Annotated in this window: 111 protein-coding genes, 1 tRNA gene and 2 pseudogenes (2 of these 114 cut by a window edge); 76 read left to right on the top strand and 38 right to left on the bottom strand. The window is 68.2% G+C overall.

What is annotated here, in order from left to right; genetic code table 11:
• Positions 1-714: the 5' portion of an adenosylmethionine--8-amino-7-oxononanoate transaminase gene (locus PSR88_RS05355; protein WP_009473705.1), read on the bottom strand. 582 nt of this gene lie to the left of the window's left edge; 714 of the gene's 1,296 nt are visible here — the first part of the coding sequence; its start codon is at positions 712-714; its stop codon lies beyond the left edge, outside the window.
• 68 nt (positions 715-782) lie between these two features.
• On the opposite strand from PSR88_RS05355, the gene PSR88_RS05350 reads away from it, so the two are divergent.
• Positions 783-1,934, top strand: a complete 1,152-nt coding sequence (locus PSR88_RS05350; protein WP_016880063.1) for an 8-amino-7-oxononanoate synthase — start codon at positions 783-785, stop codon at positions 1,932-1,934.
• On the top strand, positions 1,931-2,626 hold the full coding sequence (gene bioD / locus PSR88_RS05345; RefSeq protein WP_016880064.1) for a dethiobiotin synthase: 696 nt from the start codon (positions 1,931-1,933) through the stop codon (positions 2,624-2,626). The genes PSR88_RS05350 and bioD overlap by 4 nt, the downstream gene beginning before the upstream one ends.
• Positions 2,627-2,636: 10 nt before the next feature.
• Here bioD and PSR88_RS05340 read toward each other — a convergent pair whose 3' ends face one another.
• Together PSR88_RS05340 and PSR88_RS05335 are read right to left on the bottom strand one after the other, a co-directional pair.
• Positions 2,637-3,011, bottom strand: a complete 375-nt coding sequence (locus tag PSR88_RS05340; RefSeq protein ID WP_016880065.1) for a VOC family protein — start codon at positions 3,009-3,011, stop codon at positions 2,637-2,639.
• A 25-nt stretch (positions 3,012-3,036) separates the two neighbouring features.
• The gene (locus PSR88_RS05335) at positions 3,037-3,423 is read right to left on the bottom strand and encodes a VOC family protein (RefSeq protein WP_016880066.1); all 387 of its coding nucleotides are present in this window, start codon (positions 3,421-3,423) and stop codon (positions 3,037-3,039) included.
• A 173-nt stretch (positions 3,424-3,596) separates the two neighbouring features.
• Between PSR88_RS05335 and PSR88_RS05330 the strand changes: the two genes are divergently transcribed.
• Genes PSR88_RS05330 through PSR88_RS05315 form a run of 4 tightly spaced genes read left to right on the top strand, consistent with a single transcriptional unit; the run spans position 3,597 to position 7,409 of the window.
• On the top strand, positions 3,597-3,881 hold the full coding sequence (locus PSR88_RS05330) for a hypothetical protein (protein ID WP_009473700.1): 285 nt from the start codon (positions 3,597-3,599) through the stop codon (positions 3,879-3,881).
• Positions 3,878-4,702, top strand: coding sequence for a hypothetical protein (locus PSR88_RS05325; protein ID WP_009473699.1), 825 nt, complete (start codon positions 3,878-3,880; stop codon positions 4,700-4,702). Before PSR88_RS05330 ends, PSR88_RS05325 begins: the two co-directional genes overlap by 4 nt.
• 21 nt (positions 4,703-4,723) lie before the next feature.
• Positions 4,724-6,658, top strand: a complete 1,935-nt coding sequence (locus PSR88_RS05320) for a fumarate reductase/succinate dehydrogenase flavoprotein subunit (protein WP_009473698.1) — start codon at positions 4,724-4,726, stop codon at positions 6,656-6,658.
• A 1-nt stretch (position 6,659) separates the two neighbouring features.
• Positions 6,660-7,409 (top strand): succinate dehydrogenase/fumarate reductase iron-sulfur subunit, encoded by a 750-nt coding sequence (locus PSR88_RS05315; protein ID WP_016880067.1) that lies wholly within the window; start codon positions 6,660-6,662, stop codon positions 7,407-7,409.
• A 61-nt stretch (positions 7,410-7,470) separates the two neighbouring features.
• Here the strand turns inward: PSR88_RS05315 and PSR88_RS05310 are convergent, their stop codons facing one another.
• The 4 genes from PSR88_RS05310 to PSR88_RS05295 all read right to left on the bottom strand — a co-directional run bounded on the left by PSR88_RS05310 (position 7,471) and on the right by PSR88_RS05295 (position 10,773).
• The gene (locus tag PSR88_RS05310) at positions 7,471-8,142 is read right to left on the bottom strand and encodes a sterol desaturase family protein (RefSeq protein ID WP_016880068.1); all 672 of its coding nucleotides are present in this window, start codon (positions 8,140-8,142) and stop codon (positions 7,471-7,473) included.
• Positions 8,139-8,876: a FadR/GntR family transcriptional regulator gene (locus tag PSR88_RS05305; protein ID WP_192815029.1), complete on the bottom strand. Its 738-nt coding sequence runs from the start codon at positions 8,874-8,876 to the stop codon at positions 8,139-8,141. The genes PSR88_RS05310 and PSR88_RS05305 overlap by 4 nt, the downstream gene beginning before the upstream one ends.
• Positions 8,877-8,935: 59 nt before the next feature.
• The gene (locus PSR88_RS05300; RefSeq protein ID WP_016880070.1) at positions 8,936-10,066 is read right to left on the bottom strand and encodes a lipase family protein; all 1,131 of its coding nucleotides are present in this window, start codon (positions 10,064-10,066) and stop codon (positions 8,936-8,938) included.
• A 77-nt stretch (positions 10,067-10,143) separates the two neighbouring features.
• Positions 10,144-10,773 (bottom strand): TetR/AcrR family transcriptional regulator C-terminal domain-containing protein, encoded by a 630-nt coding sequence (locus tag PSR88_RS05295; protein WP_005260290.1) that lies wholly within the window; start codon positions 10,771-10,773, stop codon positions 10,144-10,146.
• A gap of 154 nt (positions 10,774-10,927) precedes the next feature.
• Between PSR88_RS05295 and bioB the strand changes: the two genes are divergently transcribed.
• Genes bioB through PSR88_RS05280 form a run of 3 tightly spaced genes read left to right on the top strand, consistent with a single transcriptional unit; the run spans position 10,928 to position 12,793 of the window.
• Positions 10,928-11,941 carry a biotin synthase BioB gene (gene bioB / locus PSR88_RS05290; RefSeq protein ID WP_005260291.1) on the top strand — a complete coding sequence of 338 codons (1,014 nt, stop codon included), beginning with the start codon at positions 10,928-10,930 and terminating at the stop codon, positions 11,939-11,941.
• Entirely contained in the window at positions 11,938-12,225 is a 288-nt protein-coding gene (locus tag PSR88_RS05285) for a hypothetical protein (protein WP_016880071.1), read from the top strand. The genes bioB and PSR88_RS05285 overlap by 4 nt, the downstream gene beginning before the upstream one ends.
• Before the next feature lie 10 nt (positions 12,226-12,235).
• Positions 12,236-12,793, top strand: a complete 558-nt coding sequence (locus PSR88_RS05280) for a DUF2567 domain-containing protein (RefSeq protein ID WP_029537372.1) — start codon at positions 12,236-12,238, stop codon at positions 12,791-12,793.
• Here the strand turns inward: PSR88_RS05280 and PSR88_RS05275 are convergent.
• On the bottom strand, positions 12,783-13,595 hold the full coding sequence (locus PSR88_RS05275) for an SDR family NAD(P)-dependent oxidoreductase (RefSeq protein ID WP_016880073.1): 813 nt from the start codon (positions 13,593-13,595) through the stop codon (positions 12,783-12,785). The two genes, PSR88_RS05280 and PSR88_RS05275, sit on opposite strands and share 11 nt — an antisense overlap.
• Before the next feature lie 83 nt (positions 13,596-13,678).
• On the opposite strand from PSR88_RS05275, the gene PSR88_RS05270 reads away from it, so the two are divergent.
• On the top strand, positions 13,679-14,278 hold the full coding sequence (locus tag PSR88_RS05270; RefSeq protein ID WP_011594193.1) for a TetR/AcrR family transcriptional regulator: 600 nt from the start codon (positions 13,679-13,681) through the stop codon (positions 14,276-14,278).
• 19 nt (positions 14,279-14,297) lie between these two features.
• Here PSR88_RS05270 and PSR88_RS05265 read toward each other — a convergent pair whose 3' ends face one another.
• The gene (locus PSR88_RS05265; protein ID WP_011594192.1) at positions 14,298-15,023 is read right to left on the bottom strand and encodes an NUDIX hydrolase; all 726 of its coding nucleotides are present in this window, start codon (positions 15,021-15,023) and stop codon (positions 14,298-14,300) included.
• Between the two features lie 78 nt (positions 15,024-15,101).
• Between PSR88_RS05265 and nadA the strand changes: the two genes are divergently transcribed.
• The 3 genes from nadA to nadC are packed head-to-tail and all read left to right on the top strand — an operon-like array spanning position 15,102 to position 18,573.
• Positions 15,102-16,139 (top strand): quinolinate synthase NadA, encoded by a 1,038-nt coding sequence (nadA, locus tag PSR88_RS05260; RefSeq protein WP_005247541.1) that lies wholly within the window; start codon positions 15,102-15,104, stop codon positions 16,137-16,139.
• The gene (locus PSR88_RS05255) at positions 16,136-17,704 is read left to right on the top strand and encodes an L-aspartate oxidase (RefSeq protein WP_016880074.1); all 1,569 of its coding nucleotides are present in this window, start codon (positions 16,136-16,138) and stop codon (positions 17,702-17,704) included. Before nadA ends, PSR88_RS05255 begins: the two co-directional genes overlap by 4 nt.
• Positions 17,704-18,573 carry a carboxylating nicotinate-nucleotide diphosphorylase gene (gene nadC / locus PSR88_RS05250; protein ID WP_009473686.1) on the top strand — a complete coding sequence of 290 codons (870 nt, stop codon included), beginning with the start codon at positions 17,704-17,706 and terminating at the stop codon, positions 18,571-18,573. The genes PSR88_RS05255 and nadC overlap by 1 nt, the downstream gene beginning before the upstream one ends.
• A gap of 51 nt (positions 18,574-18,624) precedes the next feature.
• Here nadC and PSR88_RS05245 read toward each other — a convergent pair whose 3' ends face one another.
• On the bottom strand, positions 18,625-19,254 hold the full coding sequence (locus PSR88_RS05245; RefSeq protein WP_016880075.1) for a LysE family transporter: 630 nt from the start codon (positions 19,252-19,254) through the stop codon (positions 18,625-18,627).
• Between the two features lie 36 nt (positions 19,255-19,290).
• Positions 19,291-20,568: a glycoside hydrolase family 1 protein gene (locus tag PSR88_RS05240; protein ID WP_016880076.1), complete on the bottom strand. Its 1,278-nt coding sequence runs from the start codon at positions 20,566-20,568 to the stop codon at positions 19,291-19,293.
• Positions 20,569-20,655: 87 nt separating this feature from the next.
• On the opposite strand from PSR88_RS05240, the gene PSR88_RS05235 reads away from it, so the two are divergent.
• From PSR88_RS05235 to PSR88_RS05170, 14 genes are all read left to right on the top strand, one after another.
• Positions 20,656-22,599 carry an acyl-CoA dehydrogenase family protein gene (locus PSR88_RS05235; protein ID WP_016880077.1) on the top strand — a complete coding sequence of 648 codons (1,944 nt, stop codon included), beginning with the start codon at positions 20,656-20,658 and terminating at the stop codon, positions 22,597-22,599.
• A gap of 111 nt (positions 22,600-22,710) precedes the next feature.
• The gene (locus PSR88_RS05230) at positions 22,711-23,772 is read left to right on the top strand and encodes a putative zinc-binding metallopeptidase (protein ID WP_016880078.1); all 1,062 of its coding nucleotides are present in this window, start codon (positions 22,711-22,713) and stop codon (positions 23,770-23,772) included.
• 106 nt (positions 23,773-23,878) lie between these two features.
• The gene (gene hisD, locus PSR88_RS05225) at positions 23,879-25,201 is read left to right on the top strand and encodes a histidinol dehydrogenase (protein ID WP_009473681.1); all 1,323 of its coding nucleotides are present in this window, start codon (positions 23,879-23,881) and stop codon (positions 25,199-25,201) included.
• Positions 25,198-26,340, top strand: a complete 1,143-nt coding sequence (locus PSR88_RS05220) for a histidinol-phosphate transaminase (RefSeq protein ID WP_009473680.1) — start codon at positions 25,198-25,200, stop codon at positions 26,338-26,340. The genes hisD and PSR88_RS05220 overlap by 4 nt, the downstream gene beginning before the upstream one ends.
• Positions 26,337-26,951 carry an imidazoleglycerol-phosphate dehydratase HisB gene (hisB, locus tag PSR88_RS05215; RefSeq protein WP_011594184.1) on the top strand — a complete coding sequence of 205 codons (615 nt, stop codon included), beginning with the start codon at positions 26,337-26,339 and terminating at the stop codon, positions 26,949-26,951. Before PSR88_RS05220 ends, hisB begins: the two co-directional genes overlap by 4 nt.
• Before the next feature lie 13 nt (positions 26,952-26,964).
• Positions 26,965-27,117: a hypothetical protein gene (locus tag PSR88_RS05210; RefSeq protein ID WP_007297398.1), complete on the top strand. Its 153-nt coding sequence runs from the start codon at positions 26,965-26,967 to the stop codon at positions 27,115-27,117.
• Positions 27,117-28,298: an MFS transporter gene (locus tag PSR88_RS05205; RefSeq protein WP_016880079.1), complete on the top strand. Its 1,182-nt coding sequence runs from the start codon at positions 27,117-27,119 to the stop codon at positions 28,296-28,298. Before PSR88_RS05210 ends, PSR88_RS05205 begins: the two co-directional genes overlap by 1 nt.
• A gap of 9 nt (positions 28,299-28,307) precedes the next feature.
• Positions 28,308-28,943: an imidazole glycerol phosphate synthase subunit HisH gene (hisH, locus tag PSR88_RS05200; RefSeq protein WP_009473677.1), complete on the top strand. Its 636-nt coding sequence runs from the start codon at positions 28,308-28,310 to the stop codon at positions 28,941-28,943.
• Positions 28,940-29,197 carry a membrane protein gene (locus PSR88_RS05195; RefSeq protein ID WP_016880080.1) on the top strand — a complete coding sequence of 86 codons (258 nt, stop codon included), beginning with the start codon at positions 28,940-28,942 and terminating at the stop codon, positions 29,195-29,197. Before hisH ends, PSR88_RS05195 begins: the two co-directional genes overlap by 4 nt.
• Before the next feature lie 19 nt (positions 29,198-29,216).
• Positions 29,217-29,951: a bifunctional 1-(5-phosphoribosyl)-5-((5-phosphoribosylamino)methylideneamino)imidazole-4-carboxamide isomerase/phosphoribosylanthranilate isomerase PriA gene (priA, locus tag PSR88_RS05190; protein ID WP_005247511.1), complete on the top strand. Its 735-nt coding sequence runs from the start codon at positions 29,217-29,219 to the stop codon at positions 29,949-29,951.
• A 9-nt stretch (positions 29,952-29,960) separates the two neighbouring features.
• Positions 29,961-30,794 (top strand): inositol monophosphatase family protein, encoded by an 834-nt coding sequence (locus tag PSR88_RS05185; RefSeq protein ID WP_009473673.1) that lies wholly within the window; start codon positions 29,961-29,963, stop codon positions 30,792-30,794.
• Positions 30,791-31,564 carry an imidazole glycerol phosphate synthase subunit HisF gene (gene hisF / locus PSR88_RS05180; RefSeq protein ID WP_005247506.1) on the top strand — a complete coding sequence of 258 codons (774 nt, stop codon included), beginning with the start codon at positions 30,791-30,793 and terminating at the stop codon, positions 31,562-31,564. Before PSR88_RS05185 ends, hisF begins: the two co-directional genes overlap by 4 nt.
• On the top strand, positions 31,561-31,905 hold the full coding sequence (gene hisI, locus PSR88_RS05175) for a phosphoribosyl-AMP cyclohydrolase (protein ID WP_009473672.1): 345 nt from the start codon (positions 31,561-31,563) through the stop codon (positions 31,903-31,905). The genes hisF and hisI overlap by 4 nt, the downstream gene beginning before the upstream one ends.
• Positions 31,906-31,983: 78 nt before the next feature.
• Complete coding sequence (locus PSR88_RS05170) at positions 31,984-32,163, top strand: tautomerase family protein (protein ID WP_005260336.1); 180 nt, start codon at positions 31,984-31,986, stop codon at positions 32,161-32,163.
• A 7-nt stretch (positions 32,164-32,170) separates the two neighbouring features.
• On the opposite strand, the gene PSR88_RS05165 is transcribed toward PSR88_RS05170, so the two are convergent.
• A complete protein-coding gene (locus PSR88_RS05165) occupies positions 32,171-32,680 on the bottom strand; it encodes a MarR family winged helix-turn-helix transcriptional regulator (RefSeq protein ID WP_009473671.1) in 510 nt (169 codons plus the stop codon).
• Positions 32,681-32,859: 179 nt separating this feature from the next.
• On the opposite strand from PSR88_RS05165, the gene PSR88_RS05160 reads away from it, so the two are divergent.
• Positions 32,860-33,639, top strand: a complete 780-nt coding sequence (locus tag PSR88_RS05160; protein WP_009473670.1) for a dioxygenase — start codon at positions 32,860-32,862, stop codon at positions 33,637-33,639.
• Here the strand turns inward: PSR88_RS05160 and PSR88_RS05155 are convergent.
• Positions 33,627-34,091, bottom strand: a complete 465-nt coding sequence (locus PSR88_RS05155) for a peroxiredoxin (protein WP_016880082.1) — start codon at positions 34,089-34,091, stop codon at positions 33,627-33,629. The two genes, PSR88_RS05160 and PSR88_RS05155, sit on opposite strands and share 13 nt — an antisense overlap.
• 59 nt (positions 34,092-34,150) lie before the next feature.
• On the opposite strand from PSR88_RS05155, the gene PSR88_RS05150 reads away from it, so the two are divergent.
• The 13 genes from PSR88_RS05150 to PSR88_RS05090 all read left to right on the top strand — a co-directional run bounded on the left by PSR88_RS05150 (position 34,151) and on the right by PSR88_RS05090 (position 52,456).
• The gene (locus PSR88_RS05150; RefSeq protein ID WP_037195478.1) at positions 34,151-35,737 is read left to right on the top strand and encodes an anthranilate synthase component I; all 1,587 of its coding nucleotides are present in this window, start codon (positions 34,151-34,153) and stop codon (positions 35,735-35,737) included.
• Positions 35,734-36,438 carry a TIGR02234 family membrane protein gene (locus PSR88_RS05145; RefSeq protein WP_016880083.1) on the top strand — a complete coding sequence of 235 codons (705 nt, stop codon included), beginning with the start codon at positions 35,734-35,736 and terminating at the stop codon, positions 36,436-36,438. The genes PSR88_RS05150 and PSR88_RS05145 overlap by 4 nt, the downstream gene beginning before the upstream one ends.
• Before the next feature lie 86 nt (positions 36,439-36,524).
• Positions 36,525-37,334, top strand: a complete 810-nt coding sequence (gene trpC, locus PSR88_RS05140) for an indole-3-glycerol phosphate synthase TrpC (RefSeq protein ID WP_005247490.1) — start codon at positions 36,525-36,527, stop codon at positions 37,332-37,334.
• A gap of 62 nt (positions 37,335-37,396) precedes the next feature.
• Positions 37,397-38,716 (top strand): tryptophan synthase subunit beta, encoded by a 1,320-nt coding sequence (gene trpB / locus PSR88_RS05135; protein WP_005247488.1) that lies wholly within the window; start codon positions 37,397-37,399, stop codon positions 38,714-38,716.
• Positions 38,713-39,516, top strand: coding sequence for a tryptophan synthase subunit alpha (gene trpA, locus PSR88_RS05130; protein ID WP_009473666.1), 804 nt, complete (start codon positions 38,713-38,715; stop codon positions 39,514-39,516). Before trpB ends, trpA begins: the two co-directional genes overlap by 4 nt.
• Positions 39,513-40,592 (top strand): prolipoprotein diacylglyceryl transferase, encoded by a 1,080-nt coding sequence (gene lgt / locus PSR88_RS05125; RefSeq protein ID WP_016880084.1) that lies wholly within the window; start codon positions 39,513-39,515, stop codon positions 40,590-40,592. The genes trpA and lgt overlap by 4 nt, the downstream gene beginning before the upstream one ends.
• A complete protein-coding gene (locus PSR88_RS05120; protein WP_011594176.1) occupies positions 40,585-41,427 on the top strand; it encodes a TM2 domain-containing protein in 843 nt (280 codons plus the stop codon). The genes lgt and PSR88_RS05120 overlap by 8 nt, the downstream gene beginning before the upstream one ends.
• A gap of 275 nt (positions 41,428-41,702) precedes the next feature.
• The gene (gene gltB / locus PSR88_RS05115; protein ID WP_016880085.1) at positions 41,703-46,286 is read left to right on the top strand and encodes a glutamate synthase large subunit; all 4,584 of its coding nucleotides are present in this window, start codon (positions 41,703-41,705) and stop codon (positions 46,284-46,286) included.
• Positions 46,279-47,781: a glutamate synthase subunit beta gene (locus PSR88_RS05110; protein WP_009473662.1), complete on the top strand. Its 1,503-nt coding sequence runs from the start codon at positions 46,279-46,281 to the stop codon at positions 47,779-47,781. The genes gltB and PSR88_RS05110 overlap by 8 nt, the downstream gene beginning before the upstream one ends.
• A 37-nt stretch (positions 47,782-47,818) precedes the next feature.
• Positions 47,819-49,237: a pyruvate kinase gene (pyk, locus tag PSR88_RS05105; RefSeq protein ID WP_009473661.1), complete on the top strand. Its 1,419-nt coding sequence runs from the start codon at positions 47,819-47,821 to the stop codon at positions 49,235-49,237.
• Complete coding sequence (locus tag PSR88_RS05100; protein WP_009473660.1) at positions 49,238-50,116, top strand: acyl-CoA thioesterase; 879 nt, start codon at positions 49,238-49,240, stop codon at positions 50,114-50,116. It abuts the gene before it with no gap.
• 105 nt (positions 50,117-50,221) lie between these two features.
• Entirely contained in the window at positions 50,222-50,470 is a 249-nt protein-coding gene (locus PSR88_RS05095; protein WP_009473659.1) for a hypothetical protein, read from the top strand.
• Between the two features lie 198 nt (positions 50,471-50,668).
• A complete protein-coding gene (locus tag PSR88_RS05090; protein ID WP_011594174.1) occupies positions 50,669-52,456 on the top strand; it encodes an ABC transporter ATP-binding protein/permease in 1,788 nt (595 codons plus the stop codon).
• A 13-nt stretch (positions 52,457-52,469) separates the two neighbouring features.
• Here the strand turns inward: PSR88_RS05090 and PSR88_RS05085 are convergent.
• From PSR88_RS05085 to PSR88_RS05075, 3 genes and pseudogenes are all read right to left on the bottom strand, one after another.
• Positions 52,470-53,334, bottom strand: a pseudogene (locus tag PSR88_RS05085) (DUF4185 domain-containing protein).
• Positions 53,335-53,402: 68 nt separating this feature from the next.
• Entirely contained in the window at positions 53,403-53,906 is a 504-nt protein-coding gene (locus PSR88_RS05080) for an SRPBCC family protein (protein ID WP_011594172.1), read from the bottom strand.
• A gap of 121 nt (positions 53,907-54,027) precedes the next feature.
• Positions 54,028-54,740 (bottom strand): annotated as a pseudogene (locus PSR88_RS05075) (sigma factor); the annotation flags it as partial.
• 97 nt (positions 54,741-54,837) lie between these two features.
• On the opposite strand from PSR88_RS05075, the gene PSR88_RS05070 reads away from it, so the two are divergent.
• A complete protein-coding gene (locus PSR88_RS05070; RefSeq protein WP_016880086.1) occupies positions 54,838-55,293 on the top strand; it encodes a carboxymuconolactone decarboxylase family protein in 456 nt (151 codons plus the stop codon).
• Between the two features lie 83 nt (positions 55,294-55,376).
• On the opposite strand, the gene PSR88_RS05065 is transcribed toward PSR88_RS05070, so the two are convergent.
• Positions 55,377-55,450, bottom strand: a tRNA-Leu gene (locus PSR88_RS05065).
• Positions 55,451-55,550: 100 nt separating this feature from the next.
• Here PSR88_RS05065 and PSR88_RS05060 point away from each other — a divergent pair.
• Positions 55,551-56,180: an ANTAR domain-containing response regulator gene (locus PSR88_RS05060; RefSeq protein ID WP_005260374.1), complete on the top strand. Its 630-nt coding sequence runs from the start codon at positions 55,551-55,553 to the stop codon at positions 56,178-56,180.
• Positions 56,181-56,222: 42 nt separating this feature from the next.
• On the opposite strand, the gene PSR88_RS05055 is transcribed toward PSR88_RS05060, so the two are convergent.
• Positions 56,223-57,062, bottom strand: coding sequence for an oxidoreductase (locus PSR88_RS05055; protein ID WP_016880087.1), 840 nt, complete (start codon positions 57,060-57,062; stop codon positions 56,223-56,225).
• A gap of 111 nt (positions 57,063-57,173) precedes the next feature.
• Here PSR88_RS05055 and PSR88_RS05050 point away from each other — a divergent pair, with 111 nt between their 5' ends.
• Together PSR88_RS05050 and PSR88_RS05045 are read left to right on the top strand one after the other, a co-directional pair.
• Entirely contained in the window at positions 57,174-57,734 is a 561-nt protein-coding gene (locus PSR88_RS05050) for a TetR family transcriptional regulator (RefSeq protein ID WP_009473651.1), read from the top strand.
• Between the two features lie 166 nt (positions 57,735-57,900).
• Positions 57,901-59,223: an ABC transporter substrate-binding protein gene (locus PSR88_RS05045; protein WP_007295814.1), complete on the top strand. Its 1,323-nt coding sequence runs from the start codon at positions 57,901-57,903 to the stop codon at positions 59,221-59,223.
• Positions 59,224-59,292: 69 nt separating this feature from the next.
• Here the strand turns inward: PSR88_RS05045 and PSR88_RS05040 are convergent, their stop codons facing one another.
• The 4 genes from PSR88_RS05040 to PSR88_RS05025 are packed head-to-tail and all read right to left on the bottom strand — an operon-like array spanning position 59,293 to position 63,460.
• The gene (locus tag PSR88_RS05040; RefSeq protein WP_005247455.1) at positions 59,293-60,087 is read right to left on the bottom strand and encodes an ABC transporter ATP-binding protein; all 795 of its coding nucleotides are present in this window, start codon (positions 60,085-60,087) and stop codon (positions 59,293-59,295) included.
• Positions 60,084-61,103, bottom strand: coding sequence for an ABC transporter ATP-binding protein (locus PSR88_RS05035; protein ID WP_009473650.1), 1,020 nt, complete (start codon positions 61,101-61,103; stop codon positions 60,084-60,086). The genes PSR88_RS05040 and PSR88_RS05035 overlap by 4 nt, the downstream gene beginning before the upstream one ends.
• Complete coding sequence (locus PSR88_RS05030; RefSeq protein ID WP_009473649.1) at positions 61,096-62,085, bottom strand: branched-chain amino acid ABC transporter permease; 990 nt, start codon at positions 62,083-62,085, stop codon at positions 61,096-61,098. The genes PSR88_RS05035 and PSR88_RS05030 overlap by 8 nt, the downstream gene beginning before the upstream one ends.
• Before the next feature lie 4 nt (positions 62,086-62,089).
• Positions 62,090-63,460: a branched-chain amino acid ABC transporter permease gene (locus tag PSR88_RS05025; protein WP_016880088.1), complete on the bottom strand. Its 1,371-nt coding sequence runs from the start codon at positions 63,458-63,460 to the stop codon at positions 62,090-62,092.
• 227 nt (positions 63,461-63,687) lie between these two features.
• On the opposite strand from PSR88_RS05025, the gene polA reads away from it, so the two are divergent.
• Complete coding sequence (gene polA, locus PSR88_RS05020; RefSeq protein ID WP_011594168.1) at positions 63,688-66,432, top strand: DNA polymerase I; 2,745 nt, start codon at positions 63,688-63,690, stop codon at positions 66,430-66,432.
• A gap of 19 nt (positions 66,433-66,451) precedes the next feature.
• Here the strand turns inward: polA and trxA are convergent, their stop codons facing one another.
• Positions 66,452-66,820 (bottom strand): thioredoxin, encoded by a 369-nt coding sequence (gene trxA / locus PSR88_RS05015; protein ID WP_005260388.1) that lies wholly within the window; start codon positions 66,818-66,820, stop codon positions 66,452-66,454.
• A gap of 73 nt (positions 66,821-66,893) precedes the next feature.
• The gene (locus PSR88_RS05010; RefSeq protein ID WP_009473645.1) at positions 66,894-67,895 is read right to left on the bottom strand and encodes a helix-turn-helix domain-containing protein; all 1,002 of its coding nucleotides are present in this window, start codon (positions 67,893-67,895) and stop codon (positions 66,894-66,896) included.
• 191 nt (positions 67,896-68,086) lie between these two features.
• Between PSR88_RS05010 and PSR88_RS05005 the strand changes: the two genes are divergently transcribed.
• On the top strand, positions 68,087-68,989 hold the full coding sequence (locus PSR88_RS05005; RefSeq protein WP_009473644.1) for a DMT family transporter: 903 nt from the start codon (positions 68,087-68,089) through the stop codon (positions 68,987-68,989).
• On the opposite strand, the gene PSR88_RS05000 is transcribed toward PSR88_RS05005, so the two are convergent.
• Positions 68,990-69,511, bottom strand: a complete 522-nt coding sequence (locus tag PSR88_RS05000; protein WP_005571116.1) for a 2'-5' RNA ligase family protein — start codon at positions 69,509-69,511, stop codon at positions 68,990-68,992.
• A 19-nt stretch (positions 69,512-69,530) separates the two neighbouring features.
• On the opposite strand from PSR88_RS05000, the gene PSR88_RS04995 reads away from it, so the two are divergent.
• The 4 genes from PSR88_RS04995 (at position 69,531) to PSR88_RS04980 (ending at position 73,468) form a co-directional block, all read left to right on the top strand.
• Positions 69,531-70,628 (top strand): isocitrate/isopropylmalate dehydrogenase family protein, encoded by a 1,098-nt coding sequence (locus PSR88_RS04995; protein WP_016880089.1) that lies wholly within the window; start codon positions 69,531-69,533, stop codon positions 70,626-70,628.
• A gap of 148 nt (positions 70,629-70,776) precedes the next feature.
• A complete protein-coding gene (locus tag PSR88_RS04990) occupies positions 70,777-71,706 on the top strand; it encodes an ABC transporter substrate-binding protein (protein ID WP_050787246.1) in 930 nt (309 codons plus the stop codon).
• A 20-nt stretch (positions 71,707-71,726) separates the two neighbouring features.
• Positions 71,727-72,710 (top strand): amino acid ABC transporter permease, encoded by a 984-nt coding sequence (locus PSR88_RS04985; RefSeq protein WP_005571114.1) that lies wholly within the window; start codon positions 71,727-71,729, stop codon positions 72,708-72,710.
• Positions 72,707-73,468: an amino acid ABC transporter ATP-binding protein gene (locus PSR88_RS04980; RefSeq protein ID WP_009473642.1), complete on the top strand. Its 762-nt coding sequence runs from the start codon at positions 72,707-72,709 to the stop codon at positions 73,466-73,468. The genes PSR88_RS04985 and PSR88_RS04980 overlap by 4 nt, the downstream gene beginning before the upstream one ends.
• A 38-nt stretch (positions 73,469-73,506) precedes the next feature.
• On the opposite strand, the gene PSR88_RS04975 is transcribed toward PSR88_RS04980, so the two are convergent.
• Positions 73,507-74,400 (bottom strand): class I SAM-dependent methyltransferase, encoded by an 894-nt coding sequence (locus PSR88_RS04975; RefSeq protein WP_009473641.1) that lies wholly within the window; start codon positions 74,398-74,400, stop codon positions 73,507-73,509.
• A 249-nt stretch (positions 74,401-74,649) separates the two neighbouring features.
• Here PSR88_RS04975 and rpsA point away from each other — a divergent pair, with 249 nt between their 5' ends.
• On the top strand, positions 74,650-76,134 hold the full coding sequence (rpsA, locus tag PSR88_RS04970) for a 30S ribosomal protein S1 (protein ID WP_011594160.1): 1,485 nt from the start codon (positions 74,650-74,652) through the stop codon (positions 76,132-76,134).
• A 147-nt stretch (positions 76,135-76,281) separates the two neighbouring features.
• Here the strand turns inward: rpsA and PSR88_RS04965 are convergent, their stop codons facing one another.
• On the bottom strand, positions 76,282-76,500 hold the full coding sequence (locus tag PSR88_RS04965; RefSeq protein WP_016880090.1) for a hypothetical protein: 219 nt from the start codon (positions 76,498-76,500) through the stop codon (positions 76,282-76,284).
• Between the two features lie 170 nt (positions 76,501-76,670).
• Between PSR88_RS04965 and coaE the strand changes: the two genes are divergently transcribed.
• Entirely contained in the window at positions 76,671-77,885 is a 1,215-nt protein-coding gene (gene coaE, locus PSR88_RS04960; protein WP_016880091.1) for a dephospho-CoA kinase, read from the top strand.
• A gap of 1 nt (position 77,886) precedes the next feature.
• Here the strand turns inward: coaE and PSR88_RS04955 are convergent, their stop codons facing one another.
• Positions 77,887-78,405: a DUF402 domain-containing protein gene (locus tag PSR88_RS04955; RefSeq protein WP_009473637.1), complete on the bottom strand. Its 519-nt coding sequence runs from the start codon at positions 78,403-78,405 to the stop codon at positions 77,887-77,889.
• A 77-nt stretch (positions 78,406-78,482) separates the two neighbouring features.
• On the opposite strand from PSR88_RS04955, the gene uvrB reads away from it, so the two are divergent.
• The 3 genes from uvrB to PSR88_RS04940 all read left to right on the top strand — a co-directional run bounded on the left by uvrB (position 78,483) and on the right by PSR88_RS04940 (position 82,189).
• Positions 78,483-80,645 (top strand): excinuclease ABC subunit UvrB, encoded by a 2,163-nt coding sequence (uvrB, locus tag PSR88_RS04950; protein ID WP_029537398.1) that lies wholly within the window; start codon positions 78,483-78,485, stop codon positions 80,643-80,645.
• A 30-nt stretch (positions 80,646-80,675) separates the two neighbouring features.
• Complete coding sequence (locus tag PSR88_RS04945; protein ID WP_016880092.1) at positions 80,676-81,548, top strand: SCO6745 family protein; 873 nt, start codon at positions 80,676-80,678, stop codon at positions 81,546-81,548.
• Positions 81,549-81,736: 188 nt separating this feature from the next.
• On the top strand, positions 81,737-82,189 hold the full coding sequence (locus PSR88_RS04940; protein WP_005247414.1) for a universal stress protein: 453 nt from the start codon (positions 81,737-81,739) through the stop codon (positions 82,187-82,189).
• Between the two features lie 13 nt (positions 82,190-82,202).
• Here the strand turns inward: PSR88_RS04940 and PSR88_RS04935 are convergent, their stop codons facing one another.
• The 4 genes from PSR88_RS04935 to PSR88_RS04920 form a co-directional block, all read right to left on the bottom strand.
• Positions 82,203-82,589 (bottom strand): DUF732 domain-containing protein, encoded by a 387-nt coding sequence (locus tag PSR88_RS04935; protein WP_009473634.1) that lies wholly within the window; start codon positions 82,587-82,589, stop codon positions 82,203-82,205.
• Complete coding sequence (locus tag PSR88_RS04930; protein WP_011594156.1) at positions 82,586-84,868, bottom strand: HelD family protein; 2,283 nt, start codon at positions 84,866-84,868, stop codon at positions 82,586-82,588. Before PSR88_RS04930 ends, PSR88_RS04935 begins: the two co-directional genes overlap by 4 nt.
• A gap of 159 nt (positions 84,869-85,027) precedes the next feature.
• The gene (locus PSR88_RS04925) at positions 85,028-85,957 is read right to left on the bottom strand and encodes a DoxX family protein (protein WP_016880093.1); all 930 of its coding nucleotides are present in this window, start codon (positions 85,955-85,957) and stop codon (positions 85,028-85,030) included.
• A 167-nt stretch (positions 85,958-86,124) separates the two neighbouring features.
• Positions 86,125-86,814, bottom strand: coding sequence for an MBL fold metallo-hydrolase (locus PSR88_RS04920; protein WP_029537401.1), 690 nt, complete (start codon positions 86,812-86,814; stop codon positions 86,125-86,127).
• Between the two features lie 151 nt (positions 86,815-86,965).
• Between PSR88_RS04920 and uvrA the strand changes: the two genes are divergently transcribed.
• On the top strand, positions 86,966-89,962 hold the full coding sequence (gene uvrA, locus PSR88_RS04915; protein ID WP_029537405.1) for an excinuclease ABC subunit UvrA: 2,997 nt from the start codon (positions 86,966-86,968) through the stop codon (positions 89,960-89,962).
• 6 nt (positions 89,963-89,968) lie between these two features.
• Here the strand turns inward: uvrA and PSR88_RS04910 are convergent, their stop codons facing one another.
• Positions 89,969-90,715, bottom strand: coding sequence for an alpha/beta fold hydrolase (locus PSR88_RS04910; protein WP_029537407.1), 747 nt, complete (start codon positions 90,713-90,715; stop codon positions 89,969-89,971).
• 119 nt (positions 90,716-90,834) lie between these two features.
• Here PSR88_RS04910 and PSR88_RS04905 point away from each other — a divergent pair, with 119 nt between their 5' ends.
• Positions 90,835-91,536: a helix-turn-helix transcriptional regulator gene (locus PSR88_RS04905; protein ID WP_029537409.1), complete on the top strand. Its 702-nt coding sequence runs from the start codon at positions 90,835-90,837 to the stop codon at positions 91,534-91,536.
• Between the two features lie 7 nt (positions 91,537-91,543).
• Here the strand turns inward: PSR88_RS04905 and PSR88_RS04900 are convergent, their stop codons facing one another.
• Together PSR88_RS04900 and PSR88_RS04895 are read right to left on the bottom strand one after the other, a co-directional pair.
• Complete coding sequence (locus tag PSR88_RS04900; protein WP_011594151.1) at positions 91,544-91,957, bottom strand: DUF1801 domain-containing protein; 414 nt, start codon at positions 91,955-91,957, stop codon at positions 91,544-91,546.
• 1 nt (position 91,958) lies between these two features.
• Positions 91,959-92,342: a DUF1844 domain-containing protein gene (locus tag PSR88_RS04895; RefSeq protein WP_011594150.1), complete on the bottom strand. Its 384-nt coding sequence runs from the start codon at positions 92,340-92,342 to the stop codon at positions 91,959-91,961.
• Positions 92,343-92,720: 378 nt separating this feature from the next.
• Between PSR88_RS04895 and infC the strand changes: the two genes are divergently transcribed.
• The 17 genes from infC (at position 92,721) to PSR88_RS04810 (ending at position 111,175) form a co-directional block, all read left to right on the top strand.
• The gene (gene infC, locus PSR88_RS04890; RefSeq protein WP_080606194.1) at positions 92,721-93,377 is read left to right on the top strand and encodes a translation initiation factor IF-3; all 657 of its coding nucleotides are present in this window, start codon (positions 92,721-92,723) and stop codon (positions 93,375-93,377) included.
• Positions 93,378-93,434: 57 nt separating this feature from the next.
• Positions 93,435-93,629: a 50S ribosomal protein L35 gene (gene rpmI, locus PSR88_RS04885; RefSeq protein ID WP_005247390.1), complete on the top strand. Its 195-nt coding sequence runs from the start codon at positions 93,435-93,437 to the stop codon at positions 93,627-93,629.
• Positions 93,630-93,692: 63 nt separating this feature from the next.
• Positions 93,693-94,082, top strand: a complete 390-nt coding sequence (gene rplT / locus PSR88_RS04880) for a 50S ribosomal protein L20 (RefSeq protein WP_005247385.1) — start codon at positions 93,693-93,695, stop codon at positions 94,080-94,082.
• 56 nt (positions 94,083-94,138) lie between these two features.
• Positions 94,139-94,948: a TrmH family RNA methyltransferase gene (locus PSR88_RS04875; protein WP_016880096.1), complete on the top strand. Its 810-nt coding sequence runs from the start codon at positions 94,139-94,141 to the stop codon at positions 94,946-94,948.
• 94 nt (positions 94,949-95,042) lie between these two features.
• On the top strand, positions 95,043-96,128 hold the full coding sequence (gene pheS, locus PSR88_RS04870; RefSeq protein WP_029537412.1) for a phenylalanine--tRNA ligase subunit alpha: 1,086 nt from the start codon (positions 95,043-95,045) through the stop codon (positions 96,126-96,128).
• 67 nt (positions 96,129-96,195) lie between these two features.
• Entirely contained in the window at positions 96,196-98,682 is a 2,487-nt protein-coding gene (gene pheT / locus PSR88_RS04865) for a phenylalanine--tRNA ligase subunit beta (protein WP_016880098.1), read from the top strand.
• 45 nt (positions 98,683-98,727) lie between these two features.
• Positions 98,728-99,126: a hypothetical protein gene (locus PSR88_RS04860; protein ID WP_016880099.1), complete on the top strand. Its 399-nt coding sequence runs from the start codon at positions 98,728-98,730 to the stop codon at positions 99,124-99,126.
• A 68-nt stretch (positions 99,127-99,194) separates the two neighbouring features.
• Positions 99,195-100,250 carry an N-acetyl-gamma-glutamyl-phosphate reductase gene (gene argC, locus PSR88_RS04855; RefSeq protein WP_016880100.1) on the top strand — a complete coding sequence of 352 codons (1,056 nt, stop codon included), beginning with the start codon at positions 99,195-99,197 and terminating at the stop codon, positions 100,248-100,250.
• Complete coding sequence (gene argJ / locus PSR88_RS04850) at positions 100,247-101,491, top strand: bifunctional glutamate N-acetyltransferase/amino-acid acetyltransferase ArgJ (protein ID WP_016880101.1); 1,245 nt, start codon at positions 100,247-100,249, stop codon at positions 101,489-101,491. Before argC ends, argJ begins: the two co-directional genes overlap by 4 nt.
• On the top strand, positions 101,488-102,414 hold the full coding sequence (gene argB, locus PSR88_RS04845; protein ID WP_009473618.1) for an acetylglutamate kinase: 927 nt from the start codon (positions 101,488-101,490) through the stop codon (positions 102,412-102,414). The genes argJ and argB overlap by 4 nt, the downstream gene beginning before the upstream one ends.
• Complete coding sequence (locus PSR88_RS04840) at positions 102,411-103,610, top strand: acetylornithine transaminase (RefSeq protein ID WP_009473617.1); 1,200 nt, start codon at positions 102,411-102,413, stop codon at positions 103,608-103,610. Before argB ends, PSR88_RS04840 begins: the two co-directional genes overlap by 4 nt.
• Entirely contained in the window at positions 103,607-104,554 is a 948-nt protein-coding gene (argF, locus tag PSR88_RS04835) for an ornithine carbamoyltransferase (protein ID WP_009473616.1), read from the top strand. Before PSR88_RS04840 ends, argF begins: the two co-directional genes overlap by 4 nt.
• Positions 104,551-105,159, top strand: a complete 609-nt coding sequence (locus PSR88_RS04830; protein WP_011594142.1) for an arginine repressor — start codon at positions 104,551-104,553, stop codon at positions 105,157-105,159. Before argF ends, PSR88_RS04830 begins: the two co-directional genes overlap by 4 nt.
• A gap of 47 nt (positions 105,160-105,206) precedes the next feature.
• Positions 105,207-106,406 (top strand): argininosuccinate synthase, encoded by a 1,200-nt coding sequence (locus PSR88_RS04825; RefSeq protein ID WP_009473614.1) that lies wholly within the window; start codon positions 105,207-105,209, stop codon positions 106,404-106,406.
• Between the two features lie 2 nt (positions 106,407-106,408).
• Positions 106,409-107,827 carry an argininosuccinate lyase gene (argH, locus tag PSR88_RS04820; RefSeq protein ID WP_011594141.1) on the top strand — a complete coding sequence of 473 codons (1,419 nt, stop codon included), beginning with the start codon at positions 106,409-106,411 and terminating at the stop codon, positions 107,825-107,827.
• Between the two features lie 106 nt (positions 107,828-107,933).
• Positions 107,934-110,924 carry an acyl-CoA synthetase gene (locus PSR88_RS04815; protein WP_016880102.1) on the top strand — a complete coding sequence of 997 codons (2,991 nt, stop codon included), beginning with the start codon at positions 107,934-107,936 and terminating at the stop codon, positions 110,922-110,924.
• A 38-nt stretch (positions 110,925-110,962) separates the two neighbouring features.
• Positions 110,963-111,175 carry a Trm112 family protein gene (locus PSR88_RS04810; RefSeq protein ID WP_005247353.1) on the top strand — a complete coding sequence of 71 codons (213 nt, stop codon included), beginning with the start codon at positions 110,963-110,965 and terminating at the stop codon, positions 111,173-111,175.
• Here the strand turns inward: PSR88_RS04810 and PSR88_RS04805 are convergent, their stop codons facing one another.
• Genes PSR88_RS04805 through PSR88_RS04795 form a run of 3 tightly spaced genes read right to left on the bottom strand, consistent with a single transcriptional unit; the run spans position 111,176 to position 113,282 of the window.
• Complete coding sequence (locus PSR88_RS04805) at positions 111,176-111,799, bottom strand: TetR/AcrR family transcriptional regulator (protein ID WP_016880103.1); 624 nt, start codon at positions 111,797-111,799, stop codon at positions 111,176-111,178.
• On the bottom strand, positions 111,796-112,551 hold the full coding sequence (locus PSR88_RS04800; RefSeq protein ID WP_011594138.1) for an ABC transporter permease: 756 nt from the start codon (positions 112,549-112,551) through the stop codon (positions 111,796-111,798). Before PSR88_RS04800 ends, PSR88_RS04805 begins: the two co-directional genes overlap by 4 nt.
• Entirely contained in the window at positions 112,551-113,282 is a 732-nt protein-coding gene (locus PSR88_RS04795) for an ABC transporter ATP-binding protein (protein WP_009473609.1), read from the bottom strand. The genes PSR88_RS04800 and PSR88_RS04795 overlap by 1 nt, the downstream gene beginning before the upstream one ends.
• Before the next feature lie 39 nt (positions 113,283-113,321).
• On the opposite strand from PSR88_RS04795, the gene PSR88_RS04790 reads away from it, so the two are divergent.
• Positions 113,322-113,499: the 5' end (the start) of a DNA-3-methyladenine glycosylase gene (locus PSR88_RS04790; RefSeq protein ID WP_011594137.1), read on the top strand. Its footprint extends 494 nt past the window's final position; only the first 178 of its 672 coding nucleotides appear in the window; the start codon lies at positions 113,322-113,324; the stop codon falls past the right edge of the window.

Genomic DNA, 113,499 nt, shown 5'->3' with positions numbered 1-113,499 from the left:
GCAGATCCGCCGCAGCTCCGACAGGTACCGGGGGTCGTGGAAGCGCATGCCACCGGCTCCCTGCACCACCGGTTCGACGATGACGGCCGCCAGTTCGTCGGTGTGCGAGGCCACCAGGTGCTCGAACTCCGCGACGTACCGCGGGTCGAATTCGCGGGGCGGGGGTCCGGCGAAGACCTGCCGTGCCAGGACGTCCGTCCACAGGGAGTGCATGCCGCCGTCCGGGTCGCAGACGCTCATCGGGGCGAACGTGTCGCCGTGATACCCGCCGCGCCAGGTGAGCAGCCGGTGCCGCTCCGGCCTGCCGCGACTGCGCCAGTACTGCAGGCACATCTTGACGGCGACCTCGACGGACACCGAACCGGAATCGGCGAGGAACACCTTGTCGAGTCCGTCCGGGGTGATCTCGACGAGCAGCTGGGCGAGCCGCGCGGCCGGTTCGTGGGTGAGCCCGCCGAACATCACGTGACTCATCCGCCCGAGCTGCGCCGTCGCCGCCGCGTCCAGGACGGGATGCCGGTAGCCGTGGACCGCGGCCCACCACGAACTCATGCCGTCGACGAGTTCGCGTCCGTCGGCGAGAGTGAGGCGCGTCCCGCTCGCCTCGGCCACCACGAGCGGGGTGGTCGAGGCGGGGAAGGCGCCGTACGGATGCCAGAGCAGCGAGGCATCGAGGGACGTGATGTCGTCGACGGACAGGCTCGGGGAGGTCACGGTCTCGACCCTAGCCACTCGAAGAAAACCGGGCCCACCCGGGTTGAACACCGTTCAAGTCGCGTATCGTGCCGTGGGTGAGTACCGACCGCACCTTCACCACCTGGCTCGACGACGTCGAGGACCAGCGGCGCGCCGCGGGACTGCGCCGCGAGTTGCGTCCACGCACGCCCGGCAACGCGCTGATCGATCTGGCGTCCAACGACTACCTCGGACTCGTACGGCACCCGGAGGTGCTGCACGGCGCGATGACCGCGCTGCGCCGCTGGGGCGCGGGGGCCACCGGCTCGCGTCTGGTCACGGGATCGACCACCGAACACGAACTCCTCGAAACCGAACTCGCCGAGTTCGTCGGCGCCGAGGCCGGGCTGGTGTTCTCGTCCGGGTACACGGCGAATCTCGGTGCCGTCACCGCACTGTCCGGCGCCGGATCGCTGATCGTCTCCGACGCGGGCAGCCACGCGTCGCTGGTCGACGCGTGCCGGCTGTCCCGGGCCCGCGTGGCCGTCGCACCGCACTCCGATCTCGACTTCGTCCGCAGCGCACTGGCCACCCGGCCGGAGGAGCGGGCGCTGGTCGTCACCGACTCGGTGTTCAGCGCGGACGGGGATCTCGCACCCCTCGTCGACCTCCACCGGGTGTGCCGCGACCACGGCGCGTTCCTCGTCGTGGACGAGGCGCACGGTGTCGGAGTCCGCGGCGCAGGGGGCCGCGGACTCGTGCACGAGGTGGGTCTCGCGGGCGAACCCGACATCGTCGTCACGGCCACGCTGTCGAAGTCGCTGGCCAGCCAGGGTGGTGCGGTGCTGGCGTCGGAGAAGGTGCGCGCGCATCTCGTCGACGCCGCGCGCACGTTCATCTTCGATACCGGCCTCGCCCCCGCGGCCGTCGGTGCGGCACGGGCGGCGCTCGCCGTTCTGCGGCGTGAACCCCACCGTGCGGAGTCCGTCCTGGACCGTGCGCGGGATCTCGCCCGGTTCACCGGCGCCGGGACACCCGAGTCCGCCGTCGTCTCCGTCATTCTCGGCGACCCGCAACGCGCCGTCGACGCGGCCGCCGCCTGCCGGGAACAGGGCTTGCACGTCGGCTGCTTCCGGCCCCCGTCGGTGCCCGAAGGCACGTCGCGTCTGCGGCTCACCGCCCGAGCGACGCTCGATGAGGGCGAACTGTCGCGGATCGAAGCCGTGCTGGCGGACGTCCTGGCGGGAGCGTCGGCGTGAGCATCCTGGTGGTCACCGGCACGTCGACGGACGTCGGCAAGACGGTGGTCACGGCGGCGCTGGCGGCGGCTGCACGTGAGGCGGGCCTGTCCGTGGCGGTGTGCAAGCCCGCGCAGACCGGCGTCGCCCCGGGCGAGCCGGGTGATCTGGCCGAGGTGACCAGACTGTCCGGTGTCACGGCGGTGGTGGAGCTGGCCCGCTATCCCGAACCACTCGCCCCCGACACCGCGGCCCGGCGCAGTGGCCTGCCGATGCTGCGGTGCGCCGACGTCGTCGAGACGGTCCGTGCGCTCGATGACGGGCACGATCTGGTGCTCGTCGAGGGTGCAGGCGGCCTGCTGGTGCGGCTGGGCGCCGAGGGCTTCACGCTCGTCGATCTCGCGCGCGCCCTCGACGCACCGGCTGTGGTGGTCGCCGCGGCAGGCCTCGGCACGCTCAACCACACCGAGCTCACGATCCGGGCACTGTCGGCGGCCGGTCTCGCCTGCGCCGGAACGGTGATCGGGTCGTGGCCGGACGAGCCCGGGCTCGCCGAGCGGTGCAATCTCGACGACCTGCCCGCCGTGACGGGAGTCGACATCGTCGGCTCGGTGCCCGCGGGCAGCGGACGCCTCGCCTCCGCGTCGTTCGGCGCGGCCGCATCCACGTGGTTCGACAGCACCTGGCTGAAGTCGACGCTCACGCGGCTCTGAGCTGGGGCCGTCAGGATTCGGCGAGCACCGACAGCACGTTGCCCGCGGGGTCGGTGAACCACGCGATGTCGGGACCGTTGCCGCGCATGATTGCCTTGTCGTCCTGATCGAAACCGTCGTACCGCAGGAACCGGACCCCACGTTCGGTGAGTGCGTCGACGGCCTTCTCGACGTCGTCCACGGCGAAATTCAGGATCGTGAACGTCGCCGGCGTGTGGTCGGGCTTGGGATAGATCAGCACCACCGGCCCCTTCGGGAGATGCAGGCCCAGCAGTCCCATCTCCTCTTCGGTGACCTCGAGGCCCAGGGTGTCGGTGTAGAAGGACTTGGCCGCGGCGATGTCGTCGACGGCGAAACCGCTGAATGCTCGCGCATTGCTCAACATGTCTGTTCTCTTTCCGTGCTGTCGGTCACGACATCTCGGCCCGCGCCTGCGCGCTGAGCTGGATGATCTGGACGTAGTTGCCGTCGGGGTCCACCGCGGTGCCGAACCAGCTGCCGTCACGATCCTCGAGCGGGGACAGCCACGTCGCGCCGAGTTCGTCGATCCGGTCTGCTGCGGCGCGGGCGTCGGCGACCTCGACGTTGAGGAGTACGCGGCCGGGTTCGGGGTTCGTGTCGCCGACGTCGTCGCGCCGGTCGAGCATGATGTAGAAGCCGTCGAAGTCGAGGACGTCGTAGCCCGGTTCGCCGGGGGTGCGTTCGACCTTCGGCGAGAACGCGGCGGTGTACCAGTCCCGTAGTCGGTCGGGGTGAATGCTGGCGAGCAGGATGCTTCCGATCGTGGCGTCGGCCATGATGTCCTCCCGGTGGGTGTGCGTTGTCGGTGGTCCTGCAGATATGGACTCGGCCGCCCCGCGAAATTCATCGCAACGGAGTTTCCGAGGTGCCGAAAGCGGCACCGTCCCCTCCGAATATCGGTAGTGTGATTCATGTCACGGCTACATCCGGCTGGGTTGGGAGGGGTCACATGTCGACCTCCGAAATGCTCGAACTGAATCGCACCATCGACCGCCTTCGGCGCGCTGTCGGTTCGTTGCGATCGATGTACGGCGACGCCGCATCCGTGCGGCGGCTGAGCAACGATCTGGAGCGGCTCGAGATAGACGCGCGGGAACTCGACTCCTCGCCGCCGAACGTCGTCCACCGCGAACCGGTGGAGCGAATCAAGGTGTCGGACACCCCGTACGACGCGTCGATGTGGCTCGGTATCGATGACGAGGGGCTGGGCGGGCTCCACTACGAGCGCGGATGAGCGCGCCGCCGAAGGATTCCGAAAGTGCCGGTGTGGGGGCGCCGACCCGTGCCCGGATAGCGGAACGCACGCTCCGCACCGACCGGTGGTGGGTGGCCCCGCTGCTGACGGTGCTCGGCCTGTCCGTCTTCGTGGTGTACGCATCGGTCCGCTCGTGGGTCCGCACCGCGTACTTCGTCGAGGACTATCACTACCTGACGCCGTTCTACTCGCCGTGCCTGAGCGATTCGTGTGTGCCCGGTTCGAGCGACTTCGGGACACCCATCGGCGAGTTGCCGATGATCATCCCGCTCGGGTTCCTGGTGCTGCCGTTCCTGCTCGGCTTCCGGCTCACCTGCTACTACTACCGCAAGGCCTACTACCGGTCGGTGTGGTTCTCGCCGCCCGCGTGCGCGGTTGCGGAGCCCCACAGCACCTACACGGGTGAGACGCGCCTGCCGCTGATCGTCCAGAACGCACACCGCTACTTCTTCTACGTGGCAGTCGTCGTCTCGCTGATCAACACGTACGACGCGATCCGCGCGTTCCACGGCGCCGACGGCGGATTCGGAATCGGGCTCGGCACACTCGTCATGGTCTGCAACGTGATCCTGCTCTGGGCGTACACCGTCTCCTGCCATTCCTGCAGGCACGTCATGGGCGGCAGGCTCACCCACTTCTCCAAGCACCCGATCCGGTACCGGCTCTGGACCTGGGTCAGCACACTGAACACCCGGCACATGCAGCTCGCCTGGACCACCCTCGCCACACTGATCATCACCGACTTCTACGTGATGCTCGTGGCCAGCGGCACCATCTCCGACCTGCGCCTCATCAACTGACTTCATCGAAGAGGGAGTGGAATGACGGAAGTCGAACGGCACCAGTACGACGTCGTGGTCATCGGTGCCGGCGGCGCCGGACTGCGAGCGGTCATCGAGGCCCGGGAACAGGGCCTGTCCGTCGCCGTCGTCTGCAAGTCGCTGTTCGGCAAGGCGCACACGGTCATGGCGGAGGGTGGCTGCGCCGCCGCGATGGGAAACGCCAACGAGAAGGACACGTGGCAGACCCATTTCCAGGACACGATGCGCGGCGGCAAGTTCCTCAACAACTGGCGAATGGCCGAACTGCACGCCCGCGAGGCTCCCGACCGGGTGTGGGAACTCGAGACGTACGGGGCCCTGTTCGACCGGACCCCCGACGGCCGGATCAGCCAGCGTAACTTCGGCGGTCACACGTATCCGCGGCTCGCGCACGTCGGTGACCGCACCGGACTCGAACTGATCCGCACCATGCAGCAGAAGATCGTGTCGCTGCAGCAGGAAGATTTCGCCGCCACCGGCGACTACGAGGCCCGGATCAAGATCTTCGCCGAATGCACCATCTCCGAGCTGACCAAGGACGGCGACCGGATCTCGGGTGCCTTCGGATACTGGCGCGAGAGTGGACGTTTCGTCCTGTTCGAGGCACCGGCCGTCGTGATGGCCACCGGCGGGATCGGCAAGTCGTTCAAGGTGACGTCGAATTCGTGGGAGTACACCGGCGACGGTCACGCCCTCGCCCTGCGCGCGGGCGCCAACCTCATCAACATGGAGTTCGTGCAGTTCCACCCCACCGGCATGGTGTGGCCGCCCAGCGTCAAGGGCATCCTCGTGACGGAAGGCGTCCGCGGCGACGGCGGGGTCCTGAAGAACTCCGAGGGCGAGCGGTTCATGTTCTCGTACATCCCGCCGGTCTTCAAAGGCCAGTACGCGGAGACCGAGGAAGAGGCCGACGGCTGGTACAAGGATTCCGACAACAACCGGCGCACACCGGATCTCCTGCCCCGCGACGAGGTGGCCCGGGCCATCAACTCCGAGGTCAAGGCCGGACGGCAGACCCCGCACGGCGGCGTGTACCTCGACATCGCCTCACGGATGCCCGCCGACGAGATCGTCCGGCGGCTGCCCTCGATGTACCACCAGTTCAAGGAACTCGCCGACGTCGACATCACCAAGGAGCAGATGGAGGTCGGGCCCACCTGCCATTACGTGATGGGGGGCATCGAAGTCGACCCCGACAGCGGATCGTCCAGCGTCGCGGGTCTGTTCGCCGCGGGGGAGTGTTCGGGCGGGATGCACGGTTCCAACCGGCTCGGCGGCAACTCGCTGTCCGACCTTCTCGTGTTCGGGCGCCGCGCCGGACTGGGGGCGGCGGAGTATGTGAAGTCGCTGCAGGACCGGCCGGTCGTGTCCGCGGACGCCGTCGATGCGGCGGCGCGGATGTTGTTGTCGCCGTTCGATCCCGCGGTCGGGGAGGGCGGCACCACCGAGAACCCGTACACGCTGCACACCGAACTGCAGCAGACCATGAACGACCTCGTCGGCATCATCCGGAAGGAAGACGAGATCGTGCGTGCCCTGGAGAAGCTCACGGAGATCAAGGGCCGCATCGGGGGCGTGGAGGTGGAGGGGCACCGCCAGTTCAACCCGGGATGGCACCTCGCCGTCGACCTGCGGAACATGGTGCTGGTCAGCGAATGCGTGGCCCAGGCGGCGCTGCTGCGCACGGAAAGTCGCGGCGGGCACACCCGCGACGACCACCCGAGCATGGAGGCGGAGTGGCGCAACACCCTGCTGGTGTGCAGCGTGGTCGGCGACATGTCCGCGCATCCCGATTCGGTGGTGCCGGACGTCACCGTCACCCGCGAACCCCAGCTCCCGATGCGCGCAGAGCTGTTGGAGCTCTTCGACATCGACGAACTGGCGAAGTACTACACCGACGCCGAACTCGCGGAACACCCGGGAAGGAAGGCCTGAGATGGGTTACGACGCGCAGTTCCGGGTCTGGCGCGGCGACGCCGACGGCGGCGCGCTCCAGGACTACTCCATCCCCGTCAACGAAGGTGAGGTGGTGCTCGACATCATCCACCGGTTGCAGGCGACGCAGACCCCGGACCTGGCGGTGCGATGGAACTGCAAGGCGGGCAAGTGCGGTTCGTGTTCCGCCGAGATCAACGGCCAGCCACGGCTGCTGTGCATGACGCGGATGTCGACGTTCACGGAAGACGAGGTGGTGACGGTCACGCCGTTGCGTGCGTTCCCGGTCATCCGGGATCTCGTCACCGACGTGTCGTTCAACTACGCGAAGGCGCGGGAGATCCCGTCGTTCACCCCGCCGCCGGGGCTCGGACCGGGTGAGTACCGGATGCAGCAGATCGACGTCGAGCGGTCGCAGGAATTCCGCAAGTGCATCGAGTGCTTCCTCTGCCAGAACACCTGTCACGTGATCCGTGACCACGACGACAACAAGCCGGCGTTCTCCGGCCCCCGCTTCTTCATCCGCGTCGCCGAACTGGAGATGCATCCACTCGACACGGCCGACCGTCGTGACGCGGCGCAGGAAGAGTTCGGTCTCGGGCTCTGCAACATCACCAAGTGCTGCACCGAGGTGTGCCCCGAGGGGATAAAGATCACCGACAACGCCATCATCCCGATGAAGGAGCGGGTGGTCGACCGCCGGTACGACCCCATCGTCTGGTTGGGCAACAAGCTTTTTCGCCGCGGTTAGCGCCTCCGGCACCCGTGAGTACTTGTTAACCGCGGGCGGTTGAGAAGTACTCACGGGTGCGTCAGCGCACGGTGTGGAGGTTGCGGGCGGTGGGCGACTTCTCGACCGATTCGGGGTCCGGGTCGGTGCCCAGGATCCGGTCGGCGGTTCCCGACGTGGTGACGGTGAACCAGTAGTGCTCGTTCTTGTAGTGGTGATGGCGGTGGTTGCGCCAGATCGCACGGTACAGGCGGGAGTTCGGCTTGTAGTCGCTGTGGATGAGGTAGTGCGTCCATTCGTAGAGGACGCCCAGAATGCTCAGCACCACCAGGAACGTCAGTCCGAGTCCGGTGCGCGGGAACGCGAGCAGCGAGATGGCCACGAGAACCGGAATCAGCCACGTCAGCGTCTGCCACGGGATGAAGACCAGCGGTACGTCCCGGGGGTCGACGTGATGCTCGCGATGCTTCCGGGCGAGCAGCGAATCGACGGTCAGGCCCAGGACCTTTCGGGGTTTCCAGTGCAGGATGCCGACGTGGATGACCCATTCGGCGAACGGGAACACGGCCAGCATCACCAGCGGAAGCACGGCATCGGTCAGCTGCCAGTCGCCGACGATCAGGCGGGCGGCCACCGCGGCGACCAGCATGCTGCCGATCATCCACGGGGACGGGTGTCGACGGAACTGGTCTGCGGCGTCGCGGAGGGTGATCGACCTGCGTTGGCGGCGATCTGCGGGAGGTTTCGTGGTCATGTGTCCTTCTCCGAATCGTTCTGGTGCAGTGCGTCGATCACGGACGTGACGGCGGCCGTGCCGAGGTCGAGGAGTGTGGTGGCGGTCTGTGCCGCGGCGACTTCGTCGTGGGCGGAGATCGCCTCGGCCAGCTGGTGGTACAGGTCGGTGCGGCCGACTTCCGCGACCATGACGGCGGCCATCGCCGTCATAGTCGGTTCGTAAGCGTTACGGAGGCTGTTGAAGATGAGCCGGAATGCGATGGAATCGGCCGTGTCGACGACGCGCTCCCAGAAGGCCAGGGCGCCGACCTGCTGCGCGACGGGGTCGCTGTCGGAGGCGAGATGATCCACGGCGTCGCGGAGAGCGGCACCCGACTCGTCGGTGGCCCGGCCCGCGGCGAGCCGGGCGACCTGCACACCGATCATCCGACGCGCCTCGAGAACGCTGCGGACCACCGCCCAGTCGGGTACGCCGTCGCGGACCAGCAGCTGGGACAGCAGTTCGGGCCCGCCGTGCTGCCGGAAGTCGCGGACCGAGGTGGCGTCGCCCTGCCGGACCTCGACGAGTCCGGCCTGGGCCAGCTTCTGGATCGCTTCTCGGACCGCGGGCCGGGACACCCCGAACGCTTCGGCGAGTCGTCGTTCGCTCGGCAGGGCATCGCCGGCGGCGAGGTCGCCGCCCAGCACACGCGCGGTGATCTGGTCGAAGACTTCGGTGGAGGCGGATTTCCGCGTGATCGGCTCGAACATCATGACCATGACAGTAGGTCGGCAATAGGTAAGAGGTCAAGTGGTCTTACCAGTGCATTTTGCTAGCCGAAGAGGCTTCGGACGAACGCACTGGTGTCGGGCAGGGACGCGGGCATGGTGTAGAGATGGCCGGTCGGATACGTCCGGAACACGAACTGCTGCCCGTTCGCGGCGAGGTCCGCCGTCAGTTTCCAGGCAAGAGGAATGGGGACGACGTCGTCGAACAGTCCCTGCCCGATGAACAGCGGCCGGTCGTAGCCCCGCACGGGCACACCCAGAGTGGTGCGCAGCGCCGCCAGGACCGCCGGGTCGTCGAGGGGACGGGACATCAACTGTCCGATAGAGATGCCGTCGAGTTGCGGGGCTGCCTCCTCGTAGCAGAGCGATTCGACGCGATTCAGGACGTCGACGCCGAGCGGTGTGAGGTAGCTGTCGACGTCGAGGTCGGGCCGTGACGCCCGCAATCCGGCGAGCGCGTACGCCACGAACACCGTGCTCCCGGTGAGTGGCACCTCCGGGAAACCCGGGCCGACGAGTGGCGCGAGATTCTCCAGGTTGGACGGGGCGCCGGTGGCGACAGTGCCGCGGAAGTCGAGTTCCGGTGCGTACGTGGTGGCCATCGACGCGGCGACGAGAGCGGCATGGCCGCCTTGCGATTGACCGAGGGCGACCCACCGATCGGACAGGGACGGCGTGACGGTCCGCGCCGCGCGCACCATGTCGATCACGCTGTGCGCCTCCGTCGGGCCGTCGAGGTACGGGTGCACACCGGGCGTGCCGAGGCCGACGTAATCCGTTGCGACGACGGCGTAACCCTGGTCGAGCCAGTGCTGGACGTACGGTCCGACGAGCTTTCCCGTCACCGTCGGCGCACACTTGTCGGCGATGCCGACCGTCCCGTGGGCCCAGGACACGACGGGCCACCCGCTGGGCGGCGCCTCACCGGGGGGCAGGAGAACCGCACCGGTGCTGAGTGCGGGTTCGTCCATCGGCCCCGTCGTCCAATAGGTGACGTACGTGGCGTCGGCGACGCCCGGCGGCCGCGCGTCCGGTGCCAGCGGCGTCGCGGCGACGACCGCACCCGGATCGCCGCCCGCAGTCTGTGCCGCCGCCGGGGTGGGCGCGCCGAGGAGCGACAGTACGAGTGCCGCCGCGAGAACCGTTCCGGTGCGGCGGCCGAGTGAAGACGTCATCGCGTCCGTCCCTGGGCCGTCGGAGGCGCCGCGCGGTCCTGGAGTGGCCGACGCGGCGTCGACTCAATTGTGCGCGCTCAGGGGCGGTGGGCGGAGTCTTTCAAGCGTGCGCGAATTCCGTCGACGAACAGCGACAGGCCGAAGTCGAACCGGACCGCCGGATCGCCGTCGAGGAGGTCCTCGTCGTACGCCGCGATCGGGGACTGCGGCGCATCGGGGGAGAGGGCGGCCCGGGTGAGGGCGCCTGCCGACTCCATCTGCGCCCGCGACTGCTCGTCGACCGTGTGGCCGAGGACGTAGTACAGCAGCGAGTACGACGACAGTTCCGCGTGTTCGCGGGACAGTCCGGACCGCAGGCCGACTGCTGCGAAGCTTTCCCGGACCCGGGAGTTGGTCATGCGCGACGCGTACGTGGCGGAAACCAGTTCGGCGCCGTCGCGGTGGGCGAGCAGCGCGGTGCGGAGCCGGTGGGCCAGTTCGGTGAACTCCGCGTCCCACCCGGGGGCCGTGACCGGGGCGTCGACGTCTTCGAGGATCTTGTCGGCGAGCGCCCCGAGCAGGGTCTGCTTGTTGGGGAAATGCCAGTACAGAGCACCCGGCTGCACGCCGAGAGCCGTCGCGAGTCTGCGCATCGTGAGGTCGGCGAGGCCGAACTCGTCGAGGATGGCCATTGCGCCGTCGAGTACGTCGCCGCGTCGCAACTGCACTGTGTGATCTCCCAATCTCGTCGAAGAGCCCGCTCCGGCTTTGACAGTATTCCACCACGGATCTAACGTGAACACCGTTCAACTTGTACGGTGTTCAATTTTTCGGTTCCGTCGATTCACGGCACGTGATCGGCCCGTTTTCCAGGAGATACGTGTGACATCGGCCCCGGTACAGACAGACATCCTCGCCCTCGCGCGTGAGCAGGTTCTCGAGCGCGGTGACGCGCTGAACGAGAGTCAGGTGCTCGAGGTCCTGCAACTTCCCGACGACCGGCTCGAGGAACTGCTCGCCCTCGCGCACGACGTGCGCATGAAGTGGTGCGGTCCCGAGGTCGAGGTCGAGGGCATCATCAGCCTCAAGACCGGCGGCTGCCCCGAGGACTGCCACTTCTGCTCGCAGTCCGGCCTGTTCCAGTCGCCGGTGCGCGCGGCGTGGCTCGACATCCCGTCGCTCGTGGAGGCCGCCAAGCAGACCGCGAAGTCCGGCGCCAGCGAGTTCTGCATCGTCGCCGCCGTCCGCGGCCCCGACGAGCGGCTGCTCGCCCAGGTCGCTGCCGGCATCGAGGCGATCCGCAACGAGGTCGACATCCAGATCGCCTGCTCGCTGGGCATGCTCACCCAGGAGCAGGTCGACCAGCTCGCCGCGATGGGTGTGCACCGCTACAACCACAACCTGGAGACGTCGAAGTCCCACTTCCCGAACGTCGTCACCACCCACACGTGGGACGAGCGCTGGAACACGCTCCGCATGGTGCGCGAGGCGGGCATGGAGGTGTGCTGCGGCGGCATCCTCGGCATGGGCGAGAGCCTCGAACAGCGCGCCGAGTTCGCGGCCAACCTGGCCGAACTCGAACCCGACGAGGTGCCGCTGAACTTCCTCAACCCGCGGCCCGGAACCCCGTTCGGCGACCTCGAGGTCCTGCCTGCGAGCGAGGCCCTCAAGTCGGTCGCCGCGTTCCGCCTCGCGCTGCCCCGCACCATCCTCCGCTTCGCGGGCGGGCGCGAGATCACGCTCGGCGACCTCGGCGCCAAGCAGGGCATCCTCGGCGGCATCAACGCCGTCATCGTCGGCAACTACCTCACGACCCTCGGCCGCCCGGCCGAACAGGATCTCGACCTGCTCGTCGATCTGCAGATGCCGATCAAGGCCCTGAACGACACCCTGTGACGATCATGGCAGAGGCGACCATGGGCGACCGCCCCGAAGGCCGGGGCGACCGCCCCGAAGGCCGGGTCGACGGCCGCGAGGAGCGCTACAACCCGTACACCGGCCGCCGCGTGGTGGCCGGTGTGGACGACACCGTGCCCGCCGCCGCGCAGTTGGGTCTCGAGCCGCCCCGCTTCTGCGAGGCGTGCGGACGCCGGATGGTGGTGCAGATCAGCCCGGACGGCTGGTGGGCGAAATGTTCCCGCCACGGTGTGTTCGACTCGATCTGCGGCGGACGGCGGTAGCGTCGGACGGGTGACCACGCTCCCGCGCTTCAGGCTTCGATCTGCCGCCGGAATCTTCTGCGGGACGGTGGTGGCGAGCGCGCTCGCCGGAGTGTTGTGGGGAGTCCTCGCACCGCCCGAGCACCTGCTGGTGGTCGCCCCAGACCGCGGGGTGTCGCTGACGGGGGAGAGTGTGCACCGGTTCGATGCGATCGGGATGTTCGCGTGCGCGGGCCTGGTCGTCGGGATCCTCACCGCGGTCGCGGCGTGGACGGCGCGGAGAAGTCGCGGCCCGGTGGCGCTGGGTGCGGTTCTCGCGGGCAGTGTGGTCGGGGCCGGTGTGATGGCGCTCGGTGGAATCGGCGTGGCCGCGCTGCGTTTTCCCGACCCCGACACCTCGACCGCCGGTACGGTCGTGGCGGTCGCGCCGGGGATCGGGACCCCGCTGGTGCTGATCTTCCAGCCCCTCGTCGCCTGCGTCGTGACGTTGGTGCTCGCCGCGCTCAACCCGTACGACGATCTCGGCGTCAGCGATCCCCCGGTCGAACTCGACGAGCCGGAAGAGCGCGACGCGACCTTTACCTCGTGACCGACGTCCGCATCCGCACGTTCCCGAGGAGGCGCCCGCTGGCGAGAGCGCCGATGCGGCGAGTCGCGAACCGGGTGCTGACCGACGACACCCAGTTCATCAGCCCGGAGACGACGCTCGGCGGGGTGCTGCGCCGGTCGAGTGCGCGCAGCGCTGTCGTCACCACCTGATCCGCGGTCTGCATGCGGCCGACGGCGGCGTCCTCGGAACCGACGACGTCGAAGAACTCGGTGCGGGTGGGGCCCGGGCAGACCGCGAGCACGGTGAGGCCGGTGCCTCGCGCCTCGGCCCACAACGCCTCTGTGAAGTTGAGGACGAACGCCTTGGTCGCCCCGTAGACGGCCATGCCGGGAGTCGGCTGGAACGCGGCGGTGCTCGCCACGTTCACGAGTGCGCCGCGTCCCCGGAGCAGGTCGGGCAGGAAAGCGTGCGACAGCTCGACGAGGGTGGTGACGTTGAGCTGGATCTCGGAGGTGAGGCGCTCCAGGTCGGCGGACGCGAAATCTCCGTGCGTCCCGAATCCCGCGTTGTTGATCAGCGAGTCGACGCGGATGTCGCGGGCGGTGAGTTCGCCGCGCAACCGCTCCCCGGCGCCGTGTGTCGCGAGGTCGAACGGGAGCACGGTGACCGACACGTGGTGCGCGGCGCGGAGTTCGGTGGCGAGTTGTTCGAGCCGGTCGGCGCGGCGGGCGACGAGGACGAGATCTGCACCCCGCTCGGCGAACCGGCGGGCGAATTCGGCACCGAGGCCCGCGCTGGCGCCGGTGATGAGGACGGTGGTTCCGGATACATCGAAGGACATGTGTGCTCCTAGCGGTGGGGTGTCCTCGAATGTAGTCAGTGCCATCTATGTAGTCAATGACAACATCTTGCTAGGCTGGCGGCATGCCCGTCGCCGAACAGCCCTACCACCACGGGAGTCTTCGCCGGGTGTTGCTCGCGCGCGCCGAGAGCACGCTCGAGAAGGACGGCGTCGACGGACTCTCCCTGCGGCAACTCGCGCGTGAGGCCGGGGTCAGCCACGCCGCACCCAGCAAGCACTTCCGGGATCGTCAGGCGCTGCTCGACGCACTCGCCGAGTCCGGCTTCCTGCGTCTCACCGCCGCCCTCGAACGCGCGGTCGAGGAGGCGGAATCGCATGCCCGGGCCCGTTTCGCCGCGCTCGCAGGCGCCTACGTGAGCTTCGCACTCGCACACCGGGAGTTGCTGGCCCTGATGTACGGGAACAAGCACGCGCCCGGAGCCGCTTCCCAGGTCGTGGAGGCCGGCCACGCCTCGATGGACCTAACGGTCCGGATCGTCACCGAAGCCCAGGCCGCGGGCGACATCGGACCCGGGGACGCGTCGCGCATCGCCCTCGTCGCGTTCGCGACGTTCCACGGGATCGCCACCCTCGCTGCAGGCGGGATGCTCGACGGCGCTCCGGTGGACGAAGTCGTCACCGCCGCATCGGACACGTTCTGGCGGGGTCTCGCGCAGGCGTGAGGCCGCCTGACGAGCGGGGTCAGCTCGGCGGTCGAAGCGCCGCGAACTCGTCCGTCACCCGCAGCGTGGAGTCGGTGAACCGGTAGAGGGCGGCCGGGCGCCCGCCGGCACGGCCCGACGGCGCCGTGTTCCCGGTGGGAGTGAGCACCCCACGTCGTCCGAGGACGCGCTGGAGGTTGGTCGCGTCCACCTGGTACCCGAGTGCGGCACAGTAGATCTCGCGCAGCGTCGACATGGAGAACTCGTCGGGGGCCAAGCCGAACGCGATGTTGGTGTAGGAGAGCTTGGCCGCGAGGCGGGTCCGGGCGTGCCGGACGACGGTGCCGTGGTCGAACGCCGTCTCGGGGAGCGCGGACACCGGGTGCCACGCGGTGTCCGGCGGCAGCTGCGGGTCGGCGGGGAGGGGGACGAGTCCGAGGAAGGTCGACGCGATGGTGCGCGGGCCGGGCACTCGATGCGGGTCGCTGAACACCGACAGCTGCTCGAGGTGGGAGACCTCCTGCACGTCCACCTTCTCGGCCAGCTGGCGTCGCGCGGAGGTGGTGAGGTCCTCGTCCTCGTGGAGCAGTCCACCGGGCAGGGACCAGGCGCCCGCCTGGGGATCGAGGGCTCGTTGCCACAGCAGCACGGCGAGCTCACCGGCGTGACGCGCATCACCGCCTTGAACTGCGGTGATGTGGTCGGGAAAGTGGCGAACCTGGAACACCGCGGTAAGCACTTCGTGCGTGGTGTTACTATTGGGCATGTTTTCGATCCTAAGTCGAAAACCTCGATTGCGGAAATTCGGGCCACCCCGCCCGAGTTCACGGTGAAGGAGCAAGCCATGACGACCACGACGTTGTGGGCGGGTACCAACCCGCAGATTCAGGACGGTCCCGGCGGTTACGCGGGCGTCGAGGCGAGCGAAGAGTGGGCTGCCGAGATCAAACGGCTGGCGCGTGAGCGGGGAGCGACGCTCCTTGCGCACAACTATCAGTTGCCCGCCATCCAGGACGTGGCCGACCACGTCGGCGACTCCCTCGCGCTCTCGCGCATCGCGGCCGAAGCGCCCGAGGACACCATCGTGTTCTGTGGCGTGCACTTCATGGCCGAGACCGCGAAGATCCTCAGCCCCGCCAAGACCGTGCTGATCCCGGACGAGCGTGCCGGCTGCTCGCTGGCCGACTCGATCAACGCCGATCAGCTGCGGGAGTGGAAGGCGGAGTTCCCCGACGCCGTCGTCGTGTCGTACGTCAACACCACCGCCGAGGTGAAGGGTCTGACGGACATCTGCTGCACGTCGTCCAACGCCGTCGACGTGGTCGCGTCGATCGACCCCGACCGTGAGGTCCTGTTCCTGCCCGACCAGTTCCTCGGCGCACACGTCAAGCGCGTCACCGGCCGCAAGAACATGCAGATCTGGGCGGGTGAGTGCCACGTCCACGCCGGCATCAACGGCGACGAGCTCACCGCGCAGGCCAAGGCGCACCCCGGTGCCGAACTGTTCGTGCACCCCGAATGCGGCTGCGCCACCTCGGCTCTCTACCTGGCCGGTGAAGGGTTCGTGCCCGAGGACAAGGTGAAGATCCTGTCGACGGGCGGCATGCTCGACGCCGCCCGCGCGACCGGGGCGAAGCAGGTTCTCGTGGCCACCGAGGTCGGCATGCTGCACCAGCTGCGCAAGGCCGCGCCGGAGGTCGATTTCCAGGCCGTCAACGACCGCGCGTCCTGCCCGTACATGAAGATGATCACCCCCGCGGCCCTGCTCCGCTGCCTGCTCGAGGGCAAGGACGAGGTTCACGTCGATCTCGCGACCGCGGAGCGTGCCCGCAAATCGGTGCAGCGCATGATCGAGATCGGAAACCCGGGCGGCGGCGAGTGAGCAGCCCGGCCCGGGGGATTTCCTGGGAAGAGCACGCCGACCTCGTGGTGGTGGGCGGTGGTGTGGCCGGACTGACGGCCGCACGCACCGCCTCGCTGCGCGGACTGACCGTGCTCACCGTCAGCAAGGGCGGGGCGACGGACACCGCGACGCAGTACGCGCAGGGCGGCATCGCGGTGGTGGGTGACGCCGTCACCGATTCGGTGGAGTCGCATGTCGCCGACACGTGCGAGGCCGGGGTGGGCCTGTGCGACGACGACGCGGTGCGATCGATCGTGGCGGGCGGCCGTGATGCCGTGGCCGCGTTGACCGATCTGGGCGCGGTGTTCGACCGTGGCCGCGACGGCGCCGTCTCGCGCACCCGCGAGGGCGGGCACAGCACCCGGCGGATCATTCACGCCGGCGGGGACGCCACGGGCGCCGAGGTGCAGCGAGCCCTGGGTGCCGCCGGGCTTCCCGTCCTGTTCGACAGCGTCGCCCTACGGGTACTCACCGACGCGCGCGGTGTCACCGGCGTGCTCGTGGATTCGCCGCGCGGACTCGGCGTCGTCCACACACCGGCCGTCCTCCTGGCCACCGGCGGGCTCGGGCAGCTGTACGCCTGCAGCACCAACCCGCCCGGAGCCACCGCCGACGGCGTCGCTCTCGCGCTGGACGCAGGCGCGGCCGTCGCCGATCTCGAGTTCGTGCAGTTCCACCCGACCGTCCTGTTCACCCCCGGCGGTCTCGGACGGCGTCCGCTGATCAGTGAGGCCGTCCGCGGCGAGGGTGCGATCCTCGTCGACGCCAACGGCGAATCGGTGACCGCGGGTGTGCACCCGCGCGGTGACCTCGCCCCCCGCGACGTCGTGTCGCGGGCGATCGCGTCGAGGCTTCGGGAACTGGGTCACGACCGCGTCTACCTCGACGCGCGTCACCTGTCCGGCTTCGTGCAGCGCTTCCCGACCGTGACGGCCTCGTGCCTGGACGCCGGGATCGATCCGCGTGAACAGCTGATCCCGGTTGCGCCCGCCGCGCACTACTCGTGCGGCGGAGTGGTCACCGACGTCGACGGACGCACCGCCGTCCCCGGCCTCTACGCCGCGGGCGAGGTGGCCCGCACCGGGCTGCACGGAGCGAACCGGCTGGCCTCCAACAGTCTTCTCGAAGGCCTGGTGGTCGGCGAGCGGGTCGGCGCCGCGGCCGTCGAACGCGCCGGCCTCCGCGTCGAGGCAACCGAACCCGAGCAGCGTGCCCTGCCGTCCGCACCGCGGGAACTGGTGCAGCAGTTGATGACCGGCAACGCCTCCGTCGTCCGGGACGGTGCCGGCCTCGAGGCGGTGGCCGCCGCCCTGGCCGCCGCGCCACACACGGTGCCCGAGGGGCAGACCGCGCTCGAAGACGCCGCGCTGACCCTGACGGCGTCCGCACTGGTGCTCGCCGCCGCGGCGCGGACCGAAAGTCGTGGATGCCACACCCGCAGCGACTACCCGCAGACATCCGACGAGTGGCGCCGCAGCACGCACGTGCGTCTGCGCGACAGCGAACTCGAGCTTCTCGAACCCCAACTGACAGGAGTGCTGTGATGTCCGACCATGTCCTTCCCGACGGTCTGGACGCGGACGAGGTGCGTGCGCTCGTGCGTCTCGCCCTGGACGAGGACCTGCGGTACGGACCGGACGTGACGTCGTCGTCCACGGTCCCGGCCGACGCGGTGGCCAAGGCGTCCGTGGTCTCCCGCGCGCACGGCACCGTCGCCGGCCTCGACGTGGGACTGCTGGTGCTCGACGAAGTGATCGGGGCGGGCCGCTACCAGGTTCTCGACCGGGTCGCCGACGGCACCCGGGTCGCGCCCGGCCAGGCCGTGCTGACGGTCACCGCGCCCACACAGGGGCTGCTCACCGCGGAGCGGACGATGCTCAACCTGGTGTGCCACCTGTCCGGCATCGCCACGGCGACATCCGCCTGGGTGGACGCGGTCGAGGGCACCGGGGCGAAGATCCGCGACAGTCGCAAGACGCTGCCGGGACTGCGCGGCCTGCAGAAGTACGCCGTCCGGGTGGGCGGCGGCGTCAATCACCGCATGGGGCTCGGCGACGCGGCACTGATCAAGGACAACCACGTCGCGGCCGCCGGTTCGGTCGTGGCGGCGCTGCGGGCCGTGCGCGCGGCGGCGCCGGACATCGAGTGCGAGGTAGAGGTCGACAGCCTCGAGCAACTCGACGAGGTGCTGGCCGAGAACGTCGAACTGGTGCTGCTCGACAACTTCCCGCTGTGGCAGACGCAGATAGCCGTGCAACGTCGTGACGCGAACGCCCCCGGCACCAAGCTGGAGTCGTCGGGCGGTCTCACGCTGGACGTCGCGGCCGAGTACGCCGGCACCGGAGTCGACTACCTCGCGGTCGGTGCGCTCACCCATTCCGTCACCGTGCTGGATCTCGGCCTCGACATGTGACCCCACCCGTGAGTACTTGTTAACCGCCCGCGGTTAACAAGTACTCACGGGTCAGACGGCGCGGCGCACCGTCGCCAGGAACGTGGCCGCGACGAAGAACAATCCGGAGAACGTCCGGTTGGTCGCGCGCTGCTGGCGTGGTGACCGCATCAGCCGCAGGACCTTCGACGCCAGCCCGGTGTAGCCGGTCATGACGACGACGTCGACTGCGACCATGGTGGCGGCGATGACCAGGTATTGGGGGAGCAGCGGCGCCGACGGGGTGATGAACTGTGGGAGCACCGCCAGCATGAAGACGACGGCCTTCGGGTTGCTGGCATTGACCAGGAAGCCGCGCAGGGTCATCGCGGGCCCGCTGGTCTCGGCGACCTCGCCGTCGACGCCCGACACGTCGGTCGCGCTCGCCCGCCACTGACGGACGCCGAGATACACCAGGTAGGCGACGCCGAACCACTTGATCACCGTGAACGCGAGTGTCGAATTCGCGAGCAGTGCCCCGAGTCCGGCGGCGACCACCGCGATCTGCAGCAGCAACCCCAGCTGGAGACCCGCGATGTTCCAATAGCCGCGACGCAACCCGAACCGCATCCCCGTGGCCATCGATGCGATCGCGCCGGCCCCCGGGGACAGACTGATCACGCACGAAGCCCCGAGCACTGCACACCACATCTGCCACGACACGAGGTGATGGTACGTCGCGCCTCTGCTGCACCCGATCTACGGGGGATCGATGCAGCTGAGCGGCGGATTCACGAGGGAACAGAGTGCGGCAGGGCGTTCGGGTTCGTAGCCGGGCAGGAGCCCGTTCGCGACGAGGTCCCGGTAGGTGGTCACCGCATCGGTCGGTCGGCGGGTGAGGGTGGGATCGGTCAGCGCGTCGACGGTGAACAGGCCGAACCGGGGACGGTACGTGCCCCACTCGTAGTTGTCGGTGATCGACCAGTAGTTGTATCCGATCACCGGGGCGCCGTCCGCCCGTGCCCGCTCCAGCCAGAAGACGTGATCGCGGAGATGATCGGACCGGGTGTAGCCGTCCGGGCGCGGTTTCCCGTCGTCGGTGGGCATGCCGTTCTCCACGACGTACAGCGGTAGTCCCGGAAATTTTCCGGTGTACCGCATCAGGGCGTGGTAGATGCCGTCCGGTTGAGGGTTGATGTCGTAGAAGGCGTCGGTGACCGCGTGTGCCGCGGTGAGGTTGTCGGGGGAGAGGCCGTAGTAGTAGTCGACGCCGAGGAAGTCGAGCTTGTCGCGGATCCGGTCGACGAAGGTGGCGTCGAGCGCGTCCATCGCGGCTGGGACGTACGCGAGGTTGCTGCTCACCCGGGCGCCCGGGTCGTTCTCGTGGATCAGGTCGTAGGCGCGGCGGTGGACCTCGACGAGCCGGTCGAGCATCTGCGGGGCCCGGTCGGGGGTGATGCCACCGAACGTCAGCTCCTTCTGCACGTAGACGGTCGGTTCGTTGATCGTGATCCAGAGCGCACCGAGACCGGAATAGCGCTCGATCACGTTCTGCGCGTTCGCGAGCCAGTCGTCGACCGTGTCCGGGTTCGCCCAGCCGCCCCGATCGGCGACCCACCCCGGATACACCCAGTGGTCGAGGGTGATCATCGGGGTCATTCCGCGGCCGGTGATCTCGTGGACGACGTCGTCGTAGTACCGCAGTTCGGTCTCGTCCCACACGCCCGGGGTGGGTTGCAGGCGGGCCCATTCGACGCCGAACCGGAAGACGTCGACACCCAGGTCCGCGGCGCGGGTGATGTCCTCGGTGTACCGGTGACGGAAGTCGACGGAGCTGCCGATCGCGTCGTGGGTCCGTCCGGAGTCGGAATACCGCCGCCAGTTGCTGTCTGGTGAGGAACCCTCCGATTGGAACCCGGACGTCGCGACGCCCCACAGGAAGTCGTCGGGGAGAGGGGCGGCGTGCGCCGCGGTCGCGGGCGCCAGCAAGCACAGCAGGACCGCGCCGGCGCCCAGGAGTCGCGAGGGAGTCCGCATCGGCCGAAGAGTAGCGGAAACGCTGTCCCGAGTGCGCCGATTGGGTGATACTGGTGAGTAGGACTACCCGCCAGTAGGAGGCGCGTCATGGTCGACACCTCAGCTCCGAAGGTCACCGAGGAAGAAGCACGAGCGGTCGCGGAGGAGGCGAGGGAATCCGGCTGGGACAAACCCTCGTTCGCGAAAGAACTGTTTCTGGGACGGTTCCGGCTGGATCTGGTTCATCCCTTCCCCCGGCCGGCGACCGAGGACGCCGCCAAGGCCGAGGAATTCCTCGTTCGCCTCCGCGCCTACTGCGAGGAGATGGACGGCAGCGTCATCGAGTCCCAGTCGCGCATTCCCGACGAATACGTCCGCGGCCTCGCCGACCTCGGGTGCTTCGGCCTGAAGATCTCGGAGGAGTACGGCGGCCTCGGACTCTCGCAGGTCGCGTACAACCGGGCCTTGATGCTCGTCGCGTCGGTGCATCCGAGCCTGGGCGCGCTGCTGTCCGCGCATCAATCGATCGGCGTCCCCGAACCGCTCAAGCTGGCCGGCACCCCCGAGCAGAAACGCGAGTTCCTGCCGCGCTGCGCCCGCGGCGCCATCTCCGCCTTCCTCCTCACCGAACCGGACGTCGGTTCCGACCCCGCGCGGCTGGCGTCCTCCGCGACCCCCATCGAGGGCGGTGCCGCCTACGAACTGGACGGCGTGAAGCTGTGGACGACCAACGGCGTCGTCGCCGAACTGCTCGTCGTCATGGCGCGGGTGCCCAAGAGCGAAGGCCACCGCGGCGGAATCTCCGCCTTCGTCGTCGAGGCCGACACCCCGGGCATCACCGTCGAACGGCGCAACGCGTTCATGGGACTGCGGGGGATCGAGAACGGCGTCACCCGCATGTACAAGGTCCGCGTTCCGGCCGAGAACCTGATCGGCCGGGAAGGTGACGGACTCAAGATCGCGCTCACCACACTCAACGCCGGCAGGCTGGCGATTCCGGCGATGTGCGCCGGGGCCGGGAAGTGGTCGCTGAAGATCGCCCGCGAATGGTCGGGCGTCCGCGTCCAGTGGGGCAAGCCGATCGCCGAGCACACTGCCGTCGCCAACAAACTGTCGTTCATGGCCGCGACCACCTATGCCCTCGAGGCCGTGGTGGACCTGTCGGCGCAGATGAACGACGAGGGTCGCAACGACATCCGGATCGAGGCGGCGCTCGCCAAGTTGTGGTCGTCCGAGATGGCCTGCGTCATCTCCGACGAGCTGATCCAGGTCCGCGGCGGCCGTGGATACGAGACGGCGGCGTCGCTGGCGGCCCGCGGTGAACGTGCGGTGCCGGTGGAGCAGCTGGACCGCGACCTGCGCATCAACCGGATCTTCGAGGGCTCGAGCGAGATCATGCGGCTGCTGGTCGCGCGCGAGGCCGTGGACGCGCACCTCACGGCGGCGGGCGATCTCGCGGACCCGCACGCCGACACCGGTGCGAAGGCCCGCGCGGCCGCCAAGGCGAGTGGTTTCTACGCGAAGTGGCTGCCGCAACTCGTGGCAGGCAAGGGGCAGGTGCCGACGTCGTTCAGCGAATTCGGTGTCCTGGCCAAGCACCTGCGGTTCGTCGAACGGCACTCCCGCAAGCTGGCCCGCTCCACGTTTTACGGGATGGCCCGGTGGCAGGCGGCGCTGGAGAAGCAGCAGGGCTTCCTCGGCCGGGTCGTGGACATCGGCGCCGAGCTGTTCGCGATGTCCGCCACGTGCGTCAAGGCGGCGATGCAGCGCGAGGAGAACGAGGCCGAGGGCGCGGCCGCCTACGAACTCGCCGACGTGTTCTGCCGGCAGGCAGCGTTGCGGGTCGAGAAACTGTTCGACGGTCTGTGGCACAACACCGACGACGTGGACAAGCAGGTCGCGCACTCGATCCTCGAGGGACGGTATGCGTGGCTGGAGCGGGGAGTGGTCGACCCCAGCGAAGGCACCGGTCCGTGGATCACCGAGTGGACCCCCGGCGCGTCCACCGAGGAAAACCTGGCGAGGAGGTTCCTGCACTCGACCCGCCTCTAGGCCGTCGGGTTCCGCGCCCCGGCTCGGCGGTACCCTCCGAGGAGACGCGCACACCAGCGTGGCACCCGCCTGCGTTCTCGGACGCGGGCGGGACGAGCCGAGGGAACACCAGTGCGCAGCTTCATGTGTCGAAAATGCGGCCAACGACTGTCGTTCGAGAACAGTCTCTGCCTGAAATGTGACAGCGCCCTGGGATTCCACCTGCCGAGCCGGTCCATCGTCGTCCTCGACGGCGGGGACCGGGCGGACGTGGACGGCGAGACCTGGGTGCGGTGCGGGAATGCCGGCACGGCGAAGTGCAATTGGCTCGTCCGGAACGACGACGTCCAGAGCCTGTGCACGTCGTGCCGGCTGACGCGGACGCGTCCTGCGGACGGTGACGACGAGGGCATGGCCGCGTTCGCGACCGCCGAGACCAACAAGAGGCGGGTCGTTCTCGAACTCGACGAGCTCGGTCTTCCGATCGTCCCCAAGTTCGAGGACCCGGGCACCGGGTTGGCCTTCGACCTGCTGTCGAGCGCACGGACCCGCGTGGTGACCGGGCACGCCGGCGGGGTGATCACCCTCGACCTGGCCGAGGGCGACGACGTGCACCGGGAACAGCTGCGCGTCGAGATGGACGAGCCGTATCGCACGCTCGTCGGCCATTTCCGGCACGAGATCGGGCACTACTACCAGGTGATGCTGATCCGGGGCGACGCCGAACGCGCCCGATTCGAGGACCTGTTCGGGGATCCGGACGTCGACTACCAGGCCGCGCTGAAACGCCACTACCGCGAGGGTGCGCCGAAGCGCTGGGGCCGGCTCTACGTGTCGTCCTACGCCACGATGCACCCCGCCGAGGACTGGGCGGAGACGTTCGCTCACTACCTGCACATCCGCGACGCCCTGGACACCGCGGCGGCCTTCGCGATGGCGCCCGCCGGAGCGACGACGAGCAGCGAACTCAGTGGTGACGTGGGGTTCGACCAGATCATCGACTGGTGGCTGCCGCTGTCGTGGGCGCTCAACCAGCTGAACAGGTCGATGGGCCACCACGACCTGTATCCGTTCGTGCTTCCGGCCGCGGTGCTGGAGAAGATGCGGTTCATCCACTCGCTGATCCTGCCCGCCCCGGTGTGGGACGAGCCGGCACCGGTGTCGGCGGAAACCCGGTCGGCCGCCGACCGGTGAAAATGGGGTGCGCCTATCCTGGATAATCGGTGTCGAGCCCTGTTCTTCGCAGAACAGTCCGCTCGTCCGAGACACCGTGTCCCGACATTCGCAGAGAGGACCTCTCATGCTCGCCCGCACCGACCTTCGTGGTCGTACCCCTTCCACGGCCGAACTTCGCGCCGCACTTCCTCGAGGTGGAGTGGATGTGGACGCGGTCCTGCATCAGGTTCGCCCGGTCGTCGAGGCGGTCCGTGAGCGCGGCGCCGACGCGGCGCTCGAGTTCAGCGAGAAGTTCGACGGCGTCAGTCCCGCGCAGGTGCGGGTGCCGCAGTCCGAGTTGGACCGCGCGCTCGGCGAACTCGATCCGGCCGTCCGGGCCGCCCTCGAGGTCGCGATCGAACGCACCCGCAAGGTCCACGCCGACCAGCGCCGCACCGACACCACCACCGAGGTCGTCCCGGGAGGCACCGTCACCGAACGGTGGGTTCCCGTCGACCGCGTCGGGCTGTACGTTCCCGGCGGCAACGCCGTCTACCCGTCCAGCGTCGTGATGAACGTGGTCCCGGCGCAGGCCGCCGGTGTCCGGTCTCTCGTGGTGGCGTCGCCGCCGCAGTCCGACTTCGGTGGTCTGCCGCACCCGACGATCCTCGCCGCGGCCGCCCTGCTGGGGGTCGACGAGGTGTGGGCCGTCGGCGGCGGTCAGGCTGTCGCCCTGCTCACCTACGGCGGCACCGACACGAACGGCGCCGAACTCGCCCCCGTCGACCTCATCACCGGCCCCGGCAACATCTACGTCACCGCCGCCAAGCGCCTCTGCCGCGGCCTCGTCGGCATCGACGCCGAGGCGGGCCCCACCGAGATCGCGATCCTCGCCGACCACACGGCCGACCCGGTGCACGTCGCCGCAGACATGATCAGCCAGGCCGAGCACGACGTGATGGCCGCGAGCGTGCTCGTCACATCCAGCGTCGAACTCGCCGACGCCGTCGACACGGCACTGGCCGCGCAACTCGCGATCACCAAGCACAAGGAGCGCGTCACCGCCGCGCTGTCCGGCACGCAGTCGGGCACCGTCCTGGTCTCCGACGTCGAGGCGGGACTGCGGGTGGTCAACGCGTACGCCGCCGAGCACCTCGAGATCCAGACCGAGAACGCCACCGCCGTCGCCGCGAAGGTGACCAGTGCGGGCGCGGTGTTCGTCGGCCCGTGGGCGCCGGTCAGCCTCGGCGACTACTGCGCCGGGTCCAACCACGTCCTGCCCACTGCGGGCTGCGCCCGGCACTCCTCGGGTCTGAGCGTGCAGACGTTCCTGCGCGGCATCCACGTGGTCGACTACTCCGAATCCGCGCTGAAGGAGGTCTCCGGCCACGTCATCACCCTCGCGAACGCCGAGGACCTGCCCGCGCACGGTGAGGCCGTGCGGCTGCGGTTCGAGGCGCTGCGGTGACCGCGGCGAACGTGCCGGGTTCGTCGATCGGGGTGGACGCCCTGCCGATCCGGGAGAACTTGCGCGGCAAGTCGGCGTACGGGGCGCCGCAGCTGACCGTCCCGGTCCAGCTGAACACCAACGAGAACCCGCACCCGCCCACGAAGGCGCTCGTCGACGACGTCGCCGAGTCCGTGCGGGAGGCCGCGCGGGAACTGCACCGCTACCCGGATCGGGATGCGGTGGCACTGCGCACCGACCTCGCCGCGTACCTCGTCCGCCAGACGGGGGTGCCGGTGACGGTCGACAACGTGTGGGCGGCCAACGGGTCCAACGAGATCCTGCAGCAGCTGCTGCAGGCGTTCGGCGGTCCCGGTCGCAGCGCGATGGGCTTCGTGCCGTCGTATTCGATGCACCCGATCATCGCGGACGGCACCGAGACCGAGTGGCTGCCGATCTTCCGGCGCGCCGACTTCGCGCTCGACGTGGACGCCGCGACCGCGGCGATCACCGAGCGCAGGCCCGACGTCGTGTTCGTCACCAGTCCCAACAACCCGACCGGGCACAGCGTCGGCATCGCGGAACTGCGCCGGGTCCTCGACGCCGCGCCGGGCATCGTGATCGTCGACGAGGCGTACGCCGAATTCTCCGACGCGCCCAGCGCTCTGACGTTGATCGACGAGTACCCGTCGAAGCTGGTGGTGTCGCGGACGATGAGCAAGGCGTTCGCGTTCGCCGGTGGCCGGCTCGGATACCTCGCGGCCGCACCGGCATTCATCGAGGCGCTGCTCCTGGTCCGGCTGCCGTATCACCTGTCGGTGGTCACGCAGGCCGCTGCCCGCGCGGCGCTGCGGCACGCGAACGAGACGCTCGCCAGCGTGCACGCTCTCGCAACGGAGCGGGTGCGGGTGTCGAAGGCATTGGAGGACACGGGGTTCCGCGTCATCCCCAGCGACGCGAACTTCATCCTGTTCGGTGAGTTCACCGACAGTGCCCACGCCTGGCGGGCCTACCTCGACCGCGGAGTGCTCATCCGGGACGTCGGCATCCCGGGGTATCTGCGCGCCACCGTCGGGCTGGCCTCCGAGAACGACGCCTTCATCGTGGCGAGCGACGAGATCGCCGCCACCGAACTCACCAGCTCAGGAGACCGAGGATGACCGACCGCATCGCCCGCGTGGAGCGCACCACCAAGGAATCCAGCATCACCGTCGAACTGAACCTCGACGGCACCGGCATCGTCGACGTCTCCACCGGGGTCCCGTTCTTCGATCACATGCTGACCGCGCTCGGCTCCCACGCGAGTTTCGACCTCACCGTCCACGCGAAGGGCGACATCGAGATCGAGGCGCACCACACGGTGGAGGACACGTCGATCGTGCTCGGTCAGGCGCTCGGTCAGGCGCTCGGCGACAAGAAGGGCATCCGCCGGTTCGGTGACGCGTTCATCCCCATGGACGAGACGCTCGCGCACGCGTCGGTCGACGTGTCGGGGCGTCCGTACTGCGTTCACACCGGCGAACCCGAACACCTGCTGCACTCCGTCATCGGCGGCTACCCGGGCGTGCCGTACGCGACGGTGATCAACCGGCACGTGTTCGAGTCGATCGCGCTCAACGCGCGCATCGCCCTGCACGTGCGCGTGCTCTACGGGCGCGATCAGCACCACATCACCGAGGCCGAGTTCAAGGCCGTCGCCCGGGCACTGCGCGAGGCCGTCGAACCGGATCCCCGCGTCACGGGTGTGCCCTCCACCAAGGGCAGCCTGTGATCCGGGCGCATTCGTGAGTGTCGTCCTCGTCTACGTCCTGTTCATCGCCGCGGGGATCGCGGCGGGCGGGGCGTATTCCATGTGGAAGTTCAACAAACTGGCCTCGGGCGTGCTGCTGGCATTGGCGGTGCTGGCAGCCGTGGCAGGCGTTCTCAGGTTGATGTAATGCCCGTCGCAGTGGAGCCGCGCCGCGGCCTGCTCCGCACCCGCGGCATGCCCGCCGCGATGGTGATGGGCGCGGCGGCGTTCGGCGGCTGGGCGGTGCTGCTGCCCGTGGTGCCGCTGATCGTCTCGCTGTCCGGTGGCTCGGACACGCTCGCCGGCAGCGTGACGGCCGTGTTCATGGCCGCGACCGTCGTCACGCAACTCGGTGTGCCCCGGCTCCTGCGCAGGTGGGGGCATCGCTGGGTGCTCGCCGCCGGCTGCATGCTGCTCGGGCCGCCGTCGCTGCTCCTCCTCCTGTCGACCGAGGCGATCCCGGTGCTGGCCGTGTCTGCCGTCCGGGGCTCGGGCTTCGGCATGCTCACCGTCGCCAGCAGTGCGCTGGTCGCCGAACTCGTTCCCCGCGAGATGCTCGGCCGGGCGACGGGTGCGCAGGGAATCGCGGTGGCCGCCGCGCAGATGGTCGGTCTGCCGGCGGGGCTCGCGATCATGCAGCACTGGTCCGCGACCCCCGTCTTCGTGATCGGTGCCCTCATTCCCGCCCTCGCGGTGCTCGCGATTACGCGGCTCCCCGCGATTCACGCCCCCGCGGACCGCACCTCGCAGGGCCGCATCCCGTTCGCCGTCCTACTCACCCCGTGGCTCGCGATCGCGATCTCCGCGGCCGCATTCGGCGGCCTCTCCAGCCTGCTGCCGATCGCGATCTCGGAACGAGCCTCGCTCGCCGGGGTGATCCTCGCCGTCTCGAGCGGTGCGACGCTGATCGGGCGATACGCCGCAGGATCGTTCTCCGACCGGCTGGGGGTGGGCCGCGCCCTGGTTCCCGCTTTGGCGTTCGTGTGCCTCGGCCTGGTGCTGTTCGCCGTCGCCGCGGCGACGAGTGCGCCGGTGCCGCTGCTGGTGTGTGCGGCCCTGGCCTTCGGATTCGGATTCGGCGCGGTGCAGAACGAAACCCTCGTCATGATCTTCACCGCCGCGGGACCGGCCCGATTCGGCTCGGCGAGCGCCGGATGGAACATCGGGTTCGACGCCGGAACCGGTTTCGGTTCCCTCGCGCTCGGGGCCGTCGCGTCGGCGGCCGGGTACTCCTGGGTGTTCGCGGTCGCGGCGACGGCGGTCGCGGTGGTTCCGGCCGCCGCGATGGTCGTCGGCCGCGCCCTCGGGCGTCGTGCAGCCGCCGGATAAGGTTGTGTCATGACCGTCTCCACGATTGCCGTCCTCGACTACGGCTCCGGCAACCTGCATTCGGCCACCCGCGCTCTGGCCCGGACCGGCGCGCGCGTCGAGGTCACATCCGATCACAAGGTTGCACTCGCGGCCGACGGTCTGGTCGTTCCCGGCGTCGGCGCCTTCGCCGCGTGCATGGAGGGACTACGCGCGGTCCGCGGGGAGCGGATCATCGGTCAGCGTCTGGCCGGCGGACGGCCGGTCCTCGGGATCTGCGTCGGCATGCAGATCCTCTTCGAACGCGGAGTCGAGTTCGGCGTCGAGGCGGAAGGCTGCGGCGAATGGCCCGGCACCGTCGAACGGCTCCAGGCCGACGTGCTGCCGCACATGGGATGGAACACGGTCGAGGCCCCCGACAACAGCACGCTGTTCGCCGGGATCGATCCCGACACCCGGTTCTACTTCGTCCACTCGTATGCGGCCCAGTCCTGGGACATGCCGACACCGGAGCGGCTCGCGCCCCCTGCCCTGACGTGGGCCGACCACGGCGGCAAGTTCCTCGCCGCCGTCGAGAACGGCGCGCTGTCCGCCACCCAGTTCCACCCCGAGAAGTCCGGTGACGCGGGCGCGGAGCTGCTCCGGAACTGGGTTCGCAGTCTGTGACCGAGCCCGGGGACGGGCGCGGCGACCTGTCGATCGGCAGGCTCGCGGTGTACGCGATGGTCGCAGCCACCGCGGTGCTGGTACTCGCCACCGCCATCATTCTGGTGATAAAACCGGGCCCCGTCCTCGGGTTGATCGTCGGACTGCTCGGCGTCGCAGGTGCGATCGCGGCCATGGGCTTCGTGTCGAAACGCATGACCCGCAACGCGTACGGTCCCGATCCCGAGGACCCGGAGCCGGGTTCCGACCGCTGAGCGACTAGGGTTGTCGCACGTGAGCCTGGTCCTTTTGCCTGCTGTAGATGTCGTCAACGGTGAAGCTGTTCGCCTCGTCCAGGGGGAGGCAGGAAGCGAGACCGGATACGGCTCGCCTCGTGATGCCGCCCTCGCATGGCAGAACGACGGTGCCGAGTGGGTGCATATCGTCGACCTCGACGCCGCATTCGGTCGCGGCTCGAACCGTGAACTCCTCGCCGACGTGGTGGGCGAGCTCGACGTCCAGGTGGAACTGTCCGGTGGGATCCGCGACGACGCGTCGCTCGAGGCCGCACTGGCGACGGGCTGCGGCCGCGTCAACCTCGGTACCGCCGCCATCGAGAACCCCGAGTGGTGTGCCCGCGCCATCGCCAAATACGGCGAGAAGATCGCCGTCGGTCTCGACGTGCGCCTCGTCGACGGTGAATACCAGCTCCGCGGTCGCGGCTGGGTCACCGAGGGCGGAAACCTGTGGGAGACGCTCGCCCGGCTCGACAAGGACGGCTGCTCCCGGTACGTCGTCACCGACGTGAGCAAGGACGGCACCCTCACCGGCCCCAATCTCGAACTTCTCGCGCAGGTCTGCGCGGCCACCGACGCCCCCGTCGTGGCCTCGGGCGGCGTGTCCACCATCGACGACCTCCGGGCGATCGCCGGGCTCGTCGATCAGGGGGTGGAGGGATCCATCGTCGGCAAGGCGCTGTACGCGGGGCGGTTCACCCTCCCCGAGGCGCTCGCCGCGGTCTCGGGCTGAGTTCCCGCCATGGCCCTGTCCCGTGATCCCCGGGAGCTCCTCGCCGTCGCCAGCGAGCTGCTCGACGGCGTGCACGACCGGTTCGTCTCGGGTGTGGGTGCGCCCAGCGCCGTCCACAAGGGTCCCGACGACTTCGCGACCGCCGTCGACCTCGAACTCGAGAAGCGGCTGACCGGTGAATTGCGTGACCGGACCGGCATCGACGTGCACGGCGAGGAGTTCGGCGGCCCCGACCTGGGCAGCGGACCCGTGTGGGTGCTCGACCCCATCGACGGCACGTTCAACTATTCGGCCGGTCTGCCCACGGCGGGCACGCTGCTCGCGCTGCTCGACGACGGGGTTCCCGTCCTCGGTCTGACGTGGCTGCCGCTCGTCGGGCGGCGGTATGCGGCCGTCGCGGACGGCCCGCTGCTCGAAGGGGGCAAGCCCCTGCCTGCGCTCGGTCGCACGTCGCTGGCGTCGTCGATCGTGGGCTTGGGCGCACTGAACATCGACAGTCGCGGTCGCATCCCCGGCGCGTACCGGCTGCAGGTCCTTGCACAGCTCAGCCGGGTGTCCTCCCGGATCCGGATTCACGGATCCACCGGCGTCGACCTCGCGTTCACCGCGGCCGGAATACTCGGCGGCGCGGTGGTGTTCGGCCACAATGCGTGGGACAACGCCGCCGGTGTCGCGCTGGTGCGCGCCGCGGGTGGTGTGGTCACGGATCTGGGCGGCAAACCCTGGACCGTGACGTCCGACTCGGTGCTCGCCGGAGCGCCCGGAGTGCACGGCGAAATTCTCGATATCCTCGGATCACTGGGTGATCCTCGTTCCGAGCCTTCAGGAGGGCGTACGCAATGACACTGGCGGTTCGAGTGATCCCGTGTCTGGACGTCGATGCCGGACGCGTCGTCAAGGGCGTCAATTTCGAGAACCTGCGGGATGCGGGTGACCCCGTCGAGCTGGCTGCCGCATACGACGCCCAGGGAGCCGACGAGCTCACGTTCCTCGACGTCACCGCGTCCACCGCGGACCGGGGCACCATGCTCGACGTGGTGAGCCGGACGGCGGAGCAGGTCTTCATCCCGCTCACGGTCGGCGGCGGTGTCCGCACCGTCGAGGACGTCGACCGGCTGCTGCGCGCAGGCGCCGACAAGGTCAGCGTCAACACCGCCGCGATCGCCCGGCCCGAGTTGCTCCGCGAACTCAGCGAACGCTTCGGCTCCCAGTGCATCGTCCTGTCGGTCGATGCACGGACCGTGCCGCAGGGTCAGCCCGACACCCCGTCGGGGTGGGAGGTCACGACGCACGGCGGCAAGCGCGGCACCGGTATCGACGCGGTGGAGTGGGCGGTCCGCGGCGCCGAACTGGGCGTCGGGGAGATCCTGCTCAACTCGATGGACGCCGACGGCACGAAGGCCGGTTTCGACCTGCCGATGATCCGGGCGGTGCGCGCGGCCGTGCACGTGCCGGTGATCGCCAGCGGGGGAGCGGGCGCCGTCGAGCATTTCGCACCCGCGGTCGGCGCCGGCGCGGACGCCGTCCTGGCCGCCAGTGTCTTCCACTTCGGCGACATGACGATCGGCGACGTGAAGAAGTCCATGCGTGAAGAAGGGATCACCGTCCGATGAGTCTCGACCCCGCTATCGCGTCACGGCTCAAGCGCAACGAGGCGGGACTGTTCAGCGCTGTCGCGCAGGAACGGTCGACGGGCGACGTCCTGATGGTGGCGTGGATGGACGACGAGGCCCTCGCCCGCACCCTCGACACCCGCAAGGGCACGTACTACTCCCGGTCCCGTCAGCAGTACTGGGTGAAGGGCGAGACGTCCGGTCACACGCAGTACGTCCACGAGGTGCGGCTCGACTGCGACGGCGACACCGTGCTGCTCGTCGTCGATCAGGAGGGGGCGGCGTGCCACACGGGCACGCACACCTGCTTCGACACCGACGTTCTTCTCGCCGTCGAGTAGGGCGCCACGACGCTCGGGCAGAATGCCCGCCACGACGCTCGGGCAGAATGCCCGCATGCCCTCGGGCAGAATGCCTGCATGCCATTGATTCAGATCAGTCAGACACCGGGGCTCACCGCGGAGCAGAAGCGCGCGACGATCGAGGCGGTCACTCAGGCCTACGCCGATGCGACGGGCAAGGATCCCGCGAAGGTGTGGGTGACGATCACCGAGGTCCCGCGCGACAGCTGGGGTGTCGGCGGGACGCCGCTGGGGTGAGTTGCTGTCAGGCTCTGCCGGTTCCCGACGCGATGCTCTTGTCGAGTTGGGTGAGCATGGCGCCGGACAGTTCGGACAGCTGACGGACTTGTTCGGCGGACAGTCCGTCGAAGATCAGTGAGCGGACGGATTCGACGTGCGGGGGCGCGGCCTCGACGACTTTGGCCATGCCTTCGTCCGTGAGGACGGCGTCGGAGCCGCGGCTGCCGCGGATGCTCTCGCGGCGCACCCAGCCGGCTTTTTCCATCTTGGTGATGACGTGGGACAGCCGGGACAGTGATGCGTTGGCGCGCTGGGCGAGCAGGGACAGCTGGAGGCGCCGGTTGGTTTCGCCGGACAGCGAGGCGAGGACGAAGTACTCGAAGTGGGTGAGTGCCGAGTCGCGTTGGAGCTGGGTGTCCAGTGCGGCGGGGAGCCGGGTGACCAGGGCGATGAGGGTGAGCCAGGCCTCCTGCTGCTCTGCGTCGAGCCATCGGGTGCCGGGTTCTGCGGGCTTGCCCTCGTCGTTCCCACTCATCAGTGGTGTCCTCCATCTGTACGTCGATCCACGCGTGCAGCGTGTTCAACATAGTTAGCACGTCGCGGGCCGGATCGTGCCCGGGGAATTAGTTGCCGCGCCCATCGGTTGACTCTTATAGTAACTTGAAGGTTCAACATTGGCCGTCGATGTTGGATCTCGGATCCGAAGGAGTCGCGATGACCGCCACGATGCCCGCACTGTTCCTCAGCCATGGTGCGCCTCCACTGGTCGACAGCGAACTGTGGGTGTCGCAGCTGGCGAAGTGGGCAGGCGACCTGCCGCGGCCGAAGGCCATCCTCATGGTGTCGGCGCACTGGGAATCGGCGCCGCTCACGATCGGATCCACCACCACCGGCACGCCCCTCGTCTACGACTTCGGTGGCTTCCCCGAGCGCTTCTACCGGACCACGTACGAGTCGCCCGGTGCCCCCGACCTCGCGGCGCAGATCGTGGCGCTGATGCCGGACGACGAGACCGTGTCGCACCAGCCGCACCGCGGCCTGGACCACGGCGCCTACGTGCCGTTGACGGTCATGTACCCCGACGCCGACATCCCGGTCCTGCAGATCTCGCTGCCCACGCTCGACCCGCAGCGACTGCTGCACCTCGGTGAGCGGCTGCGTCCCCTGCGCGAGCAGGGTGTGCTGATCGTCGGTTCGGGATTCACCACCCACGGCCTGCCGTTCCTGCGCGACCCGTCACCCGACGCGAAGGCGCCCGGCTGGTCGTCGGAGTTCGACGCCTGGGCGGACGAGCGCCTCGCCGCGGGCGACGTCGATTCGCTCATCGACTTCCGCTCGCTCGCGCCGGGCATGCCGTACGCCCACCCGACGATCGAGCACTTCGCGCCGCTGTTCGTCACGCTGGGCGCCTCGAGCGATCCGGAGCAGATCCCTCGGCAGGTGATCGACGGCTTCTGGATGGGGCTGGCCAAAAGGTCGATTCAGGTGGACTGACGTGTCCGGAGGAAGGCGAGCGCCTGATCGCCGTGCGTGTTGGCGCGGAACTCGCTCGAGATGACCTCGAGCACGGTGCGGTCGGTGTCGATGACGAACGTCGACCGCTTGACCGGGGCGAGTTTGCCGAGCAGTCCGCGGCGGACGCCGAACTTCTCCGCGACGGCTCCGTCAGCGTCCGACAGCAGCGGGTAGTCGAACGACTGCGCCTGCGCGAACGACGCCTGCTTCTCCACCGCGTCGGTGCTGATCCCGGCGCGGGACGCGCCCACCGCGGAGAACTCGATTCCGAGGTCGCGGAAATGGCAGGCCTCGGCGGTGCAGACCGGCGTCGACGCCGCGGGGTAGAAGAACAGCACCAGAGGGCCGTCCTCGAGGAGGGTCGACAGGGACCGCGCGATGCCGTCCTGATCGGGCAGGGTGAATTCCGGTGCGAGCTGACCTGGCTTCATGAGAGCCGAGGCTACCCGCGCACGCAGACACGACGAGTGCGCCTGGGATGATGGTCGGCATGCACGGCGAGCCCACCACGATTCCCGCACCCGAGTCCGCCGCCACCCCGGCCGACGACGGGTCCGACTCGACTACGACGCGCGAGCAGTTCCACGCTCTCGCCGCCGAACACCGGGTGGTCCCGGTGACGCGCAAGGTGTTGGCAGACGCGGAAACTCCGCTGTCGGCGTACACCAAGCTGGCGGCGAACCGGCCGGGGACCTTCCTGCTCGAGTCGGCGGAGAACGGCCGATCGTGGTCGCGATGGTCGTTCATCGGCGCGGGCAGTCCCGCCGCGCTCACCGTCGTCGACGGTGAAGCCGCCTGGTACGGCAACGTCCCGGCGGGCGTCCCGTCCGGCGGCGATCCGATCGCGGCCCTCGGCCGGACGCTGGAACTGCTCCGCACCGAGCGGCTGCCCGACCTGCCGCCGCTGACCGGCGGCATGGTGGGCTTCCTCGGCTACGACGCGGTGCGCCGGATCGAGCGCATCGGCGAGCACGCCACCGACGATCTGCAGATCCCCGAGATGGTCATGTTGCTGGCGACGGATCTCGCGGCCGTCGACCACCACGAGGGCGCCATCACCCTGATCGCCAACGCGGTCAACTGGGACGGCACCGACGAACGTGTCGACGAGGCCTACGACTCCGCAGTGGAGCGGCTGGACCGGATGACGCACGCCCTGTCGGCGCCGGCGTCGTCCACCGTGTCCACGTTCGCGAAGCCCGCCCCCGACTACCGGCGTCAGCGCACCACCGAAGGATTCGGCGCCGACGTGCAGAAACTCGTGGGAGACATCGAGGCGGGCGAGGCATTTCAGGTGGTGCTGTCGCAGCGCTTCGAGATCGACTGCACCGCGGACCCGATCGACGTCTACCGGATGCTGCGCGCCTCCAACCCCAGCCCGTACATGTACCTGCTCAACGTGCCGAACGGCGACGGCGAGACCGCGTTCTCGATCGTCGGTTCGAGCCCGGAGGCCCTGGTGACCGTGTCGGAAGGCGTCGCCACCACGCACCCGATCGCGGGAACCCGGTGGCGCGGGCACACCGAGGAGGAGGACATCCTGCTCGAGAAGGACCTGCTCGCCGACGAGAAGGAGAACGCGGAGCACCTCATGCTCGTGGACCTGGGCCGCAACGACCTCGGGCGCGTGTGCGAACCGGGCACGGTGAAGGTCCACGACTACCGCCACATCGAGCGGTACAGCCACGTGATGCATCTCGTCTCCACCGTCACGGGTCACCTCGCGGACGGTAAGCATGCCTTGGACGCCGTCACCGCGTGTTTCCCGGCGGGCACGCTGTCGGGTGCGCCGAAGGTCCGGGCGATGCAGCTGATCGAGGAACTCGAACCCACGCGCCGGGGCATCTACGGCGGCATCATCGGGTACCTCGACTTCGCCGGCGACGCCGACACGGCCATCGCGATCCGGACCGCGCTGATCAAGGACGGCATCGGGTACGTCCAGGCGGGTGCGGGCGTCGTCGCCGACTCGAACCCCGAGTACGAGGACACGGAGGCGCGGAACAAGGCGATGGCGGTGCTGAGCGCGATCGCGGCGGCGCACACGCTGAAGACCCTGGGAGGCGACACGCAGTGAGTGACGCGTCGGAGACGTCCCGGGAACCCGGGCAGGCGGGACGTCGCCGGTCGATGATCTCGGTGCTGCTGCTCGCGGTCGCCGCGCTGTGCCTGTGGGGTGCCTCCCGGATGACGTGGGTGGAGGTCACCTCCTCCGACGGACTCGGGGAGGAGCGCACGTCCGCGCTCGCCGGCGGCACGTGGGCGGCGGCGCTCACGCCGTTGGCGCTGACCCTGGTCGCCGCGATCGCCGCGTCGTTCGCCGTGAAGGGCTGGGCGCTGCGTGTGCTCGGCGTCCTCGTCGCGGTCGTGGCCGTCGCGGCCGCGGTTCCGGCGGTGGGGTTGATCGTGTCCGGCGCCTCCGACGACGAGGCGGGCAGGCTGGCCGAGTTGCCGGGCCGCGCCGAGGTTCAGTCGGTGTCCGTGCACGTCGGACCCGCCGTGCTCGCGCTGGTGGGCGGCGTGGCGGCGCTCGCCGCCGCGGTGGAACTCGTGCGCCGTCCGCGTGTGCGGGCCGGGCTCTCCTCCAAGTACGACAGCCCCGGTGCGCGGCGTGACGCGGCGAAGAAGGCCGGGGCCGATGCGGGCGAGGGGCCCGTCACCCAGCGCATGCTCTGGGACGCCCTGGACGCGGGGGAGGACCCCACGGTGGAAGACAAGAAAGCCGAACCTGTCGACCAAGTTGACGGACAGGACAAAGACCCGGGGACCCGAACGTAAACAGAATCAGAGTGCCATCTAGGCTGACTTCACCCCTGATGATGTTCCTCACATCGGGTTTCTGCCCAGAAAGGACTCGGGCCACGATGACCGTTCTCGACTCGATTCTCGACGGGGTGCGCGCCGACGTCGCCGCCCGCGAAGCCGTCCTTGACTTCGCCGCAGTCAAGGCTGCCGCCGCTGCCGCACCGCCGGCCCTCGATGCCGCGGCCGCCCTGCTCGAGCCGGGCATCGGAGTCATCGCCGAGGTCAAGCGCGCGAGCCCCTCGAAGGGCGCGCTCGCCGACATCACCGATCCCGCCGAGTTGGCCGCCGCCTACCAGGCCGGTGGCGCCCGCGTGATCAGCGTGCTCACCGAGGAGCGCCGGTTCCAGGGGTCCCTCGCGGACCTCGACGCGGTCCGCCGCGCGGTGAGCATCCCGATCCTCCGCAAGGACTTCATCGTCGGGCCGTATCAGATCCACGAGGCCCGCGCGCACGGCGCCGACGTCGTGCTGCTCATCGTCGCCGCCCTCGAACAGGACGCGCTTGCGTCGCTGATCGACCGCACGGAGTCGCTGGGTATGACGGCCCTCGTCGAGGTCCACACCGAGGAAGAGGCCAACCGGGCGCTCGAGGCCGGTGCCAAGGTCATCGGTGTCAATGCCCGCAATCTCAAGACGCTCGAGGTCGACAAGAACACGTTCGGCGAGATCGCTCCCGGGCTGCCGACCGAGATCATCAAGATCGCCGAGTCCGGTGTGCGCGGCACAGCCGACCTGCTGGCCTACGCCGGTGCGGGAGCCGACGCGGTGCTGGTCGGCGAAGGCCTCGTCACCAGCGGGGATCCGCGCAAGGCGGTGGCCGATCTGGTCAACGCAGGCGCTCACCCGTCCTGCCCCAAGCCGTCACGCTGACGCTGCGTCGGCGGAACTGACCCGGACGGCGGCCGAACCCGGCGTTGGGGCAGACTGGACCTGTGACTTCACGTAATCAGGAAACCGTCTTCAAGGGTGGCAATCTGCCGACTGCCAGCGCCGGGATCGCCGAGCGCACGACGCACGACCCCGACGCCGGAGGACACTTCGGCGTGTACGGCGGACGGCACGTGCCCGAGGCCCTGATGGCAGTGATCGAGGAGGTCACCGCCGAGTACGAGAAGGCCCGCGCCGACGACGCGTTCCTGAACGAACTCGATCGTCTCCAGCGTGACTACACCGGCCGTCCGTCCCCGATCTTCGAGGCGAAACGGATGAGCGAGTTCGCCGGTGGGGCGCGGCTCATCCTCAAGCGCGAAGACCTCAACCACACGGGCTCGCACAAGATCAACAACGTGCTCGGCCAGGTGCTGCTCGCCAAGCGGATGGGCAAGACCCGCATCATCGCGGAGACCGGGGCCGGCCAGCACGGTGTGGCCACCGCGACCGCCTGCGCGCTCCTCGGCCTGGAATGCGTCATCTACATGGGTGCCGTCGACACCGAGCGGCAGGCGCTGAACGTCGCCCGCATGCGCTTGCTGGGCTCGTCGGTGGTGTCGGTCGAGTCGGGGTCGAGGACCCTGAAGGACGCCATCAACGAGGCACTGCGCGACTGGGTCACCAACGCCCACAACACGTATTACTGCTTCGGCACCGCTGCCGGGCCGCACCCGTTCCCGACCATCGTCCGCGACTTCCAGCGCGTCGTCGGTCTGGAGGCGCGTGCCCAGGTGCAGGCGCTGACCGGTCGGCTGCCCGACGCTGTGACGGCGTGTGTCGGCGGCGGTTCCAACGCCATCGGCATCTTCCACGCGTTCCTCGACGACCCCGCCGTGCGGCTGGTCGGCTACGAGGCCGCCGGTGACGGCGTCGAGACCGGGCGGCACGCCGCCACGTTCGCCGCGGGCACCCCGGGCGCGTTCCAGGGTGCGTACTCGTACCTGCTGCAGGACGAGGACGGCCAGACCATCGAGTCGCACTCGATCTCCGCGGGCCTCGACTACCCCGGTGTCGGACCCGAGCACGCACTCCTCAAGGACATCGGCCGCGCCACCTACGAGCCGGTCACCGACACGGAGGCCATGGACGCGCTCCGTCTGCTGTCCGAGCGAGAGGGCATCATCCCGGCCATCGAGTCCGCCCACGCCGTCGCCGGGTCGCTGAGACTGGGCCGCGAACTGGGGGAGGGGGCCATCATCGTCATCAGCCTGTCCGGGCGCGGCGACAAGGACATGGACACGGCCGCCAAGTGGTTCGGACTGTTCGATCCCGACGACTCGACCGAGACCACCACGACTGACAAGGAAGGTTCGGCCAAGTGAGCGAACGACTCTCGCGCCTCGCCCCGACGTTCGCGCAGTGCCGCGAGGAGAAGCGCGCCGCGCTCGTCGGGTACCTCCCGGCCGGTTTCCCCACCGTGCAGGAGTCCATCGACGTGTTCAAGGCGATGGTCGAATCCGGTTGCGACATCGTCGAGGTCGGCATCGCCTACTCCGACCCGGTGATGGACGGGCCCACCATCCAGGCGGCGGCCGAGACGGCGCTGCGGAACGGTGTCCGCGTGCGTGATGTGTTCACCGTCGTCGAGGCGATCGCCTCCGTCGGCGGCAAGGCCGTCGTGATGACCTACTGGAATCCGGTCCTGCAGTACGGCGTCGACAAGTTCGCGCGCGACCTGGCGAGCGCGGGCGGCCTCGGCCTGATCACGCCCAACCTCATCCCCGAGGAAGCCGGCGAGTGGATCGCCGCGTCGAAGGAACACGACCTCGACCGGATCTTCCTCGTGGCGCCGTCGTCGACCGAGGAACGTCTCTCGATGACCCTCGACGCGAGCAGCGGCTTCGTGTACGCCGCGTCGACGATGGGTGTCACCGGTGCCCGTGACGCGGTGTCGTCGATGGCACCCGAGCTGACCGCCCGTATCCGCGCCCACTCGGACATTCCGGTGGGTGTCGGACTGGGTGTCCGCTCCGGCGCGCAGGCCGCCGAGATCGCCGCGTACGCCGATGCGGTCATCGTCGGATCCGCGCTGGTCACGGCTGCGGAGAGCGGTCTCGACGCGGTGCGCTCGCTCACGAAGGAACTCGCCGAGGGCGTTCGCTCCGCTACCGTGGCGTCGTGACTTCCACTGTGGACGTACTGGCCTACATTCCGAGTCCGCCCCAAGGTGTCTGGTATGTCGGACCGGTGGCCCTGCGCGCGTACGCGCTGTTCATCATCGTCGGGATCGTCGTCGCGATCGTGTGGGGTGACCGTCGCTGGGTCGCCCGCGGCGGCGAGAAGGGCACCGTCCTCGACATCGCCATCTGGGCGGTGCCGTTCGGCCTGATCGGCGGCCGTCTGTACCACGTGATGACCGACTGGCCGACGTACTTCGGGGAGGGCGGCGACCCCGTCGACGCCCTGAAGGTGTGGCAGGGCGGTCTCGGCATCTGGGGCGCCGTGGCGCTCGGCGGTGTCGGCGCCTGGATCGGGTGTCGCCGCCGCGGCATCCCGCTGCCGGCGCTCGGCGACGCGGTCGCGCCCGCGATCCTGCTGGCGCAGGCGATCGGCCGGCTCGGAAACTACTTCAACCAGGAACTCTACGGTCGTGAGACCGAGGTGCCGTGGGGTCTCGAGATCTTCGAGCGGCGCAACGACGTGGGCCAGGTGTCACCGCAGCTGATCGACGGGGTGTCCACCGGCGAGGTCGCGTTCGTGGTGCACCCGACGTTCCTGTACGAGGCCCTGTGGAACGTGCTGATCGTCCTCCTGCTCGTGTGGGTCGATCGCCGCTTCCGCATCGGTCACGGCCGACTGTTCGCCCTGTACGTGGCCGGTTACTGCGCCGGCCGCTTCTGGATCGAACTGATGCGCAGCGATCACGCGAGCCTCATCGCCGGTGTCCGCGTGAACTCGTTCACCTCCGCCCTGGTGTTCGTCGCGGCCCTGGTGTACTTCTTCGCCGCCACGAAGGGCCGCGAGGACCCGGCCGAATTGCGGCCTGCCGACGGCGGCCCGGTCGAGGGCGGCGGCGAACCGGTCGACGGCGAGATCGCGCAGAAGGAGCCCGAGAAGAACGTCGAGGACGCGGGCAAGGACGAGGGCACGTCAGCGTCGGAGCCGGTATCGGACGACAAGGCCGCGAGTACCGCGAGTACCGGCGGCGAGGCGGGCACGAAGACCATCGACAGCAAGAAGGATGACGCGAATGACTGAACCGGGGAAAGCATCCGACGATTCCGGCAAGGGTGCATCCGAGGACGCACACAAGGTCGACCTGGGGAAGAGCAGCGACGGCACCGAGAACAGCACCGAGTCGAGCCTGCCGCCGGAGTTCGGCTCACCCTTTGATTACGATGCCACCGCCGAGGCCTCGCTGTCCCAGCCGCCTGCCACGTCGGACGCGACGCCGTCACCGGGTTCGACCGGCACCGGACCGGGGTGGGACACGTACTCCGGTGTCGGCAACGGCCCGGGCTGGGGGTCCACGCCCACCTACCCGTCGCCGAGCGGCACCGAGCCGACGGCCCCGTTCCCGAACGTGGGCGAGCCGACGTCGCCGACCGCGCCCTACACCGGGTACGAGAACCCCCAGCAACCGGACGGTCCCACCTACGGCGCACCCGACCCCAACTACGGTGCGCAGTACGGGGCGGCTCCGCAGTCGCCGCAGGACTACCCCCAGCCCGGGTATCAGCAGCCCGGGTACGGACAGCAGCAGGGTTACCCCCAGCAGGGGTTCCCGCCGCCCGGATACGCCCCCGCCGGCTACAACGCGTACGCCGATCCGTCGGCGCCGTTCGGCAGGCACCCGCTGACGGGTGAGCCGTACTCCGACAAGTCCAAGCTGACCGCCGGCCTGCTGCAGATCTTCCTCGGCGGCTTCGGAGTCGGACGGTTCTACCTGAACCAGCCCGGCATCGCCGTGGCGCAGATCGCCGTCACATGGCTCACCTGTGGAATCGGCGGAATCTGGCCGCTCGTCGACGGCATCATGATGCTGACCGGAAGCGTGAAGGACAAGTACGGACGACCCCTGCGGGAGCAGTGACGATCCCCGACCGAACTGTGGCCCGTGTTGCTGATGCGACACGGGCCACGGTGCTTTCCGGGGCCGGATTCGGCATATCTTGCGAGGTATCGGTCCTGGTAAGCTGAGCGCGCCGGGTGTATGTCCGGTAACAACCTTCACGGGCCGATGCTGTCCCGGTAGACCCCCGAAAAGCAGTTAGCGCCCGTCGTGGCGACCCCGCTAGCGGAGGCCGCCGACAGCACGTGCGGAGCGCACACACTGGTGGTCTTCCTGGCCGATGTGGAGGTATATCGGTGCTGTTCTCTCAGTTGCCCGGTCCCCAGGGCTTGTACGACCCGGACCAGGAAGTCGATTCCTGCGGTGTCGCCATGGTGGCGGACGTGCACGGTCGCCGCTCACACTCCATCGTCTCCGACGGACTCCTCGCCCTCGAGAATCTCGAGCACCGCGGTGCGGCGGGATCGGAACCGAACAGCGGAGACGGCGCCGGCATCCTCCTCCAGCTTCCCACCGAATTCTTCGCGGACGTCGTCGACTTCGATCTCCCGGCGCCGCTCGACGACGGCAGCAGCACGTACGCGGCGGGCACCTGCTTCCTCCCGCACGACCCGCAGGCGCGGGCGGCCGCGCAACGACGCGTGTCCGACCTCGCGGCCGAGGAGGGGCTCGACATCCTCGGCTGGCGCCGGGTGCCCGTCGATCCGGACGGCGCGGACGTCGGCTCCTCGGCCCGGGCCTGCGAACCGCACATGAGCCAGTTGTTCGTCACCGCACCTGCCGTCGGCGGGATCCGGCCCGGCGGGCTGGCACTCGACCGCCTGGTCTACGCGCTGCGCAAGCGGGCCGAACAGGTCACTCCCGAGGTCGAGTCCGAGGGCAGCGGCGTGTACTTCCCGTCCCTGTCGAGCCGGACCGTCGTCTACAAGGGAATGCTGACCACGTCCCAGCTGTCGCGGTACTTCCCGGACCTGCGCGACCCCCGGATCGCGAGTGCGATCGCGATCGTGCACAGCCGGTTCTCGACCAACACGTTCCCGTCCTGGCCGCTCGCGCACCCGTTCCGCTTCGTCGCGCACAACGGTGAGATCAACACGGTCCGCGGCAACCGGAACCGCATGCGCGCCCGCGAGGCGTTGCTGTCGAGTTCGGTGATCCCGGGCGACCTGCGCAGGCTGTACCCGATCTGCAGCCCCGACGCGTCGGATTCGGCGTCGTTCGACGAGGTGCTCGAACTGCTGCACCTCGCCGGCCGCAGCGTGGCGCACGCGGTGATGATGATGGTGCCGGAGGCGTGGGAGAACGACACGTCGATGTGTCCCGACCGGCGGGCGTTCTATCAGTTCCACGCATCGCTGATGGAGGCGTGGGACGGACCGGCGTGTGTGACGTTCACCGACGGGACCGTTGTCGGCGCCGTGCTCGACCGCAACGGCCTGCGTCCGGGACGCTGGTGGCAGACCGTCGACGGGCGGGTGGTCCTCGCGAGCGAGAGCGGTGTCCTCGACGTGCCGCAGGCGGAGGTCGTGGCGAAGGGCCGCCTCGAACCGGGACAGATGTTCCTGGTCGACACGTCCGAGGGCCGGATCGTGCCCGACGAGGAGATCAAGATGCGGCTCGCGGCGGAGCAGCCGTACGCCGAGTGGCTGTACGCCGGTCTGCTCGAACTGAAGACGCTGCCGGATCGCCCGCACGTGCAGCACAACCACGAGTCCGTGGTGCGGCGGCAGGTGGCGTTCGGGTACACCGAGGAGGATCTGCGCATCCTGCTCGCGCCGATGGCCGCGTCCGGCGGCGAGCCCCTCGGCTCGATGGGGACGGACACGCCGATCGCCGTCATGTCTCAGCGTTCGCGGCTGCTCTACGACTACTTCGTCGAACTGTTCGCGCAGGTCACGAACCCGCCGCTCGACGCGATCCGCGAAGAGATCGTGACGTCGCTGTCGCGGGTCATGGGTCCGGAGCAGAACCTGCTCGAGCCGACCGCGGCGTCGTGCAGGCAGATCGTGCTGCCGTGGCCGGTGCTCGACAACGAAGAGCTGAACAAGATCATCAACGTGAACGCGGACGGCAACCATCCGGGGCTCGCCGCGACGGTGCTGCGCGCGCTGTACGACGTGGAGCGCGGCGGTGCGGGGATGGCCGAGGCGATCGAGGAATTGCGGGCGCAGGCGAGCGCCGCGATCGCGGACGGCTATCGGACGCTGGTGATCTCGGACCGCGACTCCGACCACACCCGCGCGCCGATCCCGTCGCTGCTCGCGGTCGCCGCGGTGCACCATCACCTGGTGCGGACCAAGGAACGCACCAAAGTGGCGCTGGTCGTCGAATCCGGTGACGCCCGCGAGGTCCACCACCTGGCGCTGCTCATCGGGTACGGCGCCGCCGCGGTCAACCCGTACCTCGCGATGGAGTCGATCGAGGACCTCGTGTCCGAGGGCGAACTCACCGGCGTCGAGCACACGATCGCCGTGCGCAACTACCTCACCGCTCTCGGCAAGGGAGTGCTCAAGGTGATGTCGAAGATGGGCATCTCCACCGTCGGCTCGTACACCGCGGCTCAGGTGTTCGAGGCGATCGGCCTGGACCGCGACCTCGTCCACGAGTACTTCACGGGCACCGTCAGCAAGCTGGGCGGCGCCGGTCTCGACGAGATCGCCCGCGAGGTCACCGTCCGCCACCGGCAGGCGTACCCGGACAACCCGGCCGAGTTCGCCCACCGGCGGCTCGAGGACGGCGGAGAGTACCAGTTCCGCCGCGACGGCGAACTGCACCTGTTCACCCCGGAGACGGTGTTCCTGCTGCAGCACGCCACCCGCACCGGTCAGCACGAGGTGTTCGCGAAGTACAGCGAGGAGGTGAACCGGCTGGCCGAGGCCGGTGGGGCACTGCGCGGCCTGTTCACGTTCCGCGAGGGCGTGCGCCCGCCGGTGCCGCTGGACGAGGTGGAGCCGGTCGAGCGGATCGTCACCCGGTTCAACACCGGAGCGATGAGCTACGGCTCGATCTCCGCCGAGGCCCACGAGACGATGGCCGTCGCGATGAACAATCTCGGCGGACGCTCCAATACGGGCGAGGGTGGCGAGAACGTCGACCGTCTCTACGATCCGTCGCGCCGCAGCGCCGTCAAGCAGGTGGCGAGCGGGCGGTTCGGCGTCACCAGCGACTATCTGATCAACGCCAGCGACATCCAGATCAAGATGGCGCAGGGAGCGAAGCCCGGTGAGGGCGGTCAGCTGCCGGCGTACAAGGTGTACCCGTGGGTCGCGGAGACCCGGCATTCGACGCCGGGGGTCGGGCTGATCTCGCCGCCGCCGCACCACGACATCTACTCGATCGAGGATCTCGCGCAGCTGATCCACGACCTGAAGAACGCCAACGACCGGGCCCGGGTCCACGTGAAGCTGGTCAGCTCGGTGGGTGTGGGAACGGTCGCCGCCGGCGTCAGCAAGGCGCACGCCGACGTGGTCCTGATCTCCGGGAACGACGGCGGGACCGGCGCTACCCCGTTGACGTCGATGAAGCATGCCGGGGCGCCGTGGGAGATCGGGCTGGCCGACGCCCAGCAGACGCTGGTGCTCAACGGACTCCGCGACCGCATCACCGTCCAGTGCGACGGCGGGATGCGCACCGCGCGGGACGTCGTGGTCGCGGCGCTGCTGGGTGCGGAGGAGTTCGGGTTCTCGACGGCCCCGCTGATCGTGGCGGGTTGCATCATGATGCGGGTCTGCCACCTCGACACCTGCCCGGTCGGTGTCGCCACCCAGAACCCGGAGCTGCGCAAGCGGTACACCGGCAAACCGGAGTTCGTGGAGGAATTCTTCCGCTTCGTCGCCGAGGACGTGCGCCAGTACCTGGCGGACCTCGGGTTCCGCAGCATCGACGAGGCCGTCGGTCACGCGGACGTCCTCGAGACCGCGCAGGGGATCGCGCACTGGAAGAACCGGGGACTCGACCTCACTCCGATCTTCGCCGTGGCCACCGGGCCGGACGGGGTGCCGCTGCCGCAGCGGCGCCGGGACCGCGATCAGGACCACGGACTGGACCGGGCGCTGGATCGCACGCTCATCCAGCTGGCCGAGGGTGCCCTCGAGGACGCGCACGCCGTGGAGATCGAGATGCCGGTGCGCAACGTCAACCGGACCGTCGGGACGCTGCTCGGCGCGGAGGTCACCCGCCGGTACGGCGCCGCCGGGCTGCCGGACGACACGATCCGGCTCACGTTCACCGGTTCCGCCGGGCAGTCGCTCGGCGCGTTCCTGCCACCGGGCATCACCATCGACCTGACCGGTGACGCCAACGACTACGTCGGCAAGGGATTGTCGGGCGGACGGATCGTGGTCCGTCCCGCCGACGACGTCCTGTTCGTCCCCGAAACGCAGGTGATCGCGGGCAACACCCTCCTCTACGGCGCCACCTCGGGCGAGCTGTATCTCCGGGGCCGCGTCGGCGAGCGTTTCTCGGTGCGCAACTCCGGTGCGTCGGCCGTCGTGGAGGGTGTCGGCGACCACGCCTGCGAGTACATGACGGGCGGTCGGGTCGTGATCCTCGGACCGACCGGCCGGAACATGGCGGCCGGCATGTCCGGCGGCATCGCGTACGTCCTCGACCTGGACCCCGAGGACGTGAACCGGGCGATGGTGAAGCTCCTGCAACCCGACCCGGACGACCTCGACTGGTTGTGCGGCGCGGTCACCCGGCACCACCGGTGGACCGGTTCCGCGGTGGCGGCGTCGGTGCTCGCCGACTGGCCCCGGCGGTCCGCGTTGTTCACCAAGGTGATGCCGGTGGACTACCAGCGGGTGCTGGACGCGACCCGGATGGCCAAGGCCGAGGGACTCGACGTGGACACTGCGATCATGGAGGCGGCACGTGGCTGATCCGCAGGGCTTTCTGCACATCGTCAAGAAGGAGGCGCGCAAGCGTCCGGTCGCGGAGCGGGTGCACGACTGGCACGAGGTGTATGCGCCGCAGAGTCCGGCCGAGCGGGCCGCCGAGGTGTCCGAGCAGGCCGCCCGGTGCATGGACTGCGGAATCCCGTTCTGCCACTCGGGAAGTGCGGGTTGCCCACTGGGCAATCTGATCCCGGAGTGGAACGACCTGGTGCGGCGCGGCCGCTGGTCGGCGGCCAGTGAACGGCTGCACGCCACCAACAACTTTCCGGAGTTCACGGGGCGGGTGTGTCCGGCGCCGTGCGAGTCGGCGTGTGTGCTCGCCCTCGCCGACACGCACACGACCGGCAGCGTCACCATCAAGCGGATCGAGCAGGCCATCGCCGACGTCGCGTGGGAGTCCGGCACGGTGGTGCCCAAGCCGCCGATGATCGCCACGGGCCGCAAGGTCGCGGTGGTCGGTTCCGGCCCGGCCGGCCTCGCGGCGGCGCAGCAGCTGACCCGGGCGGGGCACGACGTCACCGTCTACGAGCGCGACGACCGGCTCGGGGGACTGCTGCGGTACGGCATCCCGGAATTCAAGATGGAGAAGGCGATCCTCGATCAGCGCTTGATGCAGATGCGCGCCGAGGGAACGCACTTCGTCACGGACTGCGAGGTGGGCGTCGACCTCACCGTGGAGCAGATGCGCGAGAACTTCGACGCCGTCGTGCTCGCGATCGGCGCACTCCGGGGCCGCGACAATACGACCGTCGAAGGCCGGGAGCTGAACGGGATCCACCTCGCGATGGAACACCTGGTCACCTCGAACAAGGAATGCGAGGGTGACGGTCCCGCGACGATCACCGCGAAGGGCAAGCACGTCGTCATCATCGGCGGCGGCGACACCGGGGCCGACTGCCTCGGAACGGCGCACCGCCAGGGCGCGTTGTCGGTGACCCAACTGGACTACAAGCCGGAGTTGCCGACGGAACGGGACGAGGCCGCGACGCCGTGGCCTGCGTGGCCGATGGTGCTTCGTACGTCGCCCGCGCACGCCGAGGGCGGTGTCCGCCGCTATCAGGTCGCGGTGCAGCGTTTCCTCGGTGACGAGAACGGGAACGTGCGATCGATGGTGCTCGCCGAGGTCCGGGTCACCCGCGAGGACGGCAAACGCATCATCACGCCGGTCGGCGAGGAGATCGAATTACCGTGCGAGCTGGCGCTTTTCGCGATCGGATTCGAGGGTGTCGATCTCGGTCCGCTGCTCGACGACTACGGGCTGTCACCCAATCGGCGGGGATCGCTCTCCTGCGGACCGGACTGGCAGACCACCGCACCCGGGGTCTTCGTCTGCGGGGACGCGCACCGCGGCGCGTCGCTGGTGGTGTGGGCGATCGCGGAGGGCAGGTCCGCGGCGCACGCCGTCGACGTGTATCTGACCGGGGCGTCGGACCTCCCGTCGCCGGTGCATCCGACGGCGCTCCCGCTGGCAGTCGTCTAAATGGAGAAGGGCGCGCGGGGCGACTAGGCTCGAGGCCGTGAACCGACGCACGAAGATCGTATGCACACTTGGACCTGCTACCGCCACCGGTGACCGTATTCGCGAACTCGTCGAAAGCGGTATGGACGTGGCGCGGCTGAATTTCAGCCACGGCGAACACGCCGACCACGAGGAGAACTACAAACGCGTCCGGGCGGCCTCGGACGCGACGGGGAAGGCGGTCGGTGTCCTCGCCGACCTGCAGGGCCCGAAGATCCGGCTCGGCCGGTTCGCCGAGGGGCGCACCACGTGGGCCAACGGTGAGGAAGTGCGGATCACCGTCGACGAGGTCGAGGGCACCCACGACCGGGTGTCGACCACCTACAAGCAGCTCGCCGAGGACGCCAAGGCCGGTGACCGCCTGCTGGTCGACGACGGCAAGGTCGGTCTCGTCGTCTCCGGGGTGGACGGCAACGACGTGATCTGCCGGGTCACCGAGGGCGGCCCGGTCAGCAACAACAAGGGTGTGTCGCTGCCGGGGATGAACGTGTCGGTCCCGGCGCTGTCGGAGAAGGACATCGCCGACCTCGAGTTCGCGCTCGGTCTCGGTGTCGACTTCATCGCCCTGTCGTTCGTGCGGTCGCCGGCCGACGTGGAACTGGTTCACGCCGTGATGGATCGGGTCGGTCGCCGGATCCCGGTGATCGCGAAGCTCGAGAAGCCGGAGGCGATCGACAACCTCGAGGCGATCGTGCTGGCGTTCGACGCGGTGATGGTCGCCCGTGGTGATCTGGGGGTGGAGTTGCCGCTCGAGCAGGTGCCGCTGGTGCAGAAGCGGGCGATCCAGATCGCCCGGGAGAACGCGAAGCCGGTCATCGTCGCGACGCAGATGCTGGAGTCGATGATCGAGAACTCGCGGCCCACCCGCGCCGAGGCGTCCGACGTCGCGAACGCGGTCCTCGACGGTGCGGACGCGGTGATGCTGTCGGGTGAGACGTCGGTGGGCAAGTACGTGATGGAGACGGTGCGCACGATGGCGCGGATCGTCGAGGCGGTGGAGAACGAGTCCACTCAGGTGCCGCCGCTCACGCACGTGCCGCGGACCAAGCGCGGTGTCATCTCCTATGCGGCCCGCGACATCGGGGAGCGGCTGGATGCGAAGGCGCTGGTCGCGTTCACCCAGTCCGGGGACACGGTGCGCCGGTTGGCGCGGCTGCACACGCCGTTGCCGTTGCTGGCGTTCACCCCGCTGCCGGAGGTGCGCAGCCAGTTGTCGCTGACGTGGGGTACCGAGACGTTCATCGTCGATCCGGTCGAGAGCACCGACGCGATGGTGCGGCAGGTCGACCACGCGCTGCTCGGGTTGGGCCGGTACCAGAAGGGGGAACTGGTGGTCATCGTGGCCGGGTCGCCGCCCGGCACCGTCGGCTCGACCAACCTGATCCACGTCCACAGAATCGGCGAAGAGGACCACTAGGTGAGCGAAGTCGCGGCGAAGACCGATCTCCAGACCCTGCTCGAACTTCTCGATCTCGAGAAGACCGGGGAGGACACGTACCGAGGTCGGCATCCCGCGCAGGTGGGTAGCCGGACGTTCGGCGGCCAGTTGATTTCCCAGGCACTGGTCGCCGCCGGCCGCACCGTGAGCGGCGAGCGTGCCGTGCACGCGATCAACGCTCACTTCATCCGCGGCGGCGACGTCAAGGAACCCATCGAATACCGCGTCGAGCGGCACCGTGACGGACGGGCCTTCGCGAACCGTCAGGTCACGGCGCTGCAGAACGGTGAGGAACTGTTCGTCATGCTGGCGGCGTTCCAGGACTGGGGCAAGGGTCTCGAGCACGCGGTCGAGGTGCCCGATGTGCCGTTCCCGGACACGCTGCCGCCACTGGGCGACCACTTCCTCGGGTACGAGGATCGACTGAAGATGTTCGTCGACGCCCTCAAGCCGATCGACATGCGTTACGCGAACGACCCGTCGTGGATCATGAAGGGCACCGGGGAGAAGCTCACCCACAACCGGGTCTGGATGAAATCGGACGGCGACCTTCCCGACGATCCGCTGATTCACGTGGCCGTCATGGGCTACTCGTCGGACACCACGGTCCTGGATTCCATCATCACCACCCACGGACTGTCGTGGGGGCTGGACCGGATCGTCGCGGCCACCGTCAATCATTCCATCTGGTTCCACCGGCCGTTCCGGTTCGACGACTGGACGCTCTACGCCACCGAATCGCCGGTCGCGGCGGGGTCCCGCGGTCTCGCGACGGGGCGGTTCTTCTCCCTGGAAGGCGAGTTGCTGGCGACCGTGGTCCAGGAGGGCCTGATCCGCCACTTCCCGCCGCGGAAGTAGCGGCCCCGCCATTCCTTTGCCACCGAACGGGTTTGAACGGTAGTTCAACTGGTGGTCGCGGCGTATGGTCGGTCTGGAATCTCCGAAACGGAACGGACGTGCACTATGAGCGCAGACGCACCCGAGCAGAAGAACACCGGCCGGCCGGCCGAGACCGAAGTTCCCCTTCCCGACGACGAGGCGCTCGCCGCAGCCAAGAAGAAGGTGGAGGAGATCGACGCCCGCTACGAACCGGGCGCCCGCGAGACGGTCGTCCTGCCCGGCTCCGACGGCACGGTGTCCGGTACCGCCTTCGACGACTACGTCGACGACGAGGGAAACCTGAAAAAGCCTGAGCCCGAGAAGGACTCGTAGACTCCCGTCGACGGGCGCCCGTTCTGCCTGCCCGATGTCCCGCTTGTGCGGTCGAAACTGCGCAAATGGGACATCGGGCGACGTGTGGGTGCGCGTCGACGGGTGTCCTGCGTGTATCACTCGCCGATGACCGAGGTCCGGGGTTAGACTTCGCCATCTTTTCTGGTGAGTTTCACCTCGTGATCGGGGATATGGGTCGTGGACTGGAACAACGTCGTCTGGGACAGCGCAATGTGGCTGCTCAAGGCCTACGTCATGACTGTCGTCGCGTTCGTCGTCGTAGTGATACTGCTCGCGCGGTTCACCAAATGGGGGAGGCAGTTCTGGCGCTTCGCCGCGCCGTACTTCGATCCGCGGCGCAGCCTCAAGCCGTTGACGATCCTGGCGGTGCTGCTGCTGTCGACGGTCTTCGCGGTGCGGATGACGGTGCTGTTCTCCTACTGGTACAACGACTTCTACGATTCGATCCAGAACCTGGACGAGTCGGCGTTCTGGCACTTCCTCCGCGTCTTCGCCATTCTGGCGACCGTCCACGTGGTTCGGGCCCTGATCGAGTACCTGATCGGGCAGACCCTCGACATCGACTGGCGGACGTGGCTCAACCACCATCTCGTCGACGACTGGCTCGACAGCCGCGCCTATTACCGTGACCGATTCCTGGACGACGCGATCGACAACCCGGACCAGCGCGTCCAGGCCGACATCACCAACTTCGTGACCACGTCCCGCTCGCTGTCGATGGGCGCGGTGACGGCCGTGCTGTCGATCGTGTCGTTCACGGGAATCCTGTGGGATCTGTCCGGCCCGATGACGGTGTTCGGCGTCGAGATCTCGCGGGCGATGATCTTCCTCGTCTACATCTACGTGCTGGTGACCACGGTGGTCGCGTTCTGGATCGGCAAGCCCCTCATCAAGCTGAACTTCCTCAACGAGAAACTGGGCGCCAACTTCCGCTACGCGCTGATCCGGGTGCGGGAGTACGGCGAGAGCATCGCGTTCTACCGCGGCGAGAACGTCGAGCGCCGCACGCTTGCCGGACGGTTCGCGGACGTCATCCGGAACATGTGGCAGATCGTCTTCCGGACGTTGAAGTTCAGTGGATGGAACCTCACGGTCAACCAGACGGCCGTCATCTTCCCGTTCCTCGTGCAGGGTCCGCGACTGTTCACCGGTCAGGTGTCGCTCGGTGACGTGATGCAGACGTCGCAGGCGTTCGGGCAGGTCCACGACTCCCTGTCCTTCTTCCGCGAGTCGTACGCCGACTTCGCGAGTTTCCGCGCCACCCTCATCCGACTCAACGGGCTGGCCAACGACAACCAGCACGCCGCCGAACTTCCGATCCTGAAGACCGGCAAGTCGGGCGACGACCTCCAGGTCGAGAAGCTGGACGTGCGCATTCCCACGGGCCAGACTCTCATCGAGGGCCTCGACCTGACCGTGAACCCGGGGCAGTCGTTACTGGTCAAGGGCCCCTCCGGCTCGGGCAAGACCACCCTGCTCCGCACACTCGCCGATCTGTGGCCGTACGCAGACGGCACCGTGTCGCGGCCCGCGGGGGAGGCCATCTTCCTGTCCCAGCGGCCGTACCTGCCGCTCGGTTCGCTGCGAACCGCACTGGCGTACCCGAAGGAGCCGACGGCGGCCGACGACGTCGTGCGCGCTGCGCTGTCGAAGGTGTCGCTCGGCAATCTCGGGGATCGGCTCGACGAGACCGCCGACTGGACGCGGATCCTGTCGCCGGGCGAGCAGCAGCGTCTCGCGTTCGCGCGGGTGCTGATCGCACGGCCCGCGGTGATCTTCCTCGACGAGGCCACGTCGGCCATCGACGAGGGCCTCGAATACACGCTCTACACGCTGCTCCGGACCGAACTCCCGGACAGCATCGTGGTGAGTGTGGGCCACCGCAGCACCCTCAACCAGTTCCATTCCCGCGGTGTGGAACTCGAGGGCGAGGGGCGGTGGACGGAGTCGGAACTCGTCGGGTGACTCGTGCTGCGGGCTACCCGGCGTCCAGTCGAGTGGTGAACTGCAGGACGCGATAAGGGTCGCCGGTCGTCGTGTTCCATTGCGACACAAACAGATGCAGATCGTCCAGTGTGGACGCCGGGTGGATGAATCCGCCGTAGATCTGCGCCCACGTGCCGTCCGCCGCTCCCCAGTCGCCGCCCGCGATCTGCACGGTCGGTTCCGACCACGCTCCGTCGATGCGCTCCGCCGTGCGTGTGACGATCGCGTACGCGGTGGGATCGAAGTACGCGAGGACCCAGGTGCCGTCGATCCGTCGCAGGCACATCTCGCCGACGGGGCCCGGCAGGCTCGGGGTCGCGGGCTGCCCCCACGCCCACCCCGTGCCGCGGTCCCAGCCCCATTCTTCGTACGCTGCGGGCTCGAGGATGCACGATTCCGGGACCCGCCGGAGGATCATCCCACCAGGAGTGGTGCGGTCGAACGCGCTCGAGACGACGTAGACGTAGCCGTCGTGCCGCTCCATGGTCCACAGCTGATCGAGCGACCCGCCACGGTTGTCCCAGCGGGCGGGCGAGCGGTGCCAGTTCTCGCCACCGTCGTCCGACCAGGCGAGATACGTGAAGTTCGTCGGCCACGCACGCGTTCGGCAGGATCTCCGCCGCCGTCCGGCCGCCGGCCGCGGAGTCGAACTCGATGCCGCCGCGGAGATCGGTGGTGGTGGAGCGCAACATCACGGGGCTGCGCCACCGCCTGCCGTGCCGGCCGTGCCGGCCGTGCGAGCTGAACGTGTCGCCGAAGAAGAACGCGACTCTCCCGTCGGGCAGGCGCGCGGGACAGCCGAGGTCGGTGCCGTGCACACCCCAGCATCGCGTCGCCTCGCCGGTGACCTCCTTCACGAAGGTCGCTGCCGGTGTGGTCGTGCCGTCCGCGATACGCGTTTCTCCCGTGTCGGTGAATCCGGTGGTCAGGACGTCTTGCGGTAGGACTCGGCGAGTTCGTCGGCCCGATCCCACGGGGACCAGTCGACCTCGCGGCCGTCCAGTTGCGCTTCGACCACCTCGAGTCCCGCGTGCCAGCCGGCGGCGTGGGCGTAGGCGGATTCTTCTTCTTCCACGGTGTGGGTGAGCGTCAGCCAGCAGCCTCCACTGCCGTCGGGGACGAGTTCCCAGTGCAGGGTCTCGGCGTCCCACAGGTACTCGAGGATGTGCGCGGGATGCACCGAGATGACCGTCCCGGTGGTGGTCTGATCTGCGGGCAATCCGAATCGGCGGACCTGCTCCGGCGTCACGCGGAAGACGAGTTCGGCGCCCGGGGTGAGGTCGAACTCGACGTCGGCGGGGAACCAGGCCTTCAGGTACTGCGGGTCGGTGAGAACTCGCCACACCTTCTCCGGCGAGTGCGAGAGCGCTTGCTGGAATCGAAGGGCTACCCGCCCGTCGTAGGTGAAAGTGACGGTGCCGAGCTCCATGGGTGACCTCCGTGCTCGAGGGCGTACCTGTCCCACCATGGTACTGGCAGGACGGCGCAGATCCCCAGGATCGGGCACAAAAAACCGCCGCTACCTGCGGGGTCGTCAGTCGACGGCGGAAGAGCCCCAGATGCAGCAGACGGTGCGGGTCGGCGAGGATGTCGATTCGGGCGATCTTTCCACCTGCGACGGCGAAGGCCATGACCGACATGGCCTTTCCCTCGGGCGCGGTCACGACCCCGGCGGCGCCGTTCACCAGGGCGAGCCGGGCGAAAGGAGCGAAGCGCGAGAAGGTGAGGGCCTGCTCGCCGACGGCGCGGGCTCCGCGCACGAGAGAGGATCCGTCCGCGCCGCCGTCGGCCCGCAGGACGATGTCCGGGTCGAGCAACGCGAGGAGGTCGTCGAACCGGCCGCCCCGCGAGGCGGCCATGAATGCCTCTACGATCTCGCGCTGCCGGGTCAGGTCGGTATCCGGAACAGGCCCCGAACCCTGGACGCGGCGGCGCGCGCGGCTCGCCAGCTGACGGGACGCGGCGGCGGTGCGTCCGGCGATCGGGGCGATCTCGTCGAAGGACAGGGCGAACATGTCGTGCAACACGAATGCGAGCCGCTCGGCGGGCGTCAGCGTGTCGAGCACGACACCCGGGCGACGACCGTCGTCAGCCAACCCGGCAGATTCTCCACATCCGAGGTCTCGGCACGGCTGAGGCGGAGCCAGCCCTCCTGCACGGCGTCCTCCGCTTCGCTGATCGAGCCGAGCATCCGGTAGGCGACCGCCGACAGATGCGTCCGGTTCTCCTCGAAGCGGTGTGCCAGAACTTCGTCGTCGTTCATCTGTCACATTCTGCCGTCGCGGTTCGTCATGTCAGTGAGAACGAAAATCACCCGGTGTGACAGAAGATCACCCGAATACCTTTGGAGGCAGGCAATCATGAAAGCCCGGATGACCAACCCCGCGATGATCGTTCCCGACGCCATGAAGTCTCTGCTGGCTCTGGGAAAGGCAGCGTCGAAGGCGGACGTGCCGCCGGTGACCCACGCTCTCGTGCATCTGCGGTCGAGCCAGATCAACGGCTGCAACGTGTGCGTGGACATGCATTCGCGTGAACTGGAGAAGGAGGGCGAGACCAACGAGCGGATCTTCGCGGTGGCGGCGTGGCGGGAGGCTCCGTATTTCAGCGACGCAGAACGCGCGGCCCTGGCGCTGGCCGAGTCGATGACCCGGTTGAGCGACCGTTCGGACCCGGTGCCCGACGACGTGTGGAACGAGGCCGCCCGGCACTACGACGAGCAGGCGCTCGCGTCGCTGGTCCTGTCGATCGCCACCGTGAACCTGTGGAACCGGCTCAACGCCGCCACCCGGCAGGTCGCGGGCGGACAGTGGTGACGGAAACACCATGACGGGGGACGAGATGCTAATCGCAGGTCAGATAATGCATCTGACCTGCGAATCGCGAGAAATTCTGGCAGTGCCCTCGGTGAGACTCGAACTCACACTGGACGGGTTTTGAATCCGTTTCCTCTGCCAATTGGGATACGAGGGCGTGTTGCGCTGTACCACTGTAGAAGATCGCCGTCGGGAGTCAACCACCGGTACCCTTCTAACGTTCGCTCCCCGCGCCGGGGTCGTCCGAGCAGAGGAGAATGGTGGCCATGAACGCTCCCCAGCAGCAAGGTGTGCCGTCGCAGCCGCGACGGGTCGTGGTGGCCGAGGACGAGGCGCTGATCAGGCTCGATCTGGTCGAGATGCTGCGGGAAGAGGGCTACGACGTGGTCGGTGAGGCGGGTGACGGGCAGGCCGCCGTCGACCTGGCGGTGGAGCTCAAACCCGACCTCGTGATCATGGACGTGAAGATGCCCCGTCGTGACGGCATCGATGCGGCCTCGGAGATCGCGGCGAAACGTATTGCGCCCGTGGTCATTCTCACAGCGTTCAGTCAGCGCGAGCTGGTGGAGCGGGCTCGCGACGCCGGGGCGATGGCCTACCTCGTCAAGCCGTTCTCCACGGCCGACCTGGTTCCTGCGGTCGAGTTGGCGGCCAGCCGGTTCAAGGAAGTGACCGCGCTCGAGCGGGAGATCTCCGATCTGTCGGAGCGTCTGGAGACCCGCAAGATCGTCGAGCGGGCGAAGGGCGTGTTGATGGAGAAACAGTCCCTGACCGAGCCCGAAGCGTTCAAGTGGATCCAGCGGGCGGCGATGGACCGCCGGTCGACGATGAAGGCGGTCGCGCAGGTGGTACTCGAGACCCTCGGTGGGGAAGCTCCCACCAGCTGACCCGCGAGATCGGCGACAGGCGATGCGTTTTCGCCGGAGGCGTCAGGCGCCGGTGGGGAAGTCCGCGGATCGGCTGACGTCCGCCCACTGGACGGCCTCGGCAGCGCGCTCGCGGGACGACTTCTCGGTCATCTCGACGGCGCCGGCCCCGAGCAGCAGACGCAGCGGGGCGTCCTCGGCGGCAACCACATCCATGATGATCCGAGCGGCCCGGGCCGGGTCGCCGGGCTGAGTGCCGTCCGTGTCCTGCCGATAGCGGTTCATCGCGCCGACCGTCGCCTCGTAGTCGGGGCCGACCGAGCTGCGTTTCATCGACGAACCCTGCCAGTCGGTGCGAAACGCCCCGGGTTCCACGATGAGCACCGTCACGCCGAACGGTTTCACCTCCGCCGCCAGGACTTCGGAGAATCCCTCGACGGCGAACTTCGCTGCCTGATAGGCACTCAGCCCCGGCGTGCCACCGACACGGCCTCCGACGGAGGAGAACTGCACGAAGCAGCCCCTGCGCTGTTCGCGCAGGATCGGCAGTGCGGCCCGGGTGACGTTGACGACGCCGAAGAAGTTGGTGTCGATCTGCTGCCGGAAATCCTCGTCATCCATTTCCTCGATCGGGACGCTGTTGGCGTAGCCGGCGTTGTTCACCACCACGTCGAGGCCCCCGAACTCGCCTACCGCGGTGGCGACTGCCGCGCGGGCGGCCGCGGCGTCGGTGACGTCCAGGGCGACCGCCCGGACCCGGTCGCCGTACGTGTCGACCAGGTCGGTGAGCTGTTCGGGCTGCCGGGCGGTGGCGACCAGGTTGTCGCCGCTGCCCAGGACTGCTGTCGCGAGTTCCCTGCCGAAACCGCGTGAGCTTCCGGTGACGAGCCACGTCTTCGCCATGGTGTACTCCATTCCGCATGCTTGCAACTGACTGGTTGGATGTTTATGAAATCCATGAAACACCTGCCGAAGCACGCTGTCAACCAACTATTTGGTTGCTAGCCTGGACACATGGTGCGCGACGCAGAGGCAACGAAGAAGCGACTACTCGACGCGGCGGCGGCCGAGTTCGCCGAATTCGGCATCGCCGGGGCGCGGGTCGACCGCATCGCCCTGGCCGCCAAGGCGAACAAGTCGATGATCTACGCGTACTTCGGCGACAAGGGGCAACTCTTCGACGCGGTCTTCTCCGCCCACGTGGTGGCGTTCACCGAGCAGGTGCGGTTCGACGCCGCCGACCTCCCCGGGTACGCGGGGCGCTCGTTCGACCTGTACGAGGACAACCCGGCGACGCTCCGGCTCGCCACCTGGTACCAACTCGAGCGCCCCGACGGTGACCCACTCCAGGTGGTGGTCGCGTCCAATCGGTCCAAGCTCGCCGACATCGAGCGAGCGCAGAGAAGTGGTGTGCTGCCAACCCGATTCGAGCCCGTGGAACTGCTCACCGTCGTTCGATCCGTCGCGATGTCCTGGCACACGCAGACACCGGAACTCGGCGCGTCGGCCCCCGCGGACCGGGCCCGCCGGCGCCAGGTGGTCGTCGACTCCGTGCGCCTTCTCGTCGGCGCCTGAGGCCCGCCACGCTACGGCCGCGTAAACACTCGTCGTATTCAGATCACAGTAAGGTCACGAGCCTTTCTGGACGGATCGCGAACGCCGCCGGACCGCTAGCGTCTGATCCCACAGCGGACGCCAACTCGGGTGGCGCCCGCACTCAGGTGATCTAAGGAGAGTTTGGATGGCTAAACGGACCCTCGTGCGGGCGGCCGCGGTTCTCGGCGCGGCATCACTCGCACTGGCAGGTTGTAGTTCGGACAGTGGCGACGACTCCGCGAGTGGGAGTGACAGCTCTGCCTCGGCCACCACTGTTTCCACCGACTGCACGCCCGAAGAGGCGGCGGCAGCGGGTGCCCCGTCCACGGCGCCGCTGAAGATCGGCACTCTGCTTCCCGACACGGGAAGCCTCTCCTTCCTCGGACCGCCGATGGTGGCGGGCACCCAGCTCGGCGTCAACGACGTCAATGCGGCCGGTGGTGTTCTCGGCCAGCCGGTCCAGCTGATTCCCGGCGACTCGGGCGACACCACCACCGACACGGCGAACACCACCGTGGACCGGGAACTGGCCGCCGGCACCCAGGTGATCATCGGCGCGGCGTCGTCCTCGGTGTCGCTGAAGGTCATCGACAAGGTGTCCAGCGCCGGCGTCGTGATGTTCTCCCCGGCCAACACGTCCGACCAGTTCGTCTGCTACCCGGACAAGGGCCAGTACTTCCGCACCGCGCCCACCGACGTGTTGCAGGCTCAGGCTGTGTCGCAGCTCATCTCGGACGACGGCGGCCAGCGCGTGTCCATCCTGGCCCTCAACGACCCGTACGGAACCGGGCTCGCCGACAACATCCAGAAGAACCTCGTCGACGCGGGCATCCCCGAGGATCAGATCCAGAAGATCATCTACGACCCCAACGCGCAGTCGTTCAACTCCGAGATCGACCAGGTCAAGGACTTCGCCCCCGACGCCGTCGCGGTGGTCGGATTCGAGGAGTCGGCGAAGATCATCACCCGTATGCACGAGGTCGGCATCGGCCCGTCCGACGGCATGAAGGTCTACGGCGTGGACGGCAACATGGGTAACGCGCTCGGCGAGTCGGTGGCCGCACCGCTGCTCGACGGCATGCAGGGCACCACGCCGCTCACCGACGTCGGTCCGGCCTTCCAGGATCGTCTCAAGGGCATCAACCCGGGGCTGATCGACTTCAACTACGCCGGTGAGTCCTACGACGCCGTCGTCGTTTCCGCGCTCGCCGCGGAAGCCGCGAAGTCGACGGCAGGTCGCGACATCGCCGCGAACATCAACGCCGTCACCGAGGGCGGAACCCCGTGCACGTCGTACCAGGAGTGCCTGCCGCTCGTGCAGGCCGGCACGGACGTCGACTACAACGGCATCACCGGCAAGCTCGACTTCACCGCCGCAGGCGAGCCGTCCATCGGTTCGTACGGCAAGCTGAAGTTCGGTGCCGACAACAAGCTGACGACGGACGGATACATCGTCGTCGGCGGATGATCGCACTCACCTGAAACGGACTGTGGGCCAGGGAAACCTGGCCCACAGTCGTGTCCGGAACCACCGGACCTACTTCTTCTCCTGACTTCCCGCGAGGGTCCCGAGGTACAGCTCGATCACCTTCGGGTCGTGCATCAGGTTGGGTCCCGAGTCGGTGTAGGCGTTGCGGCCCTGGTCGAGGACGTAGCCGCGGTCGCAGATCTGCAGGCACCGGCGGGCGTTCTGCTCGACCATGATCACCGAGACGCCCGCCGCGTTGATCCGCTTGCAGCGGATGAACACCTCGTCCTGGAACATCGGGGACAGTCCGGCGGACGGCTCGTCGAGCAGCAGCACGGACGGTTCCATCATCAGTGCCCGTCCCATGGCGACCATCTGCCGTTCACCGCCGGACAGGGCGCCCGCCTTCACCTTCTTCCGTTCGACGAGCAGCGGGAAGAGGTCGCCGACGAATGCGAATCTCTCCGCGAAGAGCTTGGGCCGCAGATACATCCCCATCTCGAGGTTCTCCTCGATGGTGAGCGACGGAAAGACGTTCTGCGTCTGCGGGACGTAGCCGACACCCTTCTGCACGAGAACGTGGGCGGGTTTGGACGTGATGTCCTCACCGCGCAGGGTCACCGAACCCTCACGCACCGGTATCAGCCCGAACAGCGACTTCAGGAGCGTGGACTTCCCGGCGCCGTTGGGACCGATGATGCCGACGATCTCACCCTCGCGCAGGAAGAAATTGCACTCGCGGAGGATGTTGACGCCGGGGATGTACCCGGCCACGACACCGTCCGCGCGGACGAGGGCACCCTCGGCGAGCCGGGCGTGCTCCTCGGGTGTGGCCGCGAATTCCGCTGGGGTCAGTTCGGTCATGTGTTCTCACGCCTCAGCTCGGTGATGTCGGGTTCGGAGAGGTCGCCGCCGGTCTCGAGGGTTTCGGCCTCGGCGTTCTCGAGTGCCTCGGCCAGAACGGCCGTCGCGCCCACCGGATTTCCCTCGTCGTCGAACTCGAGCGCCTGATCGTGGTGGCTGCCCAGGTAGGCGTCGACCACCGCGTTGTTGGACGAGAGGTGTCCCGGTGTGGACTCGGCGATCACACTGCCCTGCGCCATCACCACCACCCAGTCGCTGATGTCGCGGATGACGTCCATGTCGTGTTCGACGAACACGACGGTCATGCCCTCGTCCCGAAGCGACTTGATGTGGCCGAGCAGGCTCTGGGTGAGCGCCGGGTTCACGCCGGCCATCGGCTCGTCGAGCATCACCACGGTCGGCTCGGTCATCAGCGCCCGCGCCATCTCGAGCAGCTTGCGCTGACCACCGGACAGCGAGCCGGCGAGATCGTCGGACTTGGTGTCGAGCTTGAACCGCGCGAGCAGTTCGTTGGCTCGTTCGGTGACGGCCCGTTCCTGCGCCTTCCACGTCCACGGCAGGAGCGTGTTGAAGATCCGCTCACCGCGCTGCCCGGTGGCGCCGAGCCGCACGTTGTCGAGCACCGTCAGCTTCGACAGCGCCTTGGTGAGCTGGAACGTGCGGACGACGCCGCGGCGGGCCACCTGGTGCGGATACATCCGGCCCAGGGACTGGCCATCCATCGACCACGAACCGCTGTCCGGCCGGTCGAAACCGGTGAGCAGGTTGAACAGAGTGGTCTTGCCTGCGCCGTTCGGCCCGATCAGTCCGGTGATGCAGCCGCGCTGGATCTCCAGATGCGCCACGTCGACGGCCTTGAGCCCGCCGAACGTCCGGGACACGTTGTCGACCACGAGGATCGGGTCGGGTTTCGGTGCGCCGGGGGAGTGCGGGACGTCGGTGAAGATCGAGGCCCGTTCCTCGGCGGTGAGCACGGTGTCGGTCTGCAGATGATCCGGCAGTCTGTGGTCAGGCATTGAGCTGCACCTCCCGCTTGTTGCCCAGTATGCCCTGTGGCCGGAAGACCATCAGCACCGCGATCATGATGCCGAGCAGGACGAACCGCATGGCCCCGACCTGCTGTTCCGTCAGCGGCAGCAGCGGCTCCGGCCCGGAGATCGCCTGTCGCAACAGGGCGTCCGGGATGGCCAGCAGGAACCAGAACAGCATCGCGCCGACCACCGGTCCGAAGACCGTGGCCGCGCCGCCGAGGATGAGGGCGCCGAACGCGAAGAACGTCTGTGCGGTGGAGTAGAAGTCGGGGTTGATCGACTTGGTCTGCAGTGCGTTGAACACGCCGCCGAGCCCGCCGATCATGCCGCCGAGGACCAGCGCCTGCATCTTGTAGACGAACACGTTCTTGCCGAGGGCGCGTGCGGCGTCCTCGTCCTCGCGGACGGCCTTGAGGACACGGCCCCACGGGCTGTGCGTCAGGAGAAACACGAACCCGCACAGCACCAGGACGAGAGTCCACCCCACGACCATCGACCAGAGGTCGTCGCCGTAGAACTTCACGCCGAGGAAGTTGTACTGCTTACCCGAGTCGAACGGGCTGAGCGTCGTGAACGGGTCCGCGAAGCCGAACAGCCCGTTGGTGGATCCGGTGATGGAATCCGATGCGGTGGAGCGGAAGATCAGCCGCAGGATCTCGGATGCGGCGATCGTGACGATGGCGAGATAGTCGGCCCGCAACCGCAGCGTCGGGATACCGAGGACGACGGCCAGCAGTCCGGCCGCGGCGAGACCGACGAGGATGCCGACCCACAGCGGCTGCTGGTAGGTGACGGTCATGATCCCGACGCCGTAGCCGCCGAGGAGGGCGAAACCGATCTGACCGAAGTTGAGCAGTCCGGCGTAGCCGAAGTGCAGGTTGAGGCCGATCGCCAGCAGCGCGTAGAAGATCGCGGACGGGCCGATCAGCTGGGCGAGCGAGACCTGGAGTGCTCCTGCGATGTCCATGCCCTCACCCGATCCTTTGCCGGCTGCCGAGAATGCCCTGAGGCCGGACCACCAGGATGACGATCAAGATGAGCAGTCCTCCGATGTACTTGAGGTCGGGGTTGATCACCAGCGTCGACAGCTGGACGAGCAGACCGACGATCACGCAGCCGAGCAGCGCGCCGTAGGCGGTGCCGAGTCCGCCGAGCGTGATGCCGGCGAACATCAGCAGCAGGAGCTTGAAGCCCATCTCCCACTGCACGCGGCCGCCGAGTTCGGAGATGCCGAACAGGACGCCGCCGAGCGCGGCGAGACCGCCGCCGAGACCCCACACGAAGCGGATCACCCGTTCGACGTCGATGCCGGACGACGCGGCCAGGTCACGGTTGTCGGACACCGCGCGCATGGCCTTGCCGATGCGCGTCTTCTGCAGCAGCAGGGCCACTCCGACGAGAACGACGAGACTGATGCCGATGCTCACGAGGTTGGCGTCGGTGATCGCGATCGGACCCCAGTGCCTCTCCACCTGGGCCTGGTAGTCGACGAACGGTTCCGCGCGATCGGAGAAGAAGATCAGGATCAGGTAGCGCAGGGAGATCGCGAGCCCGATCGACACCACCAGCTGCGCTATCAGGCCGGTCTTGCGTCGCCGCAGCGGTTTCCAGATGCCGGCATTGTTCAGCAGTCCGATCAGGATTCCCACGAAGACCGCGAGGATCGTGGCCGGGATCAGTTGCACACCGAACGTCACGTTGATCACCCACGCCGCCACCGCGCCGAGGGTGACGAGTTCGCCGTGCGCGAAGTTCGTCAGGCCGGTGGTGCCGTAGATCAGGCTCAGCCCGACGCCGGCGATGGCGATCACGAGACCGAATCGGAGTCCGTCGATGGTCTGGCGAATCAGCTTCTCGTAGAACGGGACCGCGGAACCGGTGCGGGCCTCGCCGAACGAGAAGATCACCGTGTTGGTGCGACCGGCCACCACTTCCCGCTGCACCGTGGCCTGCACGCTGACGTCGTCGGGAAGCGAGTCCGCCACGATCTCGAACGTGTACGTGCCGGGCGCGACCTGGAGTTCCCAGCGGCCGTTGGACTCCGACGTCGCCTTCGCCACCTCGTTGCCCGACGAATCGAGAGCGCGCACCTCGACGTCCGCGAGCCGTTCGCCGGCGTTGTTCAGATTGCCGCTGACCCGGACCGCGTTCTCCGGGGGCACCGGTTGCCCGCTCGTCGCGGGCGGTGGGGGCGGTGGGGTGGGTTCCTGCGCCGAAGCGGGACCGCCGAAGGCGATCGCCGCGACGAGGCCGAGCAGGACGAGGACGAACGCACGGCCGAGTTGCCGGGTGACCGACCCTCGCCTCGTGCGTTTCCTCGCGGATTTCGGTCGCGTCCTCACTGCTGGGAGTCGCTTCCTCACGGTTGGGGCCACGCAGGTCCTCCGGGGACGTGTAGATCGGTCAGGAACGTGCTTGCGACGGACTCGACTACCGCCCGTGCCGCAATTTCCGGACTCTAACGGCTCCGGTCGCGCGAAATGGGGTTCTCGGATTTCCGGCACGTTTCGGTTGGGTATCGAACCATCCGGCTGATCGGTGTCGGATCCGCTCCCTAGACTGGGCAACCGTGAGCCCTGCAACCACCCCCCGGTCCACCACGTCCCCCGCGTCCGGCGCAGCAGCGTCGTCCGACGATCGCCCCACCCTGATGCTGCTCGACGGCCATTCGCTGGCCTTCCGTGCGTTCTACGCGCTTCCCGCCGAGAACTTCAAGACACACAGCGGTCAGGTCACCAACGCCGTCTACGGGTTCACGTCGATGTTGATCAACCTGCTGCGCGACGAACAGCCCAGCCACGTGGCGGCGGCGTTCGACGTGTCCAGGCAGACGTTCCGGGCCGAGAAGTTCCCGGAGTACAAGGCCAATCGCAGCAAGGCGCCGGACGAGTTCAAGGGGCAGGTCGAGATCACCAAGGACGTCCTCGGGGCCCTCGGCATCCCGGTGATGGCCGAGGAAGGCTTCGAGGCCGACGACATCATCGCCACGCTCACCACCCAGGCCGAGGCGCTCGGGTACCGCGTCCTCGTGGTGACCGGCGACCGGGACTCGCTCCAGTTGGTCACCGACGGGGTCACGGTGCTCTACCCGAAGAAGGGCGTCTCGGACCTCACCCGGTTCACGCCGGCGGCCGTCGAGGAGAAGTACGGGCTCACACCTGCGCAGTACCCCGACTTCGCGGCGCTGCGCGGCGACCCGAGCGACAATCTGCCGGGCATCCCGGGGGTGGGGGAGAAGACCGCCACCAAGTGGATCAAGGAGTACGGCGATCTCGTCGGCCTGGTCGACAACGTCGACAAGGTCCGCGGCAAGGTCGGTGACGCGCTGCGGGAGAACCTGCCGAACGTGCTGCTCAACCGGGAACTGACCGAGATGGTGCGCGACGTCCCGTTGCCGTACACCCCGGACCAGCTGATGCTCGCGCAGTGGGATCGGGAGAAGATCCACGCGCTGTTCGACGACCTCGAGTTCAAGGTGCTGCGCGACCGGCTGTTCGCCACATTGGCCCCCGTCGAAGCGGAGGCCGAGGAGGGCTTCGAGGTGCGGGGGAGCGCGCTCGATCCCGGGGCGGTCGCGGACTGGCTGTCGGCGCACGCGTCGACGGGCGAGCGATCCGGCGTGTCGGTGGTCGGCACCCGCACCCCGTACGGCGGTGACGTGACGGCGATCGCCGTCGCCGCCGCAGACGGCGAGGGCGCCTACATCGCCACCGCGTCCGCCACCCCGGAGGACGAGAAGGCGCTCGGCGACTGGCTCGCGGACGCCGATCAGCCGAAGGCCCTGCACGAGGCCAAATGGGCGATGCACGCACTGCGCGGACGCGGCTGGGTGCTCGGTGGTCTCACCAGCGACACCGCGCTGGCGGCCTACCTGGTGCGTCCCGGGCAGCGGACGTTCAACCTCGACGACCTGTCGCTGCGGTACCTGCGCAGGGAGCTGCGGGTGGAGGAGACCGGCGAAGAGCAGCTGTCGCTGCTCGACGACGCCGACCAGGTCGATGCAGAAGCCGCCGAGACCGAAATTCTCAGCGCCCGCGCCGTCCTCGACCTCGCGGCCGCGCTCGACACCGAACTCGACAACATCGAATCGACGGCGCTGCTGTCCGAGATGGAGTTGCCGCTGCTGGAGGTGCTGGCCGACATCGAGGCGTCCGGTATCGCCGTCGACGGCACCCACCTGCACGACTTGCAGAGCCGGTTCGCGGCCGAGGTCTCCGCGGCGGCGGAGGCGGCCTACGGGGTCATCGGCAAGCAGATCAACCTCGGCTCGCCCAAGCAGCTGCAGGTCGTGCTGTTCGACGAGCTGGAGATGCCCAAGACGAAGAAGACGAAGACCGGGTACACCACGGACGCCGAGGCGTTGCAGAACCTGTTCGAGAAGACGTCGCACCCGTTCCTCGAGCACCTGCTCGCGCACCGCGACGCGACGCGGCTGAAGGTCACCGTCGACGGTCTGCTGAAGACGGTCGCCGAGGACGGGCGGATCCACACGACGTTCAACCAGACCGTCGCGGCCACCGGCCGGCTGTCGTCGACCGAGCCGAACCTCCAGAACATCCCGGTGCGCACGGATGCGGGCCGGCAGATCCGGGACGGCTTCGTCGTCGGCGAGGGCTACGATTCGCTGCTCACGGCCGACTACAGCCAGATCGAGATGCGGATCATGGCCCACGTGTCCGGTGACGAGGGCCTGATCGAGGCGTTCAACACCGGCGAAGACCTGCACAGCTTCGTCGGCGCGCGTGCGTTCGGCGTCCCGATCGAGGAGGTCACACCGGAGCTGCGCCGCCGGGTGAAGGCGATGTCGTACGGGCTGGCGTACGGGCTGAGCGCGTTCGGTCTGGCCGCCCAGCTCAAAATCTCGACCGAAGAGGCCAAATCGCAGATGGAGGCGTACTTCGCCCGGTTCGGCGGGGTACGCGACTACCTGCACGAGGTCGTGGAACAGGCCCGCAAGGACGGCTACACGTCGACGCTGTACGGGCGTCGCCGGTACCTGCCCGACCTCACCAGCGACAACCGCCAGCGGCGGGAGGTCGCCGAGCGCGCCGCGCTCAACGCCCCCATCCAGGGCACGGCCGCCGACATCATCAAGGTCGCGATGATCAACGTGCAGCGGTCACTGCGCGACGCGGGCCTGAAGTCGCGGATGCTGCTGCAGGTCCACGACGAGCTGGTGCTCGAGGTCGTCGATTCGGAACGGGAACAGGTCGAACAGCTGGTCCGCGACAAGATGTCCTCGGCTATCGAACTGTCGGTGCCGCTCGACGTGTCCGTCGGCACCGGTCGCAGCTGGGACGCCGCCGCACACTAGGCGGCGGCGGTCCTCCGCCCTATTCGGCCGGCGCCTGCTCGGCGATCTGCTTGCGCACCTCGTCCATGTCGAGAGCCTTGACCTGCGTGAGAAGATCCTCGAGCGCCGCGGGCGGCAGCGCACCCGGCTGGCTGAACACCAGCACACCCTCGCGGAACGCCATGATGGTCGGGATCGACCGGATGTTCGCGGCAGCGGCGATGCCCTGTTCCGCTTCGGTGTCGACCTTGGCGTGCACGACGTCGGGGTGCTGCTCCGACGAGGCCTCGAAGGTGGGGGCGAAGGAGCGGCACGGACCGCACCACGATGCCCAGAAGTCGACCAGAACGACGTCGTTGCCGGTCACGGTCTCGTCGAAGTTCTGCTGAGTCAGAGTCTTGGTTGCCACAAGGGTCCTTTCGTTCGGTGACTGCTTTGCGTGTGCAACGCCGCGCCGCTGTCGATTCTTCCCTGCGGCTTCCTCAGCCGGTGCGCTCCGTGTCCCGGAACGTGCGGCGGTACGCCTGCGGGGTGGTGTGCCGCAGCCGCAGAAAATGCTGCCGCAGCACGGCGCCGCCGCCGAAACCGACCCGTTCGGCGATCACGTCCACCGACAGGTCCGAGTTCTCCAGCAGGTGCTGCGCGGCCAGCACCCGCTGATCGCTGAGCCATCGGGCGGGGGTGGTCCCGGTCTCGGCCTGGAACCGCCGCGCGAACGTGCGGGGCGACATGTTGGCCTTGGCCGCGACCGCGGTCACGGACAGGTCGAGGGCGAGGTGCTCGGTCATCCAGTCGAGCAGCGGGCCGAGGGTGTCGATCGTCGTCGACGGCAGCGGCATCGCCACGTACTGCGCCTGACCGCCGTCCCGGTGCGGCGGGACGACCATGCGCCGTGCGATTCCGTTGGCCACCCGGCTGCCCTGTTCCTTGCGCACGATGTGCAGGCACAGGTCGATACCCGCGGCGGTGCCCGCGCTGGTCAGGACGGGATCGTCGTCGACGTACAGGACGTTCGGGTCGACCGTCGCAGCCGGGTGGAGGTCGGCGAGCCGCTGGGCGTGCCGCCAGTGGGTGGTGCACTTGCGTCCGTCCAGCAGTCCGGCCGCGCCGAGCACGAAGGCGCCGCTGCAGAGGCTGGCGACCTTGGCGCCCCGGTCCACCGCGGCCCGGAGTTTGTCGAGAAGCGGGTCCATGCACGGGTCGGGGTCCTTCGCGCAGACGAAGGTGCCGTCCGCCTCGGCGTAGGTTCCCCCCGCGGGAACCACGATGAGGTCGGCGTCGTCGAGCCGGTCGAGGTCGTACGGGACGTCGATGCCGTAACCGAATCGGGTGCGGATGGGTTCCCGTGAGCCGGCGACGAGGGAGAAGTCGTAGGTGGGGAGTCCGTCGTCGGATCGGTCGAAACCGAACACCTCGCAGGCGACTCCGAGCTCGAACGCTTCGGTGAGCGGCATGAGCGGGACGACGACCTTTTTCAGCACCATCCCAGTATGGCAGAAATACGCTCAACAATGTCGTTTCTGCCACTTTCTCTCGGACGCCGGTGCTACGAGGCTGAAGACATGACAATCCTGGTCGTGGTACTCCTCGTGTTCCTGGCGCTCGACGCGCTGGCGCTCGCCGGCCGCACGCCCGACACGCACAACGAAGTCATCCAGCACGGGGACTTCCGGTTTTGAGGGGGAATCTGGCGGTCCAGTACGCGGGCACGGCGCTCGCCTGGGGCGCGAGTTTCCTCTTCATCAAGGTCGGGCTCGAGGGCCTGTCCTTCACACAGGTCGTGCTGTGGCGACTCTTGTTCGGGGCGGTGACCCTCGGTGCCGTCCTCGGACTCACCCGGACGCGGTTGCCGCGCGAAGCGGCGACATGGGCGCACCTGTCGGTATTGGCGGTCGCCCAGTGTGTGGTGCCGTGGTTGCTGTTCAGCTGGGCCGAGCAGAGCATCAGTTCGGGCCTGGCCAGCATCTACAACGCGACCACACCGCTCATGACGATGTCGGTGGCGCTGGCGTTCCTGCCAGGGGAGAAGCTCACGGACGCAAAGCTGTTCGGCCTCCTGCTCGGATTCACCGGGGTGGTCGTGGTGCTGGCGCCATGGCAGGCGGGGATCATCGGCAGCGTCCCCGCCCAGCTCGCGTGCCTCGGTGCCACCGCGTCGTACGGCGTGGCACTGGTCTACCTGAGGCGGTTCATCCTCCCGCGGGGCGTCGGAACACCCACCATCGCGTTCATGCAGGTGTCGATCGCCGCGGCCGCCATGCTCCTCGCCGCCCCGTGGGTCGCGAGCACGCCGATGCACCTGACCCCCGCGATCGTCGCCTCGATGATCGGGCTCGGGGCGTTCGGCACCGGGCTGGCGTTCGTGTGGAACACGAACGTGGTGCGCAGCTGGGGGCCCACCGCGGCCTCCACCGTCACCTACCTGACGCCGGTGGTCGGGGTCGTGCTCGGTGCGGTCGCACTCGACGAGCAGATCTCCTGGAACCAGCCCGTCGGGGCACTCGCGGTGATCGCGGGAATCGTCGTCACCCAACGGTCTTCGCGCAAGGCCGCCGAGACGGTCACGGCACCACGGTGATCACGGTGGTGCCGTGACCACCCACTCGCGTTTGGCGTCCCCGTCCCACCGGCGCACCACCGACGCCCGGCCGATGATGTCGCCGCCGTCGAGCAGCCGCGCGGCCTCCGCGATCTGATCGGCGGGCAGTCGCCGCGCGAGAGTCACGTGCGGCGTCCACTCGCCCGGGCGGATGTGCGGCGTGATCTCCGTGGCGTGCGCCGCGAGATCGAACACGCTGCGGTGCAGGGACAGCAGGGCCTTCGACGGCACCACCAACCGGGACAGCGTGACGTGCCTGCCGCCGAACATCACGAGCCCGCCCAGCCGGATGTGGAACGAGGGCGTCGCGATCCGGCGGCCCAGCAGTTCGTCGATCTCGGGTGGGATGTGGCGTGCCACGAACAAGGTGATGTGGGGCCGATTCGATTCGGCGCGAACGCGAGTGCGGCTGGGCATCCCCGCATCCCACAGGCGTTGCCACTCCGCGCGCACGGCAACGTCGGTCGCTTCGTCGAACAGCAGTTCCACCGACTGGACCATGGTAGGCAATGATGGCCTCATGAGCGGTGCTACGGCAAACATTTCCGATACCCGGATCGGGGTGCTCCTCGGCGACGGCATCGGTCACGAGATCGTCCCGGCAACCCAGCGGGTGGTCTCGGCCGCGGTGGTCGCGGCGGGAGGCGGCGCCGTCGACTGGGTGGAACTGCCCCTCGGCCTGGGCGCCATCGAGTCGCACGGAACGCCGATCCCTGACTCCACGCTCTCCGCGCTGGACGCACTCGACGCGTGGATCCTGGGTCCGCACGACAGCGTCGCCTACCCGGAACCGTTCCGCGGCCGGTTGACCCCCGGCGGGGTGGTGCGCAAGAGATTCGACCTCTTCGCGAACATCCGCCCCGCCCGATCGCTCGAGGGCGTCGCCTCGACGGTCCCGGACATGGACCTGGTGATCGTCCGGGAGAACACCGAAGGCTTGTACGCGGACCGGAACATGTTCGCCGGCAGCGGCGAGTTCATGCCGACCCCCGACGTGGCACTGGCGGTCGGCGTCGTGACGAGGAAGGCGTGTGAGCGCATCGCGCACACCGCATTCGCGCTGGCGCGCACGCGCGGCCGGCACGTCACTATCGTGCACAAGGCCAACGTCCTGTCGATGACGACCGGACTGTTCCGCGACGTCTGCCGGGAGGTGGGGCAGCGCGACTACCCGGACGTGCGGATCGACGACGAACACGTCGACGCCATGACCGCGCACCTCGTTCGCAGGGGACGCGACTTCGACGTCGTGGTGACGGAGAACATGTTCGGCGACATCCTGTCGGACCTGACGGGTGAGCTGTCCGGCTCGCTCGGCACGGCCCCGTCGATCAACAGTTCCGAGACCAAGGTGATGGCGCAGGCGGCGCACGGAGCCGCGCCCGACATCGCCGGGCACAACCGGGCCAATCCCACGGCGCTGATGCTGTCGGCCGCGATGATGCTCGAATGGCTCGGGGACCGCCGCGCGGACCGGCATCTGGGCGGCGCGGCACACCGGATCCGCGACGCGGTCCGTGCGACGATCGCGTCCGGAGTCGCCACGGCTGACCTGGGTGGACTCGCGTCGACCAGTGAATTCACCGAGACGGTCCTCGCCCGGACACTGCGTCGCTGAAACTGCCGCCACGGGCCGGGACAGGCCGTTAATGTTCGGTAACGACGCCCGCAGATGCGGGTGCCGTAACCTACCGTTCGACTATTCGGAGTTCGAGAGTTCTCCGTCGCCGTAGCTCGCTCGGTGTACCACGATTTCCTTGGAGGACATGCCAGTGTCTGGTCGATCCGTCTTCGCGCGAGGCCGAGTGGCCCGCACCATCTGTGCACTGGCGGGCGGCAGTGCTCTGCTGCTCGCCGGATGCGCCAGCAATACCGAGGGCGGCGGTACGCCTTCCGGAGAAGAGACCGTCGCCGTGGAAGTCGACAAGGTGGATGCCATCGCGGCGACACTGCCCGAGAAGATCGCCTCGTCCGGCAAGATCATCGTCGGTGTCAATATTCCCTACTCGCCCAACGAGTTCAAGGATCCGAGCGGCAAGATCGTCGGCTTCGACGTCGACCTCGTGGACGCCGTGAGCAAGGTGCTCGGCGTGACTCCCGAGTACACCGAGGCGGACTTCGACAAGATCATCCCGTCCATCCAGGCCGGCAGCTACGACATGGGTATGTCGTCGTTCACGGACACCAAGGAACGCGAGCAGTCGGTCGACTTCACCACCTACTTCAGTGCCGGAGTGCAGTGGGCGCAGCCCGCCGGTAAGTCCGTCGACCCCACCAACGCGTGCGGCCTGCGGGTCGGCGTGCAGACCACCACCATCGAGGATCTCGAGGAGGTGCCCGCCAAGAGCGCGGCGTGCGTTGCGGCCGGGAAGCCACCCATCGAGATCGTGAAGTTCGACAGCCAGGACGACGCCGCCAACGCCGTCGCACTCGGCAAGGTCGACGCGATGTCCGCCGACTCGCCCGTCACCGCGTACGCGATCAAGCAGAGCGACGGCAAGATCGAGGCCGCCGGCGAGGTCTTCGACGCCGCGCCGTACGGCTGGCCCGTCGCGAAGGGTTCGCCGCTCGCGCAGACCCTCCAGCAGGCGCTGCAGCACCTCATCGACGACGGCACCTACCGGACGATCGCGGAGAACTGGGGTGTCGAGGCGGGCGTCATCACCACGTCCCAGATCAACGGCGCCACGAGCTGAGCGGTTGACGAGTGTCTGACGTGGAGAAGGCTCCGGACCGGTCCGGCACCGAGACGGGACAGGAACCGGAACCGATCAAGGCGATCCCGCTGCGGCGTCCCGGCCGCTGGATCGCCGCGATCGTCGTCGGTCTGCTGCTGGCGCTGTTCGTCAACGGTGCGCGCACCAACGAGGCGTACCGCTGGGACGTCTACGCCCGCTATCTGTTCGATGCACGGATCTCGGCCGCGGCGTGGAACACCATCCAGCTGACGATCCTGTCGATGGCGATCGCCATCATCCTGGGTGTCGTCCTCGCCGTCATGCGGCTGTCGCCGAACCCGGTGCTGAAGGCGGCGTCGTGGGGTTACCTGTGGATCTTCCGCGGGACCCCGGTCTACGTGCAGTTGGTGTTCTGGGGACTGTTCCCGTCCATCTACAAGCAGCTGGATCTGGGCATCCCGTTCGTCCACCAGTTCGTGCACATCGACCTGCAGGGGATCAACGCGGCGTTCCTGTTCGCGGTGATCGGTCTGGGACTCAACGAGGCCGCGTACATGGCCGAGATCGTCCGGGCCGGCGTGAACTCGGTGGCCGAGGGGCAGACCGAGGCGTCGGTGGCGCTCGGCATGACGTGGTCGCAGACCATGCGCCGCACGGTCCTGCCGCAGGCCATGCGGGTGATCATCCCGCCCACGGGCAACGAGCTGATCAGCATGCTGAAGACGACATCGCTGGTCACCGCGGTGCCGTACAGCCTGGAGTTGTACGGACGTGCCAGAGACATCTCGGGTGCGAACTTCCAGCCCATCCCGCTGCTGATGGTTGCCGCCACCTGGTACCTCGCGATCACCAGCCTGCTCATGATCGGCCAGTTCTACCTGGAGCGGTACTACTCGAAGGGTGCGTCCCGCAAGCTCACCCCGCGGCAACTGCAGGCGCTCGCCGACGCGCAGGGCAAGCCGCTGGTGATAGAACCCGGGCCCGAGACCTTGCCCGACACACCCGGAGGGGAACGACGATGACGCCGATGGTCAAGGCGGACCGGGTCTGCAAGAACTTCGGGGCGCTGAAGGTACTCAAGGGTGTATCGCTGGAGATCGACCCCGGCCAGGTCCTGTGCCTGGTCGGGCCGTCGGGCTCGGGGAAGTCGACCTTCCTGCGGTGCATCAACCACCTCGAGCAGGTCAACGCCGGGCGGCTGTACGTCGACGGCGAGATCGTCGGGTACTCCGAGCGGGGCGGCAAGCTCTACGAACTCCATCCCAGGGCGGCCGCGAAGCAGCGCCGCGACATCGGGATGGTCTTCCAGCACTTCAACCTCTTCCCGCACCGGACTGCTCTCGAGAACATCATCGAGGCGCCCATCCAGGTGAAGAAGCTGAGCAAGAAGAAGGCGCTGGAGCGAGGACGCGATCTCCTCGAGCAGGTGGGCCTGAGCGAGAAGGCGGACGCGTACCCGGCGCAACTGTCGGGTGGTCAGCAGCAGCGCGTCGCGATCGCCCGCGCGCTGGCGATGGACCCCAAACTGATGCTGTTCGACGAGCCGACGTCCGCCCTCGACCCGGAGCTGGTCGGGGAGGTGCTGACCGTCATGAAGGATCTCGCGGCCGGCGGCATGACGATGGTCGTCGTCACGCACGAGATGGGCTTCGCACGCGAGGTGGCCGACCAGCTCGTGTTCATGGACGCCGGCGTCGTCGTCGAATCGGGGAACCCCCGCGAGCTGCTCGCCAATCCGCAACACGACCGCACCAAGTTGTTCTTGTCGAAGCTGCTGTAGTGGCCTCCGGCCCGTGAGTACTTCTTAACCGCGGGCGGTTAAGAAGTACTCACGGGTTTGCGGCAGCTGAAGATGGCGGTGCCGGGGAAGATCTGTCCCCGCAGCGGGCTCCACTGCCCCCATTCCCGGTCGAGCCATTCGGGCCACTCCGGCTCGATGATGTCGCGTACCTCCAGTCCCGCCGCCACGATCTCGCGCACCCGGTCGCCGATGGTCCGGTGGTGCTCGACGTAGGTGGGGACGCCGTCGCCGTCGACCTCCACGTAGGGGGTGCGGTCGAAGTAGGGGAGCGACGCGGTGAGCCCTCGTGGGCCCGGGTCGTCCGGGAAGATCCAGCGGATCGGATGGTTGACGGCGAACACCCACAAACCACCCGGGCGGAGAACCCGGGCCACCTCACTCATCACCTGCTGGGAGTCCGCCACGAACGGAACCGCCCCAAAAGCCGAACATGCGATGTCGAAGCTCGCGTCGGCGAAGGGGAGGTGCTCGGCTCCCGCATGAACGAGCGGCACGGTCGCGCCGCCCGCCCGCATGGCCTCGACCCCGCGGGTCAGCATCGACATCGACAGATCGAGCCCGACTGCCCGGGCGCCCCGGCCGGCGAGCCACCGCGCGCATGGCGCGGAACCGCAGCCCACCTCGAGGACGTCCTTGCCCGCCACGTCACCGAGAAGGTGGTAGTCGCCTTCGTGGAGTCCCTCCGGGCACCACACGAACTCACCCTCGGACGAGTCCACGCCGAGGAACTCACCGTGGGTGCGGTGGTAGTCGTCCGCATCGGCGTCCCACCAGGCACGGCTCGCGCGTTCGCTGGACTCGGAATCGACGCGGACGCGGCTCACTCCGGACGTTCCGAGCACGCTGTTGGCGGTGCCGTGACGGTCGTCTTCCGGAGAGAGAGGAGAATCGGACGGGCGAGGATCGGGCATGGGCAACAGAGTAGAGCGTGGGAACGTGCCCGGGTTTGCCCAGCTTGCCCACGGGCGCGTAGCCTATTGCACGCGAGTGTCTATGTGTGCGGCATCGGATTCGGTTCAGTTCGAGTTTGTTCGGTTCCAGTCGGGTGTCGTTCACTGCGCTTGCGGTGATCTGATGCGGCGGAATGCTCCGTCGGTTCAGGTTGCTTGTCCGACAGAACACCATCAACCGACCACAACCCGTCCGGAGCAACTCAACACATGCCCTCCACCACCGTGACCTCGCCGCAGGTAGCCGTAAACGACATCGGCTCCGCCGAGGACTTCCTCGCCGCCATCGACGCAACGATCAAGTACTTCAACGATGGCGACATCGTCGAAGGCACCATCGTCAAGGTCGATCGCGACGAGGTCCTGCTCGACATCGGTTACAAGACCGAAGGCGTCATCCCTTCCCGTGAGCTCTCCATCAAGCACGACGTCGACCCCAACGAGGTCGTCTCCGTGGGCGATGAGGTCGAAGCTCTCGTCCTCACCAAGGAGGACAAGGAAGGCCGACTGATCCTGTCGAAGAAGCGCGCTCAGTACGAGCGTGCCTGGGGCACCATCGAGGAGCTCAAGGAGAAGGACGAGGCCGTCAAGGGCACCGTCATCGAGGTCGTCAAGGGCGGCCTGATCCTCGACATCGGCCTGCGTGGCTTCCTTCCCGCTTCGCTCGTCGAGATGCGCCGTGTCCGCGATCTGCAGCCGTATGTCGGCAAGGAGATCGAGGCCAAGATCATCGAGCTCGACAAGAACCGCAACAACGTCGTCCTCTCGCGCCGTGCATGGCTTGAGCAGACGCAGTCCGAGGTTCGCAGCGAGTTCCTGCACCAGCTGCAGAAGGGCCAGGTCCGCAAGGGCATCGTGTCCTCCATCGTCAACTTCGGTGCCTTCGTGGACCTGGGCGGCGTCGACGGCCTGGTGCACGTGTCCGAGCTGTCCTGGAAGCACATCGACCACCCGTCCGAGGTTGTCGAGGTCGGCACCGAGGTCACCGTCGAGGTTCTCGACGTCGACCTGGACCGCGAGCGCGTCTCCCTGTCGCTCAAGGCGACGCAGGAAGACCCGTGGCGTCAGTTCGCCCGCACGCACGCCATCGGCCAGATCGTGCCCGGCAAGGTCACGAAGCTGGTTCCGTTCGGTGCCTTCGTGCGCGTCGAAGAGGGAATCGAAGGCCTCGTCCACATCTCCGAGCTGGCCGAGCGCCACGTGGAGGTCCCGGACCAGGTTGTCGGCGTCAACGACGATGCGCTCGTCAAGGTCATCGACATCGACCTCGAGCGTCGTCGCATCTCGCTGTCGCTGAAGCAGGCCAACGAGGACTACAACGCCGAGTTCGATCCGTCCAAGTACGGCATGGCGGACAGCTACGACGAGCAGGGCAACTACATCTTCCCCGAGGGCTTCGATCCCGAGACCAACGAATGGCTCGAGGGCTTCGACAAGCAGCGTGAAGAGTGGGAGAACCGCTACGCCGAGGCTGAGCGTCGTCACAAGATGCACACCGCTCAGATGGAGAAGACCGCTGCAGACGAGGCCGCCGAGGCTGCCACCGCTGCTGCCGGCTACTCCTCCGAGTCGGGTGCCGGCGACGCCGACGTCGCTTCGGCCGCCAGCACCTCGTCGTCCGAGTCTGCCGGCGGATCGCTGGCCAGCGACGCACAGCTCGCCGCTCTGCGCGAGAAGCTGTCGGGCAACGCCTAGCAAGTCCGCCTGACTCGTCAGGCAAAGCCGAAGACCCCGCTCCTGCATTGCAGGGGCGGGGTCTCGTCGTTGCAGGACGTCCGAACATGACTGTGGCCCAACCTCTCCGGAGGTCGGGCCACGGTGGTGTGGGGGTGAGGCCGGTGCTCAGTTCGCGGTGGCGGGAATCCAGTAACCGGACGACGGCTGTACGTCGGCGCGCCTGCGCATCGTTGCGAAGCTGTGCCTGCCCTGGCTGATGAGTGCCGTGAGCCAGGTCCGGCGGTGGTCGGCGAGCGCGGAGGCCACCTCGGGGATCTCGATGCAATGCACCCCGCCCGCAATGCCGAGGCGGTGCCGACCGAACTGGTTGCGGTGATCGCGCATGGCGTTCCTCTTCTTCGAGAAGGTGCAGGTCGGGTGCGTTCGCTAGAACATAACCGACCGTGTCGGACATCTGTGGTATTTGGGGCAGGTGAGTCTGCAGAGGGAGAAGGGGGTGGAGATCGGCGAGGGACGTGCGTACTCGGTGCGCGGGGGGTGCAACACTGGGAGGCGTGTTGAGAATCGGCCTCACTGGAGGCATAGGAGCCGGTAAGTCCACCGTGTCGAAGGTCCTCGCCGAACTCGGGGGAGTAATCGTCGACGCCGATCTGATTGCGCGGGAGGTCGTCGAACCCGGAACACCCGGCCTCGCCGCGCTCGTCGACCGGTTCGGCGAGGAGATCCTGACGGAGGACGGCGCACTCGACCGGCCCGCCCTGGCTGCCCGCGCCTTCGCCGATGACGAATCGCGGCTCGCGCTGAATGCGATCGTTCACCCGCTCGTGGGGGCGCGCACCGCCGAGACGATCGAATCGGCGCCCAAGGACGCCATCCTCGTCCAGGACATTCCGTTGCTGGTCGAGGGCGGAATGGGCGCGGCCTTCCACCTGGTCGTCGTCGTGTTCGTCGATGCCGAGGAGCGGGTGCAGCGGCTCGTCGGATCGCGGGGGATGCCCGAGGCCGATGCGCGGGCGCGGATCGCAGCCCAGGCCGACGACGATCAGCGGCGGGCGGCGGCGGACGTCTGGCTCGACAACAGCGGTGCCCCGGGCGCGCTCGAGCCGGAGATCCGGGCACTGTGGTCGGAGCGTCTCGTGCCCTTCGAGTCCAACATCCGCACGCGGACCGTCGTCCGGGTCCTGCCCGAACTCGCTCCGCCGAATTCGCAGTGGCCGGCGCAGGCCGACCGGCTGATCGCTCGCGTGAAACTGGTGTGCGGCGACCGCGCCGTCCGGGTCGACCACATCGGGTCGACGGCCGTCGAGGGATTGCCCGCCAAAGACGTCATCGACGTCCAGGTGACCGTCGCGAACCTCGAGACCGCGGACGATCTCGCCGAATCACTCGCCGACGCCGGGTTCCCCCGCATCGAGCACATCACCGCCGACGACCCGAAGCCCTCGTACCAGGGCGGAGAGACCGACCCGGCGCTGTGGGGCAAGCGAATCCACGGCGGTGCCGATCCGGGACGGCCCGTCAACATCCACCTTCGCGTCGACGGGTGGCCCGGACAGCAGTTCGCGCTCGTCTTCCGCGACTGGCTCCGCGCCGACACCGAGGCCCGGACCGAGTACCTCGCGGTCAAGGAAGGTGCGGCGGAGAAGGCGGCCGGTCACACGGACTACCGGGACGCGATCACCGCCTACGTGGACGCGAAGACCCCGTGGTTCGACCGCGCCTATCACCGGGCGTGGGAATGGGCCGAGCGGACCGGCTGGAGCGGGTAGGTCACCGCCAGTCGATCGGCATCCCGATGGAGGCCAGCCAGCGGCCGAGGTCGTGGCCGTGCGCGGCGATGCCGTCGATCGCCGTGGTGGCGGTGAGGATCGCCTGCTCGGCCGTCGCGGTGTCGAGCAGGCCGGTGGTGTGCGCCTCCATCAGCTCGTCGACGTCGAGGAGTTCGGTGTCGCGGCCGGTGCGGACGACCAGGTCCAGGTAGTGGTCCTCGGACTTCCACACGTCGTCACCCCGGGTGAAGGTGCCGATGTCGACGTAGTGGTCCTGATCGCGCTGGTGGTAGGGGTGGTAGTGGAAGATCGACGCCCGCAGGCCGAGGTCGGGGAGCAGCCACGACTCCAGGTAGTGGAATTGCGGGTGGTCGGAGGTGCGCGCCATGTACAGCCCCCACGGTTCGACGCGGTAATGATCGACGTGGCGGACGAACCCCTTGGGGTCGGTGTTGGTGTGATCTCGTAGGTCGAAGTATTCGACCTTCGGTGGGTGGATGTCGTGACTCGCGCCTGCCATGGTGGGGAACCTACCGGGTTTTTCAGCTGACGGAGATCGTCGGGGAATTTGTCGGTACCTGCGCCTACCCTGGTTGCATGGCGTTTGCATCCGAGCACCCCGTGGTGGCACATTCCGAGTTCCGTCCCATTGGGGAGATCGAGCGGTCGGAAGCGCGGTTCGAGGTCGTCAGCGACCACAAGCCGGCCGGCGATCAGCCCGCCGCGATCGCCGATCTGGAACGCCGCATCAACGCCGGCGAGAAGGACGTGGTCCTGCTCGGCGCCACCGGTACCGGTAAGTCCGCCACCACGGCGTGGCTGATCGAGAAGGTGCAGCGGCCCACCCTGGTGATGGCGCCCAACAAGACGCTCGCCGCGCAGTTGGCCAACGAGCTGCGCGACATGCTGCCCAACAACTCTGTCGAGTACTTCGTCTCGTACTACGACTACTACCAGCCCGAGGCGTACATCGCGCAGACCGACACCTACATCGAGAAGGACTCGTCGATCAACGACGACGTCGAGCGACTGCGCCACTCGGCGACGTCGAGCCTGCTGTCGCGGCGCGACGTGGTGGTGGTGGCGTCCGTGTCGTGCATCTACGGTCTCGGCACCCCGCAGTCGTACCTCGACCGCTCGGTGCAGCTCGAGGTCGGGGTGGAGGTCCCGCGCGACGCTCTGCTGCGACTGCTGGTGGACGTGCAGTACACCCGCAACGATCTGGCGTTCACCCGCGGATCCTTCCGGGTGCGCGGCGACACCGTCGAGATCATTCCCTCGTACGAGGAGTTGGCGGTCCGGATCGAGTTCTTCGGCGACGAGATCGAGGCGCTGTACTACCTGCACCCCCTCACCGGGGACGTGGTGCGGAAGGTCGACTCGGTGCGCATCTTCCCGGCAACGCACTATGTCGCGGGTCCCGAGCGGATGGAACGTGCCGTCAAGGACATCGAGGCCGAACTCGAGGAACGGCTCGCCGACCTCGAGGGCAAGGGCAAGCTGCTCGAGGCGCAGCGGCTGCGGATGCGCACCCAGTACGACCTCGAGATGATCAAGCAGGTCGGGTTCTGCTCCGGCATCGAGAACTACTCGCGTCACATCGACGGTCGCGGGCCGGGTACGGCGCCCGCCACGCTGATCGACTACTTCCCGGAGGACTTCCTCCTCGTCATCGACGAGTCCCACGTGACGGTCCCGCAGATCGGCGCGATGTACGAGGGCGACATGTCCCGCAAACGGAATCTCGTCGAGTTCGGGTTCCGGTTGCCGTCCGCCACCGACAACCGTCCGCTGACCTGGGAGGAGTTCACCCAGCGCATCGGGCAGACGGTGTACCTGTCGGCCACACCCGGCAAGTACGAGCTGGGGCAGGCAGGCGGGGAGTTCGTCGAGCAGGTCATCCGCCCCACCGGTCTCGTCGACCCCCAGGTGGTCGTCAAACCGACCAAGGGGCAGATCGACGACCTCGTGCACGAGATCCGCGAACGTGCCGACCGGGACGAGCGCGTCCTCGTCACCACGCTGACGAAGAAGATGGCGGAAGATCTCACCGACTATCTCCTCGAGCTCGGTATCCGGGTCCGGTATCTCCACTCGGACATCGACACCCTGCGACGGGTCGAGTTGCTCCGGCAACTCCGGTTGGGGGAGTACGACGTGCTGGTCGGTATCAACCTGCTGCGTGAGGGCCTCGACCTTCCCGAGGTGTCGCTGGTGGCGATCCTCGACGCCGACAAGGAGGGCTTCCTCCGAAGCTCGACCAGTCTCATCCAGACGATCGGCCGCGCGGCTCGTAACGTCTCCGGCCAGGTCCACATGTACGCCGACAAGATCACCGACTCGATGCAGCACGCGATCGAGGAGACCGAGCGGCGTCGGGAGAAGCAGATCGCCTACAACGAGAAGATGGGCGTCGATCCGCAGCCGCTGCGGAAGAAGATCGCTGACATCCTCGACCAGGTCTACGAGGAAGCCGAGGACACGGCCAGCGGAGTCGACGTCGGCGGTTCGGGCCGCAACGCCACCCGCGGGCGCCGCGCCCAGGGCGAGGCCGGGCGCTCGGTCAGCGCCGGGGTGTACGAGGGCCGCGACACGAAGTCGATGCCGAGGGCGGAGTTGGCAGATCTGGTCAAGGAATTGACCAATCAGATGATGAACGCCGCCCGTGACCTGCAGTTCGAGCTCGCCGGACGACTACGCGACGAGATCGCCGACTTGAAGAAGGAACTGCGCGGGATGGACGCCGCGGGCCTGAAATAGCGGGCGCGCCGAGGCAGTACGGTCTGAAGCATGGATGCACACAACGCAGGTCGTACCGCCCGGTCCTTGGAGCTGCTTCATTCCCTCAGCTACTTCGTTCCCGAGGTCGAGGATCGCCTGATCGAGGCGGGCCTCGAGCCGGGTCGGATGGGCTACTTCGCGGGCCGCTCCGCGCCGATGGGCGCGGTCGGTGCGGGCGTCGTCACTGCGACCTTCTTCAACTTCAGTCCGGCCGTGATCGAGTCGGTCATTCCGCGTGCGTGGGGTCTGGCCACGCCCGCGGCCGTCGTCGACGCGCGGTACCGGGCGGTCGGGGAGGCGTATGTGCGACTTCTCGGCGAATCGGTGACGAATTCGCCGGAGATGGCCGAGGCCGCCGAACTCGCGTCGATCGCGGCCCGCGGGATCCCGGGTGTCGAGGGCAGGCCGCTGTATGCGGGGTACGCGGAGGTGGCGTGGCCGGACGCACCGCACCTCGCCTTCTGGCATGCCCTCACATTGCTGCGGGAGTACCGCGGCGACGGTCACGTCGCTGCCCTGCAGACGGCGGGACTGAGCGGACTCGAATCGCTGATCACGCACACCGCGACCGGGTTCGGATTCCAGAAGAAGTTCGCGATCACGCGCCGCGCCTGGACCCAGGACCAGTGGGACTCGGCATGCGAGAGTCTCCGTGACCGGGAGATCCTGGATGCGCGGGGCGAACTCACCGCCGACGGCAAGGAATTGCGCGAACTGGTCGAGGATCTCACCGACGATCTCGCGCTGGCTCCGTGGGCCGCGCTGGGGGAGGACGGGGCGGCCCGGCTCGTCGAACTCGCAACCCCGTGGCGCGACGCGATCGTCGCGGCGGGGGTGTTCCCCGCCGGCGTGTTCGGTCCCAAGGTCGGCACGTCGCGCTGACGCTGATCACAGCCGAAGCGCCTCCGGAATGTGATCCGTCATGCACTGGGGATATCCCCTGTGGCATGTGTTGCAAATGCACCTATGCGGGCACCGATACAGCTAGGGTCAGCGCAGTGGCTGCTGGGTCCAGTCAAGACGTATGTCCGGACCCCAGCCAATTGACCACCGCAGACATGGAGGAATGAATGAGCGCCTACCGGACCGTTGTCGTCGGAACCGATGGCTCAGAGTCGTCGTTTCTGGCCGTCGAGAAGGCTGCTGCCATCGCGGGGGACGCCGGTGCCAAGCTGATCATCGCCTGCGCGTACTACCCGGCCGATCCGAAGGACGTCGGGCAGGCCGCCGACGCGCTCGGTGACGAGGCCTACCAGATCACCGGTTCGGCCCCGACGTACGAGATCCTCCGCACCGCGAAGGAGCGCGCCCACGCCGCCGGCGCCAAGGAGGTCGTGGAACGCGCCGTCGTCGGTGCGCCCGTCGAGTCGCTGCTGAACCTGGTCGACGAGGTCGAGGCCGGTCTTCTGGTGATCGGCAACCGCGGACTCAACACCCTTACCGGGCGTCTCCTCGGTTCCGTTCCGTCGGATGCCGCACGCAAGTCGACGTCCGACGTCCTCATCGTCCACACGGTGCGCTGACGCACCAGTCGGATCAGCAGTAATTCGCCTCGGCGGCATCGAGATAGACCTGCGCCACCTGTTCGGTGGTGAGGCCGATATCCGACGTCGCCGAGGCGAACTGCGCCATCGGGGTCAGATGCGCGAGGATCGTGACCTCGTCCGTCCCCTCGGACAGCTGACCACAGATCCCGTTGGCGAGAGCCATGACCGTGTCGTCGGGCAACGCCGGTATGCCGGCCCCGGTCAGCGACTCCTTGTAGCGCAGGCCACGGGCGTCGAGGTGTGATGCGGCAGTGGTGGAGGCGACAGAGGCCGTCGACGGCGGGTCGGAGACGGTGGCCTCCGAGCACGCGGTCAGCACGATCGTGGTGAGGACGAGCCCACACCCGATCAGGCGACCGCGTCCGCCCGGTGTCACGACAGGATCCCGACCTCAGCCGGACCGAGTTCGGACAGCACTGCGGGCAACGTTTTCGTGTGCACCACACCCAGTCGTTGTGTCGCGCGGGTCAGGGCGACGTAGAGGTCGTTCATCCCCCGCGGCGACTCGTCGAGAATGTCCTGTGGCTCGGCGATGAGCACCGAGTCGAACTCCAGCCCCTTGACGTCCCGCACCGTCAGGACGCTGACGGTGTCCGAATTCAAATCGGCCAGTGCGGCGACGAGGTCGTGGCCCCCGATCACCACAGTCGTGCCCGGTCCGGTTTCCCGGGACACACACGTGCGCACGGTCTCCGCCAGCTCAGGTTCGGATACCTGCAGTGCCCACGGCGCGAAACCGGATTCGCGCACCGACCGCGGCACGGTCTGTTCGGCGTCGATCTCGGCGAGAACCCGCCGTGCCGACGTCATGATCTCCGCCGGAGTGCGGTAGTTGACGGTCAGTTCCGTGAGCTTCCACCGGGTGGCCACGTATGGCTCGAGGATCCGCTGCCACGACGATGTTCCCGCCGGGTCGCCGGTCTGCGCCGTGTCGCCGACGAGTGTCATCCAGCGATTCGGTATGCGCCGCATCAGCATTCGCCAGGCCATCTCGGAGAGCTCCTGCGCCTCGTCGACGATCACGTGGCCGTAGGTCCAGGTTCGGTCGCCCGCTGCGCGCTCCGCGGTGGTCTGGTGCTGTCCGACGTCGTGGCGTTCGGCGAGCTGGCTGGCGTCGATCAGGTCGTAGGCCATCAGAATTTCCGGGTCCAGCTCGTCCTCGAGATCCTGTGGCGCCGAACCGGTCAGGATGTCCAGAGCGCCCTGGGCATCCGCGATCTGCGCTCGCCACTGGCGGCGGGCGCGCTCCCGTTCGGCGGCGTCGTCGACGCCGAGCAGTTCCGCCAACTCGTCGAGGAGTGGCGCGTCGGCGGCACTGAAGCCGCGCATGACGGGGCGTCGCAGCGACTCACGTTGCGTTTCGGTCAGATTCGGCGCGGCATCGGTCAGACGCTTCGGCGAGGCGTACAGCTCGGCGAGGACCTGCTGCGGCGACAGTTCGGGCCACAGCGCGCTGATCGCCGTCATGATCTCCGGGTCTTCACGCATCTCGTCCCGCATGTCGGCGATGTCGTCCCGGCTCAGCAGGTTTCCGCCGTCGACGACGTTGGCGCCCAGTGTGTCCGCGAGTTGCTGGGCGAGTGCCTCGATCACCGACGAGACGAAGATGGGCCGCGCCAGGTTGTGCGGGCGCCGTGACGACCTCGCCCGGCCACGTGCGCGGGTGACGACCTTGCGGTCGAGGGTGATCCGATAGGTGTCGAACGTCAGCTCGACGGGACGCGACGGCACTTCCTGCCGATCCCGGACCGCCTTCTTGAGGACGTCCAGCATGTCGAGCGAGCCCTTGATCTCGCCGGCGTCGAGAGTGTCCTCGACGGTGGCGCGGACGCCGGGGTAGAGGTCGCCGATGGTCGAGAGCAGCACACCGGTCTCGCCGAGCGACGGCAGCACCTGGCCGATGTAGTCGAGGAACGTGGCGTTGGGGCCGATGATCAGGACGCCGGCCTTCGCGAGCTGCTGCCGGTAGGTGTAGAGCAGGTAGGCGGCGCGGTGCAGAGCGACCGCGGTCTTGCCGGTTCCCGGTCCTCCCTGGACCACCAGCACACTCTTGTGCTCCGACCGGATGATGGCGTCCTGCTCGCCTTGGATCGTCTCGACGATGTCGTTCATCTGACCCGTGCGGGCCGCGTTGAGCGCCGCGAGCAACGCACTCTCACCCGCGACGCCGTCCGAACCGGTGATCGTGCCCGCGGCCTCCGCCGCCGCCAGATCCAGATACTCGTCGTTGACGGCCGTCACGCGGCGGCTCCGCGTCCGGATGTGCCGCCGACGGGAGACGCCGTCGGGGGCGGCGGGGGTGGCAAGGTAGAACGGGCGGGCAAGGGGTGCACGCCAATCGAGGAGCATCGTCTCGTAGTCGTTCTCCTCGTCGAGGATGCCGAGTCGGCCGATGTAGCGGTGCTCGCCGTCGAGATCGATGCGCCCGAAGCACAGTCCGTTCTCGGCGGCGTCGTACTTGGCGAGGTCTTCGGTGTAGAGCTGGTTGAACGACTCCCGCTCGCTGCGGGCCTGCGGGGTCCCGCCGGTTTCGAGCAGTACACGGCTCAGCCGGTTCGCCGCGTACTGGCGAAGGCCGTCCAGTCGGGTGTAGAGCATCGTCACGTACTGCTGCTCGAGCTCGCGCTCGTCGCGTGACGTGTCCTCGTCGGGCAAGAGGTCTCCTTGACTGGTTCGGCTGCAACCGGATCGGCTGCAAAAGTGCCTGGACAGTCTAGTCGGCCCCGGAGACGGCCCGCTGACATTGCAGGTCAGGGGCGATCTCCGGGGCCGATCAGATCGATTATCCGGCGCCTGCCTGCGCCGCGCCTCGGGTCAGTGGGACAGTTCGTCCCGCTTCGCTCGGGCCTTCTCGAGCGCGGCTTCCGCCTGCTTGCGGGCCCGCTTGCTCAGCACCTCGCCGCGTTCCGCGGCGGTGCCGGCCCATTCCTCGCCCTTCTCACGGGCGACCTCGGCCAACTCCGGGCCGCGTTCCTTCGCGACGTCGACGAGTTCCGCGCCGCGCTCCTTCGCCAGTTCGACGAGTTCCGCGCCGCGCTCCTTGGCGACCTCGGCCCACTCGGTGCCGTGTTCCTTCGCGACGTCCGCCCACTCGGGGCCGCGATCCGCCGCGACCTTCGCGAATTCGGCGCCACGATCTTTCGCGATCTCGAGGAGACCGGATCCGCGCTCGGCGGCCTCACCGGAGAGGATGCGTGCACGCTCCGACGCCGCGGCCAATGCCTCCCCGAGCTCGGGGCCGTGGTGGTCGTGACCTGACCCGATCGGCAGAGCTGCGGCCACGGCCTCCTGGGCGTGCCGGGCGGCGCGGCGTCCACGCCAGCCGAGGGACGGCTTGCCCTCGGTGTCGACGGCGGCGATCAGCAGCCCGCCGAGCAGGCTGACGTTCTTGAGGAACTGAGTGCGCTGAGCTGCCTTCTTCGCCGGGTCGGTCTCGTTCCAGAAGTCGTGCCCCGCAAGGGTAGTGGGCACGAGGCTGCCGGCGAGCGCGAGCGATGCGAGTCGCGGCGCCTTCCCGGTGGCGAGGAGCACTCCGCCGCCGATCTGCACGGCGGCATTGATCTTGATCAACGTCTCCGGGTCGGACGGAATCTTCTGCGTGACGGACCCGGGAAGCGCCTCGGTGGACTTGTCGATCAGTGGTGCGGCGGCCTGTGCTCTCTGCGCCGGATTTCGAAGTGCATCGATCCCTCCGCTGATGAAGACTGCGGACAGCAGTGGGCGAGCGATACGACGGACAAGCATTCCTGGCCTCCCAATCTCTAGTTCTCCCGTCTCACACTAACGAGAGTTCTGGGCAGTCGTCGGCGTACGACTGTTGCCGCACCGACGGGCTGCCCATTCACCAGTACCCAGGGAGGCCGATCGCCAATCGCGGACCGTTCGGCGCGCAATCGGCGATCGGGTGCGGTTCACCAGCCGCGCTCGCGCCACTTCCCGAGGTGGGGGCGCTCGGCGCCGAGGGTGGTGTCGTCACCGTGGCCGGGATAGACGACCGTGTCGTCGCCGTAGCGGTCGAAGACCTTGGTTTCGACGTCGGTGAGCAGTGATGCGAACTTGCCTTCGTCGGCGGTCTTGCCCACCCCGCCGGGGAAGAGGGAGTCGCCGGTGAAGAGGTGGACGCGTGTGCCGCCGGCCTCGGTGAGCGCGAGGGCGACGGAGCCGGGGGTGTGGCCTGCGAGATGGATCACGTCGAGGGTGACGTCGCCGACGGTGACCGTGTCACCGTCTTCGAGGAGACGGTCGGGCCGGACGGGCAGAGCGTCGGCGTCGAGTGGATGCGCGGCGGTCTCCACGCGGGTAGCGGCCGCGACGTCCTCGAGTGCCAGCCAGTGGTCGCCGTGCTGGTGGGTGGTGACGATCAGCTCGAGGGACGGAGCGTGTTCGGTGATCAGTTGGTTGACGCGGTCCGCCTCGTTGGCGGCGTCGATGAGGACGGATTTTCCGGTTGCGGAACAGACGACCAGGTACACGTTGTTGTCCATGGGGCCGACGGACATCTTCGTGATCGTGGCTCCCGGAACCGTCCGGCGCTGCGGCGCCGAACCGGGGGAGACGTGGCCGGTGTACGAGTCTTCTATCACCATGGGCTGCTCGGTCATGATGGGGAGGCTACCGTCGAATACAGGCAGGTGAGTGGCAGGGCGGCCATCCGTCCCACAGAACCTGTCGGTGCCCCGGCTTACCATGGCACGGCCAGAGGGCTCAGCGTTCATGCGCGCCCTCGGCTGTCGAACAATGAAGGGACTTGGAGTGGCGGATCGCCTTATCGTGCGGGGTGCCCGTGAGCACAATCTGCGAGGGGTCGATCTCGATCTGCCCCGCGACAGCCTGATCGTGTTCACCGGGCTGTCGGGCTCGGGCAAGTCGAGTCTGGCATTCGACACGATCTTCGCCGAGGGCCAGCGACGTTACGTCGAGTCGCTGTCGGCGTACGCGCGCCAATTCCTCGGCCAGATGGACAAGCCCGACGTCGACTTCATCGAAGGTCTGTCGCCGGCGGTGTCCATCGACCAGAAGTCGACCAACCGCAACCCGCGGTCGACGGTCGGCACCATCACGGAGGTATACGACTACCTCCGTCTGCTGTACGCCCGGGCGGGCACCGCCCACTGCCCGGTGTGTGGCGAGCAGATCGCGCGGCAGACGCCGCAGCAGATCGTCGACCAGGTCCTCGACATGGAGGAAGGCACCCGCTTCCAGGTGCTCGCTCCCGTCGTGCGGACCCGCAAGGGTGAATTCGTCGACCTGTTCGACCAGCTCAACATGCAGGGCTATTCGCGTGTGCGAGTCGACGGCGTGGTGCATCCGCTCTCCGATCCGCCCAAGCTCAAGAAGCAGGAGAAGCACGACATCGAGGTCGTCGTCGACCGCCTCACCGTCAAGGCCAGCTCCAAGCAGCGACTCACCGATTCCGTCGAGACCGCGCTGCGGTTGGCGGAGGGCATCGTCGTCCTCGACTTCGTCGACCGCGAAGAGAACGCCGCAGACCGGGAACGCCGATTCTCGGAGAAGCTGGCGTGTCCGAACGGCCACGCGCTCTCCATCGACGACCTCGAACCGCGGTCGTTCTCGTTCAACTCCCCGTACGGTGCCTGCCCCGAGTGCACCGGTCTCGGAATCCGTAAGGAGGTCGACCCCGACCTCGTTGTCCCCGACCCCGAGCTGTCCCTCGAGGACGGAGCCATCGCGCCGTGGTCGATGGGGCAGAGTTCCGAATACTTCGGCCGCCTGCTGTCCGGTCTCGGCGACATTCTCGGCTTCGACATGAAGACGCCGTGGAACAAGCTGCCCGCGAAGGCACGCCGCGCGATCCTCGAGGGCAGTGAGGAACAGGTCCACGTCCGGTACAAGAATCGGTACGGGCGTACTCGTTCCTACTACGCCGAGTTCGAGGGCGTCATGCCGTTCCTGCACCGCCGCCTCGAGCAGACCGAGTCGGACCAGATGAAGGAACGCTACGACGGCTACATGCGTGACACCCCCTGTCCCGCGTGTGGTGGTGCGCGGCTGCGCCCCGAGATCCTGTCGGTCACGATCGCGAGCGAAAAGTTCGGCATGAAGTCGATCGCCGAGGTCTGCGAACTCTCGATCTCCGATTGCGCCGACTTCCTGAACAGCCTCACGCTGGGCAGCCGCGAGGAGGCCATCGCCGGCCAGGTGCTCAAGGAGGTCCAGGCACGTCTCGGCTTCCTGCTCGACGTCGGCCTCGAATACCTGTCGCTCGCCCGCGCCGCCGGCACCTTGTCCGGTGGTGAGGCGCAGCGTATCCGCCTCGCCACCCAGATCGGCTCGGGCCTGGTGGGCGTCCTGTACGTGCTCGACGAGCCCTCGATCGGTCTGCATCAGCGCGACAACCGGCGTCTCATCGAGACCCTGACGCGCCTGCGCGACCTCGGGAACACGCTCATCGTGGTCGAACACGACGAAGACACCATCCGCACGTCCGACTGGGTGGTCGACATCGGACCGCTCGCAGGCGAGCACGGAGGCAAGGTCGTCCACAGCGGGCCGTACGAGGAACTGCTCGACTGCGAGGAATCCCTCACCGGCGCGTACCTGTCGGGCCGCAGTCACATCGAGATTCCGGCCATCCGCCGGCCGGTCGACCGCAAACGGCAGGTCACGGTCATCGGTGCGCGCGAACACAACCTCGGAGGCATCGACGTCAGCTTCCCGCTGGGCGTGCTCACCTCGGTCACCGGTGTGTCCGGGTCCGGTAAGTCGACGCTCGTAAACGACATCCTCGCGACCGTGATGGCGAACAAGCTCAACGGCGCCCGCCAGGTGCCGGGCAGGCACACCCGCATCAACGGGCTCGACCAGCTGGACAAGCTCGTCCAGGTCGACCAGTCGCCGATCGGCCGCACCCCGCGGTCCAACGCGGCCACCTACACCGGGGTGTTCGACAAGATCCGGACCCTGTTCGCCGCCACCACCGAGTCGAAGGTGCGCGGCTACCAGCCGGGCCGGTTCTCGTTCAACGTCAAGGGCGGCCGCTGCGAGGCCTGCTCCGGAGACGGCACGTTGAAGATCGAGATGAACTTCCTGCCCGACGTGTACGTGCCGTGCGAGGTCTGCCACGGCGCCCGGTACAACCGCGAGACGCTCGAGGTCCACTACAAGGGCAAGACCATCGCCGAGGTCCTGGACATGCCGATCGAGGAGGCCGCGGAGTTCTTCGAGCCCATCACCTCGATCCACCGCTACCTCAAGACCCTGGTCGAGGTCGGTCTCGGGTACGTGCGGCTCGGTCAGCCCGCGCCCACGCTGTCCGGTGGTGAGGCGCAGCGCGTGAAACTCGCCGCCGAACTGCAGAAACGTTCGACGGGCCGAACGGTGTACATCCTCGACGAGCCCACCACGGGTCTGCACTTCGAGGACATCCGCAAGCTGTTGGGGGTCGTCAACGGGTTGGTCGACAAGGGCAACACGGTGATCGTGATCGAGCACAACCTCGACGTGATCAAGACGTCCGACTGGGTGATCGACATGGGGCCCGAGGGCGGGTCCGGCGGCGGCACCGTCGTCGCGCAGGGCACCCCGGAGGAGGTGGCGCAGGTTCCGGAGAGTTACACGGGTCGGTTCCTCGAAAACGTCCTCGAAGCGCCGGCGCCGCCCGCCGCGGCGAAGTCGAAGGCGGCCAAGTCGTCGTCGACGCGGAAGTCTGCGTCGGCGAAGAAGACTGCCGCGGCCGCCACGGCGACGCCGCGCAAGCGCGCGCCGAAGAAGGCCGCAGCAGTCGGCTGAGTTCGGTCAGTCCCTCGCGGCCGTGTCGATCGCGGTCGCGAGGTCTGCGGGCCGCGACCACATCGGCCAGTGGCCGGTCGGCAGATCGACGTAGTCGACCTTCGCGATCTGCGCGAGTTCGGCGGCCATCGGATGGCCCGCGCCGGCCATCTGCTGGATGACCTCCGACGGGAAACTGGTGCAGATCACCGTGGTCGGCACGTCCAGACGGCCGCTGTCGCGGAGTTCGAGCCTGTCCCTCGCGGGACCGGCCGGTTCCGGCACCGCGCGGCTGCGGAACGTCTCGAGCGCGACGTCGTCGAGTCCGTCGAGACTGCTGCCCTCGGCCTCGAGTTCGGACCACGACGGGAGCGGGATCTCGGTGACCGAAGCATCGAGATCGTCACGAAGTGCGGTGCCGTTCTGCAATGGTCCCGAGTCGACGTAGACGATGTGGGCCAGTCGGTCGGGCACCCGATCGCTCGCAGCGTAGGCCACCGGTCCCGCACCGCTGTGCGCGACGAGCACAACCCGCTCCGACGACGGTGTGTTCGCGACGACGTCCGCGATGGCGGAGATGTGATCGTCCAGTCGGATGCCGGCGCGATCGCTGTCCGCGGAGTGAAGTCCGGGCAAGGTCACCGCGGTGACGTGATGTCCTCGCCGGACCAGGTCGGAAGCCACTGCCTCCCAGGCCCATGCGCCGAGCCAGAATCCGGGAGCCAGGATGATGTGAGTGCCTGTGCTGTCGTGTGATTCGCTTGTCTGGGTCATGGGACAAGAGTGAACCCGTAACGGTGACATCTGCGTGTCACCGTATGTGTCACAGTCGTATAACGGAATCGGTCGGCGAGAATCGGGACTTTGCCGCGGTCGTTCGGCAGACTGCCCTCATGGACCGTCCAGCCCGCCTCCACGCCCTGACGGAAGAACTACGCCGCGCGGGGGACCGGGGCCGGACCGCGGAGCAGTTGGCGGCGCAGTTCGAGGTGACCGCCCGGACGATCAAGCGGGACGTCGCCGTGCTGCAGTCCTCGGGCGCCCCGATCCGGGCCACTGCCGGGCCGGGTGGGGGATACGGGATCATCGGGAGCGGCACGTTGCCGCCTGTGAATTTCACTCCCGCTCAAGCGGTTTCGGTGGCACTGGCCCTGACGGCGTTTCGCGATGCTCCGTTCGCGACCGACGGCCGCGCCGCGCTGGCCAAGCTGCTCGACGTGATGGATGCCGAGTCGCGGGAGCGGGTGGAGCGACTCGGTGTGAAGGTGTGGATCCGCCGCGATGCCGACACGGCGGGCGCGGAACCACGCATCCGCCGCGTCGTCGAAGACGGATTGCAGCGCGAACTGATGGTGTCGCTCCGATATGTGGACCGGGACGGCGAGCGCACCGAACGCGTCGTCGAACCGCACCTCCTCGCTCACACCAGGGGATCGTGGTTCCTCGTCGCGTGGTGCCTGAGCCGGGCGGGTGTGCGGTGGTTCCGGCTGGACCGGGTGTCCGACGCCACCCTCACCGGCCGGTCGTTCGTCCCACGCGATCCGAGCCTCTTCGGCGAACCGCCCGCCGATGCGCGCAGCGTGTTCGAACAGTGAGATTCGATCAGAGCGCGCGGGCGGCTGCCACGGACCGGTTCAGCAACGAGACGAGAACCGACTCGTCGACATCGGCGAGCCTCTTGACGTAGAGGCAGCCCTTGCCGAGTGTGTGCTTACCGAGTGCGGCGAGTTCGGCCTCGTGCTCGGCGAAGTCGAGCGAGAGGTACAGGGTGAGCGCCGCGGCCCGGGGCGAGAAGCCGATCAGTGCAGTATCGCCCTCGTGTCCGCTGGCATACCTGTAGTGGCGGGAGCCGAACCCGACGATGCTCGTGCCCCACATCGCGGCGGGCTCTCCGCTCGCGGCGGTGAGCAACTCCACCAGTCGTGCGCTGTCGGCGCGCTTGACCGGGTCGGCGATCGTGCCGAGGAACTCGTCGACGCCGGCAGGCGTCCGCGCGGTCTTGTTGCGGCTCGCCATGTCAGTACACGGGGCCGGTGTACTTCTCGCCCGGACCCTTGCCCGGCTCGTCCGGGTGCGAGGACGCTTCACGGAACGCGCGCTGCAGCGCCTGGAGGCCTTCGCGGATCGGTCCCGCGTGCGGTCCGAGGTACTCGATGGACGCGGTCACCAGGCCGGCGAGGGCGGTGATGACCCGGCGGGCCTCGTCGAGGTCGCGGTGGGGGCTGGCGTCGGGGTCGGCGTCGGACAGGCCGAGTTTCTCGGCTGCCGAACTCATGAGCATGACCGCGGCGCGGCTGATGACCTCGACCGAGGGGACGTCGGCCAGTTCCCGGACGTCGGTATTCTGGTCACCGCCGGTCGGGGTGCCGTCGTTCGGGGTGTCATCGATGTTGTCCGTCATGCCTTAGAGGATTCCACCAGGGCCCTGTGGCGCAACGTCCCGGTATCGATTAGCTCACGACGTGCGCAAATGTTACTCTTGACGCAACGACCGCCTTCGGATTTGTCGGGGGCAGCAAGTGGAGTCCGACTCCCACCTCTGCGCGGCAGGTAAAACTGCAGTTCAGTGGTCCGGTCGCTCGGTCCGAGGTTACTCGGGTTCGAGTTCCTCGAATGTGAGGAGATGAGGGATCGGCGTGAGCCGTGAGTTCGTCTGATCGGTCGACATCGGGCCCCGCATGGTGAGAGTCATTCACCGCCGCGGGGCTTTTTTGTTGGGAATCCGGGCGTACGGGCTGCTGGCGGTCTCGAGACAAGACCGTTCAACCTAGGAGGCCCCATCAGCACTGAGACCCGCATCAACGATCGCATCCGAGTTCCCGAGGTCCGCCTCGTCGGACCCGGAGGTGAACAGGTTGGCATCGTGCGTGTTGAAGATGCACTCCGCTTGGCCCTCGAGGCCGATCTCGACCTGGTCGAGGTGGCCCCCGACGCTCGCCCGCCGGTCTGCAAGATCATGGACTACGGCAAGTTCAAGTACGAGGCCGCGCAGAAGGCGCGTGAGTCGCGCAAGAACCAGCAGCTCACGGTCATCAAGGAGCAGAAGCTCCGCCCCAAGATCGACGATCACGACTACGAGACGAAGAAGCGGAACGTCGTGCGCTTCCTCGAAGCCGGATCCAAGGTCAAGGTCACGATCATGTTCCGCGGACGTGAGCAGTCGCGTCCGGAGCTCGGATTCCGGCTGCTGCAGCGTCTCGGTGCAGACGTCGCGGATCTCGGGTTCGTGGAGACGTCCGCCAAGCAGGACGGTCGAAACATGACGATGGTGCTCGCTCCGCACAAGGGCGCGAAGACCCGGGTGAAAGCGCAGGAAAGCGCCGCTGCGCCGCCGGCGCAGCGGGCAACTCCCGCGCCGGCCGCACCGGCACAGGCTCCGGCGGCACCTGCGGAGCAGGCGGGCGACAGTGCGCCCGGCGAAGCGCCGACCAGCTAGTCCGACTCCACCAGCACGACCCGGATCACGGTCCGGATACAGAGAACTGAGGACTCCATGCCCAAGTCGAAGACCCACAGCGGCACCGCGAAGCGATTCAAGGTGTCCGGCAGCGGAAAGATCCTGCGCCAGAAGGCCGGTCGCCGCCACCTGCTCGAGCACAAGGCCACGAAGGTGACCCGTCGCCTCGATGGCGTGGCTGTCGTCAGCAAGGCTGACACTCCTCGCATCAAGCGCCTGCTCGACATCTGAGTCGACACCCTTTTACTGACCACCCGGGGCAGCTCACCGCCCCAAGATTGACAGGATTTTTCAGTGGCACGCGTAAAGAGGGCGGTAAACGCCCAGAAGAAGCGTCGTTCGATTCTCGAAGCCTCCAGCGGCTACCGCGGACAGCGCTCGCGCCTGTACCGCAAGGCGAAGGAACAGCAGCTCCACTCGCTGACCTACGCCTACCGTGACCGCCGCGCGCGCAAGGGCGACTTCCGCAAGCTGTGGATCACGCGTATCAACGCTGCTGCACGGGCGAACGACATCACGTACAACCGCCTGATCCAGGGTCTGCGTCTGGCCGAGATCGAGGTCGACCGCAAGAACCTCGCCGAGCTGGCCGTGTCCGACGCGGCGGCATTCGCCGGCCTCGTGGCCCTCGCCAAGGCGGCGCTCCCGGCAGACGTGAACGCTCCGGCCGGAGAAGCGGCCTGAGTCTCGCAGCACCCCGGCCTTCAGAGCCCCGGCCTTCAGAGCCTCGGAAACGACCCGTGGACCCGCTCACCGAGCGCACCCCACGGGTCGTTTCTGCTGTCAAGCTGCTGCGCACCGCGGAACGCCGCAAGGTCGGGCGCTTCCTGGTGGAGGGCGAGAACTCCGTCGGCGAGGCACTCGACACCCGTCCCGTGCACGATCTCTTCTACACCGAGGACGCCGAGCAGCGGTACGCGAGGCTGATCGACCGGGCACACACCGCGGGTGTGCGGACGTCGCTGGTGACGGACCGCGCGGTCCGAGCGCTCAGCGACACGGTGACCCCGCCGGGTCTCGTCGCGGTGTGCGATCTCCTCGACGTTCCGCTGACGGAGGCGATCGGCCCCGGAACCCGCCTGCTCGCGGTTCCGGTCGCGGTCGCGGAGCCCGGTAATGCGGGCACCGTCATCCGGGTCGCGGACGCGGTGGGCGCGGACGCGGCCATTCTCGCGGGCGACAGCGTCGACCCGCACAACGGCAAATGCGTCCGGGCGTCCGCCGGAAGCCTGTTCCACCTTCCGGTGGTGCGTGAGCGGGACACCGCGGCGGTACTCGACAGCATCAGCGCGGCGGGAATTCAGTTGCTCGCCACGGCGGTCGACGGCGAGGTCGATCTGGACGACGCCGACGAACTGCTGGCCCGCCCCACGGCGTGGTTGTTCGGCAACGAGGCCCACGGCCTCGACGCGGCCACCTCGGCGCGAGCCGATCACCGGGTGCGGATTCCGATCCACGGTCGAGCCGAGAGCCTCAACCTGGCGACCGCGGCGTCGATCTGCCTGTATTCGAGCGCGCGGGTCCAGAACCGCAAGCGAACCGACAGCTGAACCGGCGAAAATGGGATCGCATAGGATTTGACGGCGAGCTGTTTCGGTTTCGTCGAGAGTGTTGACTGAAAGAACTTAAGGAGTGGCACCGGTCGTGGCTAAAAAAGAGGGCGCTGCCTCCACGGGCGTCGAAGGCGGCGCGGTCGATGCGAGTGCGCTCACCGAAGACGCTCTGACTGCGGCAGCGGAGAGCGCAGAAAAGGCGTTCGCGTCGGTGGCGGATCTCGACGACCTGGCGAAGGCCAAGATCGAGCACATGGGCGACAAGTCGCCGATCGCCCTCGCCCGCCGCGGACTCGGAGCCCTCCCGGGCAAGGAGAAGGCCGACGCAGGCAAGCGCGTGAACGTCGCCCGCACCCGGATCAGTGCGGCGTTCGACGAACGCCGCGCCGTCCTGCTCGCCGAGCGCGACGCGGCCGTCCTCGTGGCCGAGTCCATCGACGTGACCCTGCCGTCGCAGCGTCAGCCGGTGGGCGCCCGCCACCCGATCAGCATCATCTCCGAGCAGGTCGAGGACGTGTTCGTCGCGATGGGCTGGGAGGTCGCCGAGGGCCCGGAGGTGGAGACCGAGCACTTCAACTTCGATGCCCTCAACTTCCTGCCTGATCACCCCGCGCGGACGATGCAGGACACGTTCCACATCGCACCGGAGGGCTCGCGCCAGGTACTTCGCACGCACACGTCGCCGGTACAGGTGCGCACCATGCTCTCGCGCGAGGTGCCGATCTACGTGGTGTGCCCCGGGCGGACGTTCCGCACCGACGAACTCGACGCCACCCACACCCCGGTCTTCTCCCAGGTGGAGGGTCTCGCCGTCGACAAGGGCCTCACCATGGCCCACCTGCGCGGCACGCTCGACGCGTTCGCCCGCGCACTGTTCGGTCCCGAGACCCGTACCCGGATGCGCCCGAACTACTTTCCGTTCACGGAACCGTCCGCCGAGGTGGACGTCTGGTTCCCGAACAAGAAGGGCGGCGCGGGCTGGGTCGAGTGGGGCGGCTGCGGAATGGTCAACCCGAATGTGCTGCGCGCCTCCGGAATCGACCCCGACGTATACACCGGGTTCGCGTTCGGTATGGGGCTCGAGCGCACACTGCAGTTCCGGAACGGGATCCCGGACATGCGCGACATCGTCGAGGGCGACGTGCGGTTCACGCTGCCCTTCGGTGTCCAGGGCTGACCCCGCGTCACCCGAATCCCGCCCACCACAGTCACGACATCTTCACGAACGAGAGAGCTGAGCAGACGTGCGAGTAGCGCAATCCTGGCTGACCGAGATCCTGCAGCGTGCCACCCCGGACTGGGACGTCACCGCCGAGGAACTCGACGCAGGTTTCGTCCGGGTCGGGCTCGAGGTCGAGGAAGTCGACCGGCTCGAACCCGTCGACGGCCCCCTCGTGGTCGGCAAGGTTCTCGAGATCACCGAGCTCACCGAGTTCAAGAAGCCGATCCGCTTCTGCAAGGTGGATGTGGGGGCGGCCGAGCCGCAGGGCATCGTGTGCGGCGCCCGGAACTTCGCCGAGGGCGACCTCGTGGTGGTCGCACTCCCCGGCGCAGTGCTTCCCGGTGGTTTCGCCATCGCGTCCCGCAAGACGTACGGGCAGGTCTCCGACGGGATGATCTGTTCGGTGGCCGAACTCGGCATCGGCAAGGACCATTCGGGCATCCTCGTCCTCGAGCCGGGCACCGCGCTCCCCGGCGCGGACGCCAACGAGTTGATGGGCCTGAACGACACGGTCATCGAACTCAACATCACCCCGGACCGCGGCTACTGCTTCTCCGTCCGCGGGCTCACCCGTGAACTGGCGTGCGGGTTCGACCTGGACTTCGCCGACCCGGCGTCGGTGGCGCCGTACCCGGCGGAGGGGGAGGCCTGGCCGATCCGCGTCGAGCCGGAGTCGAAGGCGACGCGTTTCGCAGCCCGCCGCGTGACGGGTATCGATCCGAAGGCGGTCAGCCCGTGGTGGCTGCAGCGCCGCCTGCTGCTGTCGGGGGTCCGCCCGATCTCGCCTGCCGTCGACGTCACCAATTACGTTCTGCTCGAACTGGGCCAGCCGTTGCACGCGTTCGATGCCGCGAAGATCAGCGGTGAACTCGTCGTGCGCCGCGCGGTGGCGGGGGAGAAGGTGACCACTCTCGATGAGATCGAGCGCGTCCTCGACCCCGAGGACGTCGTGATCGCCGACGATTCGGGCGTCGTGTCGCTGGCCGGGATCATGGGTGGCGCGTCCACCGAGGTCGGGTCGGAAACCACCGACATCCTGCTCGAGGCGGCGACGTGGGATGCGCTCGCGGTGTTCAAGACCGCGCGCAGGCACAAGCTGACCAGCGAGGCCAGTAAGCGTTTCGAGCGGGTGGTCGACCCCGAGATCCCCGTCGCGGCACTGGACCGGGCGGCGGCGCTGCTCGTCGACATCGCCGGCGGGCGGGTAGAGCCGGCGCTCACCGACATCGGTGAGGTCACCCCGCACGAGCCCATCCACATGGACATCGACCTCCCCGACCGCGTGGCGGGCGTCGACTACCCCAACGGCACCGCTGCGCGCCGGCTGACGCAGATCGGCTGCAACGTCGAGGTCGGGGTCAGCGACAGCGGACACGGTCAGCTCGTCGCCGGCCCGCCGTCGTGGCGGCCCGACCTGGTGCAGCCCGCCGACCTGGTGGAGGAAGTTCTGCGCCTCGAGGGGCTCGAGAAGATTCCGTCGGTGCTGCCCGCAGCCCCCGCGGGCCGTGGGTTGACTCCTGCGCAGCGCCGCAAGCGCGCCGTCGGCCGTGCCCTGGCGTTCGCGGGATACGTCGAGATCCTTCCCCCCGTCTTCCTGCCCCCCGGGATCTTCGACACGTGGGGCCTGGACCCCGAGGATCCGCGCAGGAACACCAGTACCGTGCTGAACCCGCTCGAATCGGATCGGCCGGAACTGGCCACCACGCTGCTGCCCGGACTTCTCGAGGTTCTCGCCCGCAACGTCTCCCGCGGTCAGCGCGACCTGTCGCTGTTCGGCATCGCGCAGGTCGTGCTGCCCGGCGCCGACACCAAGCCGGTCGAGGCGCTGCCGGTGGATCGTCGCCCGACCGACGAACAGATCACGGCACTGCTGCAGTCGTTGCCGGACCAGCCGGTGCACGTGGCGGCGGTGCTCACGGGGCAGCGTGAGCCGAGCGGCCCGTGGGGCGCGGGACGCGCAGCCGATGCCACCGACGCGTTCGCGGCGGCCCGGACGGTCGCTGCCGCGGTCGGTGTCGAGATGGAGTTCCGCTCGACGCAGTACCTGCCGTGGCACCCGGGCCGCGGCGCGGAGCTGCTCGTGAACGGTGTCGTCGTCGGCCACGCGGGCGAGTTGCATCCCGCCGTGCTCGAGCGCGCCGGGCTGCCCCCGCGGACGAGTGCCGTGGAGATCGATCTGGACGCCCTGCCCCTGGTCGAGAATCTGCCCGCGCCGAAGGTCTCGCCCTTCCCGGCGGTCCTTCAGGACGTGGCGGTCGTGGTCGACACGGCGGTACCCGCCGCCGAGGTCCAGGCGGCCCTGCGGTCGGGTGGAGGAGAGCTCCTCGAGGACATCCGGCTGTTCGACGTATTCGAAGGTGAGCAGGTCGGGGAGGGCCGAAAGTCGCTGGCGTTCGCGCTGCGATTCCGCGGCGTCGACCGCACCCTGACCGAGGACGAGGCGAGCGCCGCCCGCGACGCCGCGGTGGCTGCGGCGTCCGCTGCCGTGGGTGCCGAACTACGCAGCTGACCCGTAGCCTGGGTTGAGGGGCCCGAGGCGGTGAGGAGCAGTGCGATGACCGAAGTGCGCGACGTCGTGGCGGCGGCGAGTCAGTTGACCGACGCCGAGTTCCTCGAGGTGGTGCGCGCGGTGGCCGCGGGTCGTCCGGGCCTCGGGGCGCTCCTCGCGGCGGTGGACGTGGGCGCGACGATTCCGGCGGAGGATCCGGTGACCGCGGAGATCGTGCCCCACATCGCGCCCGCTGTGCCCGAGCCGGACTACACGCCGGGCGGGGTCCCGACGTTCGACCGCGTGCGTGAGCGGATCGAGGGACGGTTCGGGACGGCGATGGGCTCCTCCGAACTCGCGCACGACAGCCCGTCGGGGCAGTCGTTGGACGAGGCGTGGGAGAAGCGGGAGAAGGCGGGAAAGGCCAAGCTCGACGAGATTCGGCGGTCGCTCGGCAAGCAGTGACCACGCATTCCGTCCCGTCGAGAGACCGCGGTGTGTATTAGCTTGCATGATGATGCATAATCAATCGTATGACTGAGCACGCGGGAAAACCGATCAGGATTGCCGTCGCCGGCGCGAGCGGATACGCCGGTGGCGAAGTGCTGCGTCTGCTGCTGGGGCACCCGTCGTACGCGGACGGTTCGCTCGTCATCGGCGCGCTCACTGCCGGCGGCAATGCCGGATCGACTCTGGGCTCGCACCATCCGCACCTGCTTCCTCTCGCCGACCGAGTGCTCGCGGACACCACCGTCGAGACGCTCGCCGGCCACGACGTGGTGTTTCTCGGTCTGCCGCACGGCAATTCGGCGCAGTACGCGAAGGCGCTGCCCGAGTCCACGGTCATCATCGACTGCGGCGCCGACTTCCGGCTGACGAACGCCGAGGACTGGGAGCGGTACTACAAGAGCCCGCACGCAGGTAGCTGGCCGTACGGACTTCCGGAACTGCCGGGTGCCCGCGAGAAACTCGTCGGCGCCACACGCATCGCCGTCCCCGGGTGCTTCCCGACGGTGTCGAGTCTGGCGATGGCCCCCGCGGTCGCGGCGGGTGTCGTCGAACCGCGAGTCACGATCGTCGCCGTCACCGGTGCCTCCGGCGCGGGCCGCGCACCCAAGGCCGATCTGCTCGGCTCGGAGGTGATGGGTTCGGTCCGTGCCTACGGTGTCGGTGGCGTGCACCGCCACACCCCGGAGATCATCCAGAACCTTTCCGAACTCGCCGGTGAGCGCGTCACCGTGTCGTTCACCCCCGTGCTGGCGCCGATGCCGCGCGGCATCCTCGCCACGTGCACCGCGGCCACCACGGCGTCCGAGGACGAGGTGCGCGCGATCTACGAAAAGGCCTACGCGGACGAGCCGTTCGTGCACGTCCTGCCCCAGGGTGTGTTGCCGCAGACCGGTGCCGTCGTCGGATCGAACGCGGTCCAGATCGCCGTGACGGTCGACGCCGACGCCGGTCAGATCGTCGTGGTCGCGGTGATCGACAACCTTGCGAAGGGCACCGCCGGCGGAGCGGTGCAATCGATGAATCTTGCGCTTGGACTACCCGAGACCGCCGGTCTCTCGACAGTGGGAGTTGCCCCGTGAGCAGTGACAGCACGATCGATCCGCACCCGACCCGGGAGGTCGCCGGCGGCACGCTGGTCCGAACACAGGGAGTGTCGGGGCCCGCGGGGTTCCGCGCGGCCGGGATCAAGGCGGGTATCAAGGCGAGCGGCAACGCCGACCTGGCTCTCGTCGTCAACGAGGGACCCGAGCTCGCAGCGGCCGGCGTCTTCACCGCGAACAAGGTGAAGGCCGCCCCGGTGCTGTGGTCGCAGCAGGTGCTCACCACGGGCAGGCTGCGCGCCGTCGTGCTCAATTCCGGTGGGGCCAACGCGTGCACGGGTGCGGGCGGGTTCCAGGACGCGCACAAGACGGCCGAGGAAGTGGCGTCCGCGCTGAGCAACTGGGGAACCGAGACCGGCGCCGTCGAGGTCGCGGTGTGTTCCACGGGTCTGATCGGCGACCGCCTGCCGATGGACAAGGTTCTGGCCGGGGTCACGGAGGCCGTGCACGAACTCGCCGGGGGAATCTCGGGTGGCACCGACGCCGCGTACGCGATCATGACCACCGACACGGTGCCGAAGCAGTCCGCCCTGCACCATGCGGACAAGTGGAACGTGGGTGGTATGGCGAAGGGCGCAGGCATGCTGGCCCCCGCGCTGGCGACGATGCTGTGCGTGGTCACGACCGACGCCGTCGCGACCGCGGCGCAACTCGACGCCGCGCTGCGGGCGGCCACCCGGGTGACGTTCGATCGGCTGGACGTCGACGGTGCCACGTCGACCAACGACACGGTGCTGCTGCTGGCGTCCGGTGCGAGCAACGTGACACCGACCCAGGAAGAACTGAATGCGGCCGTGACGGCCGTTTGCGACGATCTGGCCGATCAGATGATGGCCGACGCGGAGGGCGTCACCAAGCGGGTGCGGATCACGGTCCGCGGCGCGGTCAGCGAGGAGGACGCCCTGATCGGCGCCCGGACGGTGGCGCGGGACAGCCTCGTCAAGACGGCGCTGTTCGGATCCGACCCCAATTGGGGCCGGGTGCTCGCCGCCATCGGCATCGCGCCGATCGAACTGGACCCCGACACGATCTCGGTGTCGTTCAACGGCGCTCCCGTCTGCATCGACGGCGTGGGCGCACCGGGTGCGCGGGACGTGGACCTGAGCGACATCGACATTTCCCTGGACATCGATCTCGGTCTGGGCGAGCACGCCGTGACCATCCGGACCACCGACCTGTCGCACGCGTATGTCGAAGAGAACTCGGCGTATTCGTCATGACAGCGATCAGCGAGGCACTCAGCGGCATCACCGATCACCAGAAGGCGCACGTCCTGGCGGAGGCTCTGCCGTGGCTGCAGCAGTTCCGTGACAAGGTCGTCGTCGTGAAGTACGGCGGCAACGCCATGGTCGACGACGCGCTGAAGACGGCGTTCGCGGCCGACATGGCGTTCCTGCGGACGGTCGGAATTCAGCCGGTCGTCGTGCACGGCGGCGGCCCCCAGATCAATGCCATGCTCGGAAAGCTCGGCATGACAGGCGAATTCAAGGGCGGGTTCCGCGTCACCACCCCCGAGGTGATGGACGTCGTCCGAATGGTGCTGTTCGGTCAGGTCGGCCGCGAACTGGTCGGACTGATCAACGCGCACGGACCGTATGCCGTCGGCATCTCCGGTGAGGACGCGCACCTGTTCACCGCCACCAAGCGCACCGTGATGGTCGAGGGCAAGCCGACCGACATCGGTCTCGTCGGCGACGTCACGACGGTGAACCCGGAGGCCGTCCTGGATCTGATCCGTGCGGGCCGAATTCCCGTGGTGTCCACCATCGCCCCCGACTCGGACGGTGTGGTGCACAACATCAACGCGGACACCGCCGCCGCCGCGCTCGCCGAGGCCATCGGCGCCGAGAAGCTCGTGGTCCTCACGGATGTCGAAGGGCTGTACACGAACTGGCCGGATCGCGATTCGCTGGCCACCGAGATCGACGTGGACGCGCTCGCGCAACTGCTGCCCAGCCTCGACGCCGGCATGGTGCCCAAGATGGAGGCCTGCCTGCGCGCGGTCCGCGGCGGTGTGCCCACCGCGCACGTCATCGACGGCCGTGTCGCCCATTCCGTTCTGCTCGAACTGTTCACCGGCGAGGGCATCGGCACGATGGTCACGCCCGGCCCTACTTCACCTACCGAGGGAGTTGCCTCATGACCGGAACCCCGGAGCTCCAGCAGCGCTGGTCCGGCGCTCTGATGAACACGTACGGCGTCCCCCGGGTGGCACTGACGCGTGGTCAGGGAGCGGTGCTGACCGACGCCGACGGCAAGGAGTACGTCGACTTCCTCGCCGGCATCGCCGTCAACATCCTCGGGCACGCGCACCCGGCGATCATCGAGGCCGTCACGATGCAGTTGTCGACCCTCGGGCACGTGTCGAACCTGTACGCCAGCGAGCCGGCGATCGAACTGGCCGAGAAGCTGCTCTCCCACCTGGGCGCCCCCGGACGTGTCTTCCTGTGCAATTCCGGCACCGAGGCCAACGAGGCGGCGTTCAAGCTCGCGCGCGCCACGGGACGATCGAAGATCATCGCCGCGGAGAACTCCTTCCACGGCCGCACGATGGGTGCGCTCGCGCTCACCGGCCAGGCCGCCAAGCGCGCGCCGTTCGAGCCGATGCCCCCGGGCGTCGAGCACGTGCCGTACGGCGATCTCGACGCACTCGACCGCGCCGTCGACGCCGACACCGCGGCCGTGTTCCTGGAGCCGATGATGGGCGAGGGCGGTGTCGTCGTTCCGCCCGAGGGATACCTCGCGGGCGCACGGCAGATCACCGCCGATCGCGGCGCCCTGCTCGTGCTCGACGAAGTGCAGACCGGGATCGGGCGCACGGGCTGGTTCTACGCACACCAGGCGGTCGGGATCGTGCCCGACGTCATGACCCTCGCGAAGGGACTCGGTGGCGGGATGCCGATCGGCGCATGCATCGCGACCGGCGCGACCGCGGACCTGTTCGGGCCGGGCAAGCACGGCACGACCTTCGGCGGGAACCCCGTCTGCGCGTCGGCGGCGCTCGCCGTGCTGCGGACGATCGCCGAAGACGACCTCATCTCCCGCGCCGACACGCTCGGCAAGTCGCTGTCAGCCGGCATCGAAGGTCTCGGGCATCCGCTGATCGACCACGTCCGCGGCGCCGGGCTGCTGCTCGGCATCGTCCTGACCCAGGACGTGGCCCCCGCCGTGGAGAACTCCGCGCGCGAGGCCGGATACCTGATCAACGCCGCACAACCGGGCGTCGTCCGGCTGGCTCCGCCCCTGGTCCTCACAGACGATCAAGCCGAAGGATTCGTCGCGGCGCTGCCCGCGATTCTCGACAACGCACAATCGGCCGCTCAGCCGGGAAAGCAGTGACGACCGTGGTGAAACACTTTCTCCGGGACGACGACCTCACCCCTGCGCAGCAGGCCGAGGTCCTCGAGCTCGCCGCCAGGCTGAAGAAGGCCCCGTTCGCCGAGCGCCCGCTCGAAGGCCCCCGTGGGGTCGGCGTGATCTTCGAGAAGAATTCGACGCGCACCCGGTTCTCGTTCGAGATGGGCATCGCGCAACTCGGCGGTCACGCGATCGTCGTCGACGGGCGCAGCACCCAACTCGGCCGCGAGGAGACGCTGCAGGACACGGGCCGCGTCCTGTCGCGGTACGTCGACGCCGTGGTGTGGCGCACGTTCGGGCAGAAGCGGCTCGAGGCGATGGCGTCCGGCGCCGACGTCCCGATCGTCAACGCGCTGTCCGACGAGTTCCACCCGTGCCAGGTCCTGGCCGATCTGCAGACCCTCGTGGAGCGGAAGGGTTCGCTGAAGGGGCTGAAGCTCACCTACCTCGGCGACGGCGCCAACAACATGGCGCACTCGCTGATGCTGGGCGGTGTGACCGCAGGTGTCGACGTGACCATCGCCAGCCCCGAGGGATTCGCGCCGCTGCCGTGGGTGGTCGAGGCGGCCCGGGCGCGGGCGGCCGAGACCGGCGCGACCATCACCCTCACCGGTGACCCGCAGACGGCGGTCGTCGGCGCGGACGCACTCGTCACCGATACCTGGACGTCGATGGGCCAGGAGAACGACGGGCTCGACCGCGTCGGCCCGTTCCGCCCGTTCCAGATCAACGAGGCGCTGCTCGCGAAGGCCGACGCCGACGCCGTGGTCCTGCACTGCCTGCCCGCCCACCGCGGGGAGGAGATCACCGACGAGGTCCTCGACGGACCGCAGAGCGTCGTCTGGGACGAGGCGGAGAACAGGCTGCACGCACAGAAGGCACTGCTCGTGTGGCTGCTCGCGCAGCGAACCGGGGACCGTCCGTGAGTGCGGCACCCCCGCAGAGTGCAGGTGCGGCTCAGCCGCAGCGCGCAGGTGCGGCACCGCCGCAGAGTGCACGTGCGGCTCAGCCGCAGAATGCACGTGCGGCTCAGCCGCAGCGCACCGCCAACGCGGCGACGGCACCCACACGGGCGGGACGGCAGGCGCGCATCGTCGCGATCTTGTCGAACAACCCGGTCCGCAGCCAGACCGAACTCGCGGCGCTGCTCGCCGCCGAGGGCATCGACGCCACCCAGGCCACGCTGTCGCGGGACCTCGAGGAACTGGGTGCCGTGAAGCTTCGCGCCGCAGACGGCGGCGCCGGGGTCTACGTGGTGCCCGAGGACGGAAATCCCGTCCGCGGCGTCTCCGGCGGAACCGACCGGCTGTCGCGGTTGCTGGGGGAGTTACTGGTGTCGACCGATGCCAGTGGCAACATGGCGGTGCTGCGAACTCCCCCGGGGGCAGCGCACTATCTGGCGAGTGCACTCGATCGGGCATCATTACCTGACGTCGTGGGAACCATCGCGGGGGATGACACCATTCTCGTGGTGGCACGGGAGCCGCTGAGCGGGGCGGAACTCGCGGCCAAGATCGAATCCCTCGCCTGACAACTGAATCATCTCTACAGATCTTCAACCTAAGGAGCACAAGGACCATGGCCGATCGCGTCGTACTCGCCTACTCGGGCGGGCTGGACACCTCAGTCGCCATCAGCTGGATCGGCAAGGAGACGGGCAAGGAAGTTGTTGCTGTCGCCATCGATCTCGGCCAGGGCGGCGAGGACATGGAGGTCGTGCGTCAGCGTGCACTCGACTGCGGTGCGGTCGAATCGGTCGTGGTGGATGCGCGCGACGAGTTCGCCGACGAATACTGCCTGCCGACCATCCAGGCCAACGCCCTCTACATGGACCGCTACCCGCTCGTGTCGGCCATCAGCCGCCCGCTGATCGTCAAGCACCTCGTCGAGGCCGCGCGTGCCCACGGCGGCACCACGGTCGCGCACGGCTGCACCGGCAAGGGCAACGACCAGGTCCGGTTCGAGGTCGGCTTCGGATCGCTCGCCCCCGACCTCGACGTCATCGCACCGGTCCGCGACTACGCGTGGACCCGTGAGAAGGCGATCGCGTTCGCCGAGGAGAACGAGATCCCGATCAACGTCTCCAAGAAGTCGCCGTTCTCGATCGACCAGAACGTGTGGGGCCGCGCCGTCGAGACCGGCTTCCTCGAGGACCTGTGGAACGCGCCCACCAAGGACGTCTACGACTACACGCAGGACCCGACCGTCAACTGGCAGGCCCCCGACGAGCTGATCATCAGCTTCGAGGCCGGCCGCCCCGTCGCGATCGACGGCAAGCCGGTCAGCGTCCTCGAAGCGATCCAGGAGCTCAACCGCCGCGCAGGCGCACAGGGCGTCGGCCGCCTCGACGTCGTCGAGGACCGTCTCGTCGGCATCAAGAGCCGTGAGATCTACGAGGCTCCCGGAGCCATGGTCCTCATCAACGCCCACCAGGAACTCGAGCACGTCACGCAGGAACGCGAGCTCGGCCGCTACAAGCGTCAGACCGAGCAGCGCTGGAGCGAGCTGGTGTACGACGGCCTCTGGTTCTCCCCGCTGAAGGTCGCGCTGGACACGTTCATCGAGAAGACGCAGGAACGCGTCTCCGGCGACATCCGGCTGGTGCTGCACGGCGGTGCGATCATCGTCAACGGTCGCCGCAGCAACGAGTCCCTGTACGACTTCAACCTGGCCACCTACGACGAGGGCGACACGTTCGACCAGTCCTACGCCAAGGGCTTCGTGCAGATCCACGGACTGTCCTCGAAGGTCGCGGCGAAGCGCGATCTGGGCCTCTAGGTATGAGTGCTCACGGCACCAACGAAGGAGCCCTCTGGGGCGGCCGGTTCGAGTCCGGACCGGCCGCCGCCATGGCGGCGCTGAGCAAGTCCACCCACTTCGACTGGGTGCTGGCCCCGTACGACGTGCGCGCGTCCCAGGCGCATGCCCGGGTGCTGCACAAGGCCGGCCTGCTCGGTGACGAGGACCTGGCGTCGATGCTCGACGGTCTCGGCAGGCTCGCGGCCGACGTCGCGAGCGGCGAGTTCGTCCCGAGCGAATCCGACGAGGACGTGCACGGGGCGCTCGAGCGCGGTCTGATCGATCGGGTCGGTCCCGAGGTCGGGGGGCGCCTGCGCGCCGGGCGTTCGCGCAACGATCAGGTGGCGACGCTGTTCCGGATGTGGCTGCGGGACGCGGTCCGCCGGGTGGCGGCGGGTGTCCTCGACGTCGTCGACGCCCTCGCGACGCAGGCCGCGGCGCACCCTTCCGCGGTGATGCCGGGCAAGACCCACCTGCAGGCCGCGCAGCCGGTGCTGCTCGCGCACCACCTGTTGGCGCACACACATCCATTGCTTCGTGACGTTCAGCGGTTGCGGGACTTCGACGTGCGGGCGGCCGTGTCGCCGTACGGTTCCGGAGCGCTCGCCGGCTCGTCACTCGGGCTCGATCCCGAGGCGATCGCCGCGGAACTCGACTTCGATTCGTCGGCCGAGAACTCGATCGACGCCACGTCGTCGCGGGACTTCGCGGCCGAGGCGGCGTTCGTGCTCGCGATGATCGGCGTCGACCTGTCGCGGATGGCCGAGGAGGTCATCCTCTGGAGCACTCCGGAATTCGGCTACATCACGCTCGCCGACGCCTGGTCGACCGGCTCGTCGATCATGCCGCAGAAGAAGAACCCGGACGTGTCCGAGCTCACCCGCGGCAAGTCCGGGCGACTGATCGGCAACCTGACGGGTCTGCTGGCCACGCTGAAGGCGCAGCCGCTCGCGTACAACCGGGATCTGCAGGAGGACAAGGAGCCGGTCTTCGATTCGGTGGCGCAACTCGAGTTGCTGCTCCCGGCGATCACCGGACTGGTCTCCACTCTCGAATTCCACACGGACCGAATGGCGGAACTGGCACCGGCGGGATTCACGCTGGCCACCGACATCGCCGAGTGGCTCGTTCGTCAGGGCGTCCCGTTCCGGGTCGCGCACGAGGCGGCGGGGGCGTGTGTCCGCGTTGCCGAGGCGCGGGGCGTCGGACTCGAGGATCTCACCGACGACGAACTCGCCGGGGTCGATCCGGCGCTCACTCCGGACGTGCGGGAGGTACTCACCGTCGAGGGTTCGATCGCCTCGCGTAACGCCCGCGGCGGTACGGCCGGTATCCGTGTGGCCGAACAGTTGGGCGGGGTCCGTCAGCTGTCCGAGTCGCTGCGTGAGTGGTGTCGATGACGCCCGCGTCGAACGCCCCGGATTAGGGGCCGTGTGACGCGTCGAGCGCAGTAGGGTGAGGGCGGGCGGCAGTGAGACGTGCGTCACAGTTCGAGAGTCTGGGAGAGTGTTCGTGGGACTGAATACCGAAACGGTGATGGGCCCGATCCGTCGTGTGGTGGCGACGGCGCAGAACGGGTTGGAGGTAGTTCGCCTCGGCGGACTCGAGACGGACCTCACCACATCGCCGTTCGAGGTGGTCGAACGCGCACCGATGTATCGGCTCCGCAGGTATTTCCCCGACACCGATCCTGCCGACGCTCGGCCCCCGATCGTCCTGGTCCCGCCGATGATGATGTCGGCCGACGTCTACGACGTGACGCGGGATCAGGGCGCAGTCGGCATCTTGCACTCGATGGGAATCGACCCGTGGGTGGTCGACTTCGGATCGCCGGATTCCGAAGAGGGCGGGTGGGATCGGAATCTCGCCGACCACATCGTCGCGATCAGCGAGATCATCGACCAGGTGCGGGCGCACACCGGTCGCGACGTGTACCTGTCCGGATACTCGCAGGGTGGCATGTTCGCCTACCAGGCTGCCGCCTACCGCCGCAGTCGCAACATTGCCGGCCTCGTGACGTTCGGCAGTCCGGTCGACACGCTCGCCGGCCTGCCGTTCGGCATCCCGGCGGGGTTTGCCACCGACGCCGCCGGCTTCCTCGCCGACCACGTCTTCAACCGGCTCGCGGTGTCGGGATGGATGGCGCGCACCGGGTTTCAGCTCCTCGATCCCGTCAAGACGCTGAAGTCGAGGCTCGACTTCCTGCGTCAGTTGCACGACCGGGAAGCGTTGTTGCCGCGGGAGCAGCAGCGACGGTTCCTCGCGACCGAGGGCTGGGTGGCGTGGTCCGGTCCGGCCGTCGCGGAGTTGCTCAAGCAGTTCATCGTGCACAACCGCATGATGACCGGTGGGTTCGTGATCAAGGATCAGGTGGTGTCGCTCGCGGAGTTGACCTGCCCCATCCTCGCGTTCGTCGGGGAGGTCGATGACATCGGTCAGCCGTTGGCGGTCCGTGGTATCCGCCGGGCCGCCCCGCGGGCAAATGTGTACGAATCGACTTTGCGGGCAGGGCATTTCGGTCTCGTCGTCGGTTCGGCGGCGGCCACCCACACGTGGCCCACCACCGGGAAGTGGGTGCTGTGGAACGAGGGTCTCGGCCCGCGGCCCACCAACATCGAGCTCATGCGCTACGACGAACATTTCGGCAGCGAGTCCGGAGTCTCCATCAGCGACCGCATCATTCACACCGTGGCGTCGGTCGCCGAGGTCGGTGTCGGTGTCGGTAAGGGAATCAGCGATTTCGCTTCGGGAGCGTTGCGCGGGACGGTGGAGCTGTCCGGCGAGGCCACCCGGGCGCTGCCGCGGCTGGCCCGGCTCGGTCAGATCCAGCCTCACACCCAGATCTCGCTCAGCCGGTTGCTGGCCGAACAGGCCCGGAAGGCGCCCGGCGGCGAGTGCTTCCTCTTCGACAATCGCGTCCACACTTACCAGGCGGTCAATCAGCGGATCGACAACGTGGTGCGCGGCCTGATCCAGGCCGGTGTCCGTCCCGCCGCTCACGTCGGCGTCGTGATGCAGACGCGCCCGAGTGCGCTCGCCACCATCGCGGCGCTGTCCCGTCTCGGTGCCGTGGCTGTTCTGCTTCCCCCGGGCCGGGAGGTGCACACCGCCATCCGCATCGACGGTGTCGAACGCATCGTCACCGACCCGGAGAATCTCGACGCGGCGATCGCGACCGGGATGCAGGTCCTGGTCCTCGGCGGCGGCGACCAGCGTGACCTCGACGTGGATCCGTCGGCGAACGTCGTGGACCTCGAGAAGATCGACCCTGCCGCCGTGATGCTGCCGGGCTGGTACCGGCCCGATCCCGGCCTGGCCCGTGAACTGGCCTTCATCATCTGCAGTGAGTCCAACGGCCACTGGGAGACCAAGCAGATCACCAACTACCGGTGGGCGCTGTCGGCGTTCGGAACGGCTTCGGCCGCCGATCTCGACCGCGGCGACACCGTATATTGCCTTGCACCCCTGCATCATTCGTCGAGTTTGCTGGCTGCGATCGGTGGTGCCGTGGCAGGTGGTTCGCGGATCGCGCTTTCGCGCGGAGTCGATCCCGAGCGGTTCGCCGAGGAAGTTCACCGCTACGGGGTGACCGTGGTCAGCTACACGTGGACGATGATGCGCGAGATTCTCGACGCCGAGAACCTCGCGCTCGACGGCAGTCACCCCGTCCGGCTCTTCATCGGATCCGGAATGCCGCAGGGATTGTGGCGTCGCACCACGGAGCGGTTCGCCCCGGCGAAGGTCCTCGAGTTCTACGCCTCCACGGAGGGCGACGTGGTTCTCGCGAACGTCGCCGGCGCGAAGGTCGGGTCGAAGGGGCGCCCCCTCCCGGGGAGCGCGGAGGTCCGGCTCGTGGCCTACGACCCGATCGCCGGACGGCTGCTGGAGGACGAGCAGGGATTCATCCGGGAATGCCAGGACGACGAGGTCGGTCTGCTCCTCGGCCGGGCCGGCGTGCACGCCGAGATGTCCGGTGGCGCAATGCGGGGGATCTTCGCCGCGGGCGACGCCTGGATTCCGACGGAGAACCTCTTCCGCCGCGACGCGGACGGGGACTACTGGCTGGTCGACCACCGGAAGACCGTGATCGCGACTCCGAGAGGGGCCGTGTTCACCCAGCCGATCGTCGACGCGCTCGTGTCCGTCGATCGGGTCGACCTCGCGGTTGCCTACGGGGTGGAGGTCGGCGGCAGGACACTGGCCGTTGCCGCGTTCACTCTCCGCGACGGGCGGGCGCCGAGGCTGGCGGAGATCTCCGAGGCTTTCGAGGTGCTTCCTCCCGCGTTGCGGCCCGACATCATCCAGGTGGTGGGGGACATCCCGCTGGGGTCCTCGTACCGCCCGAATGCGGACGCGCTGAGCGCAGCCGGACTGCCCAAGCCGGGAACCCGTGTGTGGTACGTCGATCCGGAATCGCACCAGTACAAGCGACTGACGAAGGCAATGGCCGCGGAGTTTCGGAACGGCTCGGCCGGGGTGCCTGCCGGTGCGCGGTAACCTGACACTGCTCACCCGAACGGTTGGAGAGGACTTCCGTGGTTATTGATCCGACGTTGCTCGGCATTCTCGCGTGCCCACAGGACAAGGGTCCTCTGCTGTTGGTCGGCGACGAGCTGCTCTACAACCCTCGCCTGCGGCGGGCGTATCCCATCGAGAACGGGATTCCCGTCCTCCTCATCGACGAGGCCCGGGACGTCGGCGCGGACGAGCACGAGACGCTGCTCGCGCGGGCTGCCGGCGAGGCCTGATCACGGCAGAGCGCCGGTGAGGTAGCGCTGCAACGTCGGCCCGACGATCGCGACCAGGTCGTCGACGGGCAGCGATGCCAGTGGCTCGAATTCGAGGATGTAGCGCGTCACCAGAACCCCGGCCATCTGGGATGCCACCAGCTGCATGCGCAGCATCCCGGTTCCCGGCGGTTCGTCGACGCGCGGTCCGAGGTCTCGGAGCACGACCTCCAGCAGGAACGTGCGAATCAAGTTGGGTTCGTTCCCTGCCATTGCGGATCGGAACGCCGCGACCACGGCGGGCTTGTGCGGCGACTCCCAGACGGAGAAGACGGCCCGGGCGAGGTGACTGCCGACCTCGCCCGTCGGGATGTCCAGCACCGGGGCGATCACCTGCGTCGGATCCACGGGAATGTCCACCGAGGCGAGGAACAGTTCTCGCTTGGTTCCGAAGTAATGGTGGATCAGGGCGGAGTCGACGCCGGCCCCGGTGGCCACGGAACGCACGCTGGTCTTGTCGAAGCCGTTCTGTGCAAACAGTTTCCGTGCGGCCGCCAGGATTCGTGACCGTGTGTCCGGGTTGCCCGGGCGGCGTCCCGTGCGCAGCCCGGGGGTGGTATCTGCGCGCGTCACGGGGCCGGTCATGGTGTGCGACGCCTCAGGGTCGCAGCGCCCAGCGACAGTGCGAGAAGCGCGAAGGCGGCGACCACAGCCAGGTCGCGCCACATGACGCCCGTCGCGCCGGGATGGGTGGCGACCTGCTGCAGCGCGTCGACCGCGTAGCTCAGCGGGAGGACGTTGCTGATCCACTCGAGCCACGTGGGGAGCTGATCTCGCGGTACGAGCAGCCCGCACAGGAAGAGCTGGGGCACCACGACCACGGGCATGAACTGCACCGCCTGGAACTCGGTGCGCGCGAAGGCGCTGCACAATAGGCCGAGGGCGACGCCGAGTATCGCGTTCAGCACGGCGATCAGCAGCACCCATGTCACGCTGCCCTCGGTGGTGAGGCCGAGGAAACCGAACGAGACGATACAGGCCAGCGCCGCCTGCGCAGCAGCGGCCGTGGAGAAGGCGGCAGCGTATCCGCCGAGCAGGTCGAGTTTGCCCATCGGGGTCGTGAGCAGGCGTTCGAGTGTTCCCGACGTGCGTTCGCGCTGCATCGCGATCGACGTGACGAGGAACATCACGACGAACGGCAGGATGCCGAGCATCGTGATCGCGACGCGCTCGAACAGCGACTGCTGACCGGGTGGCGCCGGAACGTTCTGATACAGGAAGTACAGCAGCACCATCAGCAGACTGGGTACCACCAGAATCATGGCGACGGTGCGGTGATCCGTTCGCAGTTGCGCGAGGATCCGGCCCGCAGTGGCCGCGAAGATCGTGACGTTCATCAGTTCTCGCTCCCGACATGTGATGCGCGAATGAGGTTCAGGAAGGCGTCTTCGAGGCTCGTCTCACCGGTCCGCTCCCGTAGTTCGCCGGGAGAGACCTGCGCGAGAAGGTAGCCGTCGCGCATGAGGAGCAGCGACGCGCAATGTTCGGCCTCGTCCATGACGTGGCTCGACACGAGAAGGGTGGTGCCGGCGTCGGCGAGAGCGTCGAACCGTTCCCACAGTTCTACGCGCAGGAGTGGGTCCAGGCCGACGGTCGGCTCGTCGAGCACGAGGATCTCGGGACGCGCGACCAGGGCGCACGCGAGGCTGACCCGTCCCAACTGTCCTCCCGACAGATCCGCCGCCTTCTGGGCCGCGAAGCGCGTCAGCCCCACCGCGTCGATGGCGTCGGTGACCGCGTTCGACGGCTGACCGTAGAGCGCGGCGAAGTAGGCGACGTTCTTCTTGACCGAGAGGTCGGCGTACACGCTGGGGGACTGGGTGACGTATCCGACGCGGCTCCGCAACGAGACCGAGCCCGCGGGGGAACCCAGCACCGTGACCGTCCCCGATTCCACGATCTGAGTGCCGACCACGCACCGCATCAGTGTGGTCTTTCCGCAACCGGAGGGTCCGAGGAGGCCGGTGATGGAACCGCTCGGCACCTGGACGTCGATGCCGTGCAGCACTTCGTTCTTGCCTCTGCGCACGTGCAGATCTCTGATGTCGATCGCCGGGCTGCCAGTCATGGCGGGCCTCAATTCATCACAGGGTGAATTCATTGCTTGATGAATTATGCGACCGCAGGGGTGGCGGCGTCAACGGTTGTGGAGAATCGGGACGTGACCATCGAACGACTTCACCGGGCCGAACCCGTCGACGCCGCGCGAATCGTCCTCGGATCCACGCTGGTCGTCGGAGACGTGCGCATCCGCATCGTCGAAGTGGAGGCGTACGGCGGGGAGA

The organism is Rhodococcus sp. DK176 (genome assembly GCF_038447315.2).
Lineage (GTDB): Bacteria > Actinomycetota > Actinomycetes > Mycobacteriales > Mycobacteriaceae > Rhodococcus_F > Rhodococcus_F jostii_A.
This window is presented reverse-complemented; position numbering and strand designations above follow the sequence as displayed.

Excerpts from the sequence above, each read along its gene's own strand:
- PSR88_RS05340 (WP_016880065.1), bottom strand. The coding sequence starts at position 3,011 with ATGTTGAGCAATGCGCGAGCATTCAGCGGTTTCGCCGTCGACGACATC.
- PSR88_RS05335 (WP_016880066.1), bottom strand. The coding sequence starts at position 3,423 with ATGGCCGACGCCACGATCGGAAGCATCCTGCTCGCCAGCATTCACCCC.
- PSR88_RS05330 (WP_009473700.1), top strand. The coding sequence starts at position 3,597 with ATGTCGACCTCCGAAATGCTCGAACTGAATCGCACCATCGACCGCCTT.
- PSR88_RS05325 (WP_009473699.1), top strand. The coding sequence starts at position 3,878 with ATGAGCGCGCCGCCGAAGGATTCCGAAAGTGCCGGTGTGGGGGCGCCG.
- PSR88_RS05320 (WP_009473698.1), top strand. The coding sequence starts at position 4,724 with ATGACGGAAGTCGAACGGCACCAGTACGACGTCGTGGTCATCGGTGCC.
- PSR88_RS05315 (WP_016880067.1), top strand. The coding sequence starts at position 6,660 with ATGGGTTACGACGCGCAGTTCCGGGTCTGGCGCGGCGACGCCGACGGC.
- PSR88_RS05310 (WP_016880068.1), bottom strand. The coding sequence starts at position 8,142 with ATGACCACGAAACCTCCCGCAGATCGCCGCCAACGCAGGTCGATCACC.
- PSR88_RS05305 (WP_192815029.1), bottom strand. The coding sequence starts at position 8,876 with ATGATGTTCGAGCCGATCACGCGGAAATCCGCCTCCACCGAAGTCTTC.
- PSR88_RS05300 (WP_016880070.1), bottom strand. The coding sequence starts at position 10,066 with ATGACGTCTTCACTCGGCCGCCGCACCGGAACGGTTCTCGCGGCGGCA.
- PSR88_RS05275 (WP_016880073.1), bottom strand. The coding sequence starts at position 13,595 with ATGTCCTTCGATGTATCCGGAACCACCGTCCTCATCACCGGCGCCAGC.
- PSR88_RS05270 (WP_011594193.1), top strand. The coding sequence starts at position 13,679 with ATGCCCGTCGCCGAACAGCCCTACCACCACGGGAGTCTTCGCCGGGTG.
- PSR88_RS05265 (WP_011594192.1), bottom strand. The coding sequence starts at position 15,023 with ATGCCCAATAGTAACACCACGCACGAAGTGCTTACCGCGGTGTTCCAG.
- nadA (WP_005247541.1), top strand. The coding sequence starts at position 15,102 with ATGACGACCACGACGTTGTGGGCGGGTACCAACCCGCAGATTCAGGAC.
- nadC (WP_009473686.1), top strand. The coding sequence starts at position 17,704 with ATGTCCGACCATGTCCTTCCCGACGGTCTGGACGCGGACGAGGTGCGT.
- PSR88_RS05240 (WP_016880076.1), bottom strand. The coding sequence starts at position 20,568 with ATGCGGACTCCCTCGCGACTCCTGGGCGCCGGCGCGGTCCTGCTGTGC.
- PSR88_RS05235 (WP_016880077.1), top strand. The coding sequence starts at position 20,656 with ATGGTCGACACCTCAGCTCCGAAGGTCACCGAGGAAGAAGCACGAGCG.
- hisD (WP_009473681.1), top strand. The coding sequence starts at position 23,879 with ATGCTCGCCCGCACCGACCTTCGTGGTCGTACCCCTTCCACGGCCGAA.
- hisB (WP_011594184.1), top strand. The coding sequence starts at position 26,337 with ATGACCGACCGCATCGCCCGCGTGGAGCGCACCACCAAGGAATCCAGC.
- PSR88_RS05205 (WP_016880079.1), top strand. The coding sequence starts at position 27,117 with ATGCCCGTCGCAGTGGAGCCGCGCCGCGGCCTGCTCCGCACCCGCGGC.
- hisH (WP_009473677.1), top strand. The coding sequence starts at position 28,308 with ATGACCGTCTCCACGATTGCCGTCCTCGACTACGGCTCCGGCAACCTG.
- PSR88_RS05185 (WP_009473673.1), top strand. The coding sequence starts at position 29,961 with ATGGCCCTGTCCCGTGATCCCCGGGAGCTCCTCGCCGTCGCCAGCGAG.
- hisF (WP_005247506.1), top strand. The coding sequence starts at position 30,791 with ATGACACTGGCGGTTCGAGTGATCCCGTGTCTGGACGTCGATGCCGGA.
- hisI (WP_009473672.1), top strand. The coding sequence starts at position 31,561 with ATGAGTCTCGACCCCGCTATCGCGTCACGGCTCAAGCGCAACGAGGCG.
- PSR88_RS05170 (WP_005260336.1), top strand. The coding sequence starts at position 31,984 with ATGCCATTGATTCAGATCAGTCAGACACCGGGGCTCACCGCGGAGCAG.
- PSR88_RS05165 (WP_009473671.1), bottom strand. The coding sequence starts at position 32,680 with ATGAGTGGGAACGACGAGGGCAAGCCCGCAGAACCCGGCACCCGATGG.
- PSR88_RS05160 (WP_009473670.1), top strand. The coding sequence starts at position 32,860 with ATGACCGCCACGATGCCCGCACTGTTCCTCAGCCATGGTGCGCCTCCA.
- PSR88_RS05155 (WP_016880082.1), bottom strand. The coding sequence starts at position 34,091 with ATGAAGCCAGGTCAGCTCGCACCGGAATTCACCCTGCCCGATCAGGAC.
- PSR88_RS05150 (WP_037195478.1), top strand. The coding sequence starts at position 34,151 with ATGCACGGCGAGCCCACCACGATTCCCGCACCCGAGTCCGCCGCCACC.
- trpC (WP_005247490.1), top strand. The coding sequence starts at position 36,525 with ATGACCGTTCTCGACTCGATTCTCGACGGGGTGCGCGCCGACGTCGCC.
- PSR88_RS05120 (WP_011594176.1), top strand. The coding sequence starts at position 40,585 with ATGACTGAACCGGGGAAAGCATCCGACGATTCCGGCAAGGGTGCATCC.
- PSR88_RS05095 (WP_009473659.1), top strand. The coding sequence starts at position 50,222 with ATGAGCGCAGACGCACCCGAGCAGAAGAACACCGGCCGGCCGGCCGAG.
- PSR88_RS05080 (WP_011594172.1), bottom strand. The coding sequence starts at position 53,906 with ATGGAGCTCGGCACCGTCACTTTCACCTACGACGGGCGGGTAGCCCTT.
- PSR88_RS05070 (WP_016880086.1), top strand. The coding sequence starts at position 54,838 with ATGAAAGCCCGGATGACCAACCCCGCGATGATCGTTCCCGACGCCATG.
- PSR88_RS05060 (WP_005260374.1), top strand. The coding sequence starts at position 55,551 with ATGGTGGCCATGAACGCTCCCCAGCAGCAAGGTGTGCCGTCGCAGCCG.
- PSR88_RS05055 (WP_016880087.1), bottom strand. The coding sequence starts at position 57,062 with ATGGCGAAGACGTGGCTCGTCACCGGAAGCTCACGCGGTTTCGGCAGG.
- PSR88_RS05050 (WP_009473651.1), top strand. The coding sequence starts at position 57,174 with ATGGTGCGCGACGCAGAGGCAACGAAGAAGCGACTACTCGACGCGGCG.
- PSR88_RS05045 (WP_007295814.1), top strand. The coding sequence starts at position 57,901 with ATGGCTAAACGGACCCTCGTGCGGGCGGCCGCGGTTCTCGGCGCGGCA.
- PSR88_RS05040 (WP_005247455.1), bottom strand. The coding sequence starts at position 60,087 with ATGACCGAACTGACCCCAGCGGAATTCGCGGCCACACCCGAGGAGCAC.
- PSR88_RS05035 (WP_009473650.1), bottom strand. The coding sequence starts at position 61,103 with ATGCCTGACCACAGACTGCCGGATCATCTGCAGACCGACACCGTGCTC.
- PSR88_RS05030 (WP_009473649.1), bottom strand. The coding sequence starts at position 62,085 with ATGGACATCGCAGGAGCACTCCAGGTCTCGCTCGCCCAGCTGATCGGC.
- PSR88_RS05010 (WP_009473645.1), bottom strand. The coding sequence starts at position 67,895 with ATGGTGCTGAAAAAGGTCGTCGTCCCGCTCATGCCGCTCACCGAAGCG.
- PSR88_RS05000 (WP_005571116.1), bottom strand. The coding sequence starts at position 69,511 with ATGGTCCAGTCGGTGGAACTGCTGTTCGACGAAGCGACCGACGTTGCC.
- PSR88_RS04995 (WP_016880089.1), top strand. The coding sequence starts at position 69,531 with ATGAGCGGTGCTACGGCAAACATTTCCGATACCCGGATCGGGGTGCTC.
- PSR88_RS04990 (WP_050787246.1), top strand. The coding sequence starts at position 70,777 with ATGCCAGTGTCTGGTCGATCCGTCTTCGCGCGAGGCCGAGTGGCCCGC.
- PSR88_RS04980 (WP_009473642.1), top strand. The coding sequence starts at position 72,707 with ATGACGCCGATGGTCAAGGCGGACCGGGTCTGCAAGAACTTCGGGGCG.
- PSR88_RS04975 (WP_009473641.1), bottom strand. The coding sequence starts at position 74,400 with ATGCCCGATCCTCGCCCGTCCGATTCTCCTCTCTCTCCGGAAGACGAC.
- rpsA (WP_011594160.1), top strand. The coding sequence starts at position 74,650 with ATGCCCTCCACCACCGTGACCTCGCCGCAGGTAGCCGTAAACGACATC.
- PSR88_RS04965 (WP_016880090.1), bottom strand. The coding sequence starts at position 76,500 with ATGCGCGATCACCGCAACCAGTTCGGTCGGCACCGCCTCGGCATTGCG.
- PSR88_RS04955 (WP_009473637.1), bottom strand. The coding sequence starts at position 78,405 with ATGGCAGGCGCGAGTCACGACATCCACCCACCGAAGGTCGAATACTTC.
- uvrB (WP_029537398.1), top strand. The coding sequence starts at position 78,483 with ATGGCGTTTGCATCCGAGCACCCCGTGGTGGCACATTCCGAGTTCCGT.
- PSR88_RS04945 (WP_016880092.1), top strand. The coding sequence starts at position 80,676 with ATGGATGCACACAACGCAGGTCGTACCGCCCGGTCCTTGGAGCTGCTT.
- PSR88_RS04940 (WP_005247414.1), top strand. The coding sequence starts at position 81,737 with ATGAGCGCCTACCGGACCGTTGTCGTCGGAACCGATGGCTCAGAGTCG.
- PSR88_RS04925 (WP_016880093.1), bottom strand. The coding sequence starts at position 85,957 with ATGCTTGTCCGTCGTATCGCTCGCCCACTGCTGTCCGCAGTCTTCATC.
- PSR88_RS04920 (WP_029537401.1), bottom strand. The coding sequence starts at position 86,814 with ATGACCGAGCAGCCCATGGTGATAGAAGACTCGTACACCGGCCACGTC.
- PSR88_RS04910 (WP_029537407.1), bottom strand. The coding sequence starts at position 90,715 with ATGACCCAGACAAGCGAATCACACGACAGCACAGGCACTCACATCATC.
- PSR88_RS04905 (WP_029537409.1), top strand. The coding sequence starts at position 90,835 with ATGGACCGTCCAGCCCGCCTCCACGCCCTGACGGAAGAACTACGCCGC.
- PSR88_RS04900 (WP_011594151.1), bottom strand. The coding sequence starts at position 91,957 with ATGGCGAGCCGCAACAAGACCGCGCGGACGCCTGCCGGCGTCGACGAG.
- PSR88_RS04895 (WP_011594150.1), bottom strand. The coding sequence starts at position 92,342 with ATGACGGACAACATCGATGACACCCCGAACGACGGCACCCCGACCGGC.
- rpmI (WP_005247390.1), top strand. The coding sequence starts at position 93,435 with ATGCCCAAGTCGAAGACCCACAGCGGCACCGCGAAGCGATTCAAGGTG.
- PSR88_RS04860 (WP_016880099.1), top strand. The coding sequence starts at position 98,728 with ATGACCGAAGTGCGCGACGTCGTGGCGGCGGCGAGTCAGTTGACCGAC.
- argC (WP_016880100.1), top strand. The coding sequence starts at position 99,195 with ATGACTGAGCACGCGGGAAAACCGATCAGGATTGCCGTCGCCGGCGCG.
- argB (WP_009473618.1), top strand. The coding sequence starts at position 101,488 with ATGACAGCGATCAGCGAGGCACTCAGCGGCATCACCGATCACCAGAAG.
- PSR88_RS04840 (WP_009473617.1), top strand. The coding sequence starts at position 102,411 with ATGACCGGAACCCCGGAGCTCCAGCAGCGCTGGTCCGGCGCTCTGATG.
- PSR88_RS04825 (WP_009473614.1), top strand. The coding sequence starts at position 105,207 with ATGGCCGATCGCGTCGTACTCGCCTACTCGGGCGGGCTGGACACCTCA.
- argH (WP_011594141.1), top strand. The coding sequence starts at position 106,409 with ATGAGTGCTCACGGCACCAACGAAGGAGCCCTCTGGGGCGGCCGGTTC.
- PSR88_RS04805 (WP_016880103.1), bottom strand. The coding sequence starts at position 111,799 with ATGACCGGCCCCGTGACGCGCGCAGATACCACCCCCGGGCTGCGCACG.
- PSR88_RS04800 (WP_011594138.1), bottom strand. The coding sequence starts at position 112,551 with ATGAACGTCACGATCTTCGCGGCCACTGCGGGCCGGATCCTCGCGCAA.
- PSR88_RS04795 (WP_009473609.1), bottom strand. The coding sequence starts at position 113,282 with ATGACTGGCAGCCCGGCGATCGACATCAGAGATCTGCACGTGCGCAGA.